This window comes from Rhodopirellula sp. J20-39 (assembly GCF_057365095.1).
Genome location: NZ_CP195123.1, coordinates 4948260 through 5063602, shown reverse-complemented (window position 1 = coordinate 5063602; position 115343 = coordinate 4948260). Strand labels below are relative to the sequence as shown.

Here is a 115343-nt window from a genome sequence, read left to right as displayed (position 1 = left end):
AAGAATCGCTATGAAGACCCTGTGCTAATTGGCCGTGGGGGGATGAAAGAGGTCTTTAAAGTTTACGACGCGAAAGCATCCCGGCATGCGGCGTTGGCGAAGCCATTGCCAGAGTTTTCTAGGGATCACTTCGACGCTTTTTTGCGAGAAGCACACCTGACCGCTCGGCTAGATCACCCCAATATCATTGACCTATTTGATATGGGGGTGGATCCGGAAGGACGCCCCTTTTTCACGATGGAATTGAAACAAGGTCGTCCGTTGCGTGACGTCATTCACTCGCTTCAGAACGGGGAGTTGCTGGACGAGTTCTCTTCACAAAAGCGATTGGAGATCTTCCGGCGGGTATGCGATGCGATTGCTTACGCGCACTCACGCAGCGTATTGCACTTGGATATCAAGCCTGAAAACATTTTTGTGGGCGAGTTTGGTGAGGTGAAAGTTTGCGACTGGGGGATGGGCGTCGTGATGGCGCGAGAGCCCGGTCAAAATGAATCGACCGTATTGCTTGACCCTGACCTTTACGGTTCGCTGCTGGATTTTGCCAAGGGGACTCCGGCGTACATGGCGCCGGAGCAAAAAGACAAACGCCAAACCAAAACTCCCCAAATGGACATCTATGCCATGGGATGTTTGTTGCATGAATTGCTAACTCTGGAAGTGCCCGGTGGGACTCCGGAAGCGAAATCAAATATTGATAGAGCGCTGGCGGGAACCATCGCCAAAGCTACAGCGATTGACCCCGATGAACGCTATGCGACAGTCGAAGACTTGAGAGAAGATATCTCGCGTTTTTTAGGCGGGTATAGCACTTCGGTTGAGCCTTCGAGCCTGCGAAGAGAAGCGGCTTTGTTCTATCGACGGCATCGCGAGGCATGTTCAATCGCATTTGGTTTGCTGGCGATCTTTGCGATCTGCGTCGCGTATTTTGTGATCGAGCTTCGGCTTAGTCGCCAATTGGCAATCGAAGCACGAGAACGATCTGAGAAGGCTCAGGTCGCGGCTGAAGATGCCCAAGAGCGAGCCGAGACTTCGCTGGCCCAGTACTTGGCTGAAAAAGAAGAATCCGAGCAACGGCAGAACGTTCAGGTTGAATCAGTCATTGAACAGTCGGACTTTGTGACCGACGCGATCTTTCTGCGAGACAAAGCGATGCCAAGCGCGATTGAGCATGCGTTGCGGAACTTGGAATCCATTCTTGTCTTTGAGCCGTTGCCCGATTCGAAGGCTTGGATGCAGAAATTCTATCTGTACTTCCTGATGCAAGATTTTGGGTCCGCTTTGCAGCTTGTCGAAGATGGGAAAATCATCGAGCCTGACTTGGTTTTATGCGCGGAACAGTACTCGCTGTTGACAAATGAAGAAGGCTATCTCGAGACAGATGACTTCATTTCGTTGATTCACGAACTTTGTGATTCCGGGCCCTATCCCAATCATTTGCGTCGAGGAAAGCTCGCCGAAAAAATGTTAATTTACGATAGTCTTTATCGGCAATCGCATGTCGACAAGACTCGGATCGTACGTGAGTGGATTCAGATCAATAATCGAACCTGGCAGGATGGAGAACTTGTCTTCGAGCCAGAAACCGAAACCGTTCGATTGCGGGGCAAAGGATTGAAACGATTGAGAAGAACTTTTGGTGGAACGGATAGGCTTAGTTTGGTTTACATTCTCAAGCCAAGGGTGCTGGATCTACGCGAAACCGATGTTCGCAACCTTTCCGACCTGGGGGGCCTCGAGCTTCATGAGCTCGATCTTCGGCAAACTCCAGTTGCCAACCTGGCACCGTTGCGGAAAAACCGCAATTTGCGGCGGATCCTGCTGGACCCAGGTCAGGTGTCAGAAACTGAAATTTCAGCTTTGCCAGATTCGATTGAAGTCGTAATCGCATCTGAATAGGGCCTAGGCGAGAAATCATTCTCTACGCCGGGAAATAGCAGCTTGGCACCTCTGTGTGGTGGTTTGGGTGTGGCTCGATGCGTTGGCCTTTCAGGTCGCTGACAAAAATAAACTGCAAAATTCTGCTTTGTGTGTATAGATCGGGGCCCTTAGGTTCGCTTAAGGGGTGCACGGGACCTTAGTGGCCCCGCGATTAAATCGGTTTTGTTCTTTTCTGGAGTCAAAGTATGCCTCGTCCAAGTCACACATCGGACCCAAGACATGGGTTCACACTCGTCGAATTGCTGGTCGTCATTGCCATTATTGGCGTTCTTGTTGGGCTTTTGCTGCCCGCCGTTCAGGCAGCTCGCGAGGCGGCACGCCGCATGAGTTGCAGCAACAACTTCAAGCAATTGGGTTTGGGACTTCACAACTATCACAGCGCATTTAAACAGCTGCCGATTCACGGTACCGGACCGATCAATGAAGCACACAAAGCTCTTGGTGGAGCTAATGCCCGTTGGAACAAGGATCCAGAGCATCAATATAGCCGCATAGGTGCATTAGTCGGGTTGCTTCCGTTCATGGAGCAACAGGCCATATGGGAGCGGGTCAGTAATCCACTTGTTATTGGGACAACGCGTTTTACAGAATTTGGAACCGTTCCGTACACGGAGATGCAAGGCACTACTACCCAGTTTACGAGCGATGGAGTTTCCTATGATCCGTGGTTCACTGAAATCAACACGTATCGCTGCCCCAGTGACCCTGGAGTCGGCCTCCCCGCAGGAGGCCGGACGAACTACGGAGTTTGTGTCGGTGATTCAATTTCGTTAAATCTCGGTGCGGGGAGGTTCAGCGATAGCAATCTCATTGCGACGAGTACCGCCAGTGTGGCTGCTTTTCGTGCTTCTGATCGAGGCGTCTTTGACGTGTACGACAAAAACCAGTTTCGAGATATTCTCGACGGATTATCAAACACCATCGCGATGGGAGAGATGAACACGGACCTCGGTGACAGTCACATTACGACGGAAGTGCGAGGGGGCGGAACCAATGTTCAAAACAAACCAGACCGATGCAGGCCTCAGATCAATCCGGAACGCCCACAGTTTTGGTCAACCACAGTCAGCCACACCTTTACCCCGCTCGCGTCGCGTGGAGCATGCTGGGCAGCAACAGCGCCTGGATTCACGATCGTGAATACCGTCCTTCCACCTAACCGTGAGTACTGCAACGACGCCAACCAGGACTTCGTTGCCGCCAATGGAACATTGACGGTCAGTAGCCGTCACCAAGGCGGAGCCCACGTTTTGATGGCGGATGGTGCTGTCAGATTCATCACTGATTCCATTGAAGCTGGGAATAGCTCAGCGGCCGATGTTCGCAATGGTGGCAATGGTGATTCGTCCCCTGGTTCGCCGAGCCCGTATGGTCTTTGGGGAGCGTTGGGAACTCGGGCATCAAAGGAAGTGATTAGTCAAGAATTCTAGGGGGCTTTCCTTTTAGGCAAGTTGGTCGATACATGCCTCGGTGGATGTACGCTGAGGAAACTGAGATGCAACCATGGCCATCGATTGGTGGCTTCGTTGTGCTTCAATTATTACCGAACGTGCTGTTCCCAGAACTGATTCCGTTTTCAATGCGACTACAAGCGTCTTTAATTATTCAAACCATTTCGATAGCGAAAGTTGTTCAAAGATGAAGCTCTTTTTTGCGTGCCTTTTTTCTCTGCCCCTATTTTGGTTTACCACTGGTTGCTCAGAACCCGAAACAGCAGTAATCGACACGTCACAACGGCCTCAAAGAACTCCCGAAGAGATCGCCATTCTCACTGGCGCGTTGGATAAAATGGAAGACGCCGGTAACGAATGAGGACAGGATCAAAATAGGAAGGGGCAATCGTGTTCGGCCCGGCAACAGCTGGGCCTGATCAGTATGCTGGTCATTCTCTGAGTGCTCAAGTCAACTGTATCGGGCTTGCGAAACTCTTTGCCTCGCGTGTGAGTTGACCAAGTTCAACCAAGAATCAACAATCACAAGGTCTCCACGGGAGCGTTATACGAGGCCGGTAGCCTGTTCGATGCAGCGCATCTGCAGCCTGCATCGGCGCACTTGAGTCCAAGGTTTCGGCAACCAGCACCGATGCGTCCTTCCAATCATCGAATGGGACGACGCACGCGCCCGGATGATTCACGTTGACCGAAACAGAACGGCAGTCGACATGCCGTCTCGGCACCAATGCTTCATTGAAGCGAGCGGCGGTTCTCTTGGGCTATCAACTCCAAGATCAAACGGACCTCAAGAGTGGTGATAAGGATTTGCCCCGAGTGCTTCATCAACATTTCATTTTGGGGTTGATCGTAGTGGATGAGGCGACGAATCCTATCACTCACCGACCAGACGGACTCGTCGCCTCGCCCACTACCCCCAGCTTGAGTCTGGATGAAGCACTAGGTAAGTTCCCGATTGGGAATGTAGGCGAAGTCGTATTGGCTTTGGAAAACCCGTGTCCATCCAAGCTCCTGCGATTTCGGCAACTGCATCTAGTTAGGACCACTTCCCATGAGCGTTGAACCTCGCTTCCAATCGGGCTCTAAATTACCTTCTGCTATTTTAGGATCGGTAGTGGCTTGGGGGGCTCGAGGAATACTGCGGAGCGACTGTTCTGAGCCGGTTCGTACTGGAAGACGCTCATCAAAGTGAGCAGTCGCTTGGCAACTTCGGGATGATCCGCCAGCACATTGTTCTTCTCGCCAATATCCGTTTCTAAACTATTTAATGCGAGAGAAGCGACTGCCCTGGGCCCAGCCAACGTATGAAAGCCCCCGAGTCTAAGCACTCCAAAGAGATTTTTCGTGTTTGTTATCGATCTCGCTTATCCGTTAAAAGATCGGCGTCTCGGAAGAGACGGTAGGTAGTGCTTCGAGGCTTCGGCTACCGCAGGGAAGGCTTTCTAGGGCATGCCTCTGTATCACTAGGTTATCTCAGTTAAAGTCGGCGAGAACGCCTTTTTCGGTGCGATTGGCGTTCTTGTTGGGCTTTTGCTGCCCGCCGTTCAGGCAGCTCGCGAGGCGGCACGCCGCATGAGTTGCAGCAACAACTTCAAGCAAATTGGATTGGGGATCCACAACTATCACGCTGCTTACAAGGCAATGCCTCAGCAAGGTACTGGCCCAATGCGTCCTGAAAGAACCGCGATGAGTGGAAACAACGCCAACTGGGGAAAAGAACAAACCTATTTTCACCGCCAGGGTAGTGCGTTGATTCCGATCCTTCCTTTTATTGAACAACAAGCACTTTGGGAACAGATCACAAATCCAATGTTGATTGGCAGCGATCAGTTTGCAGAGTGGGGGCCTAACCCGTGGCACGTTGCTGCTTTTGCGTCAACTTGGACGGAGGATTACACGCCGTGGTTTACCGAGCTTGCCACATATCGCTGCCCGAGTGACCCAGGATTTGGGTTACCTAGTGCTGGTCGAACAAACTATGCGCTTTGCAGCGGGGATACGACCGATTATCAAAACACTGGGCCTTACACCAACGTAAGGCAAAAGGAAACTGAGCGTGATGACGCACGGTGGCGCGCTGCTTCGCGTGGATGTTTCGGACTGTATTCTCAGTATAAGTTTCGCGACATTTTGGATGGCCTTTCCAATACGATTTGCATGGGAGAAATCAATACGGACCTAGGCGACGAAAGTATTACCACATCGCCCCGTCGAGAAACGCAAGCTGGAGGAAACCCGTCGGCTTGCCGCCAAACCCCAAACATGGTCGATCCTGAACGACCCCAGTTCTGGAGCTCGGACTATCCTTCTCATGCCAACAACTTTGTGTCAGGAAGACGTGGGTACATTTGGGCGGCAGCTAGTCCTGGCATAACGCAGTGCACTACCATCCTTCCGCCTAATCGAGAAATCTGTGTCCGAGGCCACAACACGAATAGTGATGGTGTGTGGACGATGAGCAGTCGTCACCAGGGCGGTGCACATGTTTTGATGGCGGACGGTGCCGTGAGATTCATTACGGACTCTATTGAAGCGGGCAATGGTTCTGCAGGAACGGTATTCATCAATGGTACCGATGATCGTGCACCAGGTTCCGTCAGTCCTTATGGGTTGTGGGGCGCACTTGGAACTCGTGCTGCAAAAGAAGTGATTGACCAGGACTTCTAACTCGCAGTAGCCCTCTTCGGATCTCTACGCTCGTAAGAGCGTGGTAGTTGTAGTCGCCTTGTAAGGGCATGCCAGCTTTTTACAAGGCGTAGCCGTTCTTTCCCGATGGCACATCGCATCGGTGAGGTTGAACGAATGTTGTGAGGTTCGCCAGGATTCTCGGATTAGAAATTTGAACCAGAATCCCAGGCGAGTCGCAGGACGCGCGGTATCGATAACAGATGAACATGGCGTAAGAGCCATCAAACTATTTTTTGCATTGCAGTCAACCTGTTTGCCAATCCACAGGGCACACCGGTGCTGACTCTTACTTTCCAGGAAAAGAATTAATGCGGTTTTCTCTCTTTTTGATCCTTCTTCTCGCGATCACGCCAGGTTGCAGCGACTCATCCAGTAGCGTGATAGATACGTCTCAACGCGAGAAGAAATCTCCAGAGGAGATAGAAGCTATGATCAATAGCATGGATGAAAGTCCGGCTCCGATGGGTGCGAAGGGCGAGTAAAGCCCAGGCTGGACAAGCAGCACATGGGGTGGTTTTGAAACTGGTTCGCGATCTCCGCGGACGACTGGTGTAGCGGCATGTACTTATTTCGCCAGTGCTCGGCGAATCCAGTGCTCGGTAAGTTCATCGCTCGGTGATTACGGGGCGCTCGGTGAATTAGGTATCACGCCATAGACAAGTTCTTTGCTTATTTATGCCAGTACCTCATGTCTCCTTGGGGTACGTATCGAACGACCTAGGTTTTTGTCTTTTCAACGGACTGCTTGGCCGTCTGTTTGCATTCGGATGGAACGCCTTTGTTCGCTTCGGTAGCGCGACGAAACGCTTGAGGATCGACCCAATTGAAGTTGCAAAGAATTCGTGTCGATAGTGACTCGTTGGGGGCCTCAGTCCAAGCTGACTCGACAGTGCTATGACGGCGTTTCTGATGTGTCATTTAGACGAACAATAGCTTGTCCTATCTCTGCACTGGATTGGCAAGGTGGACGCGTGCAGATAGTCTTGATGTCTTTGCTCGCGAAGCCAACCGCCGACATTTTCGTCAGCTTGATTCCAAGCACTGCGGCTGCCGTTGCGATCTGCTGCGCAGTTACGAGGTGGTGAACCGTCACGGATACGAGCCGGCTGTGCATGGGCAGCCAATTCAGGGACCGCTCGCCGCAAAGCGTCCCATCTTCACGAGGCGTTAGTGCAACCGAGACTTGCTTTGCACGGCTACCGCAAATTCGCATGAAGGTCGCAGTACCGGTGCAACCTGCTGTGCCTGTTCCAGGCACGTAACAATTACCAAGCACAAATCAATTACGAAGCTTGGTTCAGCGAAGTTGGGACACTTAAACTTTTGCCGCAAGCATCGCTTGGCGGTTCTGGTTTGCCGACGTGCTGCTTACGCGGCGCGGCGGAGTGGTTGATCGTCCGCGGTTTGCGGCATCTCGGTTGGAGGAGTGGCAGTTTGTGGTGGTGCGGTGCTGCGGATCATCGGCAAGACGTCAGCAATCTCGGGGCCGGCAAGTTCAGCGATTTCGTCAGCGTTCAGGCTGGCTAGGCATTTGCCGGCCGTGGAATGGATTTTCAGCTCATCTTCTTCCGCGAACCAAACCGCTGCTATCAACGGCGTGCGAAATCGGCGACCGCGGTAGAATCCATCGCAAACAAAAATCGACTCACGCATCTCATCGAAACCGTGGTCGTTCTCGTCGGTTGCGTTGGTATTTTCTTCAGGATGATTCTCCAACCATTGCTGAAGGCTTCGTCGGACACGTGCAAGCTGTTGCGATGGCGTCATGCGGCTATTCGATCTGGAGAGAATCCGGCAAAATGCAATCGAGAAAACATCAATCGATCACTCCTGCCTTATCGTCCCGATGCGTGCTGGTGGATCGATCGAACCGGTTTCGCTAGAAAAGACGCTATTTGTTCCCTGCCTTCGCCATGGTTCCCAGGCTAACACCAAGATTCTTTTGTTAGTGCTTCAGCAAGATTTCAGTTTCAGGTAGCCGACGGATGACACGTCTGTCCTCGTTGGAAGGTGCGGGGGCCCGCGTGCCTCGCCCACTACGGTCAAATGAGAGTCTGAATGGAATCTTCCGTGACCCAACCCTGAATGAAATGGATCTGAAACGCTATTCTTGGTTCGCCCAAACCGGCATTGGCATTCGCCGGTATTTGTGACGGAACATGAATTTGGCCTACTTTCCATCCACTCCCATCTGAACAAGCTCCATGCGCACACTCATCGACGAAACCCAGCTCGCCGCAGGAGTAGCGAAGCTCGCCAAAGAAATTGACAGCCAATACGGTGACCAGCCGATTACTGTCGTGGCGGTATTGACCGGTTCGGTCGTGTTGTTCGCAGACTTAATTCGCCGGCTTTCCATGCCTCAGCGTGTCGGTGTGATTCAGGCGTCGAGCTACCGGGGCGGAACTCAGGCGGGCGAACTGACCATTGACGCAAAAATGCTAATTGACGTGAAAAATCGCGACGTTTTATTGGTCGATGACATTTTTGATACCGGGGCAACAATCGCGAAATTGCGGGATGAGTTGACGCAAATGGGAGCTTCAAGCGTGGCAACGGCCGTTTTGCTACGAAAGGTGCGAGAGGAACAGCACAGCGTGCGGCCCGATTTTGTTGCCTTTGAAATTCCGGACGAATTCGTGGTTGGTTATGGGTTGGACTATCTTGATATGTATCGGAACTTGCCGTTTATTGCGGTATTGGAGCCGGATGAAATTGCCGCCACCTCGGCTCAGGTTGGGTAACCGCGTTGTCGTCAAACGAAACTATTGCCCAAGAATCGTCGCAACCGGAACGCCCAAGACATAACGGAAAACGCGTTTTGTGGGTGGCGCGTCGATTTTGGCCACATGTGAACGGGCGTCATGCCCGGGCCTCGGCTTCGTTTCAGCAAGTTCAACGCTGGGCCGCCGCGGGGTACGACATGCAAGTATTGACACCGCGATATTCCAGCCATTGGTCGGAGGGGTTGTCGATCGGAGGAGTGCCAGTCCACCGAATTGTTGCCGCTCCCAAAGGGGAATGGTCAATGCAGCGGTACGTCCGGTACCTGGGTAACTGGATAATTGAGAAGCTTGGCGAGTATGACGCCATCGTTTGCGACGGGTTGAACGATGAAGTTCGCGCCGTGGCGATGGCGATCGCACATGCGAAAAAACAACGAGGCGTTTCATCTCCATTAGGTTCTGAGCATTGCAACGTTCCGACGACGGTGGCCATTTGTGACGGTTGGGGCGGCGATGCCGACGAGGTGTGGTGTCGTCAGGCACGTGGAGGCCGTCGTGTGTTGGCGACGTTGGCTGAACTGGACCACGTCGTGACGCGTCACGCTGGAGCAGATCGGTTTTTAGTTGCCAATGAAGTGCCCGCAGAAAAAATTTGTCGAATCCCACGCGGGTTTTCACGACCGGAAAGATGGACTCCGCAAGAGCGATCTGCAGCCCGGAAATCATTGGCAACGGCAAATCATGACTTAAGTGCAGGACTGGATGACCGAGTGCTGTTGTGGTGTGGCGATATGAAAGGGCGTCCGGGTGACCAAGGGGGTGTCGTTACGTTGGTCAAGAATGCTCGCTTGTTGTGCGGACGCTACCCCAATTTGAAAATCTGGCTGCTTGGCGACGGTGAACTGCACGACTGGGTGCACCAGGAATTGAAAGCCGAGGGCGTACGCGGCGTGGTTGCGATCCCTGGAACTTTCTCTGACATGACCGATGTGTGGCGATCGGTCGATTTTGTTGCGGTCAATAGCGACGACCAACTGCGGTACGTGCTTCCCACGGCAATTGAATCCGCTGTGGCGGTCTTGATCGTCGACCAACCGCCGATGCGATCGAGGGTGCAAGCGGTTTTTGAACCTGCGGTTGCCGATTCGTTTGCTTGGTACGATCCCAATCGGATCGCATCGTTCCGGAAAACGTTTCGGATGCTATGGGAAGAAATGGCCGATACGACCGAGCATGCTTGGGAGATCGGTAACGAGGCGGCGCATCGGTCTCACGATCATGAAGAGATGCAGCGTTGGGCGGCGATCTTGTCTCGAAGACACTGCTAAGAACGGCGAAATCGCTCGGTGCCCTTTGTTCGCCCCGGCAGGCTTCGAAAGTCAGTCAATCAGTTCGAGTTGACAATCTTCCAGTTTGACGCTGACGCCTTGTTCCATGAACCGCACCGCAACCAGTAGCCTCGTTTCGTTTTCGCGACGTATGACAGTGCCCTCGTAACCTGAAAAGGCGCCGTTTCGAACGCGAATATTCTGGCCCGGCTGCAACCGGGATTCGAGCGTCAGCGGGACGCCCATGTTCACCAGGTTGCGAATTTGGCGCAGGTCTTCAACCAAGTCAGCGACTTCGAGGATCTCAGCAGCCTGCATCACCGAACCGGTGCAAACCGCCCTATAGCGGGCTTCGTCGTCACCTCGCAGAAACACATATGTTGAAAAAAGCGGTACATACGAAGTTCGAATTCGTCCGGCTGGGGACCGTGTTCGCTTCGGGATCATGGGGGCGAAGTAGCTGATCCCTTCGGAATGCAGTTGTCGCATGACCGACTTTTCCTGCCGGCTGCGAACGTACAGCAACCACCAATTTGCCTCCAGTGACTCGTCTTGGTCCAGCAGGTCGTCGGGATAGCAATCCGGTTCAGGCGGTAGGATAGGCATGGGAATTACTAAAGTTACCGAGCGTGGGGAGCAGTAGGGCCGGTGTCTATATCGTCATCTATGATCGGGTAGTCCAGCAAGCTGATCGGTTCAGGTGACTCGTTGATGGTCCAAAGGCGGCAATAGCCGCGGGTTACCCGGTCAATTTGCTGGGCAACAAATTTTGGGTCGAGTTGGCGACGATCAAAATCGCCTTGAACCGTAACCGGTTCGAAACGAGGGTCGACAATATATTGTGCGAGTGAAGGATTGCACCGCAAATGCCGCTCAGGAGATAGATGCAAACGTTCAGCATCCAACTGGCCGATCACGAACCGCAGGTACAAGTCACTATCGACGATTGACGTGACTTCGAGGCCGCAGGATTCACACAGGTAGCCTTGATCGCATTTCGCCATGATGGTTTTACCGGCTGGGTAAGTCTTGTTGTTTATGAGTGGATAGCCTGCACCGTACCAAGGGGGGGATTTGAGCGAATCCCCTGCCTAATCGTTAAAGCCGGCGCAACCGGGGGCCTTAGCTGACCATTCGAGTCAGGATCATCAGACTTTTTTGACTCGCGTTGTTCATAGCGTACTTTTCTGTAGTGAGAGAGCGAGACCTGCAAAGGTCTTGCTGCTTGGAAGAGTTCCGAAGCGGTGTGTTGCCGACAAAGGCTTTTCCAAGTCAGCCGAAGTTCCCTGACAAAGGCAAACCGTTCGAGAGGACGGGGCGCAAAACCACGGGTCCGTGAGTCGGCTTGATGAGGTGCGTTCACGTTGTGAAACACCCACCGTCAAGCTTGGCTTCAGGAAAGCCGAGTTGCCTGGAAAAGCATCTGTTGATTGAGAACCAACGGGTTGCTGAACCGCGGCTTGTCAGACGAGATTTCGTTCGATGGAGGCTGCTTTACGAATGAGACAATCCACAACGGGTTGCCTATTTTAATTGTCGCCGGGTCACCTCCGTAAGGGAGTTACCCACGAATCGTCTGGAGATAGACATGAAGAAGTTCGCTGAAAACGTAGTTGCATTCCTGAAAGAAGAAGACGGACCAACAGCTGTTGAGTACGCAGTTATGTTGGCTCTGATCATCGTTACTTGCTTGGTTGCTGTTCGTTTGGTTGGTACCAACGCCAGCGCTAAGTTCAACGAAACCGCCGCCATCCTAGCCACTCCCTGATTTTGTGGCGTGAGCGATCGCCGGTTCGATCGGCGGCTCGCTTGCATGACTTCGGCGACAAGTACCGAGGTAGCGAAAGGAAGCAGTTTTCTTTCGCACCTCGGTCTTGCCTTGTCACGGCCATGCTTTGCAGACGTTATGACGTCCGCACTTTGCCTGGACGTCGTGGCATGGGCCTCCGGCCTATTGCCAATAGGGCAGAAGCCTATGCCACGTTTTACATCCGAACCTCGGAACATCCATCATGAACTATCCACTGCTACCCGCTGATACTGCTGCTTACGCATGGCAACTAGCTTGCTGTGGCTTCACATTGTTTTTCGCAATGTTGAGTTTTGTGATCGGACCTCGTTAAGAACCTTCCAAAAAACCTTTCCCGTCGCCAGATTCGACGGTTGCACCTGGGGATACACTATGGCCATTCTGCTTGAAGCCATCACTCAAAACTGGACCATTTGGTTCGTCACGATTGTCTTGATCGTTGCTGCCGTGATCGACGGCATGATCTTGAAAGTGCCGAACTGGTTGACGTTTCCATTCATCGTTTGCGGATGGATTCACTGCACGATGCAAGGCGGATTGCCTGGCCTCGGTTGGAGCTTGTTGGCTACCTTCGGCGGCATGATGATGCTGCTTCCACTTCGCAATGTTGGCGGAATGGGTGCCGGCGACGTGAAACTGCTGGCCGGTGTCGGTGCTTGGTGTGGCCTTTGGGTCACGTTGCAAGCATTCGTGGCAACCACCCTTGTTGGCGGTGTTATGGCTGCTTACATGATCTGGAAGAGCGGCAACTGGATTAAGCACTATGCGATGGCCTTGACCATCTTGAACGAGTGGAAAACGGTTCGTAACCCAGAAAAACTGGCTGCAATCGCTCGTGAACGGAAGCCGACCATGTCGCTGCTTCCCTACGGCATCCCCATGGCGATCGGAACAATCTTGTTGTTCGCCGGTTCGGGCATGCTGATCTAGCTCAAATGAACGCCTTTCAGATTCGCACGGGTTTCGGCCCGTGTGAATTTAGGTGGTTTAGCTAGTTTGTTTTGAATGGTCCGCTGACGCTTGAGTTAGCGAGTCAGCCACACCGATGAATGGAAGACGATCGGTCGAAAATACCGCATGGACGCACGCCAAGATCCTGGTCCTTGTTCGTAAGGAGCAATGATCTTTGACTTTCCTGGTTCGTCGGTTCAACAAGACCAATCTCCTCGGATTCCTAGTAGTAATCAGTCATGAAAAATAAATCTGTTCCATTGCTGATGGCAATCGTTTGCGGCACCATTGCTGCGATCGGATTAAGTCAGTGGATGCAGGCCCAATCCACCTCGGACACTAGTGTTGCGACGGTCGAGATTTTCGTGACGGCCAAAACGATTGACATTGCCGAGGAAATCACACCAGACAAAATTCGTTTAGAGCAGTGGCCAGCCGACCGAGTTCCTAAGGGAGCCAGTGGCAGTCTTGCTGACATTGAAGGCAAGTACGCTCGCCAGCGTTTTTACGAAGGCGAACCGATCATGCCCGTCAAGTTGATGGACGATTCGAACGGTTCATCGCAAACGATTCCACGCGGTTATAGCGTCGTATCGATGCGAGCCGATCCGGAAAGCAGCGTTGCGACGCTGGTTCGTCCTGGAGACCGCGTGGACGTGATGGCGTACTTCACCAAAAGCGAATTGATTCCAGAAACCATGGCCAAGACCGTGCTGACGGGCGTCCGAGTTTTCGCCGTTGATGGTCGCACCGAACGAGAGACCGAAGAAACGGAAACCAAGACCGCTCGCTCGATCTCGTTGTTGGTTCACAAAAACGATACACCCGCTTGGACCTATGCCAGCGAACTGGGCAAGATCCGGTTAACCCTTGGTAACCCAACCGATGTCGTTGATGCTTTGCAAGAAACGGACGGCAACGGTGCCGGTCAACAGTTCTTGCAGTGGTTGGCCGATCACCAATCCGCCCAAGCCGCACGGCAAGCGGAATCCAAGCTACCTAAAACAACCACCGTCAAACACACTCCTAAGCCGACCAAGCAAAAGAAGAACGGCTTCAAAATGCTGAAGATGTCCGGTGGCGTGTTAACCGAGTACTGGATCGAAGAAGGCAAGCAAGTCCCTGTGATTCTTAACGAGTCTGGAAAGGGTGGCGTGCATGAGACGGATGAAGAAACTCGAGTGGAACGACCCAATGCTGCACGCATATCTGCTCCACGAGATTACAGCTACTTGAACGGCTCGCAGAGTCCGTTCTATCAGCCACCTGGTGAGCAGGATGCTCGCGAACGTGCGACCGAAGAGAAACCCGAGTTTGGCTCGGAAGAGTAACTTCAAGTTAGACAAGATCATTTTCGCTTCATCGACAGGCGTTCAACTTGCCGATGAATATACTTCCAACTGGGGGTGGCATCAGTAGCCACTGTCAGGACTGACTTACTCGAACCGACCGGCAAGGATGCCAACGATGCGAGCGCGATTCTCCTATACCTACTTCCGATCCGTTATCGCCGTACTCGCGGTGATGGGATGCGGTCAGTTCACCTCAAACGGGGTGGCTACAGTAGCGGCCCAGTCGTCCGCCGCGCTTGCTTCGGTTGCTGGTGATCACAAGATTGCCAACACGGTTGAGCGGATGGAGTTGATCGTCAAGAGCAGCCGCATCCTGTCCCTCGGAGATCGCATTCCGCGATTCCAAGTGCACAATGAAGAGGTGCTCGGTGCAACGCCGGTTAGCGAGAATCAGATTCAGATTTTCGCGAAGAATCCCGGGTCGACCCAGGTCAACTTATGGGACACCGAAGACAAACTCTACACGATCGACGTTACGATTGTCGCCGATGCCCGCGAAGTCGAAGGCATCCTGAATAGCCAATTGCCACTGGCATCGTTGAAGGTCACGCCGATCAACGAAAGTGCTATTGTCAGCGGCTATGTGACCAGTGTGGACGACGTTGACCGTGCTGTCGCAATCATCGAACAGTTCTACAAGGTTGTCATCAACAATATTGAAGTGGTTGGTGTGCAACAGGTGCTATTGCATACCCGGATCATGGAAGTCAGCCGAACGAAGCTGCGACAGCTCGGTATCGACTGGTCGCTATCCGGTGGCGACTACACCATCCTGAATGGTCCTGGTGAGTTGCTCGACGTGCCCGGCGGACTTGTTGAAGGTGTCGATGACTCGTTCGGGTTCGCGCCTTTCGGTGGTGCGACCAACTTGCGAGTTGGGATCGGCAGCCAATTTGAGGCTTTTGTGGAAGCCTTGGATGAGCAGAAGTTGGTCAAGCTGTTGGCCGAACCAACGGTTGTCGCAACCCATGGTCGGCCCGCTCGTTTCACCGTAGGTGGTCGCGTTCCTAACGTGATTCCAGGCTCCAACGGACAGTTGCAGGTTTCATACGAAGATTACGGTACGAGCATCGACTTCCTGCCTTTTGTCGTCGGCCCCGGTCGTATTCGATTGGAAGTTCGTCCGGAAGTAAGCGAGCCAGACCCCAGCCGTGCGGTCACGATTAACAACACGAACGTACAAGCTTTCACGGCCCGATATGTTGAAACCGCGGTTGAAATGCAGGCGGGACAGACTTTTGCCTTGGCCGGGTTGTTGCAATCTCGTGTGGACAGCGTCATCAAACGCACGCCATTCCTGGGCCACTTACCCTATATCGGTGCAATGTTTCGTAACACCCAAGACCAGCACAACGAAATCGAGTTGCTGATCATGGTAACACCTGAATTGGTCGAAGCGATGGACCCACACGAGGTGCCAGTCGGTGGACCAGGTATGAATTCCGACATGCCGGATGAGCATGAGTTCTACATCAACGGACACATTGAAGTTCCCAACTTGAAGGGCGACAACTGCAACGAGCAGCGAAGCGACTATTGCCCAAGCGACGCGGCATTCCAAGGTGGTGAGGTGATGATGGAAGGTAGCGTTGTCTTGCCCGGAGGCGTTTCGCAAACTCGCCCAGCGGTGGAAGGTTCCAAGCCATCGACCGCCGCCACTGCTAAAGCTGGTCAGCCTGCGGGAACTCGGGTCGCCACAGTGAATCATCAACAAGCTGCGTCCTATGGACGTTCGCCTCGAAATCAGACCAGTCGTGCATCTGGAAATTACAACTCGTCCGGAATCGAATCCGGCACCTTGTTGCCTTCCGGAGCAGTGATGCCAGGATCCGACCCCATGGTCGTCGGTGAAGGTGTCACGGTCACTCAACCAGCTTATCGCTAGTCTCGATCGCTAGCACAAGCACACGTTTCAAACGCCAAACTTGGGCCGCGCTGCGACACCCGCCCAAGCTTCGTCCTCTTCCACAAAAATTGATCTAAGATGAGTAATGTCCTACGGTTGGCCCTCGTCGATCCCAATGACGCTTCGCGAGAATCACTTAAGGCGATCTTGCTGGGGATGGATTCCATTTGGTTGGAAGCAGATTGTTCACGCTACGAATTTTTCCCTGATATCGTTGAGCAGACCACTCCCGATGTAGGTGTTGTTTCGTTGGATAGTAATCCAACGAGTGCGTTGAACCTGATCGCTCGCATCACAGCGGAAAGTCCGAACACCGCATTGTTGGCGGCTAGCGAGAGCAGTGACGGTCAACAAATTTTGAAGGCGATTCGTGCGGGGGCTCGAGAGTTCCTGACACTTCCGTTGGCCGATGAAGAATTGTCCGAGGCGTTGGACCGGATTAGCGCTGCCAAGTTTGGCGGTGGCGGCGATCGCAGTCGTGCTTGCCAAGTCATTGCGGTTGCAGGAGCAACCGGTGGTGTTGGCTCAACAAGCGCAGCGGTAAACCTAGGTTGTGTTCTAGCGGAAGATCCACGAAACAGTGTCGCGTTGGTGGACCTTGATATCGCATTGGGTGATGCAGACGTGTTCTTGGATGCGATCCCGGACTACACGCTCGCCGACGTCGTGCAAAATATTGGTCGCTTGGATATTCAGTTGCTCAAACGATCGCTGACCAAGCATTCCAGCGGATTGTACTTATTGCCGCGCCCTGTGGAGTTGCATGACGTCGCCGGTATCGATACCGACAGTCTTCGTAAGGTGATCGGTCTGCTGAAGGCATCGTTCACACACTTGATTGTCGACTTGTCGAAGACCTACAACGCTCTGGATATGGTGGCGATCGAATCGGCATCGAAGGTCTTGTTGATCACTCAATTAGATTTGCCGTGCTTACGCAACGTGGTGCGGTTGATGATGAGCTTTGACGAAACCGACGGTCTGCAAGATAAGGTTGAAATTATCGTCAATCGTGCAGGCTTGGATGCTGGTCAAATCAGCTTGAAGAAAGCCAAAGAGACTTTGGGGCGAGAAATCTTTGCTTTGTTGCCCAATGACTATCGCACGATGGTGGAAGTCCGTAACAACGGCGTGCCGTTGATCACACAGGCTCCGAAGGCCGCCTTGACTCAGGCGTTCCGAGACATGGCCGTTCGTCTGAGCGGAACCCATGGTGAGGATGCGGAGCACGAAGGTGATGAAGCGGAAGCCGGTGCCGCGAACGAAAGTCGTTGGAAACGCTTCTGGCCTGGACAGCCCAAAGCGAAGTCATAAGTCCTTCGCTTATGGCGGGACTTGGTTCGTGCCTTTGATCTGCTTGCCGGTTCGGCGAGCGGTGACGTACCAGCGAGTTGTGGACGGATTGTGTAGGATTTGGATAGAAACCAGTGTTTCTGGTCACCACCTACAACCGCAGCGAGTGTTCCATGTCTGCTATTCGTTTCTCGATACTTGTTTCCAGTTTGGTTTGCTTCACTTGCATCCCGTCGATGCTCGGGCAAGCGAGTTCTCAATCGCTCGGTGAAGATCTCTCGCTTCCGGCTCCTCTGTTGGATAGCTCCGAACAAAGTCGATTGGATGCCTTGGAGCTCCGACGTGAGCTGAGGTATCTGAACGAACGACGACGCAAGTATTTGCGCACTCTCGGTGAAGGCCATCCTACCATCTTGGATCTGAATGAGCGGATTGACGAGATCACGGCCGATCTTGGTGACGCGCCGGATCCCACCGATTTGCTTGTAGGGCTCAGCGAAGGCGACGTGGAAAGCTTGGATAACAAGCAGTTACGCGAAATAACAGGTGTGCTCATCCAGCGGGTGCTGGATCTGGAAAACCAGGTTGACGGTTTACGCCGGTCCATCCGTAATCTGAAAGCACGGCCGACGCCGTACTATCAGGGATCGTATTTCCAGTTTCAAGACTGACCGCCGATGAAACGAATGGCCAGTACGAGCATGTTCTAGCGACTTGCGGGCTACGGCTTGGGGGCGACTTCGTCGGCTGCTTGCAACCGAGCGTTTTCTGCTTCCATGATGTCAGAGAGCTCCTGACGTTCAGTGGTGGCAGGTACGGAAGCTTCATCGGAGCCGCTGCAGCCGATTGCGAACAACAAGATGGCACAGATAGAGAGTGGTTTCATCGTAAAGTTCATGTGGGGAAGGTGTTCGAGAAATGGAGTGGTTGGTTTTCCGTCGCAGCACAAACGCTCGCTAAGAAGTTCAGTCAGGTGGCAGAATAGCCAACGCTTGAACTGGGTAAGTTCGGTTCAGTGCTGACAAAGCGATCGTGGCATCGCAGGGACCGCAACGACGCCCCGCCCGGCGGATTGCGGGCAAAAGGCGTCATGGATCAACAGGCAACAGCCAGGCGATTAAAATTCTTCGGAGATCACTTCTTTGGAAGCGCGGGTTCCGAGTGAGCCCCACAGACCGTATGGACTGACCGCGCCGGGACTGTTGCTGTACCAGATTGATTCGGCAGTCGACGTTCCGGCTTCGATCGAGTCAGTGATGAATTTGATAGCACCATCGCCCATCAGCACATGGCACCCGCCTTGGTGACGGCTGGAAGGTGGATAGACGCCATCGCGATTATGGTTAGCCGTGTGTTCGACGCAGATTTCACGGTTAGGGGGCAGGATCGTCATCATGCTAGAGAATTTCTGATATGAGCTGGCCCAACGGTATCCTCGACCGGCGGAAACCGACGAGCCGACAGTGCCTTTGTCGCTATCCCAGAATTGGGGCCGTTCGGCGTCTTTGGCGTTCGCACAGGACGATGGGTTTTGGCGAATGGCTGTTTCGCCGGCCCCTGTGACGGTCATGTAGATCGTCCGTGCATCGTTGTCGCCTAGGTCCGTTGCGATTTCACCCATGGCGATGGTGTTGGCCAAGCCGTCCAGAACGTCACGGAACCGTGTGGTTTGGTGCAGAGCAAAGAAACCACGATGCGCCGCACGCGAACCCCGTGGTGTACCCCACCAACTGGAACCTTTCGTTGGGTCCACATCCGACAAGTCGAGAGTAACGGTGCGGTTACCCCATTGCTGGTCTTTTACTGAATCACCGACGCATGCGGCGTAGTTGGTCCGTCCCATTGCGGGCAGTCCAACACCCGGGTCGCTGGGGCAACGAAGGCCAGGGATGGTTGTTACCCAGGGGTCGTACTCGGGATAGTCAGGTGCGGGGCCCATCGAATTGAAATCACGGGTCGTGTTCTCTCGTGTCCAGTCGTTGTTGGTCGACGACGGAGCAACGAACGAGCCAATGTGGGAAGTCGCAAATTGGTTGTCGTATGGATTGGAAATGGTTTCCCAGATCGCTTGTTGTTCCATGAACGGCGTCAACCCAACCAACATGCTCAATCGCATTTGGTTTGCTGCACCGGAGGGGCGGTCAAAGTTTCGTGGTGTGCCCTGAACTGTGCCGCCGCCGTGCGTGGGCAGTTGTTTGTAAGCACTGTGGTAGTTGTGAATGGCCAAGCCGAGTTGCTTGAAATTGTTGCTGCAGCTCATTCGGCGAGCGGCTTCACGGGCCGCCTGGACAGCCGGCAAAAGAAGTCCGACTAAGACGCCGATGATTGCGATGACGACCAGCAGTTCAACCAGCGTGAACGCCGAGCGGGAAAATGAGTTTGGTCTCATAAGGATTCCTGTCAAAAGAGAGTGGGCGAATGGATCGTCGCTTGTTGCACTGGAATGAAACAAAGCGGGGGGGCGGAAAATGATCTCCCATATTGAGATTCCAGGACTCGGACGGATTACCACAAAAAATTCCTGGTTTTTGAAATTCAGCCGAGCCCTGACCGCACTGTTCGCTCGGACGGATCCCAAGATTCGGCGATTCGTACCGGATCGATTGGGAGACCGAGGATTTCGCGGCTGGAGGATTTTCGAGACCGGCGAAACGGAGGGCACACCGAGCGCGAACCGTGTCCGGTGGCTCATCAAAGCGTTCTTCCAAGCCGCGACTTGACCGGTTGTTGCAGTCGTGCGGATTGTGATGTCGGGCGACAAGCTGGGAAGAGTTTTTTACCTGTTCAAGCTTTGCTGGCGGCGGTGAGTTTGCCGAAAGCCTAAGCATGGGAACGAAGGTTTGCGGCTTGGAAGCAAACTCGATCGCCCGTCATTCTTCTTGCTAGAGTTTGAATCGGAAGCTTCTATGACGCAGCCAAAACGCCATCGGAACCCGCCAATGGCGGGGGATCCCGCCTTCGCCGCAATGCGACATTTAGCCACAGCCCAAGAGGCAATCTCAAATGCAATGGATGACGATGTTGTCGTGTCGCCCCCCAGCGACAACCTAGCGTCGTTGTTATTGGTGGTTTCCGCTCAAAGTACGACTTTGACGGACGGTCGCTGGCAATTCGCAATCGAAACCGCTGACGGGCAACCCGTCTTGGAAGCGGACGATCGCGAGCCCGGAGACCTGAATCGCCTGACCCTGTTGGCCGCCGTTCGGGGGCTTGAGTCGATTGATGGATCTTCCAGCGTGACCTTGCTTTCCCACAACCGCTATCTGATCCGTTCGTTGACCGATTCGCTTCCGCGATGGCGTCGCAGCGATTTCGTGTGGGATCACTTCGGTCGTCGCGTAGAAGTGCAGCATGCGGACTTATGGCGTCGAATCGATCGAACGCTCGGGATCCACGAGGTGCAAGCTTGCTTATTGACCGCACGCGTGGTTAGCCGGGTCAGCGACCGGGACAATATTCCTGAATCTGGCACGCCGGATGCACGACCTTGGGGAGCTAAGGCCGAATCCGGTTCGCAGCTTCGGTTGGACCCAGCCCAGCCAGAAATATCGTCGCCAACCGGCTTCCACCGCGCTGGTAATTCGGCGACCCATCACGCCGCTTTGACATCCAGTGGACATCCCCATGGTCCGCTTAATGGGACAAATCGACTTCGTGACTGGGTATTGCGTTCAGCGGTCGATACAAGTCATCGGGCACAACAGATTGCCATGATGCGACAGCGGGCGGACAACCGAGCCAATCGCTAAGCCACACAAGTTTTAACCGTACACCGCTCTTTGCCTTTTCCCCCCTCATTTGTCTTGATCATGAATACGGAACTCTCCCTCTCGAGCATTCAGTCGCTTTTAGACGGCAATTTGGCTGACCCGGGTAGTTTGCTTGGTCCACACCCGATCAACTATTGTGGTAATGAAGCGACCGCAATCCGAGTTTTTCAGCCCAACGCTCAGTCGATGTGGGTGGTGAATTCGGCCAGCGGTGCAAAACGTCCTATGCGACGCGTTCACCCGGAAGGCATTTTTGAGGCCATCTGCGACGAGACTCCTGAGAACCAATACCGAGTTGAGATGATTGATAAAAAAGGTGAAACCGTTCAAACGACCGACCCCTATTCGGTACCTAGCCTGTTCAGTGATTTCGATCGCTATTTGCTGGGTGAGGGGCGTCACCACGACATGTACGAGCGACTCGGGGCGCAACTTCGCACGGTCGATGGTGTGGTTGGAGTGAACTTTTCGGTTTGGGCACCGAATGCACGAGCGGTTCAGGTCGTCGGCGATTTCAATGGTTGGGACGGTCGGCATACGGCGATGCGAGCGATCCCAGAGTTGGGCTTGTGGGAGTTATTTGTTCCCGGTGCCAAGGTTGGGCAGCGTTACAAGTTCCGCGTGCAATCGGATGCCGGTCGTTGGATGGACAAGTGCGATCCGCTTGCCTTCGCGTCCGAATTACCACCTTTGACGGCCAACATTATCTCGGACATCAGTTCGTATAGTTGGAGCGATGGCGATTGGATGCAGCAGCGTGCGGAATTCGATCCGATGCACGCACCGATGAATGTGTACGAAGTGCACTTGGGCAGTTGGCAAAAAGGTCCAGGCCGTACTCACGGTTGGTTGGACTATCGCGATCTGGCCGTTCGGTTGGTGGACTATTGCCGCCGGATGAATTTCACACACGTTGAATTAATGCCGATCAGCGAGCATCCGTTTACTGGTTCGTGGGGCTATCAAAGTGTTGGTTACTTTGCACCTACAAGTCGGCACGGCAGCCCTGAAGACTTCATGTTCTTCGTCGATCATCTGCACCAAAATGGCATCGGTATCCTGATCGATTGGGTGCCTGCCCACTTCCCGAAGGACGATCACGGTTTACGCCAGTTTGACGGATCGGCTCTCTATGAGCACGCGGATCCTCGCCAGGGTGAACACCCTGATTGGGGAACGATGATCTTCAATTATGGTCGTAACGAAGTTAAGAACTTCTTGATTTCCAACGCGTTGTTCTGGTTGGACAAGTATCACATCGACGGTCTTCGCGTGGACGCGGTCGCATCGATGTTGTACCTCGATTACAGCCGCGAAAACGGCGAGTGGGTGCCTAACCGATACGGCGGACGTGAAAACTTGGAAGCGATCGATTTCTTCCGTGAATTCAACGACGCCGTTCACACCAACCACCCTGGTGTCATCACGGCGGCAGAAGAGTCGACGGCGTGGCCCGGAGTTTCGCGGCCGACTAAGGATGGCGGGCTTGGATTTGATTACAAGTGGAACATGGGTTGGATGAACGACTCGCTACGCTACATGCGGAACGAGCCGATCCATCGTCAGTATCACCAAAATGAACTGACTTTCAGCATGATCTATGCATTCACAGAAAACTTCATGCTGCCTCTGTCGCACGACGAAGTCGTTCACGGCAAGGGATCGCTGATCAGTCAAATGCCAGGTGACATGTGGCAGAAATTCGCGAACCTGCGATTGCTGTACAGCTACATGTGGACGCATCCGGGCAAGAAGCTTTTGTTCATGGGCGGAGAGTTGGCACAGTGGAACGAATGGAACCACGATGACGGCCCGCAATGGGAATTGCTTGACTTTGCTACCCACCGTGGCATGCAACAATTGATTGCGGATCTGAATAAGTTGGTGATCGAGAACCCAGCGTTGCACTACTTCGATTTCAGTGGTGACGGTTTCGAGTGGGTTGATTGCCAAAACGCTCAGGACAGCACATTGGTATACCTGCGAAAGGGAACCGAAGAGCACGCTCCGATCCTGGTTTGCAGTAACTTCACGCCGGTACCTCGCGAGAATTATCGCGTGGGCGTCCCGGAAGCTGGGTTCTGGAAAGAAGTGTTCAACAGTGACAGTGAAGCTTATGGTGGCTCAAACGTTGGTAATTACCCGGGTTGCCAAACCACGGGCGTAGGGCACCACGGGCGGGGTGACAGCATCCTGCCGACGTTGCCACCATTGGGAACTTCGATTTTCCGTCTAGAACGGTAGTCGGAACGCTTGGTACGGCGGGCTTGGACTCGGTACAATCACAGAGCGACAAGGTGACCTCTTCGGATGGTTGGATACCTTGTCGCTTTTTTCATTTCAAGGCACTCACCGTTTGGCGAGACTTTTATGAGCGTCCAGATGCAGCTCGCTCGGATCATTATTTCCGAGTTAACTGATAACCAAGTGATCTACTTGAAAGAAGTTGATGGTGATCGGCAGTTTCCGATCATGATTGGCATCTTCGAGGCTACCAATATCGATCGTCGGGTCAAGAACGATTACGTTCCCCCGCGACCGTTGACGCATGACTTGGTGGTTGCCGTTGCGGAAGCGTTGGACGCGACTGTCGAACAGGTCGTCATTAGCGATCTATCCGAACACACCTACTTTGCACAGTTGCATTTGCGAACTGCGTCAGGCGAAGTGATTGAAGTGGATGCCCGCCCCAGCGATGCGATTGCGGTAGCGGTCACATTTGATCCACCTCTACCAATTTACGTTTCGGAAGAAGTGCTCAGCGATGCAACGAAGAAACCCAACGATTCCGAAGACGAGATCATTTGACGTTGGCTATGCAGCAATTTTCTAGCGTTGAATCGATCCGCGAGTGGACCTTGCAACAGAAAGCCGCGGGTCGGCGAGTCGGTCTGGTGCCCACAATGGGCGCTCTACATGAGGGCCATCTATCACTTGTTAAACGTGCAAAACAGGAATGTGATGTTTGCGTAGCGTCCATCTTCGTCAATCCGACACAGTTCGCGCCGACGGAGGACTTGAGCTGTTATCCACGACCGCTTGAACAAGACTTGGAACTGCTGCAAGACGTAGGCGCTGATGTCGTGTTCTTGCCGAACGATGCGATGATGTATCCGGATGGATTTGGAACCTATGTCATGCCGCCGCCGGTGGGGCTACCGTTGGAAGGTCAATCTCGGCCTGAACATTTCCGCGGTGTTACGACTGTGGTCATGAAGTTCTTCCAGATCGTGGGACCCGATGCTGCTTTCTTTGGCCGCAAGGACTATCAACAACTTCGCGTGATTGAAGACATGACCCGGGACCTGAATGTGCCGGTCCAGATTGTTCCGTGCGATATCGTTCGCGACCCCGATGGGTTGGCGATGAGCAGCCGGAATCGATACTTGTCCGCTGCCGAGCGTGAGCGAGCGTTGTCACTTTCACGTGCTTTAAATATCGCCGACGGATTGGTTTCCGATGGTAAGCGATCGGTTGCTTTGATCGAGTCCGCCATGATGACGGAACTTTCGGTATGCGATTCGGTTGACTATGCCGTGGTGGTGAATTCGAAAACATTGTTGCCGATCCAACACATTGGTGAGTCCGATGCGAAGCCGGTCGCCCTTGTTGCCGCACGTTTAGGCAAGACCCGTTTGATAGACAATCGAATCTTATGAAACCACCATCTCTTTGGAATCGGGCATATGCCAGAGGCGTTTTTTATCCCACGTTGGGATGGAACATGTTGCTGGGGCGAGTCCTGAAAGTTCGCAACTGGTGGGACTTCATTGATGAATTCGTCATTGTCGGGGCTCGCCCGTTCGCTCGGGACGTTGTTGGTTTAAAAACTGCAGGCGTGGCCGCGGTCGTTAATACTTGCGAAGAATACGCGGGGCCTACGTTTGAATATGGTGAACACGGGATTGTTCAGTTGCATATTCCCACGACTGACTTCATGCCGCCTACATTGGCGGATATCGAAACGGCGGTGGAGTTTGTCCAGCAATACGTTGAACGCGAACAGGTCGTTTATATTCATTGCAAAGCCGGTCGTGCTCGCAGTGCAACCGTTGCGTTGTGTTGGTTGATTGCTCATCGTGATTTGACGCCTGAACAGGCCCAAGCACTTCTTTTGTCAAAACGACCGCACATTCATCCTCGCTTGACCGCTCGTCAAGTCGTGCGAGACTTTGTCGCCGCTCGTAATTAGTCGACAGCCATCGTCGAACCGCATCCTTTGAACGAACTTTGTTGGTAGACCAGAATGGATCCAAACCAGATTGCCGTTGATGCACTCAAGGGAGCCGTTGCGGCTTCGCCCGGTAACCTTGAATTGGTGCGCCAACTAATTGAGTTGATGATGGGGATCGGCCGCGATGATGAAGCGGAAGAACAGGCAAAGGCGGCGTTGGCCCGTTTCCCCGACCGGCGTGGTATGAAGCGGTTGATGGCGGAGGTCTTCTTTCGACGCGGCAAGGATTCTCACGCTGCCGTGATTGTTGATTCGTTGCTTGCGGATTCTCGCGATGATGCGGACGTGTTGTTGTTGCAGTGCCGATTGTTGCAACGCCGAGGCGATATCCATGGTGCCGTGGCGACCTATCGTGATGCGGTTGATCAAGACGAGGACGCACGCGACATGGAGCTGGAAAGTTTGCTTGGCCTTCGTGATTTCGATCCCGATGAATCGGATGCGATTCCCGAGGCGTTGGGTGGGCCGTTCATGCCTGGTTCCGACGACGAGGATGACGACGATTCGTCGGTGCTGCCTGAATTGGAAAAGGACCTATCCGACGGCTTTGAGTCGGTTGGTGGGATGGATGCGGTCAAGGAACAGATTCGGCTGAAAATTCTGTATCCGCTGCAACATGCCGAGATGTATGCCGCTTACGGCAAGAAGATCGGTGGCGGCATTCTGCTCTATGGGCCTCCTGGTTGTGGCAAGACGCACCTGGCTAGGGCGACTGCTGGTGAAGTTGGGGCTGGGTTTCTGTCTGTTGGCATCAACGATGTGTTGGATATGTGGGTCGGCAACAGCGAAAAGAACCTGCATTCCATCTTTGACAAAGCTCGTCGCAGCAAACCTTGTGTTTTGTTCTTTGATGAAGTGGATGCGCTGGGGGCAAGTCGCAGTGACATGCGGCGTAGTGGCGGGCGGCAAATGATTAACCAGTTCCTTAGCGAACTGGACGGGGTGGAAACGAATAATGATGGTGTGTTGATCTTGGCGGCGACCAACACGCCGTGGCATCTGGACAGTGCCTTTCGGCGGCCGGGGCGTTTTGATCGAGTGATTTTTGTGCCACCACCGGATGCACCAGGCCGCGAAGCGGTGCTGAAGATCCACTTGCAAGGCAAGCCTACCGATTCCGTTGATTTCGCAAAAATTGCCGCCAAGACAGACGGATTTTCGGGTGCGGATTTGAAGTCCGTTATCGATGTTTGCATCGAACAAAAGTTGTCTGAAGCGATTGCGTCGGGGATGCCTAAACCGATCGTGACCAAAGATCTTCTGGCCGCAGCAAAGACCATTCGTCCTTCGGTGCAGGAGTGGTTTTCGACGGCACGGAACCACGCTTTGTATGCCAACGAAGGTGGTGCGTACGATGAAGTTCTTGACTACCTGAAGGTGAAACGCTGATGTCGGTTGACCCACAGGAAATGCTGCTTCGTCGCGCTGCGATGTTGATGGAACAGCGACGGTTCGAAGCCGCTCAAGCGGAACTAAGGCAAGTTCTGGCCGACAATCCCGAGCACACGTACGCACATGCGTTGATGTCGTTGACGCTCGCGCAAGACGATCGAATCGGCGATGACGCCCGGACCGAAGAGCATCGCGAGCAATTGCGCAATTCAACGCATCATGCCGAGCAAGCGATCGCGAGTGATCCCAACGACGCGATTGGTTATTATGCGTTAGCGGTCTCGCGTCATAAGCGGGATGACTTTTTGGCTGCCATCGAAGCGGGCAACACGGCGATCGCCTTGGATCCGTATGACGCAGACGCGTATGCGATTGTGGCCGCATCGCTTTTTCGCTTGCGTCGCTATGACGAAACGTTGGATACGGTCGAGCGTGGGTTAAGCGTTGATCCCGAGCATGGTAGTTGCAACAACATCCGGAGTTTGGTGTTGGAGCGTTTGGGACGAGGCGAGGACGCGATCGCGTCCGCCGAGGCTCAGCTTAAACGCAATCCGGACGATTCCGCCGCACATGCTGCGGTTGGTTACGCGCATTTGAACCGGGGTGAGTACAAACAGGCTCAGGTCGCGTTTCGCGAGGCGTTGCGTTTGGATCCGACTGATCAGTTCGCCCGCGGTGGAATGATCGAGGCGATCAACACGGGAAACATTTTCTATCGTTACCTGCACCGGTATTTCGTTTGGATCGGGCGGCTCAATCCACGCACCGCTTTGATGATCATGGTGGGGTTGTGGTTGTTAATCAGCAACATCGATTCGATCGCTGCGAAGGTGCCTGTGATCGCACCGTACACGACGGCAATAACGATGACTTATATCTTGTTCGCGTTGACGACTTGGATCGCCAAACCGCTGATGGATATGTTGTTGCGACTGCATCCGTTTGGCCGACACTTGCTGAACGGTCCGGAACGGCTGACTTCCAACCTGATCGGAATCTTGATGGTCTTTGCTTTACTTAGCTTCGTTGCAGGCCTCACCTTGGGGAGTCTTAACGTGGGCATGGCGGGCGTCGTCTATTGTTTCCTGTTGGCCGTTTTCGTGGTCGCAACGATGCGGATGCCGACAACGAAATCAAAGTACGGTGTTGGGATCGCTTCCGGCGTTGTCGCGTTGTTGCCGTGGGTAGGCGCGATCCCATTGTTCATTTACGGAAGCCTTGGAATTCAATTTGGTAGCCAAATGTGGGCAAGCCGTTTGCAGCGACCGTTTTAGCAGTCTCTTCAAGACACGCTTGAATTGCGGGACGTTGCCGGGATGGACCTCGCTGTATTGGAGTTTTCTTATTGCAATTGGAGTCTATCGTGCCCAATCCGATCCAGATCGCTGTCGCCGTGTTAGGACTCTTTGCGTTGCCCGCCAGTTTGGTGGTCGCGGCGGACGAACGACCTAATATCGTTTTGATCTTGGCCGATGATGTAGGGATTGAGGGACTGCAGTGCTACGGCGGTGTTTCGTACGCCACGCCCAGGTTGAACCAGATGGCAGCGGAAGGGCTTCGATTCACGCACGCGTATTCGCAGCCCTTGTGTACGCCGACTCGTGTCGAGCTGATGACCGGGATGGACAACCATCGGAACTGGACATCGTTTGGGATTTTGGAGCCCTACGCGACCACGTTTGCTCATCATTTGAAAGCGGACGGCTATGCGACAGCGATCTTCGGGAAGTGGCAATTGCGATCTTATGATCCACCCGATTTCCCGGGCGCGGGCGAACGTCGAAACGCGGGCATGCATCCTAAGGATGCCGGTTTTGATGAGTATGCGTTGTTCCACGCGGGCCATACGGAGTCCAAGGGGTCTCGGTACGCCAACCCGACCATGCTGGAAGGTGTTGCTGGCGATGATGGTGAACTGCGCACCTATGAAGGCGGCTATGGCGAAGACATTTGGGTCGCAAAGACGATCGACTTTTTGGACCGACATCGCGACGGTCCAGCGTTGGTTTACTACCCAATGGCTCTTCCGCACTGGCCGATGGTACCGACGCCTCATAGCGACGACTGGGACCCCACTGTCAAACCTCAACCGGTTTCGATCGACTATGCGGGCGACATGATCGAGTACATGGACACCGCGGTAGGCAATTTGATTGATGGGATGACGAAGAAGGGACTTAGCGAGAACACGTTGATTCTGTTTTATAGCGACAACGGAACTCACGTCGATGTTGCATCCCAGATGGCTGACGGGCGAACCGTCCAAGGCGGTAAAGCGTCGCCGCTTCAAACGGGCGTGCATGTGCCGTTGATCGCTTATTGGCCGGGTAAGATTCGGCCTGGGAAAAGTGACCGAATTGTTGATGCCTCTGACTTCTTTCCCACGCTGTTGGAAGTCGCTGGTCGACGTGGGGCGGACGCCGAGGCGGTGGACGGCATCAGCTTCGCGAAATTGCTATTTCCCGCCGACGATTCCCTTGCCGATCCGACTCGTGAATCTGCATTCTTTTGGTATGACCCACGTCCAGGTTGGGACAAAGAAAAGTTTGTCCGTCACGTCTTTGCGATCAATCACCATTACAAACGTTTCCGCGATGGGCGATTGTTCCGATTGACCGATCAACCGCTGGAAGAAATTCTGGTGGATCCTGAAAACATGACGGCGGAAGATCGTGCCGCCAGTGAAGAACTGGCCAACGTGGTTGAGCAGCAAATGAACAGCGTCCAAGAACCACCCCTCGTCAACGCCTTCGGCGAGCCTTTGTAGGCTAGCGGTCAGTTCACGCGAAGAGTTCGCAATTAACCGCACTTCATACGTTCAAACGAGATGCAACTAGAAACGCCGATCGACTGAGAAGTTGGCGATGTTGATCAGCGATTCGAGTGCGGGGGAAGCGGGAAGTTTTTGGATCGCTTCGATTGCACTGCAACGAAAGCGGTCGGCGACTTTGCGGGTGTAGTCGGCAGCGTCACTCTGGGCCAGTAGCGGACGGATTTTGTTGAGGCGTTGATCGGGTTCGGCTTGCAATGCTTCGTAAGCTTGGCTGGCGATTGCCGCGTCGTCGTGTCGGAGCAACCGAATCAGCGGCAGTGTGATCTTGCCTTGCAGCAAGTCCGTGCCAAGGGTTTTGCCGACTTCGCTGTCGTCACCCCATAGATCGAGGTAGTCGTCAGCGATTTGAAAGGCGATGCCTAGATCGTTCCCGTAGGTGCCGAACGCCGCGACGGTGGCTTCGTCGGCGCCGCTCAAATTGGCACCGAGTTGGCACGACACGCGAGTTAGCTCGGCGGTCTTCCCGCGGATCATATCGAGGTAGGTTTCTTCGTCGATGTCGAGCCAGTCCCGTCCGAGCACTTGACGCAGTTCACCTTCGCAAACCGCCTGGGCCGCTTGTCCGACCCAGCGGCAAGCCAGCGTGGATGGGAGCGTCGCCGCCAAATAGAAGCTTTGCGCAAACAGATAGTCGCCTAGCAGGATGCTGGTGTCGTTGTTCCAGCGTGCGTTAATTGTCGCGACATGCCGGCGAGTGTCGGCATTGTCTAAGACGTCGTCGTGGACGAGCGTCGCCGTATGAACCATTTCGACAACGGTCGCCATCACGATGTGATCTTCGGTCAGCGGTGGCTCAGGCAGAACCGTTGGCGAAGAACTTTCGTCGCCCGGACATGTTTGCGAAGACGCCGCTGCGATTCCGGAAAGCAACAGCAATGCGGGACGCAATCGTTTGCCGCCGAGTTGGGTGCCGTGACGAAGAACCGGCACGAGAGCTTCGTATCTGGATTGCAATTCGCGGTGGAGTCTGGCGTCGACCGCCCTTAATCCGTTGGCGATCGGGTGGTATACCCGAGTCATCGCGGTCGCGGCGACTTCGCCAGCTTGAGGGCTTCCCGGATTGTCCGTGCCGGCTGAATTGCCGATACCTGGCGGATCGATCGGCCGCTCCGAGCGAGCCGGTTCTTTTCCCCGATATCCCGATTGGTCCGAAAGATGGTGGCTTGCCTCGTCGCGACATTCAGAAGAGGCAATTCGTGAATCCATCGTCACAGACCGTATCTAAGATCAAAAGGCTGGCTATTTCATTGTGGGGGGAGCCCAAAATGTAAAGGGAAGTGCCCTCGATGGGTATGCCAGCCAATTTGACATTCGGCAGCGGAAGCGATCAGGCCGTTTTTCCGTACCTTTGGCCGGTTCGCCGGCTCGGACCAACAAAGGCCGACTCGGACAATTAAAGCTGGCAAGTCAGCTTTCCACTAACATTCTACGTGTGTTGTCAACGCGGCCAATCAACGCGACCGGTCAAGAAAGCTGGTTTTCCGCGTCAGCGGGTCACGTCGAAAGCATGGTTGATCACGCGGTCGCCGTCTTCCTCGATTGCACGCATCAGCAATTGCTTTCCGATCAAATCCTGGCCGTTGGGCCAATCCACGTTTCGGTAAACGGTTTCGCCGGGATTCATTGACATGATCCGGCGTTCATATTGTCGTTCGCTGCCGGCGAAGATCAGACAGTCGAAATTTGCACGCCGATTGGTGTGGTTGGTCATTTCGATTTTGACACGAATGGTGTCACCGATCAGTCGGGTGGAGACGTCCAAGTCAAAACCGTCCGGTCCTACATGCAGGTCTCGATAGACGCGAATGTAGGTGGGCGGCGAAGTCGCAAATTCGAAGTCGATGGGAATTTCGAAATCGCCGATCGTCGCGTTGTTGCCCAACACGACTGAAAAGTCGCTCGTCTCTGTCGCGTTAGGACTTAAATCCATCGAATGGACCGGCGGCAAGATTGTCCACTGTGGCGGTGTTCGAAACGCCACACTGCCGCTGAGCATTTGACGCACCGGGTTGGTGTACTGCACCGAGACGTTTTGTTCTTTGCCTAACAGGGCATCGATTCGCTTTTGAACGATGGACACTGACATGCGAAATTCAGCCAGTGCTGGATCGATTTTCACATAGAACGTTGGCAGCGGTCCGGCTTCGACGCGATGCACCATTCGCCCGTTGACCGTTTCGGTTGGGACTTGCGAACGGCGTCCCCAAACATCGACCTGGTAGACGCCATCGCCCAAGTAAAGTCGTTCAACCTGTGGCGTGCTGGACCAAACCATCAACACGGACGTATGCGAACCGCGGAAGATGATGTTGTGAGAATCGTTTTGCAGTCGCAGGGATCCGATGTTGCGAGCGCGGCCCAGAAGCAGACTTGCCGTTCGCCAAGGCAGCAACAGCTCGTCTGGATGCCCGTTGTCGGTCAACAAACCGGATGTGGGTGAACGAGGGTTACCGACGAATGCGGCTTCGATCTTATGTCCGCGTGACGTGGCCATGCGTAAGACCAAGTCCGTGATGCGAGCATCGCGAGTGTATTGTGCGCGTGGTAAAGGGTTGATCGTCATCCAAGTGTCGCCGTTGGCCGACGGATAGCCTTGGCTTCGGGCAATGGCTTCTTGGTCCAGCATGGCGTCGAGTTCTTGAGCGGTCAGTTGCTGATTGGTATGTCGACAAACCCCCTTCCAGGATTCGCCACTGACTACCGGTGGCGTGTCCATCCATGGCCAGGGAATCACGACTTCGAGTGGTTGTCCGAATCCCTGCAGCCCGGACGCGATTTCGTTGACCTTGGCTGTCAATTCGCCTCGGTTTTGAAAACTGAAGTCATCGTCGCGACCGAGTTGCCATTTGGTGATTCGGAACGTCATCCGGTTCATGATCGCATCAAGTTGGCTTCGCCAAACCGCAGGCTCGTGCAAGTAGGCAGCGACCCCGGTCTCGCCGCGTTCGCGAAGGCGGTAGTGCTCTTGAGCGGCTTGCGGCGGTTCTTCAAGAAGCCCAACCGGTTCGATCGCATGATCTTTGAAACGAAAGGCGAGTCGACCAACGGAGTCAGCACGCTGAGTGTCATCAGGAAGGAACCAGGCAGGAATACGAGCGTATCCGACTCCGAGATCTCGTAGCCAGCCGGCGATCATGCGGCCGGAATACTTTCCGTTTTGGTATCCGGTAACCGTTCCCGGAGGCAGCGTCCATCCGAAGGGAAGTGAATCGAGTATGAGGTTGGACACACCGAAGCTGCGCAGTGGCGAGTTTTCTTCGTTGTCGCTTTCCGGTGACCATTCACGCACGTCGTCGGTCAGTCGGTCAATGACCGCGAACGTAGTCTCGGCGGCCAACGAGGCGTCTCGGTGATCGCCCATCGCTGCGGTCACACGATAGAACCCTGGGGTGAGACCATTGAGTCTCCAATTGACCTCGACTTCGCGTTCCATTCCTTGTGACGAACGCCGGTGGTCACTCGATGCTCGGGCCAAATCAAGTTCAGACGCGTCCGAATAGGTTTCAACTGTTTTCTTGATGCTTCGTAGTTCACGACCATCGTGATCCAGTAACCGTAAAAGCAGGTCGATCGAATCGTCGATCTCGGTCATGTCATTGCTCAGCCCCAAAACCGATGTCCTGGTCTCGATGCTGTCGCCGTTGCGGTAGACCCCGAACGGTCGGTCCGTATCAATCCGCATTTGCGGATATTGGCGAAACGAGATGTTGTCCCAAGCGACGATCCCATGGATGTCTTGAAGACCGTCAGCGTCACTTGAAACGTTCAGCGAAACCTTCATCGAGGCTGCGCCAACCGGTGGAACGAGATGTTCAATCGCGATCGTTTGCCAGCCACGGGTTTGCGTGACGCTGGGAGTCCGAGCGGTCATCAGATGTTTGCCGTCGGCGTCGCTGAAATGGATTTCGGCGAAGGCCAGGTCGTGTTTCAATTTTTCGGTTTTGACATCCACACTGAAGTGGTACTGGAACGCAGACTTGGTGGGCAGCTTCGGCGACGTGACGCGAGCTTTACCACCGTCGAGGCGAACTTCCAGACAGCGGTCAACGAGATAGTCAGCCAGCGATGGCGGCAGCGGCGGCAGGTCCGCATCTGGAGTGATGGAACGAACAAACCGGCGAAAGGCGGGCCAGCGTAGGACCATTGCAGTGTCCACGCCGAGGATTTGCTTTTCGAAATCGCGGTCTTTGGCTTGGATGTCGATTTGAACGTATTCCGGATAGCCGCTGGCAAAATGCCGCTCGAAGTCATCCGGCCATTGATCGAAATCTTTGTCGCTGATCCGAGAAAAATTCCATTGATAGGTTCTTAGACCCGCGGGACCAATCTTTTCAATCACGCCGTTGGGCGGATTGATCGTGGGACGATGATTGCGAGGTTGCCGTGTGGAGGTTTCGACAGCAAGGCTGTTGGGAGCCGTGTTCTTAGTTGACTTACTACTATTGTCGTTGGAATCTGCTTTGCGAGATTGCGAACCGCTGGAGCTTTGGGGGGCGGGCGCCGCAAGCAGTTGCGTGCCGGCTATTTCGCCGATGCCAGGCAAAGGCATAATGGACACCCAAATTCCACAAAGCAGAATCATCACCGCCCGGATTGGGCCGGTATGTGCTAGGCCGAAACGGGGTGTTCGTGCGGGGGTGCAAAGTGCGGGGCGGTTCGCTGACCCGTCAGCAAGTTCGGCCGAGAAGAATCCTGGCGTTAGACAACCGTTTCCCGATTCAGGGCACTTGTTGCATGCGTGCAAACTCGGAAACATGGTGGCTCGAACGTGAAGGTCTTGCGATGGACTTACCAAGACGTTCGTCAAACGTCCAATCCATCGTTCGAATAGGAATGAAACAATGGCTGAAATTAAGATCGCCGTGCGACTCGATTCGATTCCCGGCGTCCGCCCCAATGCCGCGTCTCTTCGTCGTGTTCTGATGCAAGCTCGCGCCATGGGGGCGAGCAGCGTCGAACTTTGCGGACGACGACTCATCGACGTATCTGAATTATCGGACACGGGGGTGCGAACCTTGCGGAAAATTCTGGATGATCTGGGTTTGCAAATTGCATCGATTCGCTTTCCGACCCAGCACGGCTTTGATCGGATCCAGGAATTAGACCGCCGGATCGATGCCACCAAACAAGCAATGCGGACCGCCTACCGCCTGGGGGCTCCGTTGGTCGTCAACCAAATTGGGCCGGTTCCCAAGCCGCCGAAATCGTTGCGTTCCGGTGGATCGGGCGCGAGTTCGTCGCCGATGATCGCTGGAGAGATGCCGCCGGAGGGCTTGAGCATCGAACAGGCGGCCGCCTGGGCGTCATCGGTTTCGTTATCGTCTGGGGCTCAGTCGTCGGGAATGCACGCAGCCGGCGGAGCGGGAGGAGCCGAGTCCGTCGATCCGCGATGGGACACGATGCGATCGGTTCTGGATGATTTAGGTCGATTCGGAGCGAAAGTGGGGGCGTTTTTCGCTGCCGAAACCGGGACGGAACCGGGCGAGTATCTGGCCCAGTTGATTGACACGAGTGCGGAATCCTATATCGCGGTCGCACTGAATCCGGGGCAATTGATCATCAATCGTCACAGCGTTAGCGATGCGATTGCGGCCCTGGGTGACCGAATTCGAATCGTCAATGCGGTCGACGGAGTGGTCGATCTGGCTGCGGGACGCGGCGTGGCGGTGCCCATTGGTCAGGGGACAGCCGATTTCCCGTCAATGTTGGGACAACTCGAGGACATCCCCTATCGCGGTCCGTTTGTGGTGGGCCGCTCGGATATGGCGGCGGAGACCGCGGTCAACGAATTGGTCCAGAGTATCAGCTACCTTAAAAATCTATGAAGCTTCAAAAACCATGAAGTTTCGGTGAGATTGAAGCGGCGATTGTCTTTTGCGAGGGCATCGGGGGTACGAGCGGAGTTCATATCCTTCTTTGGGGGCCGCTAGCGAGCTATCTGGGTAGGTGAGCAAACCTATTCGGGCTGACCCGTGATGCCGCGTGGCAATATGGCGAAATCACGGGGTTTGAGAGTTAGCTAAAGACGCATTTACGGCGTGCCAGAATCCAGTGTGGGGGGTGTCGCAAATCGCCAAATTTGGGCACATCTGGAGTGTCGTCAAATCGGTTACCTTGGCGTAGTGATGCATTTGCTTAGAATGGCGACTCATCCGTAAAACTCACGACTCCTCCCTCATTTTTCGAAGTGTACTGTGGCAGATCTGGCTCATCACAACTTGGACATCAAACGCGTTGCCATTTTGTTTGCTGGTGGCCCTGCCCCGGCTGCCAATGCGGTCATCAGTACGGCGGCTTTCTCGTTTCTTGAAGAAGGTGCCCAGGTTTTCGGAATCAAACACGGCTACAGCCGCTTGGCCGAATACACCGCGGCGGGGCCGTTGCGTGAAGGCGACGACTACATCCGTTTTACGCACGACACGCTGACCCACGCTCGCAGCAGTCGTGGCATCATGATCGGCACCGCCCGGACCAATCCTGGTAAGCACGTCAATGCTCCTGAGCACTTAAAAGATCCGGAGCTGGTTGCTCCGCTGCGGCGAGTTTACGAAGGCCTGTGCTCGCTGGAAATCGATGCGTTGATCTCGATTGGTGGCGACGACACGCTCAAGACTGCCAACAAGTTGAAGATGTTTCAGGACAATTTGCCAGGCGATGCACGGCGGTTCCCTGTCATTCACCTGCCCAAAACAATCGACAACGATTACTCCGGTATCGACTTCACGTTCGGCTTCTTCACCGCTGTCGAAACGCTAGCCGAAGAAATCCGCAACCTGAACTTTGACGCTGCCGCCGGACGTGCGTACTTCTTGTGCGAAGCGATGGGACGCAGCGCCGGATGGCTTGCATACGGTGCCGCCATTGCCGGTGAAGCCAGCATGGTACTAAGTGTTGAAGACATCACCGGGCCGCTGGCCGAAGAAGAGCTTGTCAACGCAAATACAAACGAAACACGGAAGGTCATGGCGGTTGATCGAGTGATCGACCGGATGGTTGACATGATGCTTGCTCGCGAACGGGAAGGTCGCCAGTACGGCACGATTGTGATTGCCGAAGGCATGGCGGAATTCTTGCCGGCGAAGTATCTCGAAGGCGTCAGCCGCGATGACCACGGTCACATCAACATTTCATCGATCAACTTGTCCTCGTTGATCTCGGGACTGATCGCCGAACGTTACACGGAGCGAACGGGCCGGAAACGTAAGGTCAACGGTTTGCAATTGGGCTACGAGTCGCGTTGTGCACCACCTCAGGCCTACGACGTGATGCTCGGTTCGCAGTTAGGTGTTGGTGCCTATCGTGGGTTGGTGGAAGAAAAGCTTAATGGCGTGATGGTGTCGGTTTCCGGACAATTTGATTTGCACTTCGTGCCTTTCGAAGAGTTGGTCGATCCGCAAACCTTGGTGACCAAAGTTCGTTTCATCGAACAGAACTCCGATTTCCACAAACTCGCTCGTTTCTTGGAAACTTGCATTGATAACTAGGTCGCTGGCGATGCGATCAAGAAAATTTCGTGCTGCGATGGGAAGCATCATCGTGGCAACAAGCTTAGGCCTGTCGGGTTGTCCTACATCTGGACAGCCTTCGACGGAAGATCCGGTTTTGAGCCGCTCGTCAACTGAACGCCCTGCAAGCGAACCGTCCGCGAGCAATCGTGAGAGTGCGACCGGCGATTCTAGCGTTAGCCAATCTAGCGACCGTCGCTTAGATGGTTTGGCCGCGCGAGTGAATCGAGCCCTGCGGGACAACTTGCAAAATCGACGGTTGGATGTCACCGAACAGGGCGCGTGGCAGGTGTTGCACGGGATCCTCGCCTACGGGCAAGATTTTCAAGTGGAGACGCCTTCGGGAACCCAACCAGCCGTTGAGTACCTGTTGCAAGGCGGGTCTTTAGAAGGCTTTGAACCGTCGCCCGGTGATTCATTGCCCTCGTTGAACAGTCGCGTTGATAACACAGACGATGGTTTAACAGGGCCGACGACGGGGCTGCGATTTGAATTCGCCCCCAGCACGAAAACGGGCCAGGGGCACCGCGATCAGTGGCTGGCGATCTTGGCTCAATCCGACTTGTCGCTTGACGATCCAGTCATGGTCGACGGGCGGTCGTTTCGAATCAGTGATGTCGTGCGTCAAACCGAGTTTGATATCCCGTTGAACTTGGAAGAAGAATTCAGTTGGACGTTGATCGGCTTGCTCGCTTTTCGTGACACCGACCATGTGTGGGCGGCTCGGGACGGCAACAGCTATTCGTTGGAATTGTTGTTGGAAGTGGAGCTGAACCAATCCATCCCCGAAAGTGTTTGTGGCGGCACCCATCGTCTGAATGCCATCGCGATGGCTTTGTCGAAACGGCGGGCCGAAGGGAAGCCGATCAATGGCGTTTGGCAGATGGCGGAGCAGCAAATTGCGGCTTCGATCGAAGACGCTCGAAGGAATCAAAATCCTGATGGTTCTTATTCACTGGCCTATTTGCATCGTCCGGGATGGGCGAGGGATTTGTCAGAACAGCTCGGCACGACGGGACATGTGTTAGAATTTCTAGCACTCGCCGCTGACGATGAGACCCTGCAGTCCGATTGGGTGGGGCGTTCGGTAACCCGGATTTGTGAGTTGTTGGAAGCTTGTCGCGAAATCGATTTAGAGTGCGGCGTTCTATATCACGCACTGCACGGGTTGCAGGAATATCAAACCAGGCTTAGCGACATTCGATCTGAGTAAGTTGAGGGACTTCTAATCATCATGTGGGGCGAGTAACGGCTATGCCAATTTCAGCTCGTCTTTGTGATCCGTTTTTCGGTGCCTTGTTTTTAGTGACAATATGACGACCCCACTTGCGAACCTCTCGATGATGGCTAGTTCGGCGAGATGTCGAGTCGCGACCCTGCAAACGAGAACGTGCATCGGCTTGTATCTTCTTGCACTGCTTGGCTTGATTACTAGTTATCAACTGGCCGCGGCGGAGGTGCGACCTGGCGAACCACCAGCGGTATCATCGCCCCGAAATGGTCTGGTGATGCAGGTTCCAGGTAGTCGTCCTGGGACTCAATCCGGTACACAACTTGGCGGTGAGGCCCAATCGGATGCGAACGCTCAATTAGAGCCAGGAATGTTGGGCGATACGGAATTTTCGATTCGTGGCCGCTCGACGATTGAATTGTGGCAGAACCGTGATCGCTATCGGCGGTTAGTTCTTGAAGCCTTGCGTAGTAGCGAGCTGGAGACCGCAGAGCGTGCTCGTTGGGTGGTCGATCGGTGGCGGCGCGGCATCTTGGTGGATACCGAACCCGGCCTGAAGCAATCGCTCGCTCAATTGACACCCGTCGAGGCGATCGAGTTGTTGCTCGAGTCCGCGGAGTTTGGTTCGGCAACAATTGCGATGCAGGAAGCGGAGGGGACGCTGGAGTTTGAGGCAATTGCCAACCGCGTCGCGATGATATTGGACTTAAGGTTTCCAGTTTATGCTCGGCGTGCCATCGAATCAGGACGTCAATTGGATTTGCTGCGGTTTCTTGATCGTGCGGCGACGACGAAAGAGACGGTGATATGTCGACGGGATTGGGCAGCTTATGTTTCGTCCGCATCGGACGTGGAATTGTCACCACTGTCTTGGGAGTCCTGGGATCCGGCCGCCGCCGCTGAAACGCGATGTCTATTGAATCTGCTGGACGGCGATAGCGAGGCGGCGATTGCGGAAGCTCAGCGGGCTGACGAGTTATCGCAAGGAAAGACTAAGTTCATTAGACGAGCCGGCGTGCAGGGAAGCGACAAGACGTCGACTCGGACTAACTCGCTAGTTCGTGTCGTACGTATGTTGCAATCCGAATGGCAAACGATGGCGACTGAGTCGGCCGCGGCGGCGACCAAAATTCGAACGCAGCTATCCAGTGCCGAAGACAATTCGGCTGGTCCGAAAAAGCCAGATCCGTGGGCCAACCGCAGCGAATCACCGCAGGACTTGCGAGCGAGTGAAATTCGATATTGGTCGGACACGTTGATCGGTGCTTGGCGAGCCGGCAATTCAAACCTAATATCCCAAGCCGTCTCGGGGCTTTCATACGCAGGGGCCGATTTGCAAACGGCTAGTTCTGATGCGGATGAATCCACCGAAGACCCTCCGGAAGATAAAGGCTCCGTCGAAAGTGAGCAGGCGGAAAGCGAGTTGGGTGACATCGCGTTACCAGAAGATGTGCAGAAACTTGCGTGGCGAACTTTGTTGATCCATGGGTACGTCGACGAAGCGATCGCCTGGGTGGTCCAAACCGATCCGGCGGATGCCGCGTTGATAGCCTCGGCGGCGTCGCGGTGGGACGATGCGATTGAGCTGGTCGGGTTTGATGCCCGCCAAATCGACACGCAACTTGAATCGTGGATCGATGATGCGGTCCGTCGTCAGCATGAGCTGTTCGAGGCGATGACGTCAGAAGATAGTGACGTTGCGAGCCGAGCAAGCATGCGGGTTCCATCGGGATTGGAGCCGAAGGTGGAATCGTTGCTGGCGTTGATGCGTCTGTTGCTCTCCGTCGGACGCGATGACGCGGCCTGGCGAATCGCCGAAAAGTTGTCTCAGGAAGATCTGTCGTGCAAGCGCGGCTCCCGAGCGGGCACTTACCTGATTCGTGACTATGTTTTGTTGACGTTGTTGATGACCAACAAAACCGACTGGATGTTCGAACTGGCGTTTCGCGAATGGGAATCGGAACCAACCTTGGTAAGCCAAAGCTTGGTAGCACGTGTTACCACAGTCGAGGATTATCAGGCATTGATGATTTTGTCGTCATTGGTACGTCTGGAAGATCCAAGTCAGTCGCCTCGTGAATCGTTCCTGATCGCTTGTGAAATCTCGCGAGCGGATGTCATCGATCGGCAAAAGCATGGAGATTGGATCCCGATTTTGTATCAGCGTTTGCGAGACGGTTCGCTTCGTAAGGAAGTGTCCAGCGATCCGCAGCTTTTGGCGTTTGTGGATCCACCGCGTCGAATTTGGAGCGATCTGTTTTTGGCTTACGGTCGCCGCGACCTAGCCGAGCCGATTTTGCGCAGTCGTGCGAGGTCGGGAGATGTTGAATCGATGTTGGCCCTCGCACAGGACTACCGATTGAGCGATCCGTCGGCTTCGGATGAATCACTCGAAGAGGCTTTCGAAGCGATTTGGGGCATTGTTTCGTCGCCGCAGAGCGATGTGGATTCGCGATATACCGATGATGTGACGTCCGGCGTCGAAGCAGTTGCTGGTCAGGTGCGGCTGGCGAGAGACCGTGGCGATGTGGCGACGGCAAGTCGTCTGTTAGACGAGTTGCGTGCAATGGCCTGCACACCGTCGACTGATTTGCGACAAGGCATTGCGGACCTGCTTGCGGACTTGGGCCAATGGGAAGAGGCTCATGCGATCTATCAGTCGTTGTTGATGATGACGGCCATCAATTCAGACGAAACGCAGTCTTTGTTAGATATCTCGCGCAGCTACCAAGGGTTTGCCACCGAGGCAACCGAGCACGAGGTCGAACATACGGAATCCGCGATTGAAACCCGGGCGGCTGAAGCGGTGGGACAATACGAGCGAGAGTTACGGAGGGACGCAATTCATTGGTTTGATCTCGCGTTCGCCGGAACGCTTTCGTCATTCGATTACCGTGCTCGGCTGTATTTGGTTTACCCGCAGATGATCGCTCGGGAGCGTTTGGAGGTCGCCTTGGCGGAGCGGGCCGCAACGATGCGGGCGAAGGATTTGGCGATCGGCAGTACGTTGCCAGGGAACGGTCGAGGGGCCGAGGAAGATCCCGAACCGGGGTCGACGCAGGAAATCGTGAAACTCGTTGAGCAGCTTCAGCGGTTTGATTCCGTCGACATCACGACAGGCGAATCCATCATGCCGGAACTCCGGCGACTGGGCTTGGGAAAAATTGCAGATCTTTTTCTTGCTGGCGTCGTCGAAGTTGCCGCCGAGCATCTGAGGGTATTTCCGAACGATGCGATGATAGCAAACAACGTGGCCTGGGCTGCGGCGGTGAATGATTTCGAATTACCCACGATCCTCGAATTGTCGCGAAAAGCAGTGCGAATGGAGCCGGACAGCGCCATTTATCGCGATACATTGGCTGAAATCTTGGCCCGTATGGGACGCAAGGATCAGGCCTTGCTGATCGAAAAAGGCTGTGTGTTGGACGATCCCGGACAGTGGCACCTTCATGAGCAGATTGATCGTTTCCAGAATCATGCGAAACAGCGTTGACACCCGTTGAATCGAATTGATACCTGAGAAGCCGAATCCAAAACGGGTTTCGTTGTTGGGTTGTCAATTTGCGGGAATTGCTTCTCGGTCAGATTGTGGCGAAGTTCGTCGCAATAAGATGGAAATGCGAAACCTGCCGCGAAGGTTACTGGGTCAATCGTCTCGGCAGATCAATTTCCTAACGAAATCCGCTGAGTGCCGGGGCGTCGTTTTGCGACGCCCTGGTACTTAGGAATACTTTACTGATATGCCCGAATCTAAACAGCAAGACGATACCGCTGGCAAACCGGAACCTGGCCAACCGGAAGCCAGCGAGCCGGATCCCAGCACTGAACTGGAATCCGACGTCAGCCCGAAATCTGACGCGGAATCGTCGGCCGAGGGTGAAACTGAAACCGGTGATGTCGAGGCTACCGAAGGTGGTTCATCGTCAAAGCGAAAGCGACTAGCTGGGTTGCTTTCTCGGATGTTTTCAACAACCCGTCGCCGGATTCTCGTTGGGGCCGCCGTCGTTGTCGTTTTGGGTGTCGCTGTTGTTGCTTATTGCTGGCGATCGCCAATCGCGAAGGTAGTGGCGATTGAAGCAGACTTGTCGGCCGCAACTCAGTTCGACCAAATCATCAAGCAAATCGTTGACGGAAAAGTGACGCAGTTGTACGTGCACGATTTCGCCGTCGATCGAAAAATGTTGGGGCGGTTGCCTATCGATGCCTTGGTCGCTGAAAAAGACAAAGCGATGGCGTTGAAGGCCGAAGCCGACAAGGAAGAACGCCCACCGGGTAGACGCACCAACTTTGACAAGCCAGCGTGGGCGAACTATCCCAAAATCGAAGCGGTGCTCATCGATCAAGGTCTGGTGACGGACGACGGTCTCGCCATGATCGCTCAGCTTCCCGACTTAGAGCACCTGAGGCTTCGACTATCGCCGATTACGGACAAAGGTTTGTTGCCGCTGCTGGAATGTGAATCGCTTTGGCTGCTGAACTTACCGCACAGTCGCTTGACCAAAAGTGGCGTTGAGTCGCTTGCCCAGCTTCCAAAGCTTCGTCAGCTCAGGCTCGGTTCGCCGTTCTTGGGCAATGATTGCAGTCGTCGGATTAGCAAGCTGACGAACCTACGCGGGCTCCATTTGATCGGAGTCCCCGTTACGGATGAGGGCGTCAAGCTGATTTGCGCTTTGCCGCACTTGGAGTCGTTGTACTTAGACGATTCGGCGGTGACAGACGCCGGTTGGGACTGGGTTTTCAGGAATCATCCTGAGTTGCATGTTCATATCAACCAGCGACACCACGATCGCGACCCCAAAGCTCATTCGCATTTGGACGTTCCCGCTGCCGCCGAGCCGAAAAAGTAGGCTCGCATCGCGGGTGTAGTGAGTTGAACGGGGCATCCAATCCCGCTTTCATTCGCATCTCGCGGGCGACAAGTGCTTCGCCGACCGGACTGATGTTCTAGCGAGGCATTGAGCGCTTCGCCGATTAGTCAGTCCGGTTTAGCCGCACAATAGTGCTGGCTTGGTGCGGCGAGTGACTTTGGCTTCGGAAGTATCAAGCCGTGTTAGCGTCGGAAGTAGTCCGAGTAATCATCTTCGGCACTGCTTTGATCTTGGCTAGCCGTTGATTGCGGCTCGTAAGCTGCTTCCGATTCTTGAGCATAGGTTGCTCGGTGAATCGTCTTAGGGCCAAGTGCAGTACGGCTGGCCGAATCGTCTTCGAACGGATCATGCATCTGGTCGAATAGACTTCCAGGGCGACGTTGCCGTTGTGTGGTCGGTCGGGGTGCGGTCGGACGTGGCGTTGGGACTGGCATCGGCGTGATGCGCCGGATCGTTGTCTTTGGCTGCATGTCCATATCGGCTTGGACCGGTGGGTCGAACGTCGGACTACTTTCCGAAGGCGACGATATTTGTGGGGTGGGGGGCAGAGTTTGGGTGGGAGCCGAGTGGATGTGCGGAGATGTTTTCGTGTGAGCGTGCCCATGTTGATGGGCCGGCATCGATGGTTCGGTTTCGTAGTGATAGGTGCCGGTTGAGTAATCGTCGGCCGGATACATTTCGGTCTGGTAGCTAGTGGAGCCGTGAGAGCTCACTTGGCTGCAACTTGTGCAGGAGCATTGCCGTACGGGGTGTCGGTGTCCGATCAAGCGAGTGGTTGCAAGCTTTTCGAGTCCGCAAGCAACCGTGTCCATGATGTGGAAGACTGGCCCACGCTTGTTGAGGTGAACGCGAGCCAGCAACCCTTTTTCTCCGCAATCGGAACCCTGGTTGCTGGCACAGCCGCAATCACCGGTGCAACCCAGTGAAACGGATTCGCATCCACAGGCGGGCTCGAGGCCGCAGGAAGGCTCCACCCCACAGGCCGGTTCACAGCCACAGGATGGGGACTCTGCTCCGCAGGCAGGCTCGCAAGGTAACAGGTTGGGTTGTTCGCACTCGCAAACGCTTTCGCATCCACAAGAAACTTCGGCTCCGCAAGCAGGTTCGGCTCCGCATGCAGGTTCGGCCCCGCAGGCTGGCTCGGCACCGCATTGAGGTTCCAAACCGCAAGCTGGATCGGCCCAGACCCCTTGAGCGTGTACTAGCGAGTCGATTCCCGTGCCAGCGAAAGTCACGGACAGGGCAAGCAGCATCGCTGTTCCGCCCCGGGTGGTCGTCACTAGAAACTGTGGTCCTGCGTTGCTAGGCATATCGCAGGCGAAAAACGTCAAGCTGTCTTTGATCATCCGAAACATCGGTATCCTTTCCCGTTAGTTTTCGTCAACGGAATAAGTTATCGACGCCGAACGACCGCTAGGAGCAAAACAATCCGGAGGACGAGAAAAGCAAGCCTAAATTGCCTAGGTTAACTCGACGAGATTTCGTCTTGGATCTGTTTGGCCGATGCGGGTAGCGACTTCACCTTCGGGCTGCGGCGTTTTCGAACTTTCGCTGGAACCATGCTTCGCATCGATTCCAGCTTACCAAAGCACAGCATTCGGTCGTTTGGCTCGAGGGTCCGCTTCAGCCTTGGGTTCGGGATTACGGTCGTCCCGCGATACAGCGTTAGCACGTTGATGTCTTGTTCGGGCAGCCCCGATTCGTCGATCGTTTTGCCCACGAATTCGGATCCATCGGGGACGTGGATTTCGGTCACACCGTAGCCGCGGCTCACGGTCAAGCGTTGCCGCACGTCGACTTCGGGGAAATCAACTTGGGCGGCCATGTAGTCGATAATCGCGCCGGCGATATCGAGTTTCGTGCAGCTTTCGATGCCCTCAAGTCCCGGTGATGAGTTGACTTCCATGACTTGGGGGCCGTCTTTGCCTTCCAGCATGTCAACGCCGGCTACTTTCAGTCCCATGATTTGGGCCGCGCGAACGGCGGTCTCGGCGAACGTGTCATCCAGTTCGACAGACTCGGTCACGCCACCGCGGTGCACGTTGCTGCGGAACTCGGTGCCTTGAGCGACACGCCGCATGGCTGCGACGACTCGGTCGCCGACCACGAATGCTCGGATGTCGCGTCCTTTGCTTTCAGCAACAAAGCGTTGCACCAAGACGTTTTGACGGGTGCTGTGAAGCGTTTCGATGATCGCTTCGGCTACCTTGACGGATTCAGCCAGGATCACGCCGACGCCCTGTGTGCCTTCGAGCAGTTTGATAATGACCGGTGCACCACCGACGCGTTCAATCGCGGGTAGGATGTCTTTGCGGTCACGCACGAAGGCAGTTTGCGGGATGCCGATTTGGTGGCGGCTTAGGATCTGCAGGCTGCGTAGCTTGTCTCGCGAGTTGGTGATACCGGCTGATGAGTTCGCGCTGAACACATCCATCTGTTCGAACTGGCGAACCACCGCGGTTCCGAAATAGGTGATTGATGCACCGATTCGCGGCAGGATGGCGTCGTAATCGCTGAGGTGCTTACTGCGGTAATACAGGTCGGGTTCACCTTGTTCGAGGTCGATTGCGAACTTAAGCGTGTTGAGTACTTTCGCTTCGGCACCGCGATGCTTCGCTGCTTCGAGTAGTCGCCGAGTGGAGTAGCACTTGGGGCTACAAGATAGGATTGCGAGCTTCATAAGATCGGCCAGTAAGGGAAGTTGTTATGTGCGACGAAGGAGTGGCGTTGAGGTGGTTAAGTTTTGGGCGTCGAGCGAGCCAATCGGCTGCCGAGTATGACTTGGCGCGGTGTAATGCCGCTTGGGCCGAGCCGCGACGCGAGGCTAGCTCTTTTTAGGATGAAGCCGTCCAGCCAAAAACGATGCGGACGAATCAACGAGGAAGCGTTTTCGAATGGCCTCGCGGCCGACCAGCATTCGGAATCCCATTGCGTCTCGATTGGCGAGAGTCAGATCGATCTGCATTCGCCGTCCCAGCAATGCGAGTTCGGTCCGAATGACGATGCGTTCGCTAACTTCGCCATTGCTGCTGCGAACGTGTCGTCGTTCCAGGATGGGAACATCCGCGTTGATTACGAAGTCGTCGCGGTTTTGTGCAGGGTGGATCGAAAATCGAACTCGCTCCACTCCTTCGCTGGTATAGGGTTCGACATCGAAAGCGTGGATTGAACTGGAGCGTGCCCCGGTGTCGATCTTGGCTTTGATGCGGCGAACGTGAAGTCCTGGCAAACCCACCCATTCCCGCCATCCGATTACTTTTAACGAATCACTCGGCGAACTGGGGCGTTCCGCCGATTGTGTTGTCTTTTCGGAGGGGGCATCGGTCATCTAAATTGTTTCCTTACAGGTAGCTAGACGTCACGTTGGCATTCTATCGTTTCTCAGCCGCTCCGCGACTGCGTAACTTGAATCAGCAGTTGTTAAGTGTGATGTGTTGACGTCCGCAAGCAATCGCTATTTTAGGTTGCTCAAGCCGACTTTGGTCGCCCAAGCCAACTTTGGTCGCCCGAGCCAACGCAGTGTGCCGGTTCGGTGGCGATAGCCTTCCAGCGAACAAGTAGCCGGGACGCTCGACTGGCCGGAGGTGCTTAGCGGGCCCAAAACGCTCAGCGATCTTGGGTCGCTAAGCTATTCAAGAACGCTATGTCGTCTGGTAGCACGGCAAATCGTCGCTTGGAAGTACGGCAAATCCGTCCCGCTTGCTTACGAAGCTTCTAAGCTTTGCTAGACGGTGTGGATTGCCCGCTTGTCGACATCCAGGGCGGCTTCGTGAACCGCTTCAGACAGGGTTGGGTGTGCGTGGCAGGTTCGAGCGATGTCTTCGCTGCTGGCACCGAACTCCATTGCGGAAGCTGCTTCAGCGATCAGGTCGCCCGCACGCGGGCCGATGATGTGAACGCCCAACACGCGATCGGTTTGCGCGTCGGCCAGGATCTTCACGCGACCGTCGATGTCCCCAAGCGTTCGGGCTCGACCATTGGCACCGAGTGGGCACACGCCCTTGTTGTATTCGATGCCGGCTTCCTTGAGTTGTTCTTCGGTCCGCCCCACCATCGCGATTTCGGGGTAGGTATAAACGATTGCGGGAATCACGTCGTAGTTCACTTCGCTCGCGATGCCGGCCATTCGTTCTACGCAGACAATGCCTTCTTCCATTGCTTTGTGTGCGAGCATGGCACCACCGATGCAATCGCCAATCGCGTAGACGCCTGGTACGGGAGTCTCAAAGTGCTCGTTGACTTCGATGAAGCCTCGGCGGTCCGTTTGGATGCCAGCGGCGGCCAAGCCGAGGTCGTCGGTGGCGGGGGCGCGGCCGGTTGCGAGTAGCACGCGGTCGCAATAGATCGTGTCGGCGTCTTTGATTTCCACGGTGCACGGCTTGGCTTGCGACTTGTCGACGCGAGCAGACGAGACCATTGAGTTGGTGTGGAATTCGATGCCCTGCTTTTTGAACGCGCGATGAGCGAGATTGGCCATCTCGTTGTCCAGTCCCGGCAGGACGCGGTCGAATGCTTCCAGTACGGTGACCTTGCTGCCCAGGCGGTTCCAGACACTGCCGAGTTCCAATCCGATGTAGCCGCCACCGATGACGACGAGGTGTTCGGGAACTTCGGGGTATGACAACGCAGCGGTGCTGTTGCCGATCAGGTCGCCGTCTTCTTCCACCGATGGAAGGCTTGCGGGAATGCTTCCCGGGCAAAGTAGGATTTGATCGGCGGTGACGACTGTCGGTTGGTCCTTCGCAGCGTCTTTGGTAGCCGTGATCTCGATTGATTCAGCGTCACGTAGCTTGCCGCGTCCATGGTAGGCCGTGACGCCACGCTTCTTGAACAGCATGTCGATCCCGCCGGTCAACGCACTGACGATCTTGGTTTTCCGAGCCATCATCTTTTCGAGATCGAGCTCGATGCCTTTGATGTTCAGACCGTGGTCACCGAACTTGTGCTGGGCTTCTTCGTAGAGATGGCTCGATTCCAGCAACGCTTTGCTGGGGATACAGCCGACTCGGACACAGGTGCCACCGAAGACGGGATTCTCTTCGATGCAGGCGACATCGATGCCGAGCTGAGCCGCACGGATGGCGGCAACGTAGCCAGCGGGGCCACCGCCAAGAATGACAAGTTCGTGGTGAGCCGTTTTAGTCATGGTGTCGCTAATCTCAGTCTAGAAACAATCGGGAAACGTGTTCGCTTCGGCTAATTGTCTCGATCCGCACCGCACTTGTCGAGCGGCCTGAGTTTGGCGGCCTGAGTTCAGCAACCTAGTTTAGGCGGGCTGAGTCATGTCGCTTCCGGCGGCTTGGTGTGCGAAGCCGGAACGGTTGCCCTTATTGACTGGCCAGTGCGCCGTCCAACGCAACGGTGTCGGCGAAGTCATACGGGTGGAAACTGCGAGCGATCTTTTTCGACAGCATGTCCAAGAACAATTTGCGAAACTTCGGTTCAGTGGTCTCGCTGGTGTATTGGCCAGCACTGACGGGGTAGGTGTACTCGTCGATGTCCTTGGTGAACACTTCGTCTTCGGCTTCGATATCGAACACCTTTAGGTGGACGTTCGCACGACCGCGGTACAAGGTGGCTCCATCGCGAAGTCGTAGATCGGTGAGTTCGACAACCAGCAGTTTTTCAGCTTTGACGCCTTTACCCATTTCGAGGTAGTCGACATTGTCCCAGCCGTGGACGTCTCGCCATTGTTGGACCACTTCCTCGCGAACTTGCTCGAATTTGTCGACTTCCGTGTTCAGGACGCCGCCCAGCTTGCGGGCTAGCAATCGGGCTGCGATGTCATCGGAGTATTGGCTTTGATCGGTCATAACGACGATCGCCACTTTGCTGTCCTTTAGATCCGGGCATTCGGCAGGGACTTTGTCGGCACCAACGGCGTGGATGAGGTTGCTCATCAGGCCGATGCACCCAGGTTGGGTGGCGATCAGTCCGACCATCAAGATCCCACCTGCTGCCAAACGGGCAAGCGAAAGTGAAGCTTTTGTGGCGGGGGTCTTCATAGGGAGGCCGTATTCGGTTGCAATGGCGTCGTCAAAAAGAGGATGAATCGTGTGTTACGCATTTTCGGACGAGCGTTTCCAGACCAATCTTTCACCGGCCTTTGTTTATTTCGAGGTGGATTGTGACCAGCAGTACGATGAATTTCATGCAGTCGCAGGCTGTCCTGGAAGACCTGATTCGCTTCAATACGATCAGCCATCGCAGCAACGAGGCGATCAGCGAGTATGTGGCCGAGTGTCTGCGAAGCCTGCATTTCCAGGTGGAGGTGACCACCTATCTGGATCGACAGGGCGTTAAAAAGGTCAATTTGGTCGCTAGGCGTGATCCACGATCCGGCTGGGCACCTGATCGAAACGCTAGCGTGAATCTAGAGAAGGCTGGCAACCAGCGGACCGGAAAAGAAAAAGCTTTTAGCGGTCTGGCGTATTTCTGTCATACCGATGTCGTGCCTGCGGACCGATGGTCGGGACCCGGGGGGAATCCTTTCAAAGCGGTCGTCGAAAACGATCTTCTGTACGGTCGCGGTGCTTGTGATATGAAAGGATCGCTGGCCGCGATGTTGCAGGCGGCCGCTGCGGTTCCGGCGAGCGAGCAGACCGAGCCGTTGTGGATTGTTTGCACGGCGGATGAGGAGGTGGGCTTTGAAGGGGCCAAGCACTTGGTTGACCACAGCGCCGCCTATCGCGAGATCGTGGCAGCGGATCCGGTATGCATCATCGGTGAGCCAACGGAATTGCAAGTCGTGCATGCCCACAAAGGAATCATGGGGCTTCGCGTTGAGTCTCGGGGGACGGCTGCACACAGCAGCACGGGGGAAGGGATGAATGCGAACTTGGCGATGGTGCCGATGCTGCAAACGTTGCGAGCGATCGACGAGCAGTGCCGCGTTGATCCGTCGCTACGTGATGAGCGTTTTGATCCGCCGACCTTGACGTGGAATTTTGGCGTTAGCGATGGGATGCATTCGGTGAATATCGTGCCAGATCACTGTGTCGCCTGGGCGTGTTTTCGGACGATGCCGGGCGTGGATGGCAGTGAATTCATGAAAGCGATCAAACAACAGGCCGATGAGCTCGGTTTAGAGTTCAAGGAGTTTTCTGGCGGCCCGCCACTGGAGACTCCCGCCGATGCGCCGTGTGTCGAAGCCATGCGAGAATTGGCGGAAACCGTGATTGGCCCCAATCAACCGGCGAGGAAGTGTTACGCCACCGATGGCTGCGTTTTCGACGAATTGACGCAGCGAATTGTGTGTGGACCGGGCAGTATTAACCAGGCTCACACGACGGACGAGTTCATCGCGTTGGATCAGCTTTCCAACGGTGCGTCGCTCTATAAATCCGCGATCCGGCGATTCTGCTAGCGGTTGTCCTTCGCGGCGCGTTGAGAACTGGCCCAAGAAGCTCTGGCTCAAGAAGCACTAGCCTGAGAAAAGGGCTGGCAGCCAACCAGGCGTTTGGCGAACTTGAGCGGTTAGCAAAAGTCGTCCGCTTGGTCGGGTCCTAGCGGTCAGGCAATGCGTGTTGTTCCACCTTGGGTTGATGTGGTGGGTTTCTGCTGGCGTGGTTGCGGTTTATGTCTCATATCACTTCGGCACCACTGCATTCACTCCGGCATCACTGCACGGACTGACATAACCCGGGGTAAATCAATATGAACAACGAACGACCATCGACCGAAAGAAAGTCACTTCAAATCAACTTAGACCCCCGTCGTTACGGCTCTTTCGCCGAGATCGGTGCCGGTCAAGAAGTGGTGCGTTGGTTCTTTCGAGTAGGCGCCGCCGCTGGGACGATTGCCAAGAGTATGTCGGCGTATGACATGTCCGTCAGCGATGCCATCTACGGCCATTGTGAACGATACGTGTGCCGCCAGCGACTCGAAGACATGCTGACTCGCGAGCACGATTTGAACCTGGAGCGATTGCGTGAAAGTCGCGGCGATTCCACTGCGTTTTTCGCCTTTGCGGACACGGTTTCGGCACGTAACTTCCATGGTACCAACGAATGCCACGGTTGGATGGGGATTCGATTCCAGGCGCATCCGCGTGATGAAGACAGCCAGATTATCCTGCATGTGCGAATGCTCGATAACGACAACGCTGCTCAGCAAGAAGCGTTGGGCATCGTCGGCGTGAACTTGTTGTACGGTGCGTTCTTTTTGAACCACGAACCTGATCAATTGATCGAGTCGTTGCTTGATAATCTCAGCACACGGCGGATCGAAATTGACATGATCGAGTTTTCCGGAATTGCATTCCGGCACGTTGATAACCGCGTAATGAGTTTGCGTTTGGTCCAGCTCGGGCTATCCAATGCGGCAATGTTCTCGGCCAGCGGAGAAGTGCTGCAGCCAGCCGAGGTGCTTTATAAGAAGAACATCCTGGTCGAACGCGGCAGCTTCCGTCCGGTCACGCACGTGAACATGGACATGCTCGGTGCGGCTCAGGACAGTTTCCGCGAAGAAGAAGACGTGGATATCGAAAATGTCGTGACGCTTGCCGAAATCACGATGCGAAACCTTCGTGCCAACGGCGAGATCGATCTGAAGGACTTTTTGGCACGAGTTGACACGTTGGCCGCGTGTGGCATGACGGTACTGATTTCGGATTACTTCGAGTACTACCGTTTGGCTGCTTACTTGTCGCAGTACACCAAGAAGAAAATCGCGATCACGATGGGGGCTGGTAGTCTGCACGAGTTGTTCGACGAGAAGTACTACACCGAGCTCGATGGCGGGATTCTGGAATCATTCGGACGGATGTTCAAGAATGATTTGAAGCTCTACGTCTATCCGTTGCTGAACCAAGAAACCGGTGAATTGACGACGGTCGATAATCTCGAGATCGCTCCTGAGTTGCGTAAGCTGTACCAGTATTTGGTCGAAAAACGATGCATCGAGCAACTGACCAGCTACAACAGCGAGCACCTGACGACTTTCTCTCGCGATGTGCTGCGGATGATCAAGGCAGGCGACAGCGAATGGACCAAGCATGTGCCAGCGGAAGTGGCTGCTGTGATTAAGCATCGCGGCTTCTTTGGCTGCAAGCACCAGGCACCCGAGTCGCGTTTGGCAGCGATGGTCGCTCCTGTTGCGGCTCACCCGGTCAGCGTGATGCCAAGCTTCACGTCTTAGTTCGCTCGATACAGATTGCCTAACCGGAATGTGACCGCGTGCGGTGACGCATGTTGTCCGGTCTGATCGTTTTGAATCGGTGATCCCGGTGTGACAGCCGATCAGTCATTAGAGTCGAATTAAGAATCAGACTATCAACCACGGAGGGTTGTCACGTGTCGCTCGGAAATCGAAGTCGTTGCCAACGTCTTTTACAGCAATCGCGTTTCTGGATTGTTGGAATCACGTTGCCGCTCGCCGGATTGGTCCTGGCGCCTGCTCAAGGACAAGCTTGGTGGCCCTGGACGCCTTTCGAGGGCAGTGCCCGCGTCGATCCGATTCCGCCACTGGGCACGAATCTTCCGGAATCGTATCGCCGAAAATACAACCGTCCGTCGTACGTGGGTGGCAAAATCGCGGCGAAAATCGCTCCCAGCAGCCAGGAAGCGATGGCGTTTCACCGAGCTGAAACGCTCGGTTTGTATGATGCCAACGGTGTCAAAGGATTCGTCAACGGCAAGCATTGCACTCCCCAACGGGTTGAGCAACACTACTTCTATCCCAAGCCGTGGGAGGTTCTGACACCCAGCCCGTTCGAAAAACAGACTGACTAGGAATGACACAGGCCCCGATTTCGCCCCCTAACCTTGCTCAGATCTGCCAATTGTTGGCTGAGATCGCACCGTTGAAGTTGGCGGAGGAGTGGGACAACGTGGGGCTGTTGGTCGGCGACCGTCGAGCATCGGTCCGAAAGGTGATGACGTGCCTGACGATCACCCCGGATGTTGTGGGGGAAGCTGAGCGGGAAGGCGTCGATTTAATTGTCGCCCACCACCCGTTCCCGTTCAAGCCAGTCGCGAAGGTGACGACTGATACTGCATCAGGCGAGATGTTGTGGCGGCTATGCCGGGCCGGGATTGCCATCTATAGCGCCCACACCGCTTTCGATTCGGCGGCCGGCGGGATCAATGAACAATGGATGGACGCCCTGCAATTGTCGGCCAGTAAGCCGATGTTGCCTTCGGATTTGGACGCGACGCTGGGAGCGGGACGCGTCGGGCGAATGGCTCAAGAGGCCCCGGCGGCACGGATTCTGGAGCTCGCCGCTTCGTTTTCTGGCTCAACTCGGCCGCGGCTGGTTGGGCCGCCTGACCGGCTGGTTTCTCGCGTCGGGGTCGCTTGTGGCAGTGGGGGAAGTTTCGTTTCGGCGGCACTGCGAAGTGGTTGCGATTTTCTGTTGACCGGCGAGGCCACGTTTCACGCGTGCCTGGAAGCAGAAAACGCCGGCCTGTCCCTCGGCTTGGTAGGTCATTACGCTAGCGAGCGGTTCGCCATGGATGCGCTGGCCCAGCGTTTGCAATCTGCCATTGGTGAGCTGCCTGGGGCTGTCAAATCGGCGAATGATCCTGTTTTGGCATGTGTGGTCTGGGCCAGTCACGACGAAAGAGACGTGATTGGTTGAGTCGGCGCAGGATCGCAGTTGACCCAGTTTCCCAGAACCCGTAACGTTGGAACTTGGCAAGGTTTACGCAAACCTCAGCCGTTTCAACCTTTTTTACCACCACCGCTACGCACCCCCTTCAGCCCTTATGTCCATCCTTGAGCGTCTCTGGGACCTTGTCGGCCTCCTCTTTGGAGGAGCATTTGAGCGTGTCGGTGTACTGGCTACCAGCATTTTTGGCTCTGCCAATGCTCGGCAAGTTGCCCGTATGCAGGAACGCGTTGAGAAGATCAACGAGCTCGAACCTAAGTACGAAACCCTGACGGATGAAGAGCTTCGGGCTCAAACCGAGGAATTTCGTAAGCGGCTGCGCGGCGGTGAAACGCTCGATGACCTGCTAATTGAAGCATTTGCGGTTTGCCGGGAAGCCAGTAAACGCTTCCTGGGCATGCGGCATTACGACGTGCAATTGATCGGGGGCATGGTGCTGCACTCCGGAGCCATCGCCGAAATGGTGACCGGTGAAGGGAAAACCCTGGTCGCGACTTTGCCTGCTTACTTGAACGCTCTCGAAGGCAAGGGCGTCCACGTCATCACGGTGAACGACTACTTGGCTCGTCGTGACATGGAGTGGATGGCACCTCTGTTCATGAACATGGGGTTGACCATCGACGCGATTCAGTCGGGGATGAGCGTTGCTGAAAAGCAAACCGCTTATCAGTGCGATGTGACCTACGGAACAAACAACGAATTCGGGTTTGATTACCTGCGTGACAACATGCGTCCCGCTGGTAAGGGCGACGACCGCTTCCCCGCCGAAGCGCAGCAGTGCCAAGGGCCGCTGAACTACGCGATTATTGACGAAGTTGACAACATTCTGATCGACGAAGCCCGTACGCCACTGATCATCAGCGGGCCTGCTGATTTGGATCTCGGGCGTTATGCCGACGCGGATCGCGTGGCCCGTCAGTTGCAAAAGGACATTCACTTCACCGTCGACGAAAAACAGCACAACGTAACGTTGACCGATGACGGTGTGCGTGCGGCTGAAGAGCTTGCAGGTGTCGAAAGCTTCTATACCGCTGGCAATATGGAGTGGCCGCACCTGATCGATAACTCACTGAAAGCTCATTATCTTTACAAGCTGGATGTGAATTACGTCATCAAAGATAAGCAAATTGTAATCGTTGACGAGTTCACCGGTCGTCTGATGGAAGGCCGGCAATGGTCCGACGGTTTGCACCAAGCGTGTGAAGCGAAAGAAGGCGTGCCGATCAAACAGGAAACGCAAACGTTCGCCACCGCATCGCTGCAAAACATCTTCAAGATGTACAAGAAGTTGTCCGGGATGACCGGTACGGCGATGACCGAAGCGGACGAGTTCTGGAAGATCTATAAGCTCGATGTGGTTGCAATTCCAACCCACCGTGGCTTGCAGCGGATTGAACACCCCGACCTGATTTACCTAACTGAAAAAGACAAGTTCCAGGCGATCGCCGCTGACGTGGAGCGTGCCCACAAGTGGGACGTGATCACGTTGAAAGATGAAAGCGAAGTTTGGGGCAAAATCCAAGAAGATGGTGCCGATTCGGTTACGATCTTGCCGCAAGATGCTCGCGATAAAGAGGTCATCTCTCGCTCGCAGATCGCGAAGGTCGAAAAGGCGGGACGCCCCGTTTTGGTCGGTACGGTCAGTATCGAAAAGAGCGAACGGCTGTCTGCAATGCTGGAACGCCGTGGAATCAAGCACAGCGTTCTGAATGCGAAGCAGCACGGTCGTGAAGCCGAAATCGTGTCACAAGCCGGACGGATCGGTGCGGTTACGATCGCGACGAACATGGCCGGTCGGGGTACCGACATTATTTTGGGTGGTAATCCCGAAACGCTCGCTTGGGCACAGTTGCAGCACGAATACCCAACTCGCTTGGAAGTGCCAGACGACGTTTGGAAAAAGCTGGTCGATGAGATCGATGCTCGTGAAGGAATGAAGCCCGAAGGCGACGTCGTGCGAGAGCTTGGCGGATTGTACGTCTTGGGTACCGAGCGTCACGAGTCTCGCCGAATCGACTTGCAACTTCGCGGTCGTTGTGGACGTCAAGGTGACCCGGGTGGCTCCCGCTTCTTCTTGTCGCTTGAAGATGACTTGATGCGGATCTTTGCTGGTGACTTCGTCAAAAGCATGATGGAGCGGATGGGAATGAAGGAGGGCGAGGCGATCGAATCGACGCTCGTCACCCGCCGTATCGCTGCCGCTCAAAAGAAAGTCGAAGAACGCAACTTCGAAATTCGTAAAAGCTTGCTTGAATATGACGAGGTCATGGACGAGCAGCGTAAGCGGGTTTACCGCTATCGTCAGAACCTGCTCGATGGTCACTCCTCGCGTGACATGATCTTGGGCCTGATCAAGGCGGAACTCGAATCACACGTCGATACGTTCCTGGAGCCCACTTACGGCGTCGACACGTTTGCCAGTTTCGCGGGCACACAGCTGCATTGTCAGCTCGATTCTCGTGACTTCCAAAACATGGACTTCGAGATGGCGGACAGCTATGCGAAGGACCAAGCTGAACGAGCCGCTGAAGTCACCGTGAATGAAGCCGTTGAAGAAAACCTGCCGTCGGGCATGGAAGATGAATGGAACTGGAAGGCGATGGCGACGTGGGCCAACACTCGCTTGCAGACCAACTACCAGGACCATCAGCTCAAGAACATGGACCGCGAAGAGATGAACGCTGAGTTCATCGCCAAGGCTCATGAGTTGATCGAGAAGACCGACCTGAGCGAAGGTCAGCCACTGCTTGACGCCGATTACGGTTTGCGAGTCCTTTGTGGCTGGATGCGGCATAAGTTCGGCATCGAAACGACACCGGAAGAATTCCGAGACATCGAAGATCGACGTGACGTCGGCAAGATTCTGGTTGAGCGAGCCGAAGCTACTTACGCCGACAAGGAAGCGGAATATCCCGTTCTGACAGGCATCTCGCGGTTCACCGAAAAGCAAGGAACCCAAGTTTCTCTGGATCGCGAAGGGTTGATCGATTGGGTCAAGGGACGATTCAAAACCGATTTGTCCATTGATGAAATCAAGCTGAATCGCGACGAGCTGAAGTTGCAACTGATCCAGTACAGCAAGCAAACGGCTAGCGAATCCGTCGCTGTTCAAAAGGAAGCGGACGCCAAGGTCGATGCGATCTACGCTGGTTCCGATGATGAATCGACAGCTCTATTGGCGAGCGGTGATAGCGGTAAGCTCGAAGAGTTGGTGACCTGGTTGAGCGAAACGCTCGGCCACAGCACCTCGCTTGAAGACCTTTCGCGAATGAATCATTCCGAACTGAAGCTAGCGGCGTACGGTGCGGTCGATGATCGCTTCTATCCCGAAATGCGACGAATGGAACGTCAGATTCTGTTGAACATCGTGGATGATTCTTGGAAGAATCACCTGCTGACAATGGATCACTTGCGATCGAGCGTTGGTTTGAAGGGCTACGCCCAAATGGATCCGAAGGTGGAATACAAACGCGAAGGCATGCGTTTGTTCGAAACCATGTGGGGTTCGATCGGTGAACGCGTTACCGACCTGATCTTCCGCATGGAATCGTTCAACGAAGAATTCATTCGCAGCACTTGGGTCGACGCTCGGGCCCGCCACGATGATGCTCACGAAGCTGGCCGTGCGAGCTTGAGTGCGGACACAGCGGCACAGCGAGCGGCAAGTGGAAGTGAAGGCACCGGCGGCGATGAAGATGACCGAACCGAGCCAATCCGCAAGGATGAGCCGCGGATTGGACGAAACTCACCCTGCCCTTGCGGTAGCGGTAAGAAGTACAAGTCGTGCTGCATGCGGAAGATGGCGTAACGATAGCGTTCGTTGAGCGATCTTTGAGGTAAACGATCATCCGGTGGTCAGCTGTTTTTGGCGAAGTCGCTGGACCGATTTGTGGATCAGTACTTGTTGGCGACGTTGACGGATGGGGGGCGGCGATTGCAACGAGGCCTCGCCCCGAACTACTTACTGACAACTCCCCACATCGAGAACACGGATGTTCTTCAATCTCGCATACGCGTTAGCGTTATTCACGCTGTCACCCGTTATTGCATACCGGGCGATCCGCCACGGACGCTATCGGCGAGGTGTGTTGCAGAAGCTGTTTGGCTTGTCAAAGTCACGAGCCGCTGCCATGCGAGGCGATGCTTGGAAAACCGTTTGGCTGCACGCCGTCAGTGTCGGCGAAGTGAATTTGTTGCCGGAACTGGTCAAGCGTTTGCAACACGGCAACGGTAAGGCGGCCTTCGTGATCAGCACGTCGACCGACACGGGGTATGACCTAGCTTGCCAGCATTTCGGTGCTGAGAGAGTCTTCTTCGCTCCGCTGGATTTCACCTGGGCCGTGCGACGAACGTTGAAGTCGTTGCAGTGCAAGCAGTTGATTTTGGCCGAGCTTGAATTGTGGCCCAATTTGATCACCGCCGCATCGGATGCTCAGGTCTCAATTGCCGTTGTGAACGGGCGTCTGAGTGAAAACAGTTCTCGCAACTATCAGAAATTTAATCGGCTGCTCGGTAAAACCTTCGCACGTCTTACGGCCGTGGGATGCCAAGACGCTGTAACGGCAGAGCGGTTCGGCCAGTGCGGTGTTGCAAGCGAAAATCTGCATGTGACCGGCTCGCTTAAATTTGATAACGCGCCGACGACTCGAGAAACCAGCGAGGTGCAATCGCGTGCACTTTGGTCCGGTGTTGATCCTTGGCATCGAGTTTGGTGTGTCGGTAGCACTCAGTCGGGTGAAGAGGAAATGGCTTTATCCGTCTATCACCGCTTGCGATCACGCTTCCCAGAACTGCGATTGATCCTGGTGCCTCGGCATCCCGAACGATTCGACCTTGTGTCCAATCTGATATCTGCTTGTGGCGATCGCGTCGTCTCGCGTAGCCAAAGCCAGGATGGAAAACGCCCAGGTAGTGAGCTTGGCGGGGACCGCTGGGAAGCAGACCAGGTTGTTTTGGTGGACACGGTCGGTGAATTGCGTCACTGGTGGGGCGTTGCCCAAATCGCAACCGTCGGCGGTAGTTTCGGCGATCGCGGTGGTCAAAACATGCTGGAACCAGCAGGCTATGGATGTGCGGTTTCGTTTGGTCCGAACACCAAGAACTTCGCTACGATCGCTAACCAATTGCTGGACGGCAACGGTGCGGTTCGGGTCGCGGACTCGCTAGAGCTTGAAACGTTTGTGGATCGCTGCTTATCGGATGTGCCCAGTGCCGATCAACTGGGGCGAAACGCTCAGGAGATCGTGAATCGCCATCGAGGAGCTTACGATCGAACCATCGAGATGATCGGAATGCTCCAGTCGTTTAAATCATCCACGCCGCTTCGCCGCGCCGCTTAGAAAGATTCCGCACTGGTTTTCTAGCGATTCAGTGAACGCAAAAAAATAGCCGAGTCCGGTGAGGACTCGGCTATATGCTACGTGGTGCCACGTAGCTCGTTTCGGCTTAGACCGAATTACTGGGTCACGCCTTGTTGGCCCGACGCGGTGGTCGTTGGCAGTTTAGGCAGTGCCATTTGTTCGATTCGATCACGGTTGATTTTGGTTGCGATTGCACCGGGCGTGGTCGACGGCTCGATGGTGGTCACCAGGATTTGTGGTTCAACACCGTCACCGACGTAGCGTGTTACGGCTTCACGAACCGAGGCCATACGAGCCGATGTTTCTTCCTGCGTACGTCCTTGCAAGACGTAGATCTCGCGGCGTGCTTCGGGCGACTGAGTCGCGATCCAGCGAACACGGTTTTGGCCGGATGCTAGCAAGGCTCCGTCGCCTTCACGAAACAATGCGTGGCCGATCGTGTTGTGCGTACGCCAGCCATTGCGTTTCATGATCTCGAACGGCTGAACCACCTGTACGGCGTCGGCTTCGTTGAACGGATCTGGCCACGCTGTATTGCGATAATAGGCCATCTTTTGACGATGCAGCCAAGTGCTAAAATCGGCTGACGCGGTCGTCGTAACGGTGGCGAGCATCATGAAGATCAAGATGGTCGGTTTTCGAATGATTGTGACAGCCATCGCGATCGGGATCCCAGGCGTGGACGCGGTAAGAGTGGTTTCTCCCGTAGTATCGTCACCAGATGGCTGTTTACTTGGCAATGGAGACGCGAGGCGGCTATTGATCCCCTAAGCCGCATACTTTGCCAATGCATAATCAACGTTACACCGGGCCCGGTGAAGGGCTTCGGTGCGTCGGTTAATGGGCGGACCGGTGCGGAGTTTCGTTGCTGTTTTCCCCGGCTGCCAATTGGTGAAGAATTTCGCCGAGTTGTGCTTAGGTTGTTTTTGGTGCGACGACCGCGATCATCATTCCGGCCAAAAGACCGCCAACGTGCGCTCCGTTGGCAATGCCGCTGATGATTGGTGTCATGCAGATGAAGAGGAAGATCATCATGAACATCACATTGATTTGCGGAATCTCGACCGGATAATTGCTATCCAGTTTGGGACGGATCCACAGGAATCCGAAAACGCCAAAGACGGCACCGGACGCTCCGATCGCCAGCGGCATTTCGAGCCAGTCAGGCAATAGAATCTGGGTGAGGGTCGCGGCGGTTTGGCATACCAACAACATGATCACTAAAAACAGACCTCCGTGAAGACGCTCGACGACGCTTCCTAGCACGTACAGGTTGATCATGTTAAACGCGAGGTGCATGATGCTACCGTGCAGGAACATGGGCGTGACCAGTCGCCAGAGTTGGCCTTGTTTCATCAAGTAAAACGGATCTCGTGTTTCGAAATACGTGTAGTCATCGACGACGGCCAGCCCATAGAAGACTTGCATTTCGACCGTCAAGTTTTCTGGAGTTGGCGGTGGCCTCCAATCCCGAAATTGCGTGATGAAACCAATCAAGGTGGCGATGGCGATCACTGTGATCGTTACCGGGATGGGCGCCGCACTGTTGCCGGCACCGCCCAACGCGGATCCGCCTCGCATCTTCACTTTCTTTTGTAGCTTCAGTTTTTTGGCGACTTCGTCAGCCTTTGCCTTGCGAATTCGCTCAGCCTCGGCGGAAACGTCATACTGTTTCGACTGCGGATCTGCTTCAAAGTCGGCTAAGAGGATTCGTGCTTGCGGAACATCCTGCTCCGAACGAATCCAGATATCATAGGGCTTCGCCGTAGCACCCGAGCCAGCATTGCTTGCGGGGGCGACATCGTGACTCGGTTCAGCCTTTGCGTCGATCGACTGGGTTTGCAAGTAATCGCAGAAACGGTTCGATGTCGCCTCGTCCGCCAAGGTGCCGATTCGCCGCATGGTGATTTCCTGAGTTATGTCGTTTTAGATTGGTTTTGCATGTTCTACGTACTTCGCCGATGTTTTGCACCCCGAGTCGCTTTTCCGCGTCAAATCGCGGTGCGGAGCGATTTTCCGCTCGCAAGTCAAGTTTCGGTTTACACGATGTTTTTCACCGTGGCTGCCATCGTGATCGGTTTGGGGGGCCCGATATCTGGTGAAGAAGTACATGGTCTGGATTCGGCAACCGGTGAGTTCCCTGTGCCCACCGACAACGAGCCCTTGGCCGCCGCGAATCCGCTTCCGAGCCCGGCTAAATCAGCGGACGCTATCGAATTACCGCCAGGATTCACCGCGACGGTATTTGCGTCGGAACCGGACGTTCGCAACCCGATTGATATGGCTTGGGACCATTTGGGGCGAATGTGGGTTGCCGAGAACTACACGTACGCAGACCGGAAGCAGAAGTTCGATGATCAGCTACGCGATCGTGTGATTGTGTTCGAGGACGCTGACCAGGACGGCAAGCCCGAAAAGCGGAGTGTGTTTCTGGACACCGTTTCCAAGCTGACCTCCGTTGAGGTGGGGCGTGGTGGTGTCTGGTTGATGTGCCCACCACGATTACTATTTGTACCTGACGCCGATCACGATGCGGTTCCCGATGGGCCGCCGGAAACCGTCTTGGATGGTTTCACCGTCGCGGACCAAAACTACCATAACTTCGCTAATGGGCTGAGGTTTGGCCCCGACGGATGGTTGTATGGCCGGTGCGGCGGGTCCTGTCCCGGCACCGTCGGACGTCCCGGGACACCGGAAGAAGATCGCATCGCATTGGAAGGCGGGATCTGGCGATACAGCGTCGATCAAAAACGGTTCGAGGTGATCTGTCATGGCACGACCAATCCTTGGGGGCATGACTTCAACGAAATCGGCGAGCTGTTTTTCATCAACACAGTCAACGGACATTTGTGGCACGGTATCCACGGTGCACACTTCAAACGCCCGTTCACGCTGGATCCCAATCTGGATACTTACGAGTTGATCGATCAGCACGCTGATCACTTTCACTTCGATACCACTGGCAACTGGATGGCTTCCCGCGACGGTGCGGCGAATGATTTTGGCGGCGGCCACGCTCACAGTGGAATGATGATCTATCAGGAGACACGATGGCCGGCGGAGCATCGTGGGAAATTGATGACGCTCAACTTTCATGGACGTCGTGCCAACGTTGAGCATTTGCACCGCGAGGGAACCGGGTACGTTGGTAAACATGCCGATGACTTCTTCATCTCCGGGGACGAATGGTTTCGTGGGATGGAAATCTCAGCGGGCCCTGATGGGAATTGCTACGTGTTGGACTGGAGTGACCTAGGTGAGTGTCATGAACACACGGGCGTGCACCGGAACAGCGGGCGGATCTTTAAGATTGAAGCGAGTTCGGCTACTGGTTCGGTTAGCGGGGAAAACCGCGAGTCGAAATCGGATCACAACAGCGACCAAGTGCTCGTCCAATTGAAAGTTCTTGCTTCGGACGATGTGCTTGCGTTGGCAAAAATGCAGTTCACCGATGACCGTTGGTTCTCACATCAAAGCCGGATGCGATTGATTGAACTGGATCGTGCTGGGAAACTATCGGGCGAAGATCGAAGTTCGGTTTCAGAGATGTTGAAGGAGTCGATTCGGTTGGAGCGATCGGAAGCGGAGGTGGCACGATGTTTGTGGACGCTGGCCAGCATCAATCCTCAGTTCGATGCCAACCAGTGGTTGTTCCATTCGTCGCCGGTGGTCCGAGGTATCGCGTTACGTTACGTCACCGAAGACTGGCCCATCGACGATTGTTATGGACCGACCCAAGACAGCCTTCGGGCTTGGGAACGCATCGAACCGGAATCGATTCAGTTGATCGCGCAACTTGAGAAGTTAGAGCTGAACGATGCCCCCACGCTGCGTTTAATTGTTGCGTCCACGCTTCAGCGGTTACCGGGCAAATTGCGAGCGGATGCGGCGAGTCGATTGCTCACGATTAGTGGCACCGCCGACGCGGATGATCACAACCAAGCCAAGTTAATTTGGTATGGGATCATGGATCGTATGTCGCAACATCCGCATGAATCGATCGGGTTGCTGGAGGTTTGTGAGCTTCCGGAGCTGACTGAATTGATCGCTCGGAGTCTGGGCGAGCAATTTGCTGATGTTCCCGACGTGATCAACAAAGCGTTGGCCATTCCCGGGGATCGCCTTTGGTGTGGAGCCATTTTGAGAGGGCTTTTGAAAGGCAGCGTTGGTTTGCGATCCGCTGAACAGCCTTCGTCGTGGGATGAATTCAAGCGTCGCGCGATTGAGTTGGATCCTGAGTATGCGGCGTTGTGTGAACAGCTTGAAATGAAGTTCGGTGAGGGGATCCCGGCGAGCGAGTTGGCGGACATGGTGCGCGATCGAAAACGAGATGTCCAGGATCGATTGACGGCGTTGGTTGGTTGGGTGCGATCGTGGCAGGATCAAGGCGCATCAATGGATCAAGTGGGCGACATCATTGAAGCCGCGGAGCCATTGGTTGACGATGCCCGCGTCAACTTGGCCGCCGCTCGTACGCTGGCTGTTATTCCTGATTCGAGGGTTGCGGCTCAGTTGATCCGTCACTATCGAGATTTTCGGGCACCGCTTCGCGCACAAGTGATCTCAATGCTGTGCGTGCGAGTCGAGTATGCGACCGAACTGATGAACGCGATTGAAAAGAAGACTTTGCCCGCGAAGGTTCTGTCGGCGGCGGACGTCAGGAGTCTTATTTCGTTGGGGAACGTCGACCTGGCGCAGCGAGTGGAATCGAAGTGGGGACGCGTCACCAGCACACCGCAAGATCGTCTAGATGAAATCGAGCGACTTCAAACCGTTCTAACGCGGCAGGTTTTGCAATCGGCCAATGCGCCGATGGGGCGAGAATTGTTTGATCGTACCTGTGCCACTTGCCATCGCATGTTTGGCAGCGGCGAAAGTGTTGGTCCTGATTTGACCGGTGCTCAACGGTCAAGTCTCGACTACTGGCTGCATCATGTGGTGGACCCCGACGCTGTCGTAGGGGCGGATTATCGAGCTAAGAAAATCTTGACCGTGGATGGACGCTTATTGGTAGGTTTGGTGACTCAGCGAACTCGCCGCACGTTGACCCTAGCGTCTGCGAACCGCATCCAAATCATTCCGCTGGATGAGATTGAGGCGGAATACGAAACCAACCAGTCGCCGATGCCAAGCGGATTGTTGAAGCCGCTGGACGATCAAGCGGTCGCGAATTTGATTGCTTACTTGATGTCGCCTGTGCAGGTACCTCGGCCCTCTCAATCGCAATCGAGCGAATGAGTGTCGTCCCAGGGCGAAGGTCAGCAGACCGGAAAACGAACGTGGTTGAATAACTTCAGAGCTGGGACGCCAATGCCAATTGGATCAGCTCGCGAACTTATTGGCTCGGTGTTTCGAGACTAAGTTCGCGTGCGACGGCGGAGGATCCATCGCAGCGTGTCGATCAAATACCACTGCACAATCAGGAGGGCGACGGGAAGGCAAAACAGCAAGAACTGACTGAACTTTTCGTTCTCGACCCATTTCGCGCCGCTGGCTGCGAAGGCGGAAAGCAATGCCATCACGAACGCGCCATTGATCATCAAGAGTACGCTGGAGATCGCGGCGGAGGCAAAGACCATCGTGCAGCCACCGGCGATATCGGTGACCTCAAACTGGCTAGCACCGATGTGCTCTTCGGCCGCAGTGGCCGCGTTATCGCGTCTTGTGGCAGCCAACGTTGAATTACTGACGGTTTGGCCCGCCGTAGTGGGCTTTGTCGTTGCACCGTGCGACAGAGAATCGGAGTGGGTCATGGTGTTACTTCAATCGTCCAGCACGCAATCTTCAACCAATGTTCACAATAAGTCGGGGGATCGACTATTCGCCATCGAACCCCGCAGCAATATACTGGATGTCTGTTCCCAGCGAGCATTCTATTCATTTTTCTTTTGGTTCCGTCGATGCCCAACTCTTCAGATCAACCAGTTCCCGCGATGTCGAAGTCGACCGACGGGCCGAAACGGGGGGCGACGATGGTTGAGGGCGATACCGGCTTCGTTGGGTATTCCAAATTCGCTTTGATTGCCATTTTGCTCGTATTGCCGTGGATCGGCGTGCCCGGTTGGCTTGTTTCGATAGCGGCTGTGGCGGCGATTTATGCGGTGTTTCGAGCCAATGATTATCGCCATGAAAAGCTGGTTAGTTATTTCCGTCATCAACAGACGGTTGCGACGGATCAGATCAATCAGTGCCGTGCCGAGTTGGAAGACGTTAAGCTGCAATCGAAATTGGGTGATTCGGCGCTGCTGCAGTTGATCGATGGCGTAGTTGTGTTGTCCACGGATCTGGAAATTTTGCTGATCAACCCGTCGGCGGTTCAGTTGTTGGGGCTGACACCGCGAGAAAAACTGCAGGGCCGCGCTTTCGATGAATTGGTTCGCGACCCCAAAATGTTGAAATCGATTCGAGCCGCTATCGATGAGCGGTTGCCACAAGATTCGATTGTCGAACTGCACCACAGCGACGGTGTGCGTCCGATTCGAGTTCGTGTGGAAGTGATTGAAGAAGACGATTCGTTGCGGGTTCAACTATCACTTCGTGACGAAACCGAATCGCGGCAAATCGAGGGGATGCGTCGTGAATTTGTGGCCAACGTGTCACACGAATTGAAGACCCCGTTGGCTGCGATCAAGGGATACGCTGAAACCGTCGAGTTAGCCGCTGGTGATGATCCCGAGGCGGCGATTCACTTCATGCATCAAATTATTTCGCAGTGTCACCGGCTCGAACGGTTGATCAGTGACATGATGCAGCTTGCGCGTGCTCAATCCGGGCGATCGCTGATGAAGATCTCGAGCATTCCGTTGCGGGAGATTGTCACCGAGTCGGTTCGCACCTATGAACCGGTCGCCGCCGCAGGTGGGCTGAAGTTGACGCTGCATGAAGGCGGCGAGGGTTCGAAAGTCATGGCCGATTCGGAAGCGACGTTGACGATTTGCAATAACTTGATTGGCAATGCAATCCGCTACACGCCACGCGGTGGCCAAATCGACGTGTCCCTTGATTGGGACTCCGGACGCTGGGCCGTGATCGTTGAAGACACGGGCGTTGGAATCCCTGAACGCGATCAATCGAAAATTTTCGAGCGGTTCTATCGCGGATCGCGAAACGCCGAATTGTCCACATCCAGCACTGGATTGGGACTCGCGATCGTTAAGAATTTGACTTCGGCGCTCAGTGGTTCGGTGAGCGTGCAGAGTGAGCCCGGCACGGGCTCGGTCTTTCGTGTCGAGTTGCCAGCGGTTGGCAACAAACGCGGAACAGGCGTGCCGACCAGTTTTGCTGACACGACGTCCGACGCGACTGTGTAAGCAGTCGCAATGGCTTTATCGCTTAGCGACTAAAAGATTCCGCCGTGCGTACGGATGGGCGTCAGGTGGCTGGGAGAATCCAGGAACCAGAATCGTTCCCATTCCGCGACCAAGGCTCGCAAGTCTTCGGACGTGTAAAGCATTTGCTGCACACGGCGTTCGGGACGAGCCGAGTAGATCGGCACGAAGCAACCGACCGACGTCATCACAGCGGCCATCAAGGTCAAGCCGAAGATTGCACGCAAGGCGAGTGAACGCAGTGAAGACTGCTTTTCCACTTTGGCTTGCGTCGTGCGACGAGGCATCACCGTGGGTGTGGCAGGCGAGTGATCCAAAGTGGTATTGGTATCAGACATGCTGAGTTCCTCCATGAACTTGCAAATGCTTAGGCGATGAACGGTCGCAACCAGCTAACCCCAATTTCCGGTGGGCCGGATCGGGGCGTCCTGATTGTTGGAAGAACTTGTCTCTTCCGGTGTGGAATGATCGGCGGCGTTCAGATCGGTTAATTCGGCGTCGAGCCATGCAGGACGGGAAGGTTGTTCGCTGAGATCTTGAACTCGTTGTTCCATCACCTTGCCAGGCTTGAAACTAACGACAAATTTCTCAGGGACATGAACTTGTTGGCCGGTTTTCGGATTCCGGGCCGTTCGAGCAGCTCGAGGTTTTACTTCAAAAACCCCAAAGTTACGCAGTTCAATCCTACCCTCTCGCACTAACGATTCGACAATCGAATCAAGCGTTCTTTGCACCACCTCTTTGGTTTGTTGTTGAGTCAATCCGAGCTCTTCGGAGATGACTCGCACGATCTCTTTTTTTGTCATGCCGTTTCGCTCCGCCGTCACTGACTGACTAGGTGATGCGACAAAAAACGACGCAAATCGTTTGTGCCGAAAGACTTAAGTTCAGTAACTTTAAGAACGCCTCGGGGGGAGTGTCAAGGTGGTGTCGGTACGAAATCGTCACCACTGGACCTTTCCTTACAACCGGTATCGTCCTTCCTAACCGGCAATCTTCAGTCAAACCGACTTTTCGCGACGACGAATCTCGATTTCTTCTAATGAGTAGAGTTTTCCTTTTCCCGCCCCGGGGCAAACCTCGCAGGTTTCCTTCCAGTCATTCTTCGTATCTAGCGTAGAGTCCCAAAAGGGCCACGTTCGGCATTGGATTGGGCGAGATTGGTAGACTAGGCAGTGTCGCGTCTTGGGCTCTAGGAAAATGCAGTCGCCATCGGGGTATTCGACCAAGCTAATGCGGTTGCCGACCCGGCGCGTGAATTTGTGTTCAAAGGCATCGATTTCCATCTTCATCGTTTCGGCCATCGCCTCGATTTCGGAATCGTCGACAAAAACGTATCCCGGTTCACCGCTGCAGCACGCACCGCATTGGGTGCATTCGAATTTCAGACCGTCTTGATACCAGGGGCCCTTGGTTTCAGAAGCGGGGCGATGTTTGGATGATTTCATGGCGGAGTTGGTGGAATAGGTGGCTCGGTTGGCCACTGGGGTGGGCCATCGCAGTGGGACCGCCACCGGCACTCGTTCAGCGGAATGTGGTCGTGCGGCTCAATCCCGCCGTGCTGGATGGTCGATAAACCGTATCTATAGCGAAAGTTTTTAAACGGCGACAGGATGAGGCGACTTCATGGCACCACGACTGACCAAGCTGCAAAAGCTGCAAAGCGGTGCTTCAGCACCCAAAAAAGTGGCCGCCGAAGATTCGCTATGTGCTGACTTTTTGACCTATCTGAAGCGGGAGTGCCATCTAGCGGCGAACACCGTGGCTGCCTACGGTCGCGACATGAAGCAGTTCGTCGCCTGGCTGGACGGCCGAAAGCCAGCGGGGCTGAACGTGTCGGATTTGTCGGCGTTTGTGGGGTTCTTGCATGATAAAGGGCTCGCACCGGCTTCGATTTCACGCAATGTAGTTGCGGTTCGCACGTTCTATAAATATTTGCAACTGGAAGGTCTGGCGACGGACAATCCGGCTGAGTTGCTGGCGACTCAAAAGTCGTGGCAGCGGATGCCCGGGGTGATGTCACCGTCGGAGGTTGAGGCGTTCTTGCAGGCGGTCAAAAAGAGCGACCCATTTTGGGAACGCGATCGAGCTTTGCTGGAGGTCCTCTACGCCACGGGATGCCGGGCTTCGGAGGTCTGTTCGCTGAGAGTGATGGATTTGTCGTTGTCAGAGAAGCATCTGCGTTGTCACGGCAAAGGCGACAAGCAACGCATGGTCCCAATCGGAGGGCGGGCGATCGCGTCGATCGAGTTGTACTTGCAACAAGCCCGTGGCAAGCTGGCTGAACGAGCTCCGCAATTGTGCGACGAGCTGTTTCTATCCAGAGGCGGCCGGCCACTGGATCGTGTCCAACTTTGGCGACTCGTCAAACGGTACGCGGCTCGAGCTGGGATTCTGTCGAAAGTCAGCCCCCACTCGTTGCGGCATAGTTTTGCAACGCACTTGTTGGCCGGCGGTGCGGATTTGCGTCAGGTGCAAGAAATGCTGGGACACGCTAGCATCCAAACCACCCAGATCTACACGCATGTGGAACACTCCAGGTTGCAGAAGGTTCACACACAGTTTCACCCGCGTGCCTAGCTCTTCCACTCAACCTGATTGGGTTTTCGCCGTAGTGGACGAAGTTGCGAGTCTGTCCACCTAGCTGAAGCGAAACGAACCCTCGCCCAGTTCTCGCCAGGGGCAATTGTTGGCAACGCACTCCCTTTTGACGATGTGGCGTGATCGCGAGAAGATCTTCTGCCAGTCAGGGTGCTGGTGCGTTAAGCATATGCACGATCGGTCCCGGAAAATTGGGCTGAATAATTTCTGAAAAACTATCCGACCTCCCGAGCATTTCAAAGCTAGGGTTGCTGATAGAGGGAACCATCTCTGTCGAAAGGGTTGGTTTTCACGCTTTTTCAGTTTTTCAGACCTAACGACCGCATCATGTTTGCATTCCGACGCCCTAGACGACCTCGCAGCGAGGGTTCTCAACGAGACCGTGCTCGTTCTGCTGGTTCGTTTTTACGGATTCAGCGACGCGCAACGGCTACCGCCGAGGTGGCGATTTGCCTACCGGTGTTGATGACACTGACGCTGGCGACGATCGATCTTTGTTCGATGTTCTTCCTGAAAGAAACCGTCGCGATCGCGGCCTACGAAGGCGCCCGACGTGGTGTCAATCGAGGTGGAACCAATGCTGCCGTTCGCAGCCGAGTATTGGAATTCTTGGACGAACGGGGAATCGAGTATGACGCCAACGTCGTCCAGTTCGACGGTACAACGTTTGACAATGCTGAAACACTGGAACATGTGACGCTTGTCGTGACGGTTCCAGCGGCGGGCAACTTGTTGTCGCCGGCCAAACTATACGGCGACCTCAGCCTGACCTCTCGGGTTTCCATGCGAAAAGAGTTTGCAAACCAAGACTGATTTAACAATCGCAATACCGAGTATGTCTCGATTCCCTCAACAAACCATTAGTCCGAACGCTTCCCATGTTTTCATTCCTATCCCACCGCCCAGCGACATCTCGGCAAACACCGAAGTCATCGCACTTAGCGCCGCGACTGCGTCGTGTGGCTAAGCCGCGTCGTGGTGCCGAGACGAATCGTAAACAAACCAATCACAAACGGTTGGGTGCGACCTTGGTCGAGTTTGCAATCGTTAGCAATGTGTTGATCGTCACGATTTTCACTTGCATGGAATTCGCTCGAATGAATATGGCCCGCAACTTAATGCAAGACGCTGCATATTACGCGGCGCGGGCGGCGATCGTTCCCGGTGCGACGGCTGCCGAAGCCGAAGCCGAAGCGGGCCGCATCATGGGCTCCATTTTCTCCGGTGGGTACACCGTTGATTGCACACCGATTTCGGATGAAGCGGAATCAGTAACGGTGACCGTCGCGGTGAATATGGATGAAATCGCGTTATTTGTTCCGATGTTCTTAGGCGGGATCGAAATGAGTTCCGTCGCAACCATGCAGACTGAACGGTACAGCGGCTATTACGAACAATAGATTTTCTGTACCAGCCAGCGAAGTGCTCTGGCAAACCGATTTCGGCAACGGCACTACAAGTCCGGGGGGACTTACGAAACTTCTCACGCTCTCTCTGTCTATCTCAACTTGTCGAGAATCTTTGCTATGAAAATCTCCCCCGTAAAAAACTACCGTTACCGCTCGCGTCGTCTGGGTGGTGTCACCGTCTTGCTGGCCGTCGTGTTGCCCATGTTGGCAATCCTGGCTGCCTTTGCGATCAACGCTGCTCATATTCAGATGGTGCGTACTGAGCTATCCATCGCATCGGATGCCGCAGCACGTTCGGCTGGACGAACCTTCAGTGAAGAACAAACCGTCGAGGCCGCTTTGGCTGCTGCACGAGCTACCGCAGCACTCAATAACGTCAACGGCGATCCACTGCAATTGGACGCGGCGACGTCATCTGTCGACATCGAGTTTGGTGAATCGAGCCAAGACGACAGCCACGGTCGTTTCTTGTTCAACAAGATTCCGACGGGCCAAGTCAACGGAAACAAGTTGACCGTCAGCTCCATTCGGGTCAACGCGAAACGCTCAGCCGACTCGCTTAGTGGACCGGTTCGATTCGTCTTTCCAACGGTGTTCGCCAAGAGCGAGTTCACACCCTCGTTCACCAGTGTCGCGATGCAAGTTGACCGTGATATTTCGTTGGTGCTCGATCGTAGTGGATCGATGGAATACAAAACATACGATTGGCCAGATGGCTTCAGTCCTTGGAGCTCTGATGCAATCGATTCGGGCGTCGACGCTGGCCAGCTTTACTGGCGTCGTGGGAATCTGTACTACAGCAGCGGCAAAAACCAAGACACTTACTACGATCACTTGTGGTCCGATTTGCTTGGCAATGGCGCACCACCCAATACACCTTGGGAAGATCTCGTGATCGCCGTTCATGCATTCTTGGACGTTCTCGACCAGACTCCTCAAAACGAACAAGTCTCGATTGCCAGCTATTCCAGCAGCGGTACCCTCGACGCTTGGTTGACCCACGATTTCCAAGACATTCGCGATGAACTCGCCACGCTTCGAACAGGTGGAAACACCGGTATCGGAAACGGCATGAACCAAGGGATTCGTGCGTTCGATCACAACGCGGCTCGGCCATTCGCGTCCAAGACGATGGTGGTGATGACCGATGGTAACCACAATTCAGGGACGTATCCGGATACCGTCGCGAACAACTTAATGTCGAACTACAACATGAACATCCAAACCGTGACGTTCGGCAGTGGCGCCAATCAGCAATCAATGCGAGAAGTCGCAACGATTGGACAAGGCAAACATTATCACGCTGATTCAGGCGAAGAACTGGTTGGTGCGTTCGAAGAGATCGCCAATAACCTGCCTACGATTCTGACCCAGTAAACGTGATAGTTTTTCAGAGAGACGTCACACGGCAAGTTTTCGGTACTAGTATTTAGCATGTACAGTCCCATTCGGAAAACCGCTTCAACATCCGGCACCTCATCCGCTCAGGCGGGTGGCGGTGCTGGTTTTGGTTCTGCAAAGCGAAGCACGAAGAAACTCACCCCTTGGCTGATTGCGATTGCGTTTGCCTTGATGCTGGTTCTTGGTGCTGGATTGTCGCTGCGTCTAGCGGTGACGTTACTCAATGACTCGCCGGTGAGCGATGTCGATGTCAAAGTCGTTCGTCGTACAGCGGCGGAAATTCAAGACTCCAAACGAGCTGAAGCATTTCGGCTTCGTGAAGAAGCACGCCATTTTGATCGCAAGCTGCTTCGCGAACGTCGCGATCGCCAGTGGTACTATGACACTGAAGACATTCCGGATGCCGCCGATGCGAAAGCAATCTGGCAGCGTCAAGTTGACTCGATTCAGTCTCAGTTGGAAGAGGCGGAAGAGTTACAACGCCGGATCGAGGAAAACGATCCGGAATTAGCAATCGATCCGCTCGATAAGAACTCGGTGCTCTGGCATCGCAAGCAAGAGCTTCAACGATTGCTTGACGACGCACCCGCCGGTCCGTAAAGCGGCCTCGAAGGTAGAACTTTGACTAAGAGCTAAGCGAACGTTCACGTGTCGGCTCCCTTGCTGACTAGGATTCGGTCGACTCGACTTCGCCAATGGGATCCACCACCTGCACGTTCGTGGATAGATGTTCTTGAGCCATGCGTTGCATGTCGTCGGCTTGGGTGTTGCGTTCCACTCGAGCGGCGGTTTTGGAGCTAGATAGCTTGCCCAAGTGGATCACCGGTTCGCCCGGTTGGACGGCAGGAAGCGTCGACATTCCGATCACGATGCCATCGAAGGGAGCTTCCAATCGGTTTTGGTCTTCGTGAACAAGGCTGCTATTGGTGGCCAGAGGTTGTCCGGTCACAACCGTCGATCCCGGTCCAACGTGCATGTCCAGGAAACCGCCGCGTTCGGCACGCACCCACTTCGTTGTGCGGATACGAACTTGGTTCTCGGGGATCTCGGGCTCCCCGTCCATCATGTCGAGTTCTTTCAAAACGTTGACGATGCCTCGCGTCATGCAATCGACGACCGACGGCTCGACCTTCCATACTTCGCCGCCCTCGACAACGACGGTGGGGCATCCGGCGGACGTCGCTTCACGGCGGAATGATCCCTTAGGACCTTTCCCATCCAAGATGACTCCCGCCCCAAAGGCTTGAGCAATTCGCATGCAGTCGGGGTTTTTGAAGTCCGTGCGGATGTTTGGGTAATTGGTTCGGCGAACGGCCGCGGTATGCAGGTCGATGCCATAGTCGCATTCCAGCACGATGGCGTCGAAGATTACCTTGGCCATCCGAGTCGCCATGCTGCCCGACGCATTGCCTGGGAAGCAGCGGTTGAGGTCTCGGCGATCCGGCAGGTATCGCGAGTGACGTTCAAAACCCAAAATATTGAGGACCGGGACCATTATCACGGTTCCGCGTGGCAGCACAAACTCGGGATCCGCGATCAGCGATCGAATCGCCCCGGTGCCATTGAGTTCGTCACCGTGCAGCGCGCCGGTCACAAATACGCTCGGCCCTGGCTTGTGTCCACGGATCACTCGAATCGGGATCGAGATATTTCGTCCGCTATAGCTTTCGGTGATTTGAAGTTCGACGTTAACGCTTGTGCCAGGGGCGACCGGCTTGCCAAACCAAACAGATTGATCAGGATTGGGCATGGAAAGCAGTGTTGTTGCAAGGAATGGGGTTCATTTGCCTGGACAGAGGGATCTGAATGCGGCTTGAAGGCCCATTGTAGCGATGGACTTCGATTTAGGCGTTGGCCCGTCGTGCTGAATTGCGTGGATTGAAGTTTGCCGAGTCATGATCAGCCTTCCAGTCTTCTCGCATCACGGTTCTTCTCGCATCACGGTGTCATAGGTACTCGAAAGAGGACGCTTCGCTCGCAAACCTGTATTGCGGGGGCAAGGTTTGCCGATCTGAGCTGCCGTCACAATGCTCGAGAGGTCATCAGCAGGGGGCGTGTCGCGCGTCTCGGTCGCCAGCGAACCGAGCCTTTATGGTCGGAGTGCGTGCTTCCAAATTACCTATTTTGAAGGACTGCCCTATGTCCCCCAAAAGATTGTGGGCTCGTTTTGAAGCGCGGGGCATCGTTTTAAGTTTCGGTGGATCATCGGTTTACGTTGGTTGGGCGAGCTAGCAAATCAGCTTCCTGCAAAGAATTTGTCGCTAAACCCTTTTCGGTCGGGCCGCTATCGCGTTTGCTGGCTGGCACTTCTCGGCCCGCGACGGTGTCGCTGGCACTTTTCATGACTCAGAATAGAAGAGATCGAAATGGTTCGACTTAGCCGGTTTGCGTTCGTTTTGGCTGTTGGTTGTGGAGCGTTTTGTGTGGAAAACACAATGAATGTGCAGGAATCTTGTGCTCAGGGCATCACCTACCAGTCCACCTCGCCAGCGGTTTGCACCAAATGTGGAAAGATCCACGGAGCTCCGACAACAAGCTCGTCTTCGATTAGCCAAGTCAGTGGTTACACGCCGATGGCGACGCCGGTTTACTCGGCGACTCAGTTTCCGCCCGCCAGCGTTCCTTACACGTCCGGACAGCCTCAGCAGCATGTCACGTCGATGCCCTCGACATCCCTGCGGACCCAGGCTGCTAGCGGCGGTACTTCCAATGTGTTGTCGGCACTCAATGCACAACGGTCTCGACAGGGACTGGGGGCACTTGGCTATGATCCCACCTTGCAAGCGGTCGCCGAACGTCGTGCCCGCTTGATGGCCTCGACCGGCCAGAAAAGTCATCCGTCTGGTTCGTTTGCACCTGGACGCTATGAAGGAGTCGGTTGGGATAGTTCCTATTCACCGGCAGGAGTCTCCGCTTGCTTTACCAGCGATCCGAACATGCGAGTTGCCGGGGCGGCGATGGCTACCGGCCGCGATGGCGTTTATTTCTGCGTCGTTTACAGGTAGTTCGTCTGCCGCTTGTCTTAGGCACATCGATTTGGCTTGTGATCGGGTTGATGTTTGCGAAACCGGCGGTCGCTCAGCCGACCTCCGTTTCGCTTTCGCCGGAACAGTCACGCCAGTCAATCCAGTGGCTGGCGGATCAATTGGTCAAACATATCCCGCGGACCATTGATGGCGACGACGATTGGGGTGATACCAAAGAGGTCTGGTCGGGCGTGAAGATTCGCCGCGATGGATGGAATCTGAAAACCAATCGACGCCATCGTGACGTCAATCATGGACGCTGGGTGCGGTACGAGATTGAATTGCCGCCGCTGGTGACCGTTGAGGAAGACGGTCTGGTTCATCGGCCCAGTCCAATCGTGATCCACTGGGTAGCGCCGACCCGCACCCCGGTCGCAACCGCCGCGCAAACCTCTTTGACGAATTCGGTCGTCACATCAGCTGAAAACGGATCGCCGCAACTGAACTCGGCGCGGGGTAGCGAAAGTGATCCAGTGTCGAGTGCTGCGGTTGTACCGGATTCGAACGAGGCGATTAACTCATGGAGAATTGAAGCCTCGCTATCAACGCCAGCAAAATTCTTCGTTCGATTGCAGCGTTGGAATCGTGGGCTGCAGCTCTACAGCGTCAGCGTTCGGGGCACGATGAACTTGTCATTGAAGGTGCAATCCACCCTTTCGATGCAAGCGGATTTTTCGGAAGTCCCACCCGCAATGCAACTAGTCACCGAAGTCGAAAAAGCTTCTATCTCGATCGATCGGTTTGAAGTCGACCGCATTAGCAAGATTGGTGGTGACGTAGCGGAAGAGTTGGGCGATCTGGCTGAAAATACGATCGGTAAGGTTTGGCTTCGCAAGGAAAATAATCGCCTGGTAGGGCGTTTAAACCAAGCAATAGAGCGAAATCGAGATGATATGCGTTGGTCGATGACCGAATGGTTCACGCAACTCACTCGTTGAGCAGGACGCATCTCGGGACCGCTCCGGTAAGGTCTTCCCAGGCGTTAGCGGCACGGCTATTCGGCACAACCGGAAAAATGTGATCATGTTCTCAAAACGTCTAGCAGAGGGCGTTTCTTAGCCGAAGACATAAGTGATCCATCACTGACATTTGCAGTTTCAAAGCAAAACACTTGGGATGGTCGCTAAAGACTCGAATGCAAGCACCTCGCATTCAGCCCCACATGCACCTCCCAGCATGCAAGGCTGCACCGCCGGTCGGCGGTCGTCAAGTTCTACAGCGGTCATCGCTTTTACGGCACAGTGTCAGGCCAAGAACCTCCCATCCGATCGGACCGTTGATATGTCGTTCACAGATTCCCTATCGTCCTCGCCTGACCAAGAAGCCCTCGGCCTAGACGAAGTTAAGTTGCTCAAAGCCAGCACACGCAAAAAAGCCGCCGCACGCAAGCCCGCCCGTCGTAGCGAAGCAGCTCAATCGCCGCTGGAAACTTACCTTCGCGAAATCAACGAAACGCCGTTGTTGTCCGCAGCCGAAGAACTCGAATTGGCTGCCCGCATTGCACAAGGCGATGTGATGGCACGTGACCAAATGGTCCGAGCTAACCTTCGATTGGTCGTCAACATTTCCCGTGGCTACACCGGAAAGGGCCTCGGGCTTCAGGATTTGATCGAAGAAGGCAACTTGGGACTCTTGCGAGCGGTGGAAGGGTTCGATCCGATTCACGGAACCCGATTCAGCACCTATGCCAGCTACTGGATCAAACAGTCCATCAAGCGAGCATTGATCAACAGTGCCAAGACGATTCGGATTCCGGCCTACATGGTCGAGCTATTGAGCAAATGGCGACGAGCGACCGCCCGGCTGAACGAAGAGCTTGGCCGCACACCAACCAACGAAGAAGTCGCTCGAGTACTGGGGCTGCCCAAAAAGAAGTTGCCGATCATTCGCAAGGCGATCAAGATTAACAACTCGACGCCTCAAAGCGATCAATCCGAATCGGGATGGTCTCTGGGCGACATGGTGATGGACGAACGCCAAAAATCACCCGACGACGAGATGCTCGATCACGACATCTTGAAGCATGCGATGAACCTGCTGGATGATTTGGACGACCGCGACTCGACCGTTTTGAAATTGCGATTCGGACTTGGCGGAGCGGAGCCGATGACGTTGAAGGAAATTGGAGCTGAGTTGGGTTTGACTCGTGAACGAGTTCGTCAAATCGAAACCGAAGCCCTGCGTCGCCTGGCTGATGGCCTTACCGACCCTCGCGATTTGGGAATGTAGGCCGCGGGCCGAAGCCCGGCCTCGTGTTTGGAATTTGCACACCAGCTTTGGGAAAGCCCGTGTGCAAAGAATGCTAAGTCGAACGCTGCCATCGGTCCAGCAGCACGACGAAGCTCGGCACCAAGACGGTCCTCACATAAAGCGTGTCGATTAACACACCTAGGCCCAGGGCGAATCCAAGCTCTGTGATTCCACGCAGCGTCGTTTGTTGCAGCATGCCGGTCGCCGATGTCGCACTTGCGATTTCGCCGAACGAGCCAGTCATCCCAAATGTGGCGGTTACCAAGGGCCACCACGCCGATGATGTCATGCTCAAAAACGTCGCTGCCATCACGAATCCGCAAGCGGTGACAATGCCGCCGGTCCGAGCAACCGCTCGTCGAACGGCGGCTAGCGAACCAAGGCGACGGCGCTCTTCCATGATGCGGGTCACCAGATAAACGTTGTAGTCCTGTCCCACAGCGACCAGGATCACAAACAAGAACAGCGGCAATTTCCAGTCGAGTCCCAAAAATTCGGGGCCATCCAAGAATCGGAAAAACCAATACGTCAATCCGAGTGTGGCGTAATAGCTAAGCAGCACGGTCACGATCAGGTAGACCGACAGCACCACTCGCCGGATCACCACGATCAATACCAGAAGCACCGCGACAATCACAGCGATTTTGATGCGACGCGTGTCCGACAAGGTGACCTCGCGAAGATCTACGATCGACGGCGTGGTTCCTGAATACAGCAATTCCCAATGAGTGCCGGTTAACGCTTTTGTGTTTTCGAAGGACTGCTGAATCCGGGCCGAGATATCGCTCAACCGGTCAGCGGCGGCTTGTGAGAATGGATCTTCGTGCACAATCACATCCATGCGGATCAGACGATTCGCATAATCCGGTTCGCTGGCAATGAAATGCAGTTTTGCCAAACGGTGATTCTGCAACGTACGCCGGGTCCACGCGTCGCTGCTAAGCAGCCCCATTTCGCGGTCGGGCGGAAAATCGCCTAGCGGATCGCTCATCGTGCGCACTCGGCGAATGCCGTCGATGCGATAAAGCAACGCGGCCAAACGATCGCGTGTCTCGATCATCGTCGCTTCGTCTTGGTCGGTTTCGGCTAGGGCGAGGATTGAGATGGGGGTGAGTTCACCGACGCCGAAGTTGCGGTTGAGCATTCGCATCCCTTGCCGACTGCTCGACGTCCGGTCGAGTTGACCTGACAGGTCATACGTCACACTTCGTTCGTGAACGACACCGCCGATCGCTGGTAAGATCAACAGAATCCAACCGGCGGCAAGCGTCCAGGCTGGGTAGCGAGTCAACGCGATCGCCATCACACTCCAAAACCTACTGCCCGTTTGCAAGAGTGTGGTGCCTTTGCCGGATTCGCCATCTTCCAGTCGGTTGTTGGAAACCAGTTTAATATTGGGCTGCTCGGCCGGTTTGGCGATTTCGGTAGGCCAAAACACGGCCGGTCCAAGCAATCGAAGCAGAGCCGGGGTCATCGTCATGCAGACGAGCAAGCCAACGGAAAGACAAATGGCAATGATCGGGCCGGTGTGGTGGAACTTGCCAAAGTCGGCAAACCAGAGCATTCCCAGACCAACAATTGTGGTGAAGGCGCTACCGAGAAGTGCACCAGAAACATTGGACAGGGCGTTGGTGCACGCCACTGGCCATGGATGCAAACTTGCTTCTTCGCGGAGACGTGAGATCAGGAACAGACAATAGTCCGTACCCGCCCCAAACAGGATCACGACGACAAAGATGCGACTGGTCGTATAGACTCGCAAATCCAAACCGGACCAATCGACCTCCTGGGATAACTGCGTCAACAGCGTGACCAACGCCATGGCGGTAACGACAGCGACGCCAATCGAAATCAGTGGAACGGCAACTAACAACGGTGCCCGGTAGATGACCGCCAAGATGATTAGAATCATCGCGACGGTAAACCACTCGGTGTAGGTGATTGCTGATCGCGCCGCCAACAGTGTTTGCCCGCCGATGGCCGCGGATCCGGTGATGCGAACCTTCATGTCTCGCGAAGGGCCGACTTCTTCGTCGCTAAGATATTGCGACTGGTATGCGTGGCACTTGTCGATCAACGTTTGCAGCTCTTCCAGCAATGCGATATTGCCGGTGGCTGCCAATTCGCTGGAAAGGGTCAGAGCCGCGATTCTTGCTTTGGGACGTTTGAGTTGCCGGCCGATCAGCGATTCCTGCCAACTGTAGACGTCCAGCAAAACTCGCCAAGGCCGCAGTTTGCGATCAATGACGGCGGGTGCGAGTGCTTCGATGTTGGGATTCAAAATGCGAGCGGCTTCTTCATCGCTGGAGATCGCATCCGCATTGCCGCCCATCCGTTTACTTAATTGCGAACGATCCCAATACGCGATCGCTAAACGAGGCTCGTACGCATCGCCTTTCGTCTCGGGAACTCGATCACCTAGTAAGTCATAGAATTCGGTGTCGATCTCGATCGCTTGGTCGAGCGCTTCCGATGCGACGTCGTACCAGCGTCCTTTGGCGAGCGGGACGACCACTTCGGACTCGGCCAATTCCCCACGGCTCATCAACTCCGCTCGTTGCCAACTGACTTCGGCTAGGCGGTGATACAGCCGCCGCAAGACATCCAGTCCCAGCAACCGATCCGGCGCGGTCCAGTTTTCAGAGGACTTAGCAAAAACCACCACCAGCCCGCTACGAGGACGGGTGCCGGTGAACGCTCGGTCGAGCAATCGTCCGCCCGCGACGCTCGTTTGACTGGCAGGCAAATATTCAAAGTCGCCGTCCAACGCCACCGCCTTCCATGAGGGGGCGAACGCCTTGGCAAGGATCGCAACTAGGATCCAGCTAAATAGAATCCACCTCGCATGGCCAACCACAAATCTCGCGAATCGCGAGGTTCCCGGTTTGGAAGCTTTGGACATGGGGGAGGGACCCTTCCTTGGAGATTTGCGCACGATCTATCTTTTTCCGTCCCGTTGTCGTTCACGACGCTCGGGTTTGGGTTTTGTGGGTGCGACCGTTGTCGAGGCGCCCAGGCTTTCCATGGCTTTTTCCAAGGTATCCACCGAGATACCGCCGGAAAGCTGAACGATTTCAATGGCACCGCCGGGCTGTGCGGCGTGGTCCAGCTTTTCGACCATGGATGTGATGAGGTCCAAAAGTTGTTCACCTTCAGCGCTGATTACGAGCGTGTTACCGATCTCGTCAACGCCCAAGGACAGCTTGCCGTTGAACGAAAAATCGCTGCCGCCGCCACTACGACCGGAATCGGAATCTTCCAGTCCCGAGCCCTCTTCTCGGTTGCTTGATCGCTTGCCTTGCTTGGAGGCGCTGAAGGCCTTGTCGTTGCTGCTAAGTAGGTCTCGATAGGCGTCCTTGACCGTCTCGGCGATCTTTTCGGCGCGACCGTAGTTGATATGAACCAACTTCGTGAAGCGGCTGCGTTTTGGGTTCATGGGTTCAGCGACATCCCACAACTGGATTAGCTCTTCGATCGTCTTGAGTTGTTCGTTGGATGCGCCAGTGACCACGATGGTGTTTGTGTCCGAGTTGGGCAAGAAACGCAACTTGCCAGTTCTTGCGAGACCTGTTGGTGAGTCGTCATCGTCGTCGTCATCATCATCCCAGTACCAGCGATAGGAGCTGCCGGTGTCTTCGTCGGCGTCGTCTTCTTCGAAGTAGTCTTCTAGATCGCTCGACAACAGGATCACCGACGCGTATTGAATTTTGAATACGCGGTAAGGACGGTTGGGCGGCTTGATGTCCATCATCAAGTTTTCGAGCCGATCCAAAGCGGCGGTGTCAGTGGATTCCAGAATCAGATTGCCCGATGAATCCAGTCGAATCTCGATCGAAGGTGCCTGCTTGGCTGAAGTGGAAGTGCGATCGCCAGAATTGGAGTAAGTTGAGTTTGATTTGCTGATGCGAGGTGTGTTGGCGTTAGGTAAGGTCGTAGTGTTTTGTTGCAACGTTAGAGTCGTGGGAAAGCCATCCAGCGATGACGCATCCAAGCTGGATGGTTGTGAGTTGGCTTTGAACTGAGTCAGTTCAAATTCCGAGTCGCCTTCTTCTACTTTCTTGCCGGGGACGACTTCGCTGTCAGAATCCTCGCTTGCTTCAGGGCTGCTGTGTATTTCCGGCGCGTTACTATCGCTTGTTTCTTCGCTGGAAGAATCGGAATTGTTCCGACTGGACTGAGTCGGGTCACTGAATTCGCTGGCGTCTGGCAAGATTAACTCTGAGCCCGAAATGGCTTGCCACCGCTCTTTCAGTCGCTTCAAGTACTCAAGTGTTTCCGGGGTCGCCGATGCTTCAATCGACCGAGTGGTTCGACCACTTCCACCGGGTGGCGGAAGTTCGCCTAGCTTCATTAGAAGGGTTCGGACCTCTTCCATCTCACCTTCGTTAGCCCACAACAGAACCTGTTGGAACCGCGAATTGGCGGCAACACGAAATTGATCGGCGTCCTCTTTGTCGTCGTCATCGCTGCCGCCGCCCCAGTATGAATAGGAATAGCGGCGGCTTCGACTGTTGTCCTCTTTTTTCTCTTGTTGCCCCATCAAAAATTCGATGGATTCGGCCACATCGGTCGCCGCAAGCCGGCGCAATTGCAAGACTTCAAAGCGACGTTTTCCACCATCAAGACGTTCGATCAACGACTTGATGATGAAGCGATCAGCCGCCGCGCCGGAGACGATGATGGCGTGGTTGTCTTTGTCGACTCGGATGCGAGTCGTTGGCTCCAGGACGTTCATCTCCTGGGCGATTTCAATCAGCTTTTCAGGGTCGAGCGATACTAACCGAAACACATCGACTCTTGCCGATGCATCGGTCAACGATCGAAGGCTATCGCTAGGGACATCGATTCGCTTGATGAACTCGGCCGCCATCGCCACACGGTCGATCGGTGCCCGAACGAGAACACTGTTTTGGCGGACGTTGGCAACAATCGAAATGTCGACTTTGGCTGGTGCCGCAGCCGCCTTGCCGCCTTGTTGTTGCATCCGCTGCATCATTTGAATTTGTTCACGCGTCATCGGTGCCGCTTCCTTTTTTTCGACACCAAGGAACTCCTCGAGCAACTGCTTCGCTTCCTCGGCGGGAATGTGAAGCAATCTGAATTCCGGTGCGAGCGCGTCGCGACTTGCCGCGTCGCGTTCTTCGGCCAGCAAGACCGCCACCTGTCGTAGGTTGACGGCCGCGTCCATGATTTCGATGCGATTGGTGGTTGCTAGTGGAGTGATCTTCCCCGCCGCACTGAGCATCGCTTTGAGTTCTTCGCTGAGTTTGTCCGCCGACAACCATCCCGCGTCCAGCATCACGCGAACAAAACTATGGTCAGGAAGATCATCCAGATCCGAGACATAGACTCGGCGAACCATGCCAGCGTTGATGTCGGCGGTCTTCGTGACCGTGATCCCGCCTTCGAGTTCAAGCAGGGTGAAACCGCGGGCTAGTAGATGGCGGTTGATTAGGTCGGCGGTTTCGACGACCGTCAAACGCGTCGGGCTGATCAAGTTTACAACATCGCCAGGCAACTCCTGCCAGTCGATTGGCTGTTCCGAAATTTCGGATAACCAACCGATGATTTCAACCCAACCTTGATTGCGAAATTGGAAGCCGACACGACCGTCTTGGCCTACGGTGGCTTTCAGTTCGGCGGGATCACCGCTGGGCAGTTCCAGCCCATCGCGGCGGATCACTTTAGGTGGCGATTGGTCAGCCTTGGCGTCTTCTTTCGATTCCGGTTTGCCTTCGTCAGGTTTTCCTTCCGGCTTGCCCGGAGCTCCGCTTCGCATGGGGCTTGGTTTTTCGTCACCCAGCCCTACCGAAATTGGCTGAATGCCGATGAAAAGGATAAGCACCAGTTGGAGGTGAATCCAACGGTGTGAAGCTAAGAAAGGATGCAGCAAGGGATCGACGCTATTGGTGGGGAATGGCTTCGTGTTGATCTGGCAAAGCTAGCCGTCAGTATGACTGCTCCGGCCGCTCGAGACAAACTCCTACCGTCACCATCCTCAATTGAGCAGCAAATACCTGGCTAGTGCTTCATCTACATTTCATTTCGGGGTTGATCGTAGTGGATGAGGCGACGAATCCTATCCACTCACCGACCAGACGGGCTCGTCGCCTCGCCCACTACCCCCAACTTGAATCTGGATGTAGCACTAGGCAGGTAAAGGGGCCGCCGCCGCGATCGCCTCGGTGGGCGTCTCGTTCAGGTACGTTCGGGCCACTTTGGCCACATCTTCCAATTGCACGTTGCGATACGCGTCCAATAGTTCGTCCGTGGACAAATTTTCACGGCAGCATAGCCAGCGGCTTCCCATCCCAAATAGACGCTGCGACGGCCTTTCGGACGCCATGATGACCCCAGCGACGGTTTTGTTTTTCACTTGGGATAGTTCCTCTTCCGTCACACCGTCTTCGGCGACACGCTGAATCGCTTCATTCATCAACCGAATGTTCGATTCCATTTCATCAGGGCCGCAGACCAAATAGGAGAACAATCCGCCGGTTTCGACGAACTCTTGTCCCCAAATGGTGGCCACTTCCGCCCGGCCGGTATCGACCAAATCCCAAAACAATCGGCTACCGCCGTCGTCGCCGATGATCGAAGTCAGCAACCGCATGGCGTACCGCTCGCTCGAGGCCATCGACGGGGCTCCGGATAGCGTGACTCGGTAGGCTTGGGATGCATCAGGGACTTCAATTTGTGCGTCAGTCGAGATCCCCTCGGGCATCTGGTCCAGGTCGTCCACCGGCGGTTGCGTAGGAATCGGCACCTCATTCCACTCCGCGGTCGCTTGCGTGGCTTGGTCGACGAGGTCGTCGAAGTCCACGTTGCCAGATGCAGCCAACACCATGTTATCGCAACGATAACGCGTGTTGAAATAGTCTCGCATCGTTTGAACTTGCATGTTCTCGATCGAATGCGTTGTTCCAAGCACGCGTCGGCCTAGGCCACGGGGGCCGTAGCAACGTTCCATCACGCGTTCGAACGCACCGAAAGGCGGTTGGTCTTCGTACTTTGCTATCTCTTCCAAGATGACTTGTCGTTCAGTGTTGAACTCTTTTTCGTCTAAGGCTGGTCGCAACATGTCCGATAAGAGATCAACCATGCGGCGTTGGTACTTAGGCAAGACAGCGGCGTAATAAACCGTTTGCTCTTCACTGGTGTAGGCGTTGCTGTTGCCGCCCAGTTCGTCGAGCTCACGGTTGACGTCTTGCGCCGATCGTCGAGCGGTTCCTTTGAACATCATGTGTTCCAGGAAGTGGCTTAACCCCGATTGCGAATCGGTTTCGTCCTTCGCGCCGCGCGAACGAAATACCCGATGGCCGCGGAATAGCCACGTTGGTCGATATCGGCGACGACTTGCAAACCATTAGGCAGCGTGACGTTTCGAAACTCACTCATGCAAGATCTTCATTGGAAAGTGGTTCAGGCCCGATCGTGAGAACTCGGATCGATTCGGGTGAGTGGGCTTGGTAATAGGCTCGGATTTGATCGAGAGTGATCGATTCGATCATCGTTTCAATCTCTTCGGTCGGCATCACTCGACCGAGTTGCAGTTGGTCGGACGCAAGCGAGCTAGCACGGGAACCGGCGGATTCTTGTTCCATGATCAGGCTGCTTTGGATACGAACCTTCCAGCGTTCCAGTTCCGCTTCTTCGAGACCATCGGCGAGATGCTTCAGTTCGTGAAGGGTCAGGTCCAGGGTCTGTTGAGCTCGCGCCGGTGTTGTGCCAGCGTAACCGAAGACTGCACCGACTCCGGACGGAGCACTCGGACAAGGAGGAAGTGAATTCGTGCTCGCCCAAACGCTGTAGCACAGTCCATGCTTTTCACGAACACGTTCGAACAACCGGCTGCTCATCCCGTCGCTGAGGATGCCGATTCCGGCACGCATCACGAAATAATCGGGATGTCCGTAGGGAATATTGTCGAACGAAAAGCCAATGTGCGTTTGATTGCTTGGCAGTTCAATGTGTTCGTAACCCTCGGTGGGTTCCGCGGAGGGAAGACCGGACCATGTGCCCGTTTTCCAATCGCCGAACGCTTGGTCAATGGCGGCATCCAGTTCGGCTTCGTCAAAGTTGCCTGCGATCGCCAGAATGCTTTTCCCAGCATGATAGTGGTTCTGGTAGAAGCTTCGCACATCTTCCATGGTCAGAGCTTGCAGACTCTCTTCGCTGGCGAGTCCGCTGCGTCCAAGTCGTGGACCAAATTGACGTTCACGCAATCGTCGCATCAATCGCTGTGTAGGCTCGTCCTGGCATGCCATCATTTCTTGATGAAGCATCATCTTGGCGTCATCGAACTGATCGATCGGCAAGTGAGGCCGCCGGACTAGATCCGCCAGCAACTCCATTCCGGGCAGCAACGACTCGGCGGGCATGGCGGCCGAGAACGACGTTACGCTGCTGGAAGCGGAACCGCCTGAATCGATGCCCAGATTATCCTCGGCGGCGACCAATTGGCGGCTGCTGTAGGAGCCTGCGCCTCGTTGCACCATTTCAACGGTTAACGACGCCAAGCCGCAGCGACTTAGCATTTCCGCTTCGGTGGATTCGGGCGTGATTTCAGCGGACACGCCACCGGGCAGCCACAATGTGTAAGCGGCGGTGCGAAGCCAGGGCATTGCTTGCGAAACCACCGTCATGCCGTTGGCAAGTTGGCGGGTGCGGATCGTGGGACTTACAAGAGTGGACAGCTTACCGGCTCCGTGGGAATGATGACTTCACAGCGACGTTGGTTTGGATGAAGTGCAGGAAGTCGCGTTGAAAACAAAGTTTCGTTTTGAACGCGTGGAAAGATGCGATTTGAGAACCAAGTCAATCGACAAACGTTCGATTGAATGATAGAGCTTACAGGCCGATCGAAACGACTTCGACTTGGCGGACGCGACCGATCAGCGTGTTGCTGGTGACTTCATCAACATGCACGTCCAGAATCTGTCCGGCTTGTCGGCGGTTGCCGTCGAAGACCACGATACGGTCGCAATGAGTTCGGCCAGTCATCTGGACCGCAGGCGAATCCGGGTCGGAGTTCTTGGACTTTTTGCTTGGCCCTTCGACCAGGACTTCGACGGTCGAGCCAACCAACTTCAAGTTGTCTTCCTTGGCGATTCGGTTTTGAACGTCAAGCAATTCATGATTGCGTGCCGCTTTGACTTCGCGAGGCACGTCGTCTTCGAGTCGCTCGGCGGCTTTGGTTCCACCGCGAACACTGTACTGGAAGATAAAGCTGTTCTTGAACCGGCAGCGTTCAATCAGTTGCACTGACTTTTGGAAGTCTTCGTCGGTCTCGCCGCAGAAGCCGACAATGAAATCGCTGCTGACGGCGGCGTTGGGCAGCACGTCTTCGATTCGCTCGTACATTTCCATGTAGTCGGCGATGGTGTAGCCCCGCTTCATGCGTTTGAGCACCTCGTCGCTGCCGCTTTGAGCTGGGACGTGTAGGTACGGCGAACACTTAGGCAAGTCACGAACCGTCTCGAGCAATCGCCGTGACATGTCTTTGGGGTAATTCGTGACGAACTTCAAGCGACGGATGCCATCGATCTCGTGCAATTGTTCGAGAAGTTCCGCCAGATCGGTTTCACCCGCTTCGCCGCGGTGACGGTAGCTGTTCACGGTTTGACCGAGCAGGGTGATTTCTAAACATCCTTGTTCGGCAAGCGTGCGAGCTTCCGAAACAATTTCCGATGGGGCACGGCCTTGTTCGGGACCCCGTGTGTTCGGGACGACGCAGTAGGTACAGAACTTGTCGCATCCGATTTGGATTCGCAGATACGCCTGGAACGGCGTGGGACGCATCGCTGGGTCTCGCAGCGGGTCGAACGTTTCGTGGGACCGGGCGACGAGTGATTGCTTGCCATCTTTGCGTCCTAGGGACACCGCCATTTGGCGTCCTTCACCCGCGTCGACTTTCGAAATTAATTCGGGTAGCGAATGCAGTTGTCCTGGTCCAACTATCATGTCAACAAACGGAGCACGGCGGAAAATGACCTCTTGGTCCTTCTGTGCCATGCAGCCCAAAACGCCGATCTTCTTGTCGGGGTTACGTGCTTTCGTGTCTCGCAGCTTGCCCAGCGCGCTGTACGTTTTCTCTTCGGCTTGTTCGCGGATACTGCACGTGTTGTATAGCAACAGATCGGCATCGCTTGGCGTATCAACGACCTGGTAACCGTGACGTTTCAAGTCGGCGATCACCATCTCGCTATCGAGCACGTTCATCTGACAGCCGACGGTCTTGATGTAAACGGTTTTGGTCATGGGGACGGTCGATTGCTGGTGGGGCGAGAAGTTAGAAGCGGTGTGGGCGGTTGGCTAAAAAATCGGCGGTGGATCGATCGTCACTGACCGGTGCGGTCGAATCTGGATTCAAGTCGCCGAACTGGCATTATCGTTGATGGAGGGGCGAACGGAACGTTGGCTATTCTTCCGAATCCGGCGGTGCCATCTCGTCCGTTTTTCGCTTGACGTGATCACGGAGCAGGTTGGTCAAACGCGTTTGGCGTCGACTCATCCCGCTGATCAGGAACCAGATGGCAACCATCGAAGCACCGATCCATAGCCAGTTCAACGATGACAGCATGCCTTCGGCAAGCGGTAAGCACGTGATAGCAGTTTTACCCCAGATTCCGTTCATCCCGCCAAGATAACCTCGCTGGGCTGGTTCCGGAAAGGTCTGACTGTCTTTTCAAGGCCCACAGCGTGTTTTCGTGACTGATGCCGCATCTTTACAGGCTCGAACGCAATTTCGCGGTTTTCTGCAAGCCTTGCGGGGTCTGGCAATTTGGGGGCTATACGGCCCGTTTCAAGCCTGTCCGGCCTGGTCCCAAGTTGATTGCTCGAGTATTTCAGCGAGCTGAGGCGTTGTTTTCCGTGGAATGCTCAGTGGGATACTCGGCGGTTCGCTGGGAACCCGTGGCTTGCCCACTTTAACGCGACGAACTTCTAGCCTAACACCGAGGTCATTAACGCCCTGGTTTCTTCTTGAATGCCCACAGCGTTGGTTTCGCGTGGACCGGCGACATTGAGCGTATCGGGTCGGACGACGGCCAGCCAATTAAGAATTTGGTCACGCGCCGTGGGGGTGTCACTGGGCTGTTTTGCGGTCGGTTGGTCAATCGCAATGCTCAGAAACGGTTTGCCTTCCCGCCGGCAAATCCGCTGCGTCAGTGCCGTGCCGCCGGAAACCGTTCCTCGGAACAAAATCAGCGTCGCGTCCGAGTCCACGACGTTCTTCGCCGTGCGATCGGGGTAATACGCCGAATCGAGTTCGTCCAGTAAGTATTGCGGCGGTACCTGGCCGTCTTCGGCCAGTCGTCCCAGTGGGCACCAACCGCCGTGGGAGATGCCCAATGCGATGGCGGCATCCAACGCACCGCGGTCCACACCCGTTTGGCCGCCGGAGACAATTCGCGTCGGCACAAATCTCTCTTGCGAAGGGTCGGTAGCAAAAAGTGTGGGCGGTTGATCCATTTCAGCAGTGTACTGTTTCGCCATTGCCGCAACCACTTTATCCTACCCCGTTCACTTTCACGATTTACGGTTCGGTTCCTCGGATGACTGGCTCGCGATGAAACAGCGGTTTGCAAGAGACAATCAAGATTTCAAGCTGCCAACTGCCGCTAGGCGATTGGGCGGAATAGTCACGCTAACGGGGTTCGTCGTATTGGCTGCGTTATCGGCCGACGCCCAGGCCGCTGGCGGAGGCCGACAGTTCGCGCATTCCGATAGTAACAAACGCTATCTGCACCACATCGATCTGTACGACGCCAACAACCGCAAGATTACAGCAGACTCGACGACGCCTTACTCGCCACTGAAGACATGCGGACGATGCCATGATTACGAAACCATTTCGCACGGTTGGCACTTCAACGCATTTCGTAGCTACGCACTCGGAACCTCGCAGAATGTGGATGACCAGGTCGCCGATGACGATTCGAGTGGTCACGCCAGTCACCCTAATGATGGTCGCCAGGGTGAACCATGGATCTGGACCGATGAGCGGACCGGGACCCAATTGCCGCTGAGCTATCGAGATTGGCCGGACCTGTTCAATCCTGACGAGATCGGGATCGATCCGTTTTCGATGACCCGCCACTTCGGTGCCCGCACCCCTGGTGGTTCGACCGGTCTTGAAGACGCCCGTTCGCTTGCGATTCCAGACGGGACCGAAGCCGACCCCGAAAGTGATGACTTGGCGTCTCGATGGAAGCTGACCGGTGATCTGGAAGTCGATTGCATGGTCTGTCACGCTGTCTCAGGTGCCTATGACTTTGAATTGCGCAGGGAGACTATCGAAGACGAGAACTTCGCTTGGGCTCCGACTGCTGCACTGCGATTGGGAAACATCGACGGTTCGGTATCACGGCTGAAGACCGGCAGCGATCCGGAAGATGAAAAAGTGCAGGCGAAACTGCCGAAGGTCACTTACAACCCGTCTCGCTTTCAATCCGACGGCACAGTGTTCATGGACCTGGTACGCCAGGTTGAAAACAATGCGTGTTATCAGTGCCACAGTCAACGCACGGTATCGATCAACGAATCGGGGCAGTCAGCGGGAATTGATCTGCGGTGGGTTCATGACCAAGACGTGCACATCCGCGCGGGAATGAATTGCACGGATTGTCACCGCAACGGCATCGAACACCACATCGTTCGTGGGTTCGAAGGTGAGGTTCGATCTACCGGTCCAGCGATGACGACCCTTAGCTGCGCCGGTTGTCATTTGGGGACCGATTTCTACTTAGATGAGGACGCCGCAGAAGCTTCGGTGGCCCTGAAGGACATCGTCAACCGTCCAGGAAGAATGGGATCGCCACTACCGCGTCACGACGGCTTGCCACCGATTCACTTTGAAAAGTTGGCGTGTACGGCTTGCCACAGTGGTCCGATTCCTGGGGCGACCGCCAGCGGGATGATGACATCGCTGTCGCATGGGCTCGGTTCCAAGGGTCACCGCACTGGCGAAGAAATGCCGTCAATTCGCGGTCCGCTCTTCGTGCCGTTGTCCGAAATGGCGGGGGCACCGCATGCTGGCGGATCAGATTCGAACGAGGGCGAGGAAGCGTCTGACCACGCTTTGAAATCCCGAACAACGGTCGCTCGAGGAATGTGGCCCGCGTTTTGGGGCAAGATCCAAGATGGCGAAGTGGTGCCGTTGCCGCCGGAAGATGTTTACACCGCAACGCGGCGAGCGTTACGAGTCCGGCGAGGTTTCATCGCCGAGATCACCAAACCCACGCTGGAAGACGAGAAGAAGAAAACTCTCTTTGACGAAAAGGTCTACGCCGGTTTGGTGGCGATTGAAAAAGAGTTGGGCGTCGATCAGGCGGTCTATGTTTCGACCGGCAAAGTGTTTGCCAAAGGCGAAAACGAAGAAGAACTGAAAGAGATCTCTGTATCTAACCCCGACAAGATTGACATGGTGCGTTGGCCGATGGCCCACAACGTTCGTCCCGCAGGTTGGTCGTTGGGGGCGACGGGATGTCTGGAGTGTCATGCCGACGACGGTGTGATCTTCGCATCGACCGTGACCGCGGCAGGGCCAGCGCCGGTGGTGACTGGGCCGATCACGATGGCCTCGCTGCAGGGAATCGATGACATCGATCGACAGGTTTGGAATGAGCTGTTCGCAGGTCGATCCAACTTCAAAATATTGACCACGCTATCGCTCATTTCGCTTGCGGTCATGATCTTGGTCGGAATGGCAACAAAAGTCCTTTCGCTGGTCAACCATACTCAGTCTTCTAACAACGATCGGAGCCGATAGTGCGACGTATCCTACAACTCGTTTGTTTTCTTGCTCTGCTAGTCGCCGTCGTGGTGTTGGTCGTGACTTCGCTACCGACGTGGTTCGATGGGCATTTGGGCGGTGACCGCCTCATCATTCATATGATGGCGAGCGGTGTCGTTGTGGTCACGTTGCCGATGTACACGGTCTTACGTTGGGGCGAATCGTTGGGCACGCGTCTGGGATCGTCGTTAGAGCCGATCGCGTTTTGGACCATGGTGGTGTTTGGCTTCCTAACGATTGGCAGCATGTTCATCTGCATGTTGCCCATCGCAGCGACCGGCACGCAGCGTGAGATGATCGACCTGCACGGTTGGTTGGGCTCGGTTTTAGCGATTGCCGTTGTCGCGAACTTGGTGCTGTATCGTAAGCGGATCGCGGCCAGCTAAGTCTGCGTCGCGGCGATCGGAGCTATCAAGTGAAGGCCGTAACTTAAGAAAGAGCACTCGCTTGCTGCTCTTTCGGATAAGCAGCATGCTTATTCTTCCGGCATGTTTTCGATTTCAGCTAACAGCTTTTCGAAATCATCTTCTTCATCGAAGGCTTCTTCTTCGACTTCGTCGGTTACGCCGATTAACTCTTGTGCCAGGAAGATCGCCAGTCGAGCTGGTGTGGGATAGTTCCACGCCAGCACGGGTGTCAGTTCAACGCCCAGCCAATCTTCCAGTTCGCTGCTCAGTTCGACGGCGGCGAGCGAATCGAGGCCATAGTCGGCGAACGGAGTTTCGTTGGAGACTTCGTTCTTATCAATCCCGCCACGGGCGACCAACCAAGCTAACAGCCAAGCTTCGATTTGGGCGGCTGCGTCATCGAGTGATTGGCCGTCTTCGCGTTGCGGCAGCAGTGGCAACGAAGCCGCCACGCTATCGTCGGTCGCCAACGCTCGGCTCCACTGATAACGCGAGGTAATTTGGTTCGACTCAACCAGTTGCCGGCACGCTTGTCGCTGAACCTTTCCACTGGTCGTCAGTGGAATCGTACCCGGCCGAGTCAGGAGGACTTGGCGGGCATCGACTTCGTGCTCGTCAATTAATTGACGACGGATTCGGCGTACCGCCTCCGGCATCGCGTCGGATTCCATGTGCCGATTGACTTCGATCACCAACGTCAGGGTGTCGCCGTGCGGGCCAGGTGTGGCCACGGCTACTGACTGAAAATAGTCGCTGCCTAGCTCACTAGCGACGGTCGCTTCGATGTCTTGTGGATAGTGGTTTCGGCCTCGCAGGATAATGACGTCCTTGCACCGACCGGTGACGTAAAGCTGTCCTTCGTGGACAAAGCCCAGGTCGCCAGTACGCAAGAATTCGCCGCGTGATTCTTCCCCGGCAATCTTGGCTTGGAATTGTTCTGCGTTCACTTCCGGACGTTGGTAGTACCCACCGGCAACCGAGGTGCCTTGGAGCCAAATCTCGCCAACCTCTAACGACGAACGCAGTGTTCGGCTGTCAGGGTCGACAATCTCGATCGTCATGTCGTAGCCCGGTTGGCCGCAAGCAACAATTTGGCGAGCTGGCGAATCGGAATCCGCTTCCAGCGGCGTAACGGTACCGACCAGCAAATCGTCACGGTCCACTCGCAAGACGGGTAATTCCGACGTGCCGTGTCCACTGGCTGCAAGCAGCGTTGATTCAGCTAAACCGTAGCAAGGTGTGAACGATCCTTCATTGAATCCCGATGAGGCAAAGTGTTGAGAGAATCGTTTTAGGGTTTCCGCCGAAATCGGCTCAGCGCCACAAAACGCAACACTCCAATCGCTTAAATCGAGCGATGCGGCTTGGTCCGATTCAATTCGATCAACGCAGAGTTGATAGGCAAAGTTGGGAGCACCACTGATTGACGCTTTCATCTTGGAAATCGTTTCGAGCCATCGCATCGGCCGCGACAGGAACGATCGTGGCGACATCAGCACGGTGTGACCGCCGATGTAAACCGCTTCAAGGATGCCACCGATCAGGCCCATGTCATGGAACGGGGGCAGCCAGAAAACGCCACGTGAGTATTGGTCACCGCTATCTTCGGACCAATCCAATCCAAACGCCATGCGAATGGCTTCCAAATTGGAGATCAAGTTAGAGTGCGAGACCATCACGCCTTTGGGTTGGCTGGTCGATCCGCTGGTGTATTGCAAAAGTCCAAGATCGTCAGCATCGATCTGGTCGAGTGCCTCTTCCCATTCAATGGCGTTGGCTGAACCAGGGGTCCAGTCGTGGGAGTGGGTGCCTTGGATATCACGGCGATGGTCATCCGGCCGAGTCGCATCGGTAGCCACGAAAGTGGCGGCAGCGACGTCGGCGTTGAGTCGTTTTAAATCGATGCCGTTAATCGTTTCAGCATCACCCAAAAGCAGCTTCGGCCGACAATCCGTCGCGGCGGAATCCAATCGAGGCATCGCCCGCCCCGGCTTGGGGAAGCAAGTTGGTACTGGAACGACACGGATGTACTGGCACGCCAAAAATGCCACCATGAATTCCAAGCCGGGTGGAAACAGCAATAGGGCCCGGTCGCCTGGACGAAGGTGGAGGGAGGCGTTTTGGGTCAAACGCGTAGCAAGTTCGGTGACTCGGTTGTTCAATCCCGCATAGGTCAGTGTTTCTTCGTTACCGTCATCGCTTAAGAAAGTCAGTGCTGGACGGTCAGGGTGTGCCGTCGCACGATCCTGCAGCACATGGGCCAGCGAAATCCACTTGCAAGTGGATGGTTCGGCTTGGTCAGATTTACGAAGCATATGCGAGTTCAGAGATGCAAATCAGGGCAATGGCATAGGTGAAAAAATCTTCTGCCATCCAGGCTTGCAAGCTCGAGTCGAAAATCAAATTGATTTGCGGACTCAACGACTCGTATATTCCGTTACTACTAACATAAGACCCACCCGGTTGGCTGAAAAGGTGAACGACCGCATCATGGCGGACTCCAGCCAATCTGGGGCTTGTTAGCCTGATTGAAGGGCTCGTTCGGGCAATCAGAGAAGGTTAGTCGAAAAAACCGAAATATCGTCACGGCATCGCCATTCCAACCAATAATCATGGGGAAAATCGCCGTGCTGCCCTATTAAAAGCAATTTACGCGTATGACTACGCCCCAAAAACCGTCGCCCGCCCCACCTCGAGATGCCTCCGAGAAATGGTTTCGGACAATCGGAGCCTTCCAGCCCGGTCGCCGGAACCTGATTTGGTTTCCGCACGCGGGGGGGGGGACGGCGCCGCTGATTCGAGCTTGCTTGCGATTTCCGCCTGTCGTCAATCTGTGGGCAGCCGCTTTGCCCGGCCGAGAAAGCCGGTTTGCCGATCCTCGCCCGGACACGCTCGATTCGCTAGTCACATCGCTTGCCGAGTCAATTCCGCCGGACGCCGATCCGCCAGTCTTAGTGGGGCACAGCTTCGGTGGACTGTTGGCGTATTTGGTGGCGCGGAAACTATCCGCCCAATTTGACCGGAAAGTGGCTGGGGTCGTGGTGATGGCCATGTCCGCCCCGAGTCGGTTGAGCAGCAAGAATTCGATCGTCCATTTACCCGATCGTGACTTTGCCGAGCAACTCGATCAACGCTACGGCGGCGTACCAAAATCGCTTCGCGAAAACGCCGAGGCGATGCAGTTGTTCTTACCAACCGTCCGTCATGATTTCCAATTATTGGAATCCTATAAGGACGATGCCGAAGTGGTCTTGGACGTTCCCATCTTGGCACTAGCCGGTACCGCTGATCAAGCGACGACACGAGAGCGGATGCTTGATTGGAAGGACAAAACAACCGGGCCGTTTGAGCTTCAGATGGTTAACGGAGACCACTTCTTTCCACTTGCCGACGTTCCGCGAACACTTGAGATCGCCGCGGCAATTTAGTTGTGCAAAAGAAGCGAGCACGCTGTATCACATTTAGCGGGCGACACGGTTCTTTCAACTTCGCAGTTTGTTGCGGTTGTAGACTTGTAGAGTCGCCCGTCTATCGCAATGCGCGTTGCGATTGAGGCTATTCCGGATCGATTCCGCCTTCAGTAATTTTACCGTGCAATTGTTCGATGCAAGTTGCAATCAATGCCGTCCATCCGGTTTGATGACTCGCGCCGAGGCCTTCGCCGGTGTCTCCGTTGAAGTACTCGTAGAACAGCACTTGATCTTGCCACAAGTTGTCATCGTTGTTCATCCCACTGCCACGTAGGCACGGTCGCGAACCGTCCTTGTCGGTGTACAGAAAGATGTTTGATAGTCGTCGGTTCAGTTCGTCGGCGACCTCACGCAAGTTCATCATGTTGCCCGAACCTGTTGGGCATTCGATTTGAAACTCGTCGCCATAGAACTCGTGATAGCGCTGAACCGCTTCGATCAACAGGTAGCTGGTTGGGAACCAGATCGGGCCTCGCCAATTGCTGTTCCCACCGAACATGAAACTGTCCGATTCGCCAGGGACGTATGCCACCGTGTGGTCAACGCCACGCACAGAAATTTCAAACGGGTTCGCTTCATGGTCCTTGGATAGAGAACGAATTCCATAATCCGATAGAAACTCTTTTTCGTCCAACAGCACCGACAATACTCGGCGCAAGCGATCTTCCGATGGAATCGAAATCAGCATCCGCTTGTGGCGACTGGTCGTCTTGCAAAACGTAATGTTTTTGACCAAGTCGTGCCGATTGTTCAGGAACCAGTCCAGCCGGTTTCGGAATCCAGGCAAGTCATCGAGCAGATCTTCGTCGAGAATTTCAACGGCAATCAGCGGCAGCAGCCCCACCAGCGACTTGACCTTCATTGGTCGTTTCTCGCCGTCGATCTTCAATTGGTCATAGTAGAAGCCGTCTTCTTCGTCCCACAATCCACCGCTGTCGCCGTGATTCATCGCGTCGACGATGCGAATGAAGTGGTCGAGGAATTTCGACGCCATGTCGGAATAAGATCGATCGTGCCGCGCCAGTTCGAGTGCCATCGACATCATCGTGCCGCTGTAGAACGCCATCCATGCGGTACCGTCGGCCTGTTCCAGTTCAGCTCCGTCAGGAAGCCCTTTGCTGCGATCGAACACACCGATGTTATCGAGCCCGAGGAAGCCACCAGCGAACACATTGTCACCGTTGCCATCGACTTGGTTTACCCACCAAGTGAAATTCAGCAGCAACCGCTGGAATGCTTGAGCGAGAAATTTGTAGTCGCACTTGCCGGTTTCTTTTTCCATTTGGAACACGCGCAAGCATGCCCACGCGTGAACCGGTGGGTTAACGTCGTCGAAGTAGAACTCGTAAGCCGGTAGTTGACCGTTGGGGTGCATGTACCACTCGCGTAGCAGCACCATCAGTTGCTTCTTCGCAAACGCAGGATCAATCCGCGCTGCCGGGATCATATGGAACGCTAAGTCCCATGCGGCGAACCATGGGTATTCCCATTTGTCGGGCATCGACAAGACATCGCGAGCATACAAGTGCCGCCAATCTTTGTTGCGTCCTTCGTGCCGTGAAGCCGGCGGCGTCATCACGTCTTGGTCGCCGTCGAGCCAGTCGGCAACAATGTAGTGATAGAATTGCTTCGTCCACATCAGCCCCGCATACGCCTGGCGAGAAACCAAACGTTGTTGATCCGATACGGCTTGAGGGATCACGCTGTCATAAAACGAATCGGCTTCGGCGGCGCGTTGTTTGGCAACACGATCAAAGTCGCTACCCAAGTCAGGCTGGCTTTCGCCCAACGTTTCGACGTCGGTTAATCGCAAACGGACTTTGCGGGTTTCACCGGGCTGAAGTTTCCAGCGATACAACGCGGCGACTTTCGTGCCGTGCGGCTTAGGGTTCACCGCCTCGGTTTCGTTTTGGATCACGTAACGATGAAACGCATCCTTGGTGTATGGCGAAAAATTCTCGCCACCGAACAACTCTTGCATGTTCGATTCATTTTCGGTGAACAACAACTCGCTTCCCGGTTGCTGTTCGAACTGGCATCGAAACGGTTCGAGCGTGTCGTGCCGGGTATGAACGATGTGGGCATCGGGCGACGCTGGATCGTCCACCTTTTGGATCAGCGGCTTTGCAGTGCAGCCTTCATGTCGGCAACCCCAAACCCATGTGTTGCGAAACCAAAGCGTCGGTAGAACGGTGATTTCGTGCGCGTCGGGACCCTGGTTTGTCACCTCGATTTCGATCAACAGGTCATTTGCGTTGGCCTTGATGTAGTTCGCCGTGACATCGAAAAAGCGATTCTCGTCCAGGATGCCGGTGTCGAGCAATTCGTATTCACGGTCCAACAATCCGCGCTGTGCGTTCGTCTTGACCAATTCGCGGTAGGGATACCGGGCGTGTGGGTAGCGATACATCGCCTTGGCGAATGAATGCGTTGGCGTGCTGTCGAGATAATAGTAAAGCTCTTTAACGTCCTCGCCGTGGTTCCCTTCGGGGCCGGTAAGTCCGAATAGCCGTTCCTTTAAGATCGTGTCGTTGCCGTTCCACAACGCGACACTGAAACACAACCGGCATTGGCGGTCGGTGAAACCGAGCAAGCCGTCCTCGCCCCAGCGATAGGCGCGGCTGCGGGCGTGTTCATGCGGGAAATCGCTCCACGAATGTCCGCCTTCGGAGTAGTCTTCGCGGACCGTGCCCCACTGCCGCTCGGACAAATACGGTCCCCAACGCTTCCAGTTGACTTCGCGAGCTTCGTCTTGTGAGAGGCGTTGGTGTTCGGCAGTGTTCATGCGAGTCCTTGCAAAAGATGAGTCGAGGTGGCCGATGAGTAGACTTGGGAACGAGGCATCGTATTGACACCCTGAGCAATGGTGTCAACTCGCCGGTAACCCTGTTCGGGTGCCGCTTAACATCTGAGGTCGCTGTTTCGCTTCCCCGGTCAATTGGTATTGCCCGTCTTCGCCCAATCCTAGCCGAGTCCTTCCGCGATGCCCACCAACGGTCTTGATGCCCACCGACGGTGTCTGGCCAGTTTTGGTGATCCGGGGGGTGCGATTATGCCGATACTTCCGGCGACGGGAGCCAGTCTATCGAGAGGGGCAGCCTGTTGAGATGGTGCCGCGGCGTTACTCCAATCGCGATCAGGCACTGGAACCCTACGAATCACCTGAGCAAGAGGCTGGAGATGAATCCGATTCGAATGATGGGCCTGCTTTCGGCGGTTGCTGTCTTCTTTTGTTCCGGTTGTGCAACGATTGTCAGCGATCGCCAGTACGCGGTCACGATCGATAATGTGCCCGGACCGACTTGCTTCGCTGTTTATGACCGAAAGCAACAGGTCATCGAACAGGGCGTCACACCTAAGCAGGTAACGCTGGATGCCAAGTCGTATCCGTTTTGGCCTTCGAAATACACGGTTGTCATGGCCGGTTCCGAGTCGACCAGCCAGCGACATGAATTGAAGGCCGGTTTCGATCCCTGGATTGCAGGCAACTTGGTCGTCGGCGGAGGCCTGGGGGCTGTGATCGATGGCGCGACTGGTGCCATGTTCCGATTGCCGAAACGCGTGACAGGCAACGTGGCCGAACGATATGCGGTTTGCGATCCGCAGGTTGGCTACATGTTAGCGGCTTCAGTGATGCAGGAATCCGCTGTCGTACCGGCTTCGGCGCTGAGCCCGGGAACCGTTTCGCCGACCGCCATTGCCAGCCCGGCCTATGCGGAAGCTCAAACGGCGAGCAATCCTGTCATGCCCGCATCGCATAAGCTTCCGGCAAAGTAAGCGGCTCGTCGATTCACTTAAGACCGTTTGGTCGCGAACTGAGTTAAGCCTGCGTCGAGCAAAGCAACCGCAGCGTCAATGTGTGCGTGCGTTGTGATTGCTGGTGGAGGTAGGAATCGCAAACGCACCGGTGCGGCTCCGCAAAGGAAGCCCAGCAGACCAAGGTCGTAAAGGATATTCATCAGCAGCTTCGCTTGATCCAGCGATCCGTCTCCGGGTGTGAACCCGATCATCATGCCTTCACCATAAGGTCCGCTGATTAAGCCAGGATGCTTTTTGGCGAGGCCTTGAAGTTGTTCGACGAAGTAGGCGTGACGAGTGGCGTTGGCTCCGTTTTTGCCAAAGCAATTCGCAGCGTCCAACTGACGAAGTGTTTCCAAGCCGGTTTGAATCGCCGATGAAGAGCCTGTGAACGTTTGGCTTAAGATCGGCGCCGTAGGATGGAAGTCTTTACGGTACAGCGTTGCGCATACCTGGGTAATCTTGCCAACCGTGACGATGTCGGCGAATTCCTCCAAACCATAGTGCTGGAAAGCAAACGGTTGGGTTGTGCGTGAGAACGATTGCACTTCATCAAACACGATTGAAACGCCTGCTTCACGCAGCGGTGCACATAAGGCTGCGAAGAAGTCATGGCTGCCCGCGTAGTAGCCGCCTTCACCTGCGACGGGTTCGGCCCAGAAAGCAGCGTACTTGCCGGGGTGGCGTGCAAGGAGCTGTTTTAGTTTGCTGACGGCCCTTGCGGTGGATCCCGCAGGATCTTGAGGATCCAGGAACGGCAAGTAGTCCACCTGGATTGCTAACGGAATCCCGTTTCGATACGCGGGGCGATCCGTTAACGCGGCCAACGCGATCGAGCGTCCAGCGAATGCGTTATCGAACGCGATGATTCGGTTCGCAGGTTGGTTGTGGTGAAAGGCCAGCTTCAACGCGTTTTCGTTCGCCATCGCTCCGCTGGTAGATAGCAGGCCGTGTTCCAACGGTGCGCCGGTTTGACTGGCCAGTTCAATCAACCGGCTTAACATCTCAACGCTCGGTATGTTTTGTTGCAGGTTGCCTTGCATGACGGTGTCTTCAATCGCGGCGTCGATGCCAGCTTCGATGATGGCCGGGTGCGAATGCCCGCAGCCATGCACGCCAATGCCGCCGATGAAGTCAAGCTTCACACTTCCGTCGGCGAGCTCAACATAAGGACCGTTGCCTAAGCCCGATGCGAAATACGGCCATAAGGGTGCACCGCCTCGTGCGGCGGTGTAGTCGTCGATGGATTTCTGGTAAGCATCTTTTAGCGCCGGATCGGATTGGGCGACGTCGTTGATGGATCCAGTGTGCTCCGCCAATGCCTCCGCAATCAGACGCTTGGCCTCCGCCACTCGAGGATCGTTTTGGAATGCCGTCGCTTTGGTTTGCGAGGCGGTGGCAGCGGATTGAGTCATGAGCGGAATGGGAAGTGAGCGTAAAGAACAGTCCAGCGATGGCAGGGCACCCGCCCAAATAACTAGACGCGCCCGTCGACGAAGCGATTGCTCCGAGCCAATGGGAGTCGCTTCGTGTCTCTCGGGTTCGCGAGGTTAGACGACGGCGTGCCGTGCTTGACCGAAATGTTACGCCGTTTCTTCGGGTTTGGCGAGTAACCGTGCGACGGCTTCGAGCAGACGCTCGATAGCGAAAGGCTTACGAATGTATTCGTTGACGCCTAGAAGCTCGGCGTACGCTTGGTGCCGGCTGCCTTCGTTGCCTGTGATCATGATGACAGGGATTGGCAGCTCAATTTCGCGGCGAAGTTTTTCGAGAACCAGGAAGCCGCTACGTTTGGGCATCATCATGTCCAAAATCATCAACTGCGGGCTTTCTTTTTCCGCCAAGGCTAGGCCTTGGTTGCCGTCGCGAGCGATCACAACTTGGTAGCCAGCGGATTCCAGAGCGTAGGAAACCGTCTCGACAATCTCTGGATCATCGTCGACGACAAGAATTTTCTGGCCAGAAGCCGGGGGGGCCGAAGAATCGGAAGGTGGGTTGGCGGGAGCGTTCATAGCATCGGTCGGCGAGGTGGGAGGGTCCAGGCGGCTAATTCGATGAAAAATCAACCATCTTCAGATTCGAACCACGAATCAGATTTAGGCTCGTCGACTCTTCCGCTGGTTGAGGCGAGAAGATCTTATCAAAACACCAGCGGTCAATGTCCTTTAATGCGACCGTATTCATCACATCGTCATCGCGGTATTGGCGAATCTCGACCTGGGCCCGAATATTTTGGGCCGAAGTGATGTCCTGTTGTAGCTGTACTGGGTCGTCGTCGACGCCGTTAATTGCCTGTTGCCAGAGCATTGGCATCTGACGTTCGCGAAGAGCCTTGAAGTTTTCGATGATTCCGTCGCCCACCGCGCCGTGGGCGGTGGGGAATTGACCGGACATGCGCACAACGCCAGCGAAACACTCGGGATATTGCATCGCCACGCGGCATGCCATCGTCGCGCCGGAACCAAAGCCGGCAAGAATCACTCTTTCAGGATGGATGGAATAGGTCTCGGCGGCAAGTTCAATCGCGGCCAGGACGTTTTGACAAGCTTTCGCGACACCATTGCGGCTGTTCGTCCAGTCGAATCCGCAACCTCGGACATCGGTCGCTTTGGTTGCGCGGACTCCCACGCTGACGTAATTGCGGGTACTGATATGCGGAAGCACTTTTTCGACTTGCCGTTCGTTGTGGCCGGCGGAGTGCAACCAAACGAGCAACGGATATTGGTAGCCGTGTTGGTAATGAATCGGAGTTAAAAACTGAACTCCTTGAGTTTGTCCCAGTGCCTGACTTGGCACGGCGTGGCTCGGCGGCTGAAGAGGTGGGTCTCCTACCGTTTGGACGTCTTGTGAATGCTCAGCATGCGAACTATTTCCCAATGACCAACGGCGTGAAGAAGAACCACTCATTGGAAGCCTCGAATGCGAGTCAACAAATATTTCACAGCGTCTCGGAGGGCAAATAACTTGCCACGACGAAGAGCTTTAAAACTTGAATATCAGTGCGAAGTGAAGGCTAGTTTCACAACCGCATGGTTGTCAACGCCGATAGAATGACATGCCTGTAAAGCGTTCAAAAAAGACGTTAATACCCGCGTGTGGAAGATACTAGCGGAATTGATGTAGACACCGATCTCCATGACCGCTAGCAGGTGAACTCGGGTCGATACGCTTCTTGTTCGAGCAAATCCATCGCGGTTTGCAAATCATGCATCAGCGTTTTCTTATCGCCGGACCAGTGTACCGCATCGCCGACATAAATGTCACAGATGAACGGCACAAGTAATCCTTCGCCTCGCGGCAGTGCTTTCCCTAATCCGTGAATAAACACCGGTGTTAATGGCACGTTGTTGCGACGTTTGGCTAAGTGCGCAATGCCGGGTTGCAAAGGTTCTGTCTTTTCAGGTTTTCCGCGTGTGCCTTCGGGAAACAACAGTACGATCTCGTTCGCATCCAGCGCCGCTTCGATTGGCGCCAACGGATGGGTTCGCTCGTTCGAATTTTGGGTGGGTGTCGCGTCTCGATGTTGAGGAGTGCGGTTCAGGGGTATGATTCCGAGGATGCGAATCGAAAACCAAGCTCGCCATTTTGTTTTTAAGAAATAGTCTGCTGCCGCGACCGGACGCACGAGATGCAAGCGATGCATGCCAAGTAAGGTGATCACCGCGAGTGTATCGAGGTGGCTGTTATGATTAGCGACCACGACCGCAGGGCCTGTCTCAGGCAGTCGATCGGTGTTGCGGGCGTTGATTCCCATGATGATCAACATCAAAGGACGAACGAACACCAAGAAGAACAGATATCGAAGGATCTTATGTGGGCCTTTGACGATGGTCTTGTTAATGAATTCATCATCCATAGCAGTACCACACAAAATGGAAGAAGACGGGGGCCGTGAAGATCAGGCTGTCGATGCGATCCAGCACACCTCCATGGCCGGGCAACGTCGCGCCAGCGTCTTTCACGCCGAGGTCGCGTTTGAATGCGGAGATATTCAGATCGCCAAGCAATCCAGTGACCGCGATAATGGTTCCAGCGATTGCGGCGCGAGTGGTGTCCAGCATGGTCAAGTACGGCGCCAGGAAGATGCTCAGTACCACCGTGGACGCTAAGCCGCCTAGAAAACCGCCCCACGTTTTTCCTGGGCTAACGGTCGGTGCAATCTTGCGTTTACCGAGCGTCTTTCCCCAGAGGAATTGCGCGACGTCGTTACTTTGCGTCAGCACCAGCAAAAGCAGCAGAAGTCCCGGCCCGGGGGAGGATGCCATCGCGTCATGGGCCCAGACCGGTTGAACACGCGGTGTCTCAGCGACATTCAGCACAAGCAGATAGGCCGCGTGTGAAAGGAAGAACGTAGTTCCGATCACACCCCACTGCACCGTCGCAATTGCTTGCAAGAACCCTTTCGTTTCGCCAATCAAGATCATCCGGGTTGGCAGGAACAAGAACAAATAGATCGGTATGAAGATGATGAACATGCCATACCAGTTGCTGGCAATCCAGTAATACTGAAGCGGGATTGCCGCATAGGCCCAAAACATCACTCGCCGATCGGCGCGTCGCGACGGAATCAGTGAAAAGAATTCCTTCAGTGACAGAAAACTGACGAACGCAAAGAACCAGATCGCCGAGGTTGGCGATAGCAACAAGCTTCCCGCGACCAGGCCAGCGATGACCCACCAAGTTCGGATTCTAGCACGCAGTTCACGCCAGTCTTTGCCGGGCTTGGCTTTCATTAAGCCAATTGAAACGACACTTGCGACTACCAAAGCCGCAAACACACCCAACAGAACGTGCCGCACTTCCAGGGTCAGGTGATCGGTCATTGGGCGTCCTCGTTTTCCGCGGGTGCGTTTGCTGTCGAGGACGCATGCGCATTCGATGCTTGAAGTCGCAAGATACTCGCGATCGCGAGCAGTCGGCGAACCGCTGTGATGATTCCACCGATGACGATAAGCCACAAAGCAAGTTGCATCACGCCAACAGAAGTCCCGTCCCAACTAATCCGGGTCCAAGCTTGAGGGGCGAACAGTGCGAAAACGCTGACGAGCGTTAGCAAGGCCATTCGTTGTTGCTTCGCCATCGGCCCCATGAAAAGCTGGCCCGCACCAACGCTCGCTCCGATCGCACGAACGTAGGCGACCAACAGTGCGCAGGCGGTCGCGGCCCAGCCTGCAAGCGGATCGCCAGTCGCAGCGTAACCGGCGGCAATCAACAATATGGGATCGCTAATCCGGTCCGGTACTTCGTTGAAAAGAGGGCCGGTTGCCGACGCTCGTCCGCCCTCGACGGCGACCATGCCATCGAGCAGGTTTGCGATCAATCGCATCTGCATTCCGGTCACCGCGATTAGCCATCCCAAGCGATAGGTGAGCTCGCTATCGCCCGTTTGCGTGATCCAAAATCCGAATGCACCCAGAAACGCAAACAGAATACTGCCGACGGAAATCGCGTTCGGCGAAACTCCCGATTCAGCAAGCCAAGCCGCGGTCGCTTGGAAGACTCGCCACGAACGAGTTTTCAGCGGGCGTCGATCTTCGGGTTGCTGTGGCTCGGGTTGCTGTGCCTCGAATTTGGGCGCATCACTCATCGGTTGGGCCCCCTGCGGTCAGTTCAGCCGTTTTGATCGACTGTTCTTGGGACGATCCTTTCACTGCCAGCACGTCTGGTGTTGAAGGATCGTCGGATTGCCATCCCATCAAGAACATCCCGCCAATCAACAGTGCCCATCCGGCGACGTGAATCGGCAGGATCGGCGTCGCGTAAGCCCAGCGTCCGATGACCGCGGCCCAAATGAAGGTACTGGCATAGATGGGATATAAGACGGTCAGTGAGCCGCCATGCCGAAAGGCGGCCACGAATAGAACCATGACTGCGATGTAGCAAACGACTCCCACCAAAATCCGCCAGTTCAGCAGGTAGCTAACCAGGTCGCCGGCGGCAGCGTCCGTTCCCGATTTATAGAAGAACTGCCCGATCGCGCCGAAGAAGGCCGCAAGCACGAAAAGTGCGATCGAGATAAAAGGCGTCGAGTTCATGAGGGCCTCCTTCGAAGAGACAGATGGCTAACCGGTGCGATGAATCAAGCGATGCTGTATCGGTTTGTCTCCTGGGAATTCGGTACAACAAGTTCTTTGTTTCTTAAGAGTGCATGTTGTTGGGGATGCGGGTTTATTCAGAGTGCGTGCCAAGCCGTTTGAGTCGAAGGGAAATCAATCCGGCGGCGATCACCACGATCGTCAGGCTACATACAAGATAACCAATCACCAGCCATGGTTGGCCAGCAAAGGACGCCTCGGTTTCTTCGACTCGCAGGATCGCCGTATTCATGGGCAGCGAAAACAACGCTCGGAAAGGGCTGGTAAGGCCAACCGCATTGATCCACCGCATGGCCGAGTCGCCAAGCTGGAGCGTTTGACCAAGCACGGTAAGTCCGGGCGGGACCGCGTACAGTACAATTAGCACGATGTAGGTCGTCATCAACGACATCACCGTTCGCGATTGGTAAAGCGAGGCCGTAATAGCCACAACCGCGTTAACAACACTGACCATGATGGGAATGGCGAACAAGCCAGCGACCAATGCCCAGTTTGAATAGAAGTCCGGGTTCAAGGCCACGCCCAGCAGCATCGGCCACACCAAGAAACTGGTCAGCACAAACGCGACTCGGAAACCGACGACGAATTTGCCCCAGAATATTTTCCACGGTGACAATGTCGTCGTCAGTAACAAGTCGAGCGTTTGGCGTTCGCGTTCGTTGGTCATCGTACCAGCCAAGAAGACGGGGCCGACCAACATGTTGAATACGATTACATAAACCGAAAACCACGGCGATAGTTGCGTTTGCCAAAACAGCAAAACGCCCATCAACGGGATCGCTAGCATGATGCTGATTTGAATCACCAGTCGCAACATCAGCGTGCCTTGGCTGAATATTTCGCCGTGAATCTCTTTGTCGTAAACGGGGTTCGCGCCGTCTTCCATTAGCGTGTCGCGTCGCGGTGGCGCGAACAAACGATCTGGGAACTGGTCCGGCTGAATGACCAAGCCGACCGCCTCGGCCGCTTCTTGATCCAAGTCAATGACGTCTTTGCCTTCACTTCCGACATCCGGCGGGTACAGCATCCGGCTAGCGGTCGCCGCGCTCATAAGAATCACCGATGCGATGGCAAAGGCAGGCACGACAAACACCATCACCTTTAATCGAAACAGCCCGTCGAAGGCCAGCATTTGCCAAAGTAAAACGCCGCCGATCACTAGTGGTAGAATTACCAGATAGCTGACTACCAGCGAGTTGCTCGTTCGTGAAAAGTAACTGCTGCAAAAAATTCCGATCGAACCAAACAGAATCACAGATACGAACAGCCCCAGATAAGCGGCCGCCACTTCGTACACGCTGACGCCACCGAGCGGAAGAAACAGCACGATGATGGGAAGCGACGCAACAATCAACAAACCCAAGTGCGTTAGCGCGGCGATTAGTTTGCCGAACACAATCGCGCCAGGCCGCAGCGGGCTGGCGAGCAGCATCTCGTAGGTTTGTCGCTCTTTTTCACCCGAGATCGCGCCGGCCGCGAAGCTAGGCGCGATCAGCGACGCGATCACGTATTGGCCTAAGAAGAAGAGGTCGACCAGTCGTCTCGCCGAGGGCGGATTCTGGGTCAGATCCAATCGTTCGTCGCTAGGCCAAGCGATCAGTGTGACTGCTGCCAGCAAGACTTGGTAAACGGCGAGCAAGATGAATGCACGGTTGGTCCGCAGGTTGACCATCAGTTCCCGCTGTAGGACCGGATTGTTGCGTAGTCCGAATCCGGTCGCAATTAACGTTCGCATGCCTCGCCACAGATCGGACAGACCGAGGTGTTGGTCGGCTTGGGATCGGAGGTACGCGATGTTCAATGGAAATTCACAAGCGGGTTTTTGATTCTCGCCCAGCGATTTCGGTGACGTAACGAGGCACCGCAAATCCTGGCAACCGAGATTCTAACGCGGCGATCAGCTCGCGACCACTTTGGACAGGAACTTCAAAGTGCGAAGCACCGGAAACGCGATCGAGTTGATGCAAATAATACGGCGTCACTCGGCAATCCAGCAGGCGTCGTGACAACGCTTCCAACGCATCAACGCTATCGTTGACCCCTCGCAACAGCACCGATTGGTTCAGCACCGGGATGCCCGCGTCGACCATTCGTTCCAATGAATGTTGAGTCGGCTGGTCGATTTCCGCAGCGTGATTGCTATGCACGACGACCCACGTCGTAAGCCGTGACTGTTTCAATCGGGTCAGCAATGTGTCCGTGACTCGCGAAGGGATCACGATGGGCATCCGGGTGTGGATTCGAAGGCGTTTGACGTGCGGAATCGCTTCGAGCTTGGTGAGCAATTGATCGATCGCGTCGTCCGTGCTGGTCAGCGGATCACCGCCGCTCAGGATCACTTCTTCGATGTCGGGATGGCTTTGCAGGTAATCGAGCGACGGTTGGTAGGCTTCCTTGCGTGAGCCGGCGGCCGCGTACGGGAATTCACGACGGAAGCAATATCGGCAATGGATACCGCAGGCTCCGGAGGTGACCAGGAGTGCCCTGCCTTGATATTTGTGCAGCATTCCTGGGGCCACGTTTGCGCCCAGGTCGCCGACCGGATCAGACCCAAACCCGTCCACATCTAGGCCTTCATCGGGTACCGGCATGACCTGACGAAGGAGGGGGTCGTGCGGATCGCCGAGTTGCATCCGCGATAGGAATTCGCGGGTCACGAAGACGGGGAAATCGTAATCGTTGTCCGGATTTTCAACCGCGTCGGCATCGGCAGCAGGGGCGTTCGGATCCGGCTGGACTGCTGAGTTTTTCGTCACAGCGGGCAGGTTCAGTGCTCGACGCAATTCCGAAGCCGACCGGATTGCGGTCCGCATGGATTCCAGCCACCGAGAATCGTCGTGATTTCCGGCGTCAAAATCTTTGTCGCACCTGGGCAGGACAACAAGGCGGTCGGTCGCTAAACTTTCTGACTGCATATTGCTCAGTAAACCTGATTTTTTTCCGTATGGGAGTGGAGCCCGCCGTGGCAACGTACAACACAAGCGATTTTCGCAAAGGCCTGAAAGTCGAAATTGACGGCGAACCGTATTTGATGACGGAAATGAATTTCGTCAAACCAGGCAAGGGGAACGCATTCTACAAGTGCCGGATGAAGAACCTAATCCGGGGCACTAGTCTGGATCGAACCTACAAGGGTGGGGACTCATTGCAGTCCGCTGACGTGGAATCGACCACCGTCCAATTCTTGTATCGCCAAGGCGAAGATTACGTATTCATGGACGGTGCGACCTTCGAGCAATACGAAGTCACCGCTGACGTCGCTGGCGATATCTGGAAGTACATCAAAGATGGCATGGAATGCTCCATGACCCTGTACAACGGAAACGCGATCATTGTCGAGCCGCCACAGCACGTCGAACTGGAAGTCATCGAAACGACTCCGGGTACGAAGGGTGACACCGCGACGAACGTCACCAAGCCAGCCAAGATGGAAACGGGAGCCGAGTTCCTGGTCCCAGGTTTCATTAAGGAAGGCAACGTTGTGAAGATCAATACCGTCAACGCTGAATACGTCGAACGCGTTAGCAACTAAAGCGTTATTTACGCTCGAAGCTGGGTAGTGGACGAGGCAATGAGTCCGTTTGATTTGACCTCATTAGCGAGGGAATCGTTGCCTTGTCCACTGCCTGCAGATTTTGCGGCGGGGATAGATCGTCTTGTCTTTTGCATCTCTGCTTAGTGGACTCGTTGTCTGGTCCACTGCTTTTTTGTGGATCAGGCAGGTGCCGGGCGTCCGTAGTAGAAGCCTTGGGCGAGATCGAATCCGAGTTCCAAGCAAGCGTTCGCTTCTTCGGCCGTTTCGATGCCTTCGGCAAGTGCCGCGATTTCAAGGTCTTGAACCATGTTGACCAGCGACTGCAGCATTCGCATGCGGTTGGTGTCGCCGACTTCGATACCGCGGATCAGTCCGATGTCGAACTTCACAAACTCCGGTCGAGCTTCAATCAGTTCGGCCAGTCGAGCTTGACCGGCGCCGAAGTCGTCGTAGGCGAGTTGAATGTTGAGGTCTTTGATTGACGCATGCAAGCGTCGCATCAAGGCTGGGTCGGTCACCGCAGCTTCGTGAATCTCAAGAACGATTTTGGTGTTCGTCGCCATCGATCGCACTTTCGAAAGTGAATCGATCAACGCGTGACCGTCTTCCATTTCTTTGGGGTGCGTGTTGACGAACAAGGTAGGTTGGTCGGGAAGTTCCCGGCCAACTCGCAAGCCTTCCCATCGCAGCAGTCGGCTGAGTTCGACTTCCAGATTCAGTTGTTCGGCGGCTTGGAACATTGCGCCAACGGACTCAAGTCCAAACACGCTACCGCGTCCCAGGATTTCGAAGCCAATCGGTCGTGCACCTTTCAGTGTCACGATGGGTTGGAAGTGAGGTCGGACCAATCGCTGGCTCATCAGTCGGTCAAACTGAACCAGTGCGAGTGCTTGGTCGCAAACATTTTCGGAAATGGTGCCGGCGGTCATGCCGGTTGGCGATTGTCGGCGGATCCGGAACGGAGCTTCCGCGAAGTGAATCAAGTCTTCGTTTGATACGGCAGTCGCTTCGGTGATGCGGGTTCCGTTGACGTACGTGCCGTTTGTGCTGTTGAGGTCTTGGATGACGAGTCGACCATCGATCACTCGAAGCTCAGCATGGTTTCCGCTGACGGTGCGGAACTGGAGCTTCATCGACGTACCGGATTGGCGACCCACCACAAAGGGCTGGCGATCAATCGGGGTGTGCTGCAGTGAATCACTCGGGCCCGTTGGTCCAGACAAGAACCAAACGTCCTCGGTTTTAGAGACGCTGCGGCGAAGTGAATCGAGCGATATGCTGTCGACTGATGCCATGACAACTGGTAGCTGAAGGGTAACGGTACGGTCTTAAACAGATTCTTTTGAATCCTGTCGAAAGACTAGGTTACGATTCTGGCCGTTTGTCCAGTCGGGGTGCTTTTTCAAATGCAGAAAGTGCCTGTGTGCTCGTTTCGAGTACAGGTTAGGCGTGTTTACCTCGGTCGCAGTGATGCTCGTGACGGATGGCGCGATTGTTCGGCCTGTCTATCATCTCGCGATTTGTCAGCGATTTTCGACTACGGTCGGTCTTGCCCTAAGAAGTCGTTCACTGAAGCAACTCGTTCAGCCGGTTCGGTTGGCTGAGGAGATAGCAGCGAGCTGAAGAAGCCAGGTTTGGATTCACTGGCGGCGGTGGTCGTGTTGGTATCACCACCAGCGAACAGGTTCATCGGGTTCAGCCGTGCTGGGTTAAGCGTCGTTTTGGTTCGCTCCCAAGATCGGGTTGCTGTTCCCTTGATATCCGCGACCAAGCCGTCCTTTCGTTCGACGATTCGGTCCTTGTCTTCTTGGGGGACAAGGAAGCTTGGCATCTTCAGTGCCGGAACTTTCCAGTTGGCTGGGTTCAGCTTTTGGAAGGCCGCACCGAAGCCACTGGGTTCTGTCGTTTGTGCTGACGCTTCGTTGACGTTGGTCATCGAAAGGACAGCGATCGTCAACGCGATCAACGTGAAACGTTTCATGAGATAGTTGTTGGGTTTACACATCGAGGAAGATCCGGATGGGCCGCGAAAGGTATCCGCCCTTTGGCGCCGCATTGGAGCAACTTTTCAGGGCATGTTTCTTGACGTAACCCCGCTATCGCCATTGGAGCATTCTGGCCGCAAGATCAGTCTTGAAAAAAAATGCAGGTTCTATTCGGTGCAGCCATTTGATGACTCAAGCAAACCGGCATGCTGAACCGCACGCACGTTGCGTCGAGCAAACCTGATATCGGGTTTCGCAGATGCGACAACGAGTGCGTTTGACGTGAACTAGGCCGCACATCGTTGTGCATATTGCTGCGCGGCATTCTTAGCCAAGATTATCCGCTACCGCGGCATTTGGACGTCTTCGACGTTCTTTGGGTAGCGTCGTCGAAAATTCAATGGTGAAGCTTGGTAGGAGGCTAGGCTGGGGCAACATACCCAGTCTCCCGAGGCTCACTGATTCAAATGCCAGTTTCCCGGCGCGGTTTCCCGACTCCGGTTTCCCGGTTCGACCTCTTGCGGCGGAAACGAGTTATAGGAATCGATATCGGGCTATAGGCTGCGAAGTTGGTTGCCCAGTTCGCGACGTGCGTCCATCACTATCCGTTGATCTTCGTTAGGCTCGATGGACTCGATGGCTTGGAAACTCGATCGGATTGTGTGAGAGGTTTCGGACTGGGAATGCACCGCGGTATCGACAGCGAACAAGGCCGTGACAAGGGAGAGTGCAAAGGATGGACGAAACATATTGGGGTTCCTTACCAAAGTGGTGATGTGAATGAACACGGTTCCAGCTACTGAAAAGGGTTCGTGATCGCAGGCGGGTTGCTGCGGTGATGGGCTTGATTCTCGCGAGCAGGGCTACGCGAACGCTGCTGTCGCAACAGTCCCTGTCAGTTCCCAGTGAACAAAACGATGCACCAGCAAGACCGCGGGGATCGCTTAAGCAGGGCCCGTGCCGTTACATGCACCTGGTTGCGAATGTTGGGAATGCATCGAGCTCGTCGAATGCTAAACAGGCCAACGGACAGTCGAATCCGTTGCCAAACCGTCATGTGAAGATTTTTTTGCCGAATTGGATCGGCACAGCAGAAGTGCAAATGAAGGGGTTGCATTTCGCTGGGCTGACGCAGCCGATTGCAGGTTGTGCCATTTGTTGCATGTGGAGAAGGCGAGGTCGGATCGCTGGCTCAGGATCGCCCAAATGCCAACTCTTGTGCTCGCTATCTTCGTTTTGGGCTATCTGAAGATCGCCTCTCAGCCCGAGCTTCACATCAGCGAAGCCGCCAGTGTTCACCCATCGGGTTGGTTTAAGACGTCAACGATAACGTTCCGTTGGTAGCCACTGGCATCGAAATGGAAGATTCGCCGATGGATGATCCGTGGGGGTCTTGTCGGGCTATCAGCCTGGCACCGGTTCCGGGCTGGCGAATCAGGCCATGCGTACGCGGTGCTTGGCCGGGGCAGCGGTTGTGTTGCTGCACTGAATCGAACGCAAAGTTCCTTCGTAAACACCGTACGTTTTAGACCGCGGCGAGATTGTTGTCTTCCAATTCCGTTTCGGTTTTGTATTCCATCAAACGTTCGTTGTAGGCGGAGATCGTTTCACGACGACGAAGCATCCCAAGTAGGCGGCCTTCGTTGTTGGGATCAATGACCGGAAGTTCGTCGATGTTTTGTGCAGTGAATTGCTTCATCGCAGTGTTAAGGTCGTCGCTGGGAAAGACGCAGGCATATCGACTGGTCATGATGTCACCCGCGACCACAAGCGTGGCCATGCTATCGCTGAATAGATATGACCGCACATCATCGTCGGTGAAGATCCCGACTAACTTTTGGTTTGCGTCGACGACTGGGAAGTAATGCTGGCGAGTGTGGACCAACGACTGCACAATCTTGTCCAGATGCATTGATTCTGGAATCAGCTTCATGTTGGGATCGCGGTGGAAGACGTCATGGACTTTAAGTCCTTCCAGTACGTCGACGATAAAGTCACCGCGGTGTGCCGCGGAATCCAAGCGGCTGGGGACCTGTTTGCGATACAGCTTGGCTCGACTGCACAAGACGAAAGTGATCGTCGTGACAAGCATGGTTGGAACCAACAGACTGTAGTCGCCCGTGAGGGCGCGAACCATGATGATTGTTGAGATCGGAGCCCGTCCGACACCGGCGAAGAAGCCGGCCATGCCGACTACGGCAAACGCTTCGGCGGAAGGTACCAGCGACGGCCAAATCGATTGGAAGCCAAGCCCGACCGCGGCACCCAGGCTTCCACCGATCACCATCGAGGGGCCGAAAACACCGCCTGAACCGCCCGAGCTAATTGTCAGCGAGGTGGTAATGATTTTCCCAAAGACAATTGCCAACAACAGTGGAATGCCGAAATCGGCCGCTCCGTTGAGGGCTTCTTGTAAGCCGCCGTACCCGGTACCCAGAACGCTGAGGACTCGCATGTCGTCCCCGAAGTAGTAAAGCATGGCGAGGGCGAGCACGCCAGCTAAGCCAGCGCCGACGGCGGGGCGGAAGTGGGGCAAAATCGGTAGCTGCGAAAACAGTTGCTGGGTTCCGTAGAAACATCTGACATACAAGATTCCTACCATGCCCAGAGCGAGTGCCAGTCCGATGTAGGGCAACAATTGGATTGGTGACCCAAACGCGTGATTGAGGCTGTCACCAAACAGGGGCATGAATCGCACTTCAGGCGAGAGCGATTGGGAATAGATACTGTAAGCGACAACCGAAGCCGTCCCGGCCGGCACGATGACATCCGCTTCGATGTCCGCATCGCTGTATAGGATCTCGCCTGCGAATACGGCACCGGCTAGCGGTGCACGGAAGATCGCACCGACGCCTGCACCCATTCCTGCAGCCAACAGAATGCGGCGATCTCGCGAGGACAGCTTGGCCACCGTTCCAAGCCAGGAAGCGAACCCGGCACCAATTTGAGCAATGGGGCCTTCGCGACCTCCCGAGCCGCCGGTTCCAATCGTGATCGCAGAAGTGATCGTTTTGATGATTGGAACTCGGCCGCGAATTATGCCTCGCTTATTGTGGAAGGCGTCGATCACCGCATCGGTGCCGTGCCCTTCCGCTTCGGGTGCAAGGCAATAGGTGATTGCGCCGGAGATCAAGCCGCCGACGATCATCACAACGACGACCATCCAGGGAAGGAACACCAGTTCGGTCTCGGCAAACAATGGTTGTTCACCCAATGCTTCGTTGGGTGCGTAGCCCGCGAATTGGGTTTGCGAATAGTGGGAAACCACCTGGCTGAACCACTGAAACGCAATCGCGCCAAGTCCGGACGCGACACCAACCAAACACGCCAAAAGTACCCATTTCCCGGAGGCACGAAGTTGGCTGAGGTCGATTCGCTGTTGAAGGTATTTCATTGGAAGGGGGAAAGGCCGTGCTGGCGAGATGCGATAAGGAGTGCGGACGGGCGGCACGCTAGCGGTGCAACAGGATCTTCGCACATTCCATGCGATCGCCCACCCATCCCTGGGTTGTCCGTCGGACTTCGTTGCCGTGCAGACTTTTTCGTCGTTCGGGTTTCGTGGCAGTTCGGGTGTCGTTGTCAGTTCGGTCGGTTATGACTGCCCGTTGGCTTGCCGTGCCAGTTGATTAAATCATCAAACCTTTGGGTGAGGAACCCAACGCCAGCCTTGGGGCAAAATTCAGTGCACTCAGCTCGCTCATTGCAGTTCAGCTCGCTCATTGCATGTCTGCGACCCGCAAAGCTCGGTTAGTACGAGTACGAGACTGAGTCTACAAACGCGAACCAGCAAGCTCGCTCGGCGGCTTCATGTTCAGAAGTCGATCCACGGCACATGAAGCACGCCACATGAATCCAATCCGAGTCGGCGATACCAACTCAGGTCGACTGCAAAGAAAAATACCGGACGGTCACAACCTTGGTGGCTGCGCCGTACTCTACCGCGGATTCGTTTTAAAGCTAGGTCGAGCTACGCCCAACGATGCGATTGCAGGTTTTTAGAAGCAGTGGCGGGTCGGGCAATTAGTTGTCGACCCGTTTAGTTGTCGACCAGCTCGCGTGTGACTTTGCGCGCGGCGAGTTCATGATTGGCCAGCGGACGGTGCTGATCCAATCCGACCAAGGTCAGCGTCAGGCCCTGTTGTCGGAAGTCTGACTGTAATCCATGCAGCTTGTCCATCACGCTGTGGTCGACCAGCTTGGTTTGCGCGAAATCGATGGTCACATTTTTGTTTTGCATCAGTCCGAGTGTTTCAATCTGCCGCCGCAGAGGGATCCAGTTGCTGAAGACAGCGGCGTCGCGAGCGATGATTTCAATCTGCTGTTCATCGGTGGATACGATATCGAAGCTACGCCGGAACATCGACGACATGGGTGCTCCGTTGATCGCGTGGATAGCAATCTTGGTTGCGATCCCAATCGCGATCCCGAGCAACAGGTCGGTCGCGAGAGTCGCCACCAGTGTCACTACGAAGATCACCAGTTGTTCACGGCCGGTTCGCCACACGTTGAGGAACTCGGACGGATGGGCAAGACGGGATCCTGTGTAGATCAGCATTGCGGCCAATGCGGCGAGCGGAATGCGGTGAATGAACATCGGAATAAAGGCGACGCACACGAGCAAGAAGATCCCGTGCCAGAAGTCGGCAAAACGCGTTTTCGCACCGTTGTCGATGTTCGCTCGGCTACGGACAATTTCAGAGATCATGGGTAATCCGCCGATGCAGGCCACGGCAACATTGCCGACGCCAACTGCGATGATATCGCGGTCCATGCTGGATTTTCGTTTGTAAGGGTCGATGAAGTCGATCGCTTTGGCACTCAGTAACGATTCCAAACTTCCAATCAGGAAGAACATGAGAATCCATTTGTAGGCCACCGGTTGAGCGAGAGCGGAAAAGTCCGGGAACGTGAGCTCCTGGAACATTCCGAAAATGCGGTCGGGCATCGACACCAAGAAGTTCTCGCCCACGACGTAGTCTTGGCCTTGGAATTGGT

Annotated in this window: 90 protein-coding genes, 2 pseudogenes and 1 riboswitch (2 of these 93 cut by a window edge); of the genes and pseudogenes, 50 read left to right on the top strand and 42 right to left on the bottom strand. The window is 55.0% G+C overall.

Going from position 1 to position 115343, the window contains the following annotated elements:
• The 4 genes from ACR3ZL_RS18320 to ACR3ZL_RS18305 all read left to right on the top strand — a co-directional run.
• Nucleotides 1–1899, top strand: partial view of a serine/threonine protein kinase gene (locus ACR3ZL_RS18320; protein WP_486172856.1) — the 3' portion only. 153 nt of this gene lie to the left of the window's left edge; the window shows 1899 of its 2052 coding nt (coding positions 154–2052); its start codon lies beyond the left edge, outside the window; the stop codon is at nucleotides 1897–1899.
• 227 nt (nucleotides 1900–2126) lie between these two features.
• Nucleotides 2127–3371: a DUF1559 domain-containing protein gene (locus tag ACR3ZL_RS18315; protein WP_473651666.1), complete on the top strand. Its 1245-nt coding sequence runs from the start codon at nucleotides 2127–2129 to the stop codon at nucleotides 3369–3371.
• 73 nt (nucleotides 3372–3444) lie between these two features.
• Complete coding sequence (locus tag ACR3ZL_RS18310) at nucleotides 3445–3753, top strand: hypothetical protein (protein WP_486172855.1); 309 nt, start codon at nucleotides 3445–3447, stop codon at nucleotides 3751–3753.
• Nucleotides 3754–4862: 1109 nt separating this feature from the next.
• Nucleotides 4863–6059, top strand: coding sequence for a DUF1559 domain-containing protein (locus tag ACR3ZL_RS18305; RefSeq protein ID WP_486173593.1), 1197 nt, complete (start codon nucleotides 4863–4865; stop codon nucleotides 6057–6059).
• Between the two features lie 1389 nt (nucleotides 6060–7448).
• Here ACR3ZL_RS18305 and ACR3ZL_RS18300 read toward each other — a convergent pair.
• Nucleotides 7449–7847 carry a hypothetical protein gene (locus ACR3ZL_RS18300; RefSeq protein WP_473651668.1) on the bottom strand — a complete coding sequence of 133 codons (399 nt, stop codon included), beginning with the start codon at nucleotides 7845–7847 and terminating at the stop codon, nucleotides 7449–7451.
• A 218-nt stretch (nucleotides 7848–8065) separates the two neighbouring features.
• On the opposite strand from ACR3ZL_RS18300, the gene ACR3ZL_RS18295 reads away from it, so the two are divergent.
• From ACR3ZL_RS18295 to ACR3ZL_RS18285, 3 genes are all read left to right on the top strand, one after another.
• Nucleotides 8066–8233, top strand: a complete 168-nt coding sequence (locus ACR3ZL_RS18295) for a hypothetical protein (RefSeq protein WP_473651669.1) — start codon at nucleotides 8066–8068, stop codon at nucleotides 8231–8233.
• Nucleotides 8234–8284: 51 nt separating this feature from the next.
• Nucleotides 8285–8824, top strand: coding sequence for a hypoxanthine phosphoribosyltransferase (gene hpt, locus ACR3ZL_RS18290; RefSeq protein WP_473651670.1), 540 nt, complete (start codon nucleotides 8285–8287; stop codon nucleotides 8822–8824).
• An 83-nt stretch (nucleotides 8825–8907) separates the two neighbouring features.
• Nucleotides 8908–10134 carry a glycosyltransferase gene (locus tag ACR3ZL_RS18285; RefSeq protein ID WP_486173592.1) on the top strand — a complete coding sequence of 409 codons (1227 nt, stop codon included), beginning with the start codon at nucleotides 8908–8910 and terminating at the stop codon, nucleotides 10132–10134.
• Between the two features lie 51 nt (nucleotides 10135–10185).
• Here the strand turns inward: ACR3ZL_RS18285 and nusG are convergent, their stop codons facing one another.
• Both nusG and ACR3ZL_RS18275 read right to left on the bottom strand, forming a co-directional pair.
• A complete protein-coding gene (nusG, locus tag ACR3ZL_RS18280) occupies nucleotides 10186–10740 on the bottom strand; it encodes a transcription termination/antitermination protein NusG (protein WP_473651671.1) in 555 nt (184 codons plus the stop codon).
• A 14-nt stretch (nucleotides 10741–10754) separates the two neighbouring features.
• The gene (locus tag ACR3ZL_RS18275; protein ID WP_473651672.1) at nucleotides 10755–11138 is read right to left on the bottom strand and encodes a hypothetical protein; all 384 of its coding nucleotides are present in this window, start codon (nucleotides 11136–11138) and stop codon (nucleotides 10755–10757) included.
• A gap of 280 nt (nucleotides 11139–11418) precedes the next feature.
• Nucleotides 11419–11549: riboswitch (cyclic di-GMP riboswitch) on the top strand.
• A 173-nt stretch (nucleotides 11550–11722) separates the two neighbouring features.
• Between ACR3ZL_RS18275 and ACR3ZL_RS18270 the strand changes: the two genes are divergently transcribed.
• The 6 genes from ACR3ZL_RS18270 (at nucleotide 11723) to ACR3ZL_RS18245 (ending at nucleotide 18117) form a co-directional block, all read left to right on the top strand.
• A complete protein-coding gene (locus ACR3ZL_RS18270; protein WP_283432383.1) occupies nucleotides 11723–11902 on the top strand; it encodes a Flp family type IVb pilin in 180 nt (59 codons plus the stop codon).
• A gap of 414 nt (nucleotides 11903–12316) precedes the next feature.
• Complete coding sequence (locus ACR3ZL_RS18265) at nucleotides 12317–12874, top strand: A24 family peptidase (protein WP_473651674.1); 558 nt, start codon at nucleotides 12317–12319, stop codon at nucleotides 12872–12874.
• A gap of 260 nt (nucleotides 12875–13134) precedes the next feature.
• A complete protein-coding gene (cpaB, locus tag ACR3ZL_RS18260) occupies nucleotides 13135–14226 on the top strand; it encodes a Flp pilus assembly protein CpaB (protein WP_473651675.1) in 1092 nt (363 codons plus the stop codon).
• Between the two features lie 136 nt (nucleotides 14227–14362).
• Nucleotides 14363–16132, top strand: a complete 1770-nt coding sequence (locus ACR3ZL_RS18255) for a type II and III secretion system protein family protein (protein ID WP_473651676.1) — start codon at nucleotides 14363–14365, stop codon at nucleotides 16130–16132.
• Between the two features lie 99 nt (nucleotides 16133–16231).
• Nucleotides 16232–17467, top strand: coding sequence for a nucleotide-binding protein (locus ACR3ZL_RS18250; RefSeq protein WP_473651677.1), 1236 nt, complete (start codon nucleotides 16232–16234; stop codon nucleotides 17465–17467).
• A gap of 152 nt (nucleotides 17468–17619) precedes the next feature.
• Nucleotides 17620–18117 (top strand): hypothetical protein, encoded by a 498-nt coding sequence (locus ACR3ZL_RS18245; RefSeq protein ID WP_486172854.1) that lies wholly within the window; start codon nucleotides 17620–17622, stop codon nucleotides 18115–18117.
• Nucleotides 18118–18167: 50 nt separating this feature from the next.
• On the opposite strand, the gene ACR3ZL_RS18240 is transcribed toward ACR3ZL_RS18245, so the two are convergent.
• Together ACR3ZL_RS18240 and ACR3ZL_RS18235 are read right to left on the bottom strand one after the other, a co-directional pair.
• A complete protein-coding gene (locus tag ACR3ZL_RS18240) occupies nucleotides 18168–18332 on the bottom strand; it encodes a hypothetical protein (RefSeq protein WP_473651681.1) in 165 nt (54 codons plus the stop codon).
• A 231-nt stretch (nucleotides 18333–18563) separates the two neighbouring features.
• Nucleotides 18564–19835 carry a DUF1559 family PulG-like putative transporter gene (locus tag ACR3ZL_RS18235; protein ID WP_473651683.1) on the bottom strand — a complete coding sequence of 424 codons (1272 nt, stop codon included), beginning with the start codon at nucleotides 19833–19835 and terminating at the stop codon, nucleotides 18564–18566.
• Nucleotides 19836–20454: 619 nt separating this feature from the next.
• Here ACR3ZL_RS18235 and ACR3ZL_RS18230 point away from each other — a divergent pair.
• The 8 genes from ACR3ZL_RS18230 to ACR3ZL_RS18195 all read left to right on the top strand — a co-directional run bounded on the left by ACR3ZL_RS18230 (nucleotide 20455) and on the right by ACR3ZL_RS18195 (nucleotide 29609).
• Nucleotides 20455–21195, top strand: a complete 741-nt coding sequence (locus ACR3ZL_RS18230; RefSeq protein WP_473653522.1) for a ribonuclease H family protein — start codon at nucleotides 20455–20457, stop codon at nucleotides 21193–21195.
• A 60-nt stretch (nucleotides 21196–21255) separates the two neighbouring features.
• On the top strand, nucleotides 21256–23460 hold the full coding sequence (gene glgB, locus ACR3ZL_RS18225; protein ID WP_473651684.1) for a 1,4-alpha-glucan branching protein GlgB: 2205 nt from the start codon (nucleotides 21256–21258) through the stop codon (nucleotides 23458–23460).
• Nucleotides 23461–23586: 126 nt separating this feature from the next.
• Nucleotides 23587–24024: a bifunctional nuclease family protein gene (locus tag ACR3ZL_RS18220; RefSeq protein ID WP_473651685.1), complete on the top strand. Its 438-nt coding sequence runs from the start codon at nucleotides 23587–23589 to the stop codon at nucleotides 24022–24024.
• Nucleotides 24025–24032: 8 nt separating this feature from the next.
• Nucleotides 24033–24875: a pantoate--beta-alanine ligase gene (gene panC / locus ACR3ZL_RS18215; RefSeq protein ID WP_473651686.1), complete on the top strand. Its 843-nt coding sequence runs from the start codon at nucleotides 24033–24035 to the stop codon at nucleotides 24873–24875.
• Complete coding sequence (locus ACR3ZL_RS18210; RefSeq protein ID WP_473651687.1) at nucleotides 24872–25408, top strand: dual specificity protein phosphatase family protein; 537 nt, start codon at nucleotides 24872–24874, stop codon at nucleotides 25406–25408. Before panC ends, ACR3ZL_RS18210 begins: the two co-directional genes overlap by 4 nt.
• A 54-nt stretch (nucleotides 25409–25462) precedes the next feature.
• Nucleotides 25463–26839 (top strand): AAA family ATPase, encoded by a 1377-nt coding sequence (locus tag ACR3ZL_RS18205; RefSeq protein ID WP_473651688.1) that lies wholly within the window; start codon nucleotides 25463–25465, stop codon nucleotides 26837–26839.
• On the top strand, nucleotides 26839–28116 hold the full coding sequence (locus ACR3ZL_RS18200) for a tetratricopeptide repeat protein (protein ID WP_473651689.1): 1278 nt from the start codon (nucleotides 26839–26841) through the stop codon (nucleotides 28114–28116). The genes ACR3ZL_RS18205 and ACR3ZL_RS18200 overlap by 1 nt, the downstream gene beginning before the upstream one ends.
• Before the next feature lie 89 nt (nucleotides 28117–28205).
• Entirely contained in the window at nucleotides 28206–29609 is a 1404-nt protein-coding gene (locus ACR3ZL_RS18195) for a sulfatase family protein (protein ID WP_473651690.1), read from the top strand.
• 66 nt (nucleotides 29610–29675) lie between these two features.
• Here ACR3ZL_RS18195 and ACR3ZL_RS18190 read toward each other — a convergent pair whose 3' ends face one another.
• Together ACR3ZL_RS18190 and ACR3ZL_RS18185 are read right to left on the bottom strand one after the other, a co-directional pair.
• Nucleotides 29676–30695 (bottom strand): polyprenyl synthetase family protein, encoded by a 1020-nt coding sequence (locus ACR3ZL_RS18190; RefSeq protein WP_473653523.1) that lies wholly within the window; start codon nucleotides 30693–30695, stop codon nucleotides 29676–29678.
• Between the two features lie 466 nt (nucleotides 30696–31161).
• Complete coding sequence (locus ACR3ZL_RS18185; protein WP_473651691.1) at nucleotides 31162–34233, bottom strand: COG1470 family protein; 3072 nt, start codon at nucleotides 34231–34233, stop codon at nucleotides 31162–31164.
• A gap of 283 nt (nucleotides 34234–34516) precedes the next feature.
• On the opposite strand from ACR3ZL_RS18185, the gene ACR3ZL_RS18180 reads away from it, so the two are divergent.
• The 5 genes from ACR3ZL_RS18180 to ACR3ZL_RS18160 all read left to right on the top strand — a co-directional run bounded on the left by ACR3ZL_RS18180 (nucleotide 34517) and on the right by ACR3ZL_RS18160 (nucleotide 43258).
• On the top strand, nucleotides 34517–35500 hold the full coding sequence (locus tag ACR3ZL_RS18180; RefSeq protein WP_473651692.1) for a sugar phosphate isomerase/epimerase family protein: 984 nt from the start codon (nucleotides 34517–34519) through the stop codon (nucleotides 35498–35500).
• Between the two features lie 369 nt (nucleotides 35501–35869).
• The gene (locus ACR3ZL_RS18175) at nucleotides 35870–37159 is read left to right on the top strand and encodes a 6-phosphofructokinase (RefSeq protein ID WP_473651693.1); all 1290 of its coding nucleotides are present in this window, start codon (nucleotides 35870–35872) and stop codon (nucleotides 37157–37159) included.
• A gap of 118 nt (nucleotides 37160–37277) precedes the next feature.
• Nucleotides 37278–38393, top strand: coding sequence for a hypothetical protein (locus tag ACR3ZL_RS18170; protein ID WP_486172853.1), 1116 nt, complete (start codon nucleotides 37278–37280; stop codon nucleotides 38391–38393).
• A gap of 127 nt (nucleotides 38394–38520) precedes the next feature.
• The gene (locus ACR3ZL_RS18165; protein ID WP_486172852.1) at nucleotides 38521–41904 is read left to right on the top strand and encodes an O-linked GlcNAc transferase; all 3384 of its coding nucleotides are present in this window, start codon (nucleotides 38521–38523) and stop codon (nucleotides 41902–41904) included.
• Between the two features lie 247 nt (nucleotides 41905–42151).
• Nucleotides 42152–43258, top strand: coding sequence for a leucine-rich repeat domain-containing protein (locus tag ACR3ZL_RS18160; protein WP_473651696.1), 1107 nt, complete (start codon nucleotides 42152–42154; stop codon nucleotides 43256–43258).
• Between the two features lie 203 nt (nucleotides 43259–43461).
• Here the strand turns inward: ACR3ZL_RS18160 and ACR3ZL_RS18155 are convergent, their stop codons facing one another.
• From ACR3ZL_RS18155 to ACR3ZL_RS18135, 5 genes are all read right to left on the bottom strand, one after another.
• Complete coding sequence (locus ACR3ZL_RS18155; RefSeq protein WP_473651697.1) at nucleotides 43462–43992, bottom strand: hypothetical protein; 531 nt, start codon at nucleotides 43990–43992, stop codon at nucleotides 43462–43464.
• Between the two features lie 752 nt (nucleotides 43993–44744).
• The gene (locus ACR3ZL_RS18150) at nucleotides 44745–45959 is read right to left on the bottom strand and encodes a RimK family alpha-L-glutamate ligase (RefSeq protein ID WP_473651698.1); all 1215 of its coding nucleotides are present in this window, start codon (nucleotides 45957–45959) and stop codon (nucleotides 44745–44747) included.
• A gap of 144 nt (nucleotides 45960–46103) precedes the next feature.
• Entirely contained in the window at nucleotides 46104–46607 is a 504-nt protein-coding gene (locus ACR3ZL_RS18145; protein WP_473651699.1) for an ATP-dependent zinc protease family protein, read from the bottom strand.
• Between the two features lie 396 nt (nucleotides 46608–47003).
• Nucleotides 47004–48425, bottom strand: a complete 1422-nt coding sequence (gene lpdA, locus ACR3ZL_RS18140; protein WP_486172851.1) for a dihydrolipoyl dehydrogenase — start codon at nucleotides 48423–48425, stop codon at nucleotides 47004–47006.
• 181 nt (nucleotides 48426–48606) lie between these two features.
• On the bottom strand, nucleotides 48607–49284 hold the full coding sequence (locus ACR3ZL_RS18135; protein WP_473651701.1) for a hypothetical protein: 678 nt from the start codon (nucleotides 49282–49284) through the stop codon (nucleotides 48607–48609).
• Nucleotides 49285–49406: 122 nt separating this feature from the next.
• Here ACR3ZL_RS18135 and ACR3ZL_RS18130 point away from each other — a divergent pair, with 122 nt between their 5' ends.
• The 7 genes and pseudogenes from ACR3ZL_RS18130 to ACR3ZL_RS18100 all read left to right on the top strand — a co-directional run bounded on the left by ACR3ZL_RS18130 (nucleotide 49407) and on the right by ACR3ZL_RS18100 (nucleotide 59227).
• Nucleotides 49407–50645, top strand: coding sequence for a M20 family metallopeptidase (locus ACR3ZL_RS18130; protein WP_486172850.1), 1239 nt, complete (start codon nucleotides 49407–49409; stop codon nucleotides 50643–50645).
• A gap of 290 nt (nucleotides 50646–50935) precedes the next feature.
• Nucleotides 50936–52417 (top strand): TonB-dependent receptor, encoded by a 1482-nt coding sequence (locus tag ACR3ZL_RS18125; protein ID WP_473651703.1) that lies wholly within the window; start codon nucleotides 50936–50938, stop codon nucleotides 52415–52417.
• A gap of 155 nt (nucleotides 52418–52572) precedes the next feature.
• The gene (locus ACR3ZL_RS18120) at nucleotides 52573–53010 is read left to right on the top strand and encodes a hypothetical protein (protein WP_486172849.1); all 438 of its coding nucleotides are present in this window, start codon (nucleotides 52573–52575) and stop codon (nucleotides 53008–53010) included.
• Between the two features lie 2 nt (nucleotides 53011–53012).
• Nucleotides 53013–53858 (top strand): Nif3-like dinuclear metal center hexameric protein, encoded by an 846-nt coding sequence (locus ACR3ZL_RS18115; RefSeq protein WP_473651705.1) that lies wholly within the window; start codon nucleotides 53013–53015, stop codon nucleotides 53856–53858.
• A gap of 127 nt (nucleotides 53859–53985) precedes the next feature.
• A pseudogene (locus ACR3ZL_RS18110) lies at nucleotides 53986–55164 on the top strand (preprotein translocase subunit SecA); the annotation flags it as partial.
• Nucleotides 55165–57696 (top strand): preprotein translocase subunit SecA, encoded by a 2532-nt coding sequence (locus ACR3ZL_RS18105; protein ID WP_486173591.1) that lies wholly within the window; start codon nucleotides 55165–55167, stop codon nucleotides 57694–57696.
• Between the two features lie 184 nt (nucleotides 57697–57880).
• Entirely contained in the window at nucleotides 57881–59227 is a 1347-nt protein-coding gene (locus ACR3ZL_RS18100; protein WP_473651706.1) for a 3-deoxy-D-manno-octulosonic acid transferase, read from the top strand.
• A gap of 116 nt (nucleotides 59228–59343) precedes the next feature.
• Here the strand turns inward: ACR3ZL_RS18100 and ACR3ZL_RS18095 are convergent, their stop codons facing one another.
• On the bottom strand, nucleotides 59344–59907 hold the full coding sequence (locus ACR3ZL_RS18095) for a hypothetical protein (protein ID WP_473651707.1): 564 nt from the start codon (nucleotides 59905–59907) through the stop codon (nucleotides 59344–59346).
• Between the two features lie 256 nt (nucleotides 59908–60163).
• Complete coding sequence (locus ACR3ZL_RS18090; RefSeq protein WP_473651708.1) at nucleotides 60164–61150, bottom strand: rhomboid family intramembrane serine protease; 987 nt, start codon at nucleotides 61148–61150, stop codon at nucleotides 60164–60166.
• 39 nt (nucleotides 61151–61189) lie between these two features.
• Here ACR3ZL_RS18090 and ACR3ZL_RS18085 point away from each other — a divergent pair, with 39 nt between their 5' ends.
• On the top strand, nucleotides 61190–64486 hold the full coding sequence (locus ACR3ZL_RS18085) for a PVC-type heme-binding CxxCH protein (protein WP_473651709.1): 3297 nt from the start codon (nucleotides 61190–61192) through the stop codon (nucleotides 64484–64486).
• 119 nt (nucleotides 64487–64605) lie between these two features.
• Here ACR3ZL_RS18085 and ACR3ZL_RS18080 read toward each other — a convergent pair whose 3' ends face one another.
• The gene (locus tag ACR3ZL_RS18080) at nucleotides 64606–65001 is read right to left on the bottom strand and encodes a hypothetical protein (RefSeq protein WP_473651710.1); all 396 of its coding nucleotides are present in this window, start codon (nucleotides 64999–65001) and stop codon (nucleotides 64606–64608) included.
• A 147-nt stretch (nucleotides 65002–65148) separates the two neighbouring features.
• Here ACR3ZL_RS18080 and ACR3ZL_RS18075 point away from each other — a divergent pair, with 147 nt between their 5' ends.
• Nucleotides 65149–66558 (top strand): sensor histidine kinase, encoded by a 1410-nt coding sequence (locus tag ACR3ZL_RS18075; protein WP_486172848.1) that lies wholly within the window; start codon nucleotides 65149–65151, stop codon nucleotides 66556–66558.
• Between the two features lie 29 nt (nucleotides 66559–66587).
• Here ACR3ZL_RS18075 and ACR3ZL_RS18070 read toward each other — a convergent pair whose 3' ends face one another.
• From ACR3ZL_RS18070 to ACR3ZL_RS18060, 3 genes are all read right to left on the bottom strand, one after another.
• The gene (locus ACR3ZL_RS18070; protein ID WP_473651712.1) at nucleotides 66588–66914 is read right to left on the bottom strand and encodes a hypothetical protein; all 327 of its coding nucleotides are present in this window, start codon (nucleotides 66912–66914) and stop codon (nucleotides 66588–66590) included.
• 54 nt (nucleotides 66915–66968) lie between these two features.
• On the bottom strand, nucleotides 66969–67382 hold the full coding sequence (locus ACR3ZL_RS18065; protein WP_473651713.1) for an HU family DNA-binding protein: 414 nt from the start codon (nucleotides 67380–67382) through the stop codon (nucleotides 66969–66971).
• A 195-nt stretch (nucleotides 67383–67577) separates the two neighbouring features.
• Complete coding sequence (locus ACR3ZL_RS18060; protein WP_473651714.1) at nucleotides 67578–68024, bottom strand: YkgJ family cysteine cluster protein; 447 nt, start codon at nucleotides 68022–68024, stop codon at nucleotides 67578–67580.
• Nucleotides 68025–68202: 178 nt separating this feature from the next.
• Between ACR3ZL_RS18060 and xerD the strand changes: the two genes are divergently transcribed.
• The 5 genes from xerD to ACR3ZL_RS18035 all read left to right on the top strand — a co-directional run bounded on the left by xerD (nucleotide 68203) and on the right by ACR3ZL_RS18035 (nucleotide 72587).
• Nucleotides 68203–69156, top strand: coding sequence for a site-specific tyrosine recombinase XerD (xerD, locus tag ACR3ZL_RS18055; protein WP_473651715.1), 954 nt, complete (start codon nucleotides 68203–68205; stop codon nucleotides 69154–69156).
• 348 nt (nucleotides 69157–69504) lie between these two features.
• A complete protein-coding gene (locus tag ACR3ZL_RS18050) occupies nucleotides 69505–69990 on the top strand; it encodes a TadE family protein (protein ID WP_473651716.1) in 486 nt (161 codons plus the stop codon).
• Nucleotides 69991–70055: 65 nt separating this feature from the next.
• Nucleotides 70056–70577, top strand: a complete 522-nt coding sequence (locus ACR3ZL_RS18045) for a TadE/TadG family type IV pilus assembly protein (RefSeq protein WP_473651717.1) — start codon at nucleotides 70056–70058, stop codon at nucleotides 70575–70577.
• Between the two features lie 126 nt (nucleotides 70578–70703).
• Complete coding sequence (locus ACR3ZL_RS18040; RefSeq protein ID WP_473651718.1) at nucleotides 70704–71963, top strand: VWA domain-containing protein; 1260 nt, start codon at nucleotides 70704–70706, stop codon at nucleotides 71961–71963.
• A 57-nt stretch (nucleotides 71964–72020) separates the two neighbouring features.
• Nucleotides 72021–72587, top strand: a complete 567-nt coding sequence (locus ACR3ZL_RS18035) for a hypothetical protein (protein ID WP_473651719.1) — start codon at nucleotides 72021–72023, stop codon at nucleotides 72585–72587.
• Between the two features lie 67 nt (nucleotides 72588–72654).
• Here ACR3ZL_RS18035 and ACR3ZL_RS18030 read toward each other — a convergent pair whose 3' ends face one another.
• Nucleotides 72655–73737: a succinylglutamate desuccinylase/aspartoacylase family protein gene (locus tag ACR3ZL_RS18030; protein WP_473651720.1), complete on the bottom strand. Its 1083-nt coding sequence runs from the start codon at nucleotides 73735–73737 to the stop codon at nucleotides 72655–72657.
• Nucleotides 73738–74353: 616 nt separating this feature from the next.
• On the opposite strand from ACR3ZL_RS18030, the gene ACR3ZL_RS18025 reads away from it, so the two are divergent.
• From ACR3ZL_RS18025 to ACR3ZL_RS18015, 3 genes are all read left to right on the top strand, one after another.
• A complete protein-coding gene (locus ACR3ZL_RS18025; protein ID WP_473651722.1) occupies nucleotides 74354–74992 on the top strand; it encodes a CAP domain-containing protein in 639 nt (212 codons plus the stop codon).
• Between the two features lie 50 nt (nucleotides 74993–75042).
• Nucleotides 75043–75951: a hypothetical protein gene (locus ACR3ZL_RS18020; protein ID WP_473651723.1), complete on the top strand. Its 909-nt coding sequence runs from the start codon at nucleotides 75043–75045 to the stop codon at nucleotides 75949–75951.
• Nucleotides 75952–76294: 343 nt separating this feature from the next.
• Nucleotides 76295–77242 carry a sigma-70 family RNA polymerase sigma factor gene (locus ACR3ZL_RS18015; protein WP_473651724.1) on the top strand — a complete coding sequence of 316 codons (948 nt, stop codon included), beginning with the start codon at nucleotides 76295–76297 and terminating at the stop codon, nucleotides 77240–77242.
• Nucleotides 77243–77315: 73 nt separating this feature from the next.
• Here the strand turns inward: ACR3ZL_RS18015 and ACR3ZL_RS18010 are convergent, their stop codons facing one another.
• From ACR3ZL_RS18010 to ACR3ZL_RS17980, 7 genes and pseudogenes are all read right to left on the bottom strand, one after another.
• Complete coding sequence (locus ACR3ZL_RS18010) at nucleotides 77316–80165, bottom strand: MMPL family transporter (protein ID WP_473651725.1); 2850 nt, start codon at nucleotides 80163–80165, stop codon at nucleotides 77316–77318.
• A 36-nt stretch (nucleotides 80166–80201) separates the two neighbouring features.
• The gene (locus ACR3ZL_RS18005; RefSeq protein WP_486172847.1) at nucleotides 80202–83108 is read right to left on the bottom strand and encodes a secretin N-terminal domain-containing protein; all 2907 of its coding nucleotides are present in this window, start codon (nucleotides 83106–83108) and stop codon (nucleotides 80202–80204) included.
• A 303-nt stretch (nucleotides 83109–83411) separates the two neighbouring features.
• Nucleotides 83412–84661 (bottom strand): annotated as a pseudogene (locus ACR3ZL_RS18000) (M16 family metallopeptidase).
• On the bottom strand, nucleotides 84658–85908 hold the full coding sequence (locus ACR3ZL_RS17995; RefSeq protein WP_486172846.1) for a M16 family metallopeptidase: 1251 nt from the start codon (nucleotides 85906–85908) through the stop codon (nucleotides 84658–84660). The pseudogene ACR3ZL_RS18000 and the gene ACR3ZL_RS17995 overlap by 4 nt, the downstream one beginning before the upstream one ends.
• Nucleotides 85909–86113: 205 nt before the next feature.
• Nucleotides 86114–87523 carry a tRNA (N6-isopentenyl adenosine(37)-C2)-methylthiotransferase MiaB gene (miaB, locus tag ACR3ZL_RS17990; protein WP_473651731.1) on the bottom strand — a complete coding sequence of 470 codons (1410 nt, stop codon included), beginning with the start codon at nucleotides 87521–87523 and terminating at the stop codon, nucleotides 86114–86116.
• Nucleotides 87524–87683: 160 nt separating this feature from the next.
• On the bottom strand, nucleotides 87684–87899 hold the full coding sequence (locus tag ACR3ZL_RS17985) for a hypothetical protein (protein ID WP_473651732.1): 216 nt from the start codon (nucleotides 87897–87899) through the stop codon (nucleotides 87684–87686).
• 308 nt (nucleotides 87900–88207) lie between these two features.
• Entirely contained in the window at nucleotides 88208–88735 is a 528-nt protein-coding gene (locus ACR3ZL_RS17980; protein WP_473651733.1) for a putative molybdenum carrier protein, read from the bottom strand.
• 97 nt (nucleotides 88736–88832) lie between these two features.
• Here ACR3ZL_RS17980 and ACR3ZL_RS17975 point away from each other — a divergent pair, with 97 nt between their 5' ends.
• Together ACR3ZL_RS17975 and ACR3ZL_RS17970 are read left to right on the top strand one after the other, a co-directional pair.
• On the top strand, nucleotides 88833–91034 hold the full coding sequence (locus tag ACR3ZL_RS17975) for a hypothetical protein (protein ID WP_473651734.1): 2202 nt from the start codon (nucleotides 88833–88835) through the stop codon (nucleotides 91032–91034).
• Nucleotides 91034–91444: a hypothetical protein gene (locus ACR3ZL_RS17970; RefSeq protein WP_473651735.1), complete on the top strand. Its 411-nt coding sequence runs from the start codon at nucleotides 91034–91036 to the stop codon at nucleotides 91442–91444. The genes ACR3ZL_RS17975 and ACR3ZL_RS17970 overlap by 1 nt, the downstream gene beginning before the upstream one ends.
• 89 nt (nucleotides 91445–91533) lie before the next feature.
• Here ACR3ZL_RS17970 and ACR3ZL_RS17965 read toward each other — a convergent pair whose 3' ends face one another.
• Nucleotides 91534–93780, bottom strand: coding sequence for an AMP-binding protein (locus ACR3ZL_RS17965; protein ID WP_486172845.1), 2247 nt, complete (start codon nucleotides 93778–93780; stop codon nucleotides 91534–91536).
• Nucleotides 93781–94122: 342 nt separating this feature from the next.
• On the opposite strand from ACR3ZL_RS17965, the gene ACR3ZL_RS17960 reads away from it, so the two are divergent.
• On the top strand, nucleotides 94123–94893 hold the full coding sequence (locus ACR3ZL_RS17960; protein ID WP_486172844.1) for a thioesterase II family protein: 771 nt from the start codon (nucleotides 94123–94125) through the stop codon (nucleotides 94891–94893).
• A 127-nt stretch (nucleotides 94894–95020) separates the two neighbouring features.
• On the opposite strand, the gene ACR3ZL_RS17955 is transcribed toward ACR3ZL_RS17960, so the two are convergent.
• Entirely contained in the window at nucleotides 95021–97720 is a 2700-nt protein-coding gene (locus tag ACR3ZL_RS17955; protein ID WP_486172843.1) for an MGH1-like glycoside hydrolase domain-containing protein, read from the bottom strand.
• A 395-nt stretch (nucleotides 97721–98115) separates the two neighbouring features.
• Between ACR3ZL_RS17955 and ACR3ZL_RS17950 the strand changes: the two genes are divergently transcribed.
• A complete protein-coding gene (locus tag ACR3ZL_RS17950) occupies nucleotides 98116–98712 on the top strand; it encodes a hypothetical protein (RefSeq protein WP_473651739.1) in 597 nt (198 codons plus the stop codon).
• 17 nt (nucleotides 98713–98729) lie between these two features.
• Here ACR3ZL_RS17950 and ACR3ZL_RS17945 read toward each other — a convergent pair whose 3' ends face one another.
• From ACR3ZL_RS17945 to epmB, 9 genes are all read right to left on the bottom strand, one after another.
• The gene (locus tag ACR3ZL_RS17945; RefSeq protein ID WP_473651740.1) at nucleotides 98730–100148 is read right to left on the bottom strand and encodes an aminotransferase class III-fold pyridoxal phosphate-dependent enzyme; all 1419 of its coding nucleotides are present in this window, start codon (nucleotides 100146–100148) and stop codon (nucleotides 98730–98732) included.
• 168 nt (nucleotides 100149–100316) lie between these two features.
• Complete coding sequence (locus ACR3ZL_RS17940; protein WP_473651741.1) at nucleotides 100317–100745, bottom strand: response regulator; 429 nt, start codon at nucleotides 100743–100745, stop codon at nucleotides 100317–100319.
• Between the two features lie 34 nt (nucleotides 100746–100779).
• Nucleotides 100780–101640: an alpha/beta hydrolase gene (locus ACR3ZL_RS17935; RefSeq protein WP_473651742.1), complete on the bottom strand. Its 861-nt coding sequence runs from the start codon at nucleotides 101638–101640 to the stop codon at nucleotides 100780–100782.
• 235 nt (nucleotides 101641–101875) lie between these two features.
• Nucleotides 101876–102589 carry a lysophospholipid acyltransferase family protein gene (locus ACR3ZL_RS17930; RefSeq protein WP_473651743.1) on the bottom strand — a complete coding sequence of 238 codons (714 nt, stop codon included), beginning with the start codon at nucleotides 102587–102589 and terminating at the stop codon, nucleotides 101876–101878.
• Complete coding sequence (locus tag ACR3ZL_RS17925; RefSeq protein WP_473651744.1) at nucleotides 102582–103556, bottom strand: phosphatidate cytidylyltransferase; 975 nt, start codon at nucleotides 103554–103556, stop codon at nucleotides 102582–102584. Before ACR3ZL_RS17925 ends, ACR3ZL_RS17930 begins: the two co-directional genes overlap by 8 nt.
• The gene (locus ACR3ZL_RS17920) at nucleotides 103553–104320 is read right to left on the bottom strand and encodes a CDP-alcohol phosphatidyltransferase family protein (RefSeq protein WP_473651745.1); all 768 of its coding nucleotides are present in this window, start codon (nucleotides 104318–104320) and stop codon (nucleotides 103553–103555) included. Before ACR3ZL_RS17920 ends, ACR3ZL_RS17925 begins: the two co-directional genes overlap by 4 nt.
• The gene (locus ACR3ZL_RS17915) at nucleotides 104313–104768 is read right to left on the bottom strand and encodes a hypothetical protein (protein ID WP_473651746.1); all 456 of its coding nucleotides are present in this window, start codon (nucleotides 104766–104768) and stop codon (nucleotides 104313–104315) included. Before ACR3ZL_RS17915 ends, ACR3ZL_RS17920 begins: the two co-directional genes overlap by 8 nt.
• A gap of 133 nt (nucleotides 104769–104901) precedes the next feature.
• Nucleotides 104902–106563: an ABC transporter permease gene (locus ACR3ZL_RS17910; protein WP_473653525.1), complete on the bottom strand. Its 1662-nt coding sequence runs from the start codon at nucleotides 106561–106563 to the stop codon at nucleotides 104902–104904.
• Between the two features lie 73 nt (nucleotides 106564–106636).
• Nucleotides 106637–107743, bottom strand: a complete 1107-nt coding sequence (gene epmB / locus ACR3ZL_RS17905) for an EF-P beta-lysylation protein EpmB (protein ID WP_473651747.1) — start codon at nucleotides 107741–107743, stop codon at nucleotides 106637–106639.
• A gap of 29 nt (nucleotides 107744–107772) precedes the next feature.
• On the opposite strand from epmB, the gene efp reads away from it, so the two are divergent.
• On the top strand, nucleotides 107773–108360 hold the full coding sequence (gene efp / locus ACR3ZL_RS17900) for an elongation factor P (protein ID WP_473651748.1): 588 nt from the start codon (nucleotides 107773–107775) through the stop codon (nucleotides 108358–108360).
• Between the two features lie 182 nt (nucleotides 108361–108542).
• Here the strand turns inward: efp and ACR3ZL_RS17895 are convergent, their stop codons facing one another.
• From ACR3ZL_RS17895 to ACR3ZL_RS17885, 3 genes are all read right to left on the bottom strand, one after another.
• Nucleotides 108543–109658 carry an EAL domain-containing protein gene (locus ACR3ZL_RS17895; RefSeq protein ID WP_473651749.1) on the bottom strand — a complete coding sequence of 372 codons (1116 nt, stop codon included), beginning with the start codon at nucleotides 109656–109658 and terminating at the stop codon, nucleotides 108543–108545.
• Between the two features lie 242 nt (nucleotides 109659–109900).
• The gene (locus ACR3ZL_RS17890; RefSeq protein ID WP_473651750.1) at nucleotides 109901–110344 is read right to left on the bottom strand and encodes a hypothetical protein; all 444 of its coding nucleotides are present in this window, start codon (nucleotides 110342–110344) and stop codon (nucleotides 109901–109903) included.
• A 558-nt stretch (nucleotides 110345–110902) separates the two neighbouring features.
• On the bottom strand, nucleotides 110903–111097 hold the full coding sequence (locus tag ACR3ZL_RS17885; protein ID WP_473651751.1) for a hypothetical protein: 195 nt from the start codon (nucleotides 111095–111097) through the stop codon (nucleotides 110903–110905).
• Between the two features lie 457 nt (nucleotides 111098–111554).
• Between ACR3ZL_RS17885 and ACR3ZL_RS17880 the strand changes: the two genes are divergently transcribed.
• Nucleotides 111555–111692 carry a hypothetical protein gene (locus ACR3ZL_RS17880; RefSeq protein ID WP_473651752.1) on the top strand — a complete coding sequence of 46 codons (138 nt, stop codon included), beginning with the start codon at nucleotides 111555–111557 and terminating at the stop codon, nucleotides 111690–111692.
• A gap of 181 nt (nucleotides 111693–111873) precedes the next feature.
• Here the strand turns inward: ACR3ZL_RS17880 and ACR3ZL_RS17875 are convergent, their stop codons facing one another.
• Complete coding sequence (locus ACR3ZL_RS17875; protein WP_473651753.1) at nucleotides 111874–113742, bottom strand: chloride channel protein; 1869 nt, start codon at nucleotides 113740–113742, stop codon at nucleotides 111874–111876.
• A gap of 452 nt (nucleotides 113743–114194) precedes the next feature.
• Between ACR3ZL_RS17875 and ACR3ZL_RS17870 the strand changes: the two genes are divergently transcribed.
• Nucleotides 114195–114347, top strand: a complete 153-nt coding sequence (locus tag ACR3ZL_RS17870) for a hypothetical protein (protein ID WP_486172842.1) — start codon at nucleotides 114195–114197, stop codon at nucleotides 114345–114347.
• Nucleotides 114348–114384: 37 nt separating this feature from the next.
• On the opposite strand, the gene ACR3ZL_RS17865 is transcribed toward ACR3ZL_RS17870, so the two are convergent.
• On the bottom strand, nucleotides 114385–115343 hold the 3' portion of the coding sequence (locus tag ACR3ZL_RS17865) for a SulP family inorganic anion transporter (protein WP_486172841.1). The gene runs 745 nt beyond the window's last position; only the last 959 of its 1704 coding nucleotides appear in the window; the start codon falls outside the window, past its right edge; the stop codon is at nucleotides 114385–114387.

What these genes read in the sequence shown, in the direction of transcription:
- ACR3ZL_RS18315 (WP_473651666.1), top strand. Translation starts at nt 2,127, where the DNA reads ATGCCTCGTCCAAGTCACACATCGGACCCAAGACATGGGTTCACACTC.
- ACR3ZL_RS18310 (WP_486172855.1), top strand. Translation starts at nt 3,445, where the DNA reads ATGGCCATCGATTGGTGGCTTCGTTGTGCTTCAATTATTACCGAACGT.
- ACR3ZL_RS18300 (WP_473651668.1), bottom strand. Translation starts at nt 7,847, where the DNA reads ATGACGCCATCGCAACAGCTTGCACGTGTCCGACGAAGCCTTCAGCAA.
- ACR3ZL_RS18295 (WP_473651669.1), top strand. Translation starts at nt 8,066, where the DNA reads ATGACACGTCTGTCCTCGTTGGAAGGTGCGGGGGCCCGCGTGCCTCGC.
- hpt (WP_473651670.1), top strand. Translation starts at nt 8,285, where the DNA reads ATGCGCACACTCATCGACGAAACCCAGCTCGCCGCAGGAGTAGCGAAG.
- nusG (WP_473651671.1), bottom strand. Translation starts at nt 10,740, where the DNA reads ATGCCTATCCTACCGCCTGAACCGGATTGCTATCCCGACGACCTGCTG.
- ACR3ZL_RS18275 (WP_473651672.1), bottom strand. Translation starts at nt 11,138, where the DNA reads ATGGCGAAATGCGATCAAGGCTACCTGTGTGAATCCTGCGGCCTCGAA.
- ACR3ZL_RS18270 (WP_283432383.1), top strand. Translation starts at nt 11,723, where the DNA reads ATGAAGAAGTTCGCTGAAAACGTAGTTGCATTCCTGAAAGAAGAAGAC.
- ACR3ZL_RS18265 (WP_473651674.1), top strand. Translation starts at nt 12,317, where the DNA reads ATGGCCATTCTGCTTGAAGCCATCACTCAAAACTGGACCATTTGGTTC.
- cpaB (WP_473651675.1), top strand. Translation starts at nt 13,135, where the DNA reads ATGAAAAATAAATCTGTTCCATTGCTGATGGCAATCGTTTGCGGCACC.
- ACR3ZL_RS18255 (WP_473651676.1), top strand. Translation starts at nt 14,363, where the DNA reads ATGCGAGCGCGATTCTCCTATACCTACTTCCGATCCGTTATCGCCGTA.
- ACR3ZL_RS18250 (WP_473651677.1), top strand. Translation starts at nt 16,232, where the DNA reads ATGAGTAATGTCCTACGGTTGGCCCTCGTCGATCCCAATGACGCTTCG.
- ACR3ZL_RS18245 (WP_486172854.1), top strand. Translation starts at nt 17,620, where the DNA reads ATGTCTGCTATTCGTTTCTCGATACTTGTTTCCAGTTTGGTTTGCTTC.
- ACR3ZL_RS18240 (WP_473651681.1), bottom strand. Translation starts at nt 18,332, where the DNA reads ATGAAACCACTCTCTATCTGTGCCATCTTGTTGTTCGCAATCGGCTGC.
- ACR3ZL_RS18235 (WP_473651683.1), bottom strand. Translation starts at nt 19,835, where the DNA reads ATGAGACCAAACTCATTTTCCCGCTCGGCGTTCACGCTGGTTGAACTG.
- ACR3ZL_RS18230 (WP_473653522.1), top strand. Translation starts at nt 20,455, where the DNA reads ATGGATGACGATGTTGTCGTGTCGCCCCCCAGCGACAACCTAGCGTCG.
- glgB (WP_473651684.1), top strand. Translation starts at nt 21,256, where the DNA reads ATGAATACGGAACTCTCCCTCTCGAGCATTCAGTCGCTTTTAGACGGC.
- ACR3ZL_RS18220 (WP_473651685.1), top strand. Translation starts at nt 23,587, where the DNA reads ATGAGCGTCCAGATGCAGCTCGCTCGGATCATTATTTCCGAGTTAACT.
- panC (WP_473651686.1), top strand. Translation starts at nt 24,033, where the DNA reads ATGCAGCAATTTTCTAGCGTTGAATCGATCCGCGAGTGGACCTTGCAA.
- ACR3ZL_RS18210 (WP_473651687.1), top strand. Translation starts at nt 24,872, where the DNA reads ATGAAACCACCATCTCTTTGGAATCGGGCATATGCCAGAGGCGTTTTT.
- ACR3ZL_RS18205 (WP_473651688.1), top strand. Translation starts at nt 25,463, where the DNA reads ATGGATCCAAACCAGATTGCCGTTGATGCACTCAAGGGAGCCGTTGCG.
- ACR3ZL_RS18200 (WP_473651689.1), top strand. Translation starts at nt 26,839, where the DNA reads ATGTCGGTTGACCCACAGGAAATGCTGCTTCGTCGCGCTGCGATGTTG.
- ACR3ZL_RS18190 (WP_473653523.1), bottom strand. Translation starts at nt 30,695, where the DNA reads ATGACTCGGGTATACCACCCGATCGCCAACGGATTAAGGGCGGTCGAC.
- ACR3ZL_RS18180 (WP_473651692.1), top strand. Translation starts at nt 34,517, where the DNA reads ATGGCTGAAATTAAGATCGCCGTGCGACTCGATTCGATTCCCGGCGTC.
- ACR3ZL_RS18165 (WP_486172852.1), top strand. Translation starts at nt 38,521, where the DNA reads ATGATGGCTAGTTCGGCGAGATGTCGAGTCGCGACCCTGCAAACGAGA.
- ACR3ZL_RS18160 (WP_473651696.1), top strand. Translation starts at nt 42,152, where the DNA reads ATGCCCGAATCTAAACAGCAAGACGATACCGCTGGCAAACCGGAACCT.
- ACR3ZL_RS18150 (WP_473651698.1), bottom strand. Translation starts at nt 45,959, where the DNA reads ATGAAGCTCGCAATCCTATCTTGTAGCCCCAAGTGCTACTCCACTCGG.
- ACR3ZL_RS18145 (WP_473651699.1), bottom strand. Translation starts at nt 46,607, where the DNA reads ATGACCGATGCCCCCTCCGAAAAGACAACACAATCGGCGGAACGCCCC.
- lpdA (WP_486172851.1), bottom strand. Translation starts at nt 48,425, where the DNA reads ATGACTAAAACGGCTCACCACGAACTTGTCATTCTTGGCGGTGGCCCC.
- ACR3ZL_RS18135 (WP_473651701.1), bottom strand. Translation starts at nt 49,284, where the DNA reads ATGAAGACCCCCGCCACAAAAGCTTCACTTTCGCTTGCCCGTTTGGCA.
- ACR3ZL_RS18125 (WP_473651703.1), top strand. Translation starts at nt 50,936, where the DNA reads ATGAACAACGAACGACCATCGACCGAAAGAAAGTCACTTCAAATCAAC.
- ACR3ZL_RS18115 (WP_473651705.1), top strand. Translation starts at nt 53,013, where the DNA reads ATGACACAGGCCCCGATTTCGCCCCCTAACCTTGCTCAGATCTGCCAA.
- ACR3ZL_RS18105 (WP_486173591.1), top strand. Translation starts at nt 55,165, where the DNA reads ATGTACAAGAAGTTGTCCGGGATGACCGGTACGGCGATGACCGAAGCG.
- ACR3ZL_RS18100 (WP_473651706.1), top strand. Translation starts at nt 57,881, where the DNA reads ATGTTCTTCAATCTCGCATACGCGTTAGCGTTATTCACGCTGTCACCC.
- ACR3ZL_RS18095 (WP_473651707.1), bottom strand. Translation starts at nt 59,907, where the DNA reads ATGGCTGTCACAATCATTCGAAAACCGACCATCTTGATCTTCATGATG.
- ACR3ZL_RS18090 (WP_473651708.1), bottom strand. Translation starts at nt 61,150, where the DNA reads ATGCGGCGAATCGGCACCTTGGCGGACGAGGCGACATCGAACCGTTTC.
- ACR3ZL_RS18085 (WP_473651709.1), top strand. Translation starts at nt 61,190, where the DNA reads ATGTTCTACGTACTTCGCCGATGTTTTGCACCCCGAGTCGCTTTTCCG.
- ACR3ZL_RS18080 (WP_473651710.1), bottom strand. Translation starts at nt 65,001, where the DNA reads ATGACCCACTCCGATTCTCTGTCGCACGGTGCAACGACAAAGCCCACT.
- ACR3ZL_RS18075 (WP_486172848.1), top strand. Translation starts at nt 65,149, where the DNA reads ATGCCCAACTCTTCAGATCAACCAGTTCCCGCGATGTCGAAGTCGACC.
- ACR3ZL_RS18070 (WP_473651712.1), bottom strand. Translation starts at nt 66,914, where the DNA reads ATGTCTGATACCAATACCACTTTGGATCACTCGCCTGCCACACCCACG.
- ACR3ZL_RS18065 (WP_473651713.1), bottom strand. Translation starts at nt 67,382, where the DNA reads ATGACAAAAAAAGAGATCGTGCGAGTCATCTCCGAAGAGCTCGGATTG.
- ACR3ZL_RS18060 (WP_473651714.1), bottom strand. Translation starts at nt 68,024, where the DNA reads ATGAAATCATCCAAACATCGCCCCGCTTCTGAAACCAAGGGCCCCTGG.
- xerD (WP_473651715.1), top strand. Translation starts at nt 68,203, where the DNA reads ATGGCACCACGACTGACCAAGCTGCAAAAGCTGCAAAGCGGTGCTTCA.
- ACR3ZL_RS18050 (WP_473651716.1), top strand. Translation starts at nt 69,505, where the DNA reads ATGTTTGCATTCCGACGCCCTAGACGACCTCGCAGCGAGGGTTCTCAA.
- ACR3ZL_RS18045 (WP_473651717.1), top strand. Translation starts at nt 70,056, where the DNA reads ATGTTTTCATTCCTATCCCACCGCCCAGCGACATCTCGGCAAACACCG.
- ACR3ZL_RS18040 (WP_473651718.1), top strand. Translation starts at nt 70,704, where the DNA reads ATGAAAATCTCCCCCGTAAAAAACTACCGTTACCGCTCGCGTCGTCTG.
- ACR3ZL_RS18035 (WP_473651719.1), top strand. Translation starts at nt 72,021, where the DNA reads ATGTACAGTCCCATTCGGAAAACCGCTTCAACATCCGGCACCTCATCC.
- ACR3ZL_RS18030 (WP_473651720.1), bottom strand. Translation starts at nt 73,737, where the DNA reads ATGCCCAATCCTGATCAATCTGTTTGGTTTGGCAAGCCGGTCGCCCCT.
- ACR3ZL_RS18025 (WP_473651722.1), top strand. Translation starts at nt 74,354, where the DNA reads ATGGTTCGACTTAGCCGGTTTGCGTTCGTTTTGGCTGTTGGTTGTGGA.
- ACR3ZL_RS18020 (WP_473651723.1), top strand. Translation starts at nt 75,043, where the DNA reads ATGTTTGCGAAACCGGCGGTCGCTCAGCCGACCTCCGTTTCGCTTTCG.
- ACR3ZL_RS18015 (WP_473651724.1), top strand. Translation starts at nt 76,295, where the DNA reads ATGTCGTTCACAGATTCCCTATCGTCCTCGCCTGACCAAGAAGCCCTC.
- ACR3ZL_RS18010 (WP_473651725.1), bottom strand. Translation starts at nt 80,165, where the DNA reads ATGTCCAAAGCTTCCAAACCGGGAACCTCGCGATTCGCGAGATTTGTG.
- ACR3ZL_RS17995 (WP_486172846.1), bottom strand. Translation starts at nt 85,908, where the DNA reads ATGACGGTGGTTTCGCAAGCAATGCCCTGGCTTCGCACCGCCGCTTAC.
- miaB (WP_473651731.1), bottom strand. Translation starts at nt 87,523, where the DNA reads ATGACCAAAACCGTTTACATCAAGACCGTCGGCTGTCAGATGAACGTG.
- ACR3ZL_RS17985 (WP_473651732.1), bottom strand. Translation starts at nt 87,899, where the DNA reads ATGAACGGAATCTGGGGTAAAACTGCTATCACGTGCTTACCGCTTGCC.
- ACR3ZL_RS17980 (WP_473651733.1), bottom strand. Translation starts at nt 88,735, where the DNA reads ATGGATCAACCGCCCACACTTTTTGCTACCGACCCTTCGCAAGAGAGA.
- ACR3ZL_RS17975 (WP_473651734.1), top strand. Translation starts at nt 88,833, where the DNA reads ATGAAACAGCGGTTTGCAAGAGACAATCAAGATTTCAAGCTGCCAACT.
- ACR3ZL_RS17965 (WP_486172845.1), bottom strand. Translation starts at nt 93,780, where the DNA reads ATGCTTCGTAAATCTGACCAAGCCGAACCATCCACTTGCAAGTGGATT.
- ACR3ZL_RS17960 (WP_486172844.1), top strand. Translation starts at nt 94,123, where the DNA reads ATGACTACGCCCCAAAAACCGTCGCCCGCCCCACCTCGAGATGCCTCC.
- ACR3ZL_RS17955 (WP_486172843.1), bottom strand. Translation starts at nt 97,720, where the DNA reads ATGAACACTGCCGAACACCAACGCCTCTCACAAGACGAAGCTCGCGAA.
- ACR3ZL_RS17950 (WP_473651739.1), top strand. Translation starts at nt 98,116, where the DNA reads ATGAATCCGATTCGAATGATGGGCCTGCTTTCGGCGGTTGCTGTCTTC.
- ACR3ZL_RS17945 (WP_473651740.1), bottom strand. Translation starts at nt 100,148, where the DNA reads ATGACTCAATCCGCTGCCACCGCCTCGCAAACCAAAGCGACGGCATTC.
- ACR3ZL_RS17940 (WP_473651741.1), bottom strand. Translation starts at nt 100,745, where the DNA reads ATGAACGCTCCCGCCAACCCACCTTCCGATTCTTCGGCCCCCCCGGCT.
- ACR3ZL_RS17935 (WP_473651742.1), bottom strand. Translation starts at nt 101,640, where the DNA reads ATGAGTGGTTCTTCTTCACGCCGTTGGTCATTGGGAAATAGTTCGCAT.
- ACR3ZL_RS17930 (WP_473651743.1), bottom strand. Translation starts at nt 102,589, where the DNA reads ATGGATGATGAATTCATTAACAAGACCATCGTCAAAGGCCCACATAAG.
- ACR3ZL_RS17925 (WP_473651744.1), bottom strand. Translation starts at nt 103,556, where the DNA reads ATGACCGATCACCTGACCCTGGAAGTGCGGCACGTTCTGTTGGGTGTG.
- ACR3ZL_RS17920 (WP_473651745.1), bottom strand. Translation starts at nt 104,320, where the DNA reads ATGAGTGATGCGCCCAAATTCGAGGCACAGCAACCCGAGCCACAGCAA.
- ACR3ZL_RS17915 (WP_473651746.1), bottom strand. Translation starts at nt 104,768, where the DNA reads ATGAACTCGACGCCTTTTATCTCGATCGCACTTTTCGTGCTTGCGGCC.
- ACR3ZL_RS17910 (WP_473653525.1), bottom strand. Translation starts at nt 106,563, where the DNA reads ATGCGAACGTTAATTGCGACCGGATTCGGACTACGCAACAATCCGGTC.
- epmB (WP_473651747.1), bottom strand. Translation starts at nt 107,743, where the DNA reads ATGCAGTCAGAAAGTTTAGCGACCGACCGCCTTGTTGTCCTGCCCAGG.
- efp (WP_473651748.1), top strand. Translation starts at nt 107,773, where the DNA reads ATGGGAGTGGAGCCCGCCGTGGCAACGTACAACACAAGCGATTTTCGC.
- ACR3ZL_RS17895 (WP_473651749.1), bottom strand. Translation starts at nt 109,658, where the DNA reads ATGGCATCAGTCGACAGCATATCGCTCGATTCACTTCGCCGCAGCGTC.
- ACR3ZL_RS17890 (WP_473651750.1), bottom strand. Translation starts at nt 110,344, where the DNA reads ATGAAACGTTTCACGTTGATCGCGTTGACGATCGCTGTCCTTTCGATG.
- ACR3ZL_RS17885 (WP_473651751.1), bottom strand. Translation starts at nt 111,097, where the DNA reads ATGTTTCGTCCATCCTTTGCACTCTCCCTTGTCACGGCCTTGTTCGCT.
- ACR3ZL_RS17880 (WP_473651752.1), top strand. Translation starts at nt 111,555, where the DNA reads ATGCCAACTCTTGTGCTCGCTATCTTCGTTTTGGGCTATCTGAAGATC.
- ACR3ZL_RS17875 (WP_473651753.1), bottom strand. Translation starts at nt 113,742, where the DNA reads ATGAAATACCTTCAACAGCGAATCGACCTCAGCCAACTTCGTGCCTCC.
- ACR3ZL_RS17870 (WP_486172842.1), top strand. Translation starts at nt 114,195, where the DNA reads ATGAATCCAATCCGAGTCGGCGATACCAACTCAGGTCGACTGCAAAGA.